Below are 115,343 nucleotides of genomic sequence, written 5' to 3'. Positions count from 1 at the left end.
AAAGATGCTATGAATGAAGACAGCGATATCGACCTTCTTGTTGATTTTTCTGATAATATTGACGTTTTGGACTATGCTGATAACTATTTCTCTTTATTGCATCAGCTTCAAGAAATTCTAGATAGAAAAGTCGACCTCGTGTCTACCAAATCACTGAAGAACCCAATTCTCAAAAAAGAGGTATACCAGTCAAAAGTAGATTTGTATGCAGCCTAAACTACTCAAATACATTTTAGACATTGAGAGTGTTATCCAGGAGATCGAATCTATTAAGCAGAAAACTCAAAATGACTTCAACAATTTTTCTAATGACATTATTTTGCAACGGGCTATAGAGAGGGATTTAGAAATCATTGGCGAAGCCATTCGGAAAATCATTGATACTAACCCAAACGTTCAAATTTCAGCCTCTAAAAACATCATTGGATTGAGAAATATTATTTCACACGCTTACGATTCGGTTGAACCAGAGATGTTATGGGGGATAATTCAAAGGAATGTTCCTGTTTTAGCTGACGAAATCAGAACATTAAAAGGTGCATAACATTTGCTGCTGCACTTGCTTACTGCTTTTAGTAAAGAGTGAAGGTATTTCTCCACAAAGCCAAACTTAATATTTCATTTAGATTCAGGATTTTTTCCTTCATTTCTCTTTCAATAATTGTGGTTATGATTTGGCTTCGCTACTTTAGTATTTCATCAGCCAAGTGTAGCAAACGCATTTTAGCTTCGCGTTAGCTGGCATATAGCAAGAATGAAAATAATTATAACCACTATATTGACATCTTTAACTTTGTTGTGTTTTGGACAGGAACCACATCCTGGAACTTACTTCACAACAAAAAAGGACATTGGATTTGAATCGGACATTTTTCAATTTCAAGAAGACGGTACCTTCAGTTACATATTCTTCACTTGTACTGGAACAGGGTTTGGGAAAGGAATATATGAAGTTGTTTCTGGCGATTCATTGCAACTCCAATTTACGGACTGCTTAAAGTGTGAAGAGAACATACAAATAGAATCCGAAGAGAAACTAGCAGAAGATAGTCTAGAAATAAACCTGACTATTAGAGAATGGACAGATGATAGCGAACTAGCAGGTGTTAATGTTTACTTTCCCTCCGAAAGAAAAGGTACAGTTTCAAATGAAAATGGTCAGGCAACTTTTAAAACAAATATTACTAGCGAAAACCGAACACTTCGCATTCAATTTATTGGATATGACCCAATTGATTTAGAAGTTCCAGCAAACACCTCACGACTGACGGGCAACGTTTATTTGACATGGCATTGGATATACGACAGTTCTGATATTAAAACTTACAAGATTTTGAAATGGACTCGTTCCAAGTTGAAACTGAAAAGATATCCAGACTGGTCAATTACATACGACAAAGTTAACGACCAAAAAACAGACGAACTTATAAAGAGCAGGATGGGTGAAACCCGTTATGAACTTTACATTAATAAAATAAAGACACCAGCTAACGACACCTATGAATGAATGGGGTTTTATCAGACAGGAAAGTTTGATAGTAGTTGCCCCATTGGGATCCCTTTGGGAGAAAGTCAGGCACAATGTTTAAATTTATTCCGATAGCTATCGGAATACTGAGCCTGTGTGCAGTTGGCAAGCTTAGTTGTTTATAAGCCCCGCCCATCATAACTATAGCGTTATGCTTCACCCAAAAAAATAGTATCTTTGCACTTCTCAATGAAGTTTTTTATAAAAATATCTTTAGTACTTCTGCTTATAGTATGGAATTATAAGCCCGTAGCATCATTCCCTATCGAGCTGGATAGCAGAACATGTCGTGTTGATTGTACTTACATAAGCGAATTCAGCAGAGAACCTGCAGATATTTTAAAGAAGAATTTCGATAATTTAAAAGAATATTCTTCAAATCCAGACATCATTGAATTGCGATTTGAAAAAGTTGAAGAAGAAGACAAGAGGAAAGTTAATAAGAAACAATTTTTTACCAACTATAAAAAAGAATATAAGGAATTAAAAAATGGTAAGTTAGCCATTGGGCAAACAATAAATAACCGCTTTTTCGTCAGCATTACACCTTTCTACAAACTTTTCCATTCCTGGAAGATACCCTCATTTTAAGAATTGATACTTAGCATACAATGAGTTGTTCGGACTTTTTTTAAAGTACTGAATTATCATTTGTTTAATTAATACAATTCTTAAAGTAATAAAATGATTAACACATCAAATTTCGATGAACATAAGACCTTAGAGCATTTAAAACATTATCTACCTGCTCAGGCAGCATTAAAAGATTTTGTTCACCACAATACGTTACACGCTTTCCAAAGTAAAGAATTTCATAAAGCACTTTGGGAAGCTTCTGTGATTTTTGGTTATCGTACCTACATAGGCATCGATGAATTTAGGGAAAGATATCACAAGGGAATGATTAGCCCTGCAATTTTAGATAGAGTTATCGATGCCCATTTTTCTACCGTAAGCGAAAAAGAAAACTGGAAAGAGAAGCTCCTACAAAAGCAATATAATAAGCATATTCATAGCCGTTTAAATCAATTTTATGACTTATGGAAATTGCAATACAAAGTCAATTTGCCAAAGGTTGTGCACCCTTTATTGTTTAGGCTACTTGCTGCCTATCTAGACCAAGGTATAGCCGATTGGAAATTCCCCAGTCTAAAAGATGATTTTCTCGATTCGCTGCGAGATTTAGAGCAGAATGGCTATATCAGCCTTTTTAAGGCGAAAAGGGCAAGGAGAATTTTGTTAGAGAACAAGAAAAAAGTAGCCGATTTGCTTGCCATTGTGGTAGGCGATGAGGCATATTTTGAACAATATCTCTTTGAGCAGCAGTTCAATCACCCGGGCTGGTCTGGTTTTGTAAGCGTTGTAGAGCATAAGCCCAAGACACTGTTCGATGAAAGAAAGATCAGTCTACAAGAGCTGATTTATTTTGAATTATTGCTGGAGATAGATGCGCTTGACCACAAATTCGGTGAAATGTGGAAGCCTTTGATGATTCAAAATGAAGGTGCAGTAATTCAAGACTTGTTTGGCGAGGTGCCTTACCACGAGATTAAGACCGTGCTACAACTTTGGCAAGAAGCACTTGAGTGGAGCTATTTTGATAGCGTGCTTTCTGGTATTCTGCTGTCTTCCAAAAAACTTGTTGAGACTAAACATCCGTCATTTCAAGGGTTGTTTTGTATTGACGATAGAGAGTATTCATTACGAAGACATATTGAAGCACTTTCGCCCACAGCACAAACCTTTGGTACACCCGGATATTTTGGGATAGAATTTTACTTTCAACCCGAAAACGGTAAGTTTTTAACGCTTGCCTGCCCTGCGAATATCGACCCTAAGTATATCATCAAAGAAGTAAACCGAAAGAAGAACATTCAAAAAGACCCTCACTTTCACCAAAGTACTCACAAAGCCCACTGGGGTGGTCTCATTTCAGGAACGCTTGGCTTTTGGTCTGCCATGAAGTTGTTATTCAATCTTTTCCGTCCTTCTATAAGTCCGCTTACGGTTCATTCTTTCCAGCATGCGGATAAACAGGCGGGTTTACAAATTGATTTTACGGGAGAACAAGAAGAGGGTCGCAACATAGGTTTTAAGCCGGTAGAAATGGCTAATAGGGTTGAGAAAGTCTTAAAAAGTATCGGGCTGACCCAAGACTTTGTGCCCATCGTTTATTTGGTTGGACATGGAGGAAGTTCAGTAAACAACACCTATTATGCAGGGTATGATTGCGGTGCTTGTGCAGGGCGTCCCGGGGCTGTAAATGCACGTGTATTTGCCTATATGGCCAATAAAAAAGAGGTGCGTGATATACTTCAACAGAATGGATTGAACATACCCCAAACTACCTGTTTTGTGGGTGCAATGCACGATACCACCCGGGACGAAATTGAATTCTACGATGAAGAAAAAATACCAAAAAAACTGCAAGCACTTCATCAAAAAAATGAAGCTATTTTCAAAGAGGCATTGATGCGCAATGCGCTGGAACGCTCCTACCGATTTGAAAATATAAACAGTGCAGCATCTTTGCACAAAGTACATCACAAGGTAAAAAAACGGTCAATTTCCTTATTTGAACCTCGTCCGGAATGGAACCATACGGATAATGCATTATGCATCATAGGGCGAAAATCCCTGTATGATAAGCTGTACTTAGATAAGCGCCCCTTTCTAAACTCCTACGATTATACTCAAGATGAAAATGGAGAATTACTGCACTCCATTTTAAGTGCCACCATACCTGTATGTGGTGGGATAAATTTGGAGTATTATTTCTCAACAGTAGATCAACAGAAATTAGGCGCAGGCACAAAACTCCCCCATAATGTGGTAGGGTTATTTGGCTTAAATACTGGTGTGGATGGAGATTTAAGAACCGGATTACCCAGCCAGATGATTGAAATTCACGAGCCTGTCCGCATCTTATTCGTCATTGAACAATTCCCTGAGGTAATAGACAACGTGATTTCAAAGGACAAATCACTCAAAGAATGGGTACATAATGAGTGGGTACTCTTGACCGCTATTCATCCGGAAACGAAAAAGATATATCGTTTTAGTGAACAACGTTTTTCAGAATACACCCCTGTAAACAAATCCCTTAAACGTATGACTGATGAGCAAGCCCAACTGGATGTAATCAACAAAAAAGAACCTGCTTTAATGGTAAACTAACTCATTATGGAAAAGTATATCATCGTTTTATTAATTATTCCGATTATTGGCTTTTTAATAAGCCTAATCTTGCCAAAAACCAACGAAAAATGGCTGGCGAGAACAGCTTTTTTGACCACAGGTATCAATTTATTGTGTGCATTCTTTTTTTCAGGATATTGGTTATTCAATAAGCGAATAGCCGTTAACTATAGAGAAGTTACTCTATACCAAGATGAAGGATTTAATTTTTTTATAGACCTATATTTTGACGGTACTACGGCAGTATTCTTGTTGGTGGGTGCCTTGCTTTCCTTCTTGGTAGTTCGGTTTAGCAGCATATATCTGCACAGAGAATCTGGCTATAAAAGATATTTTAATAATATCCTGTTTTTCTATTTAGGATACATTGTGGTGGTTTTAGCCGGGAATTTTGAGACCTTATTTATAGGTTGGGAAATACTAGGGTTATCCTCCTTTTTGTTAATCGCCTTTTATCGCTTGCGTTACCTACCCGTAAAGAATGCCATTAAGGTTTTCTCGATTTATCGCCTAGGTGATATTGGAATGCTTTTAGCTATGTGGATGAGCCATCATTTATGGCATGAAAACATCACTTTTAAAGCCTTACATAACTACGACTTGGTGCATGAGCAATTAAGTTCACACAGCGAAGTAGGCATTTTTATTTCTATTATGCTTTTGTTGGCAGCGGCAGCCAAATCAGCTCAATTCCCTTTTACTACTTGGCTACCGAGAGCGATGGAGGGTCCCACGCCCTCAAGTGCTATTTTTTACGGGGCATTGTCCGTCCACATGGGTGCATTTCTTTTATTACGTACGCATCCTTTTTGGGAACAGCAAACCTCTATCGTCATTCTGATTATTTTGGTTGGGTTCATCACTGCCTTGCTTGGTCATTATATGTCAAGCGTGCAAACTACTATAAAGGGTAAAATCGCATACAGTTCCTCAAGCCAAATAGGCCTTATATTTATCGAAATTGCCTTAGGTTTAGAATGGTTAGCTCTCATTCATTTTGCAGGAAATGCATTCTTGAGAAGTTACCAACTATTGATTTCACCCTCTGTGGTATCTTATTTAATAAAAGAGCAATTTTTTACTTTTCAAAAAGGAAAAGAGACCAGACAACTGAGTCGCTATGAGCACCTAAAAAAGGCATTTTATCTGCTATCTCTCAAGGAGTGGTATCTGGAAAACCTGGTTTTTAGGTTTGTTTTTAAACCTTTGAAAAGAATACGCTCTCTTATAGCTTTTATTACCATTAGAACTGTTTTTTGGATTCTCATTCCACTTTATGTTTTGGGTATGTACATGGCCTATTTTGATGAGAATAGTTACACGCTCTTTAAATATTATTTGGCTGTTGCCACCTTATTGATTGCGTTTTTGTTCGTGGCAAAATCGTACAATGAACGAAGTAGTGCAAGACTGGCTTGGACTTTATCTGTGTTCGCACATTTCTTCATCGATTTATCCATCACCTTCAATGACCATTTGAACTTAAAAGAAGCAGGAATTTATCTGAGTGGTATTTTGGTATCGGGCATCATTGGGTTTGCTTGTCTACAAATTATTCATCAAAGAGAAGGAAAATCAATCGGGTTGAATAGATTTCATGGGCTCATAACGAAATACCCAAATTTAGGTATTGTGTTTTTACTCAGTGTCCTTGGTGTAGCCGGTTTTCCTATCACTAGTTCATTTTTAGGCGAAGATTTAGTTTTAACACACATCCAAGAAGACCAGTGGATTTTAGCTATTCTATTTGCTTCTACATTCATTGTGAATGGTATAGCAGTCATTCGAATTTATGCAAGATTATTCCTTGGTCATACGAATAATACATTCCAATTAAAAAAAGATTTAACGATTTAGACAATATAGAGATGAGAAATAAAAATATAGTATCTCAATTAAAATTGAGTTGGAAATCAGATATGATTTCAGGTTTTATGGTTTTTCTCTTGGCTTTACCTCTAAGTTTAGGTATTGCCAAAGCCAGCGGATATCCTGCGGCAATGGGTGTACTTTCAGCGATGATAGGAGGTATAGCTACTTTGTTTTTCAATGTAGCGCCTTTAACCATTAAAGGACCGGCTGCCGGGCTTATAACCATTTCTGCAGCTGCAATGCTAGAATTTGGTGGAAACGAAAAAACGTGGCAAATAGTATCTGCCGTGGTTGTGGTCATGGCCATTTTACAAATCCTTACGGGAATACTAAAACTAGGTAGTTTGAGTGATTTTTTTCCACATTCGGCAGTGCACGGTATGTTAGCCGCCATCGGAATTATTATTATTTTAAAGCAGATACCAGTTTTATTGGGAGATGAACCTTCATTGTATCAAGGTGAAGGTCCTATTGAACTGTTAATGGATATACCAGAATTTATTATGCACGCTCATTGGCACATTGCTTTAGTAGGGATTACTGCGTTGGTAATTATGGTTGTTTTTCCAAAAATCAATAACAGAATGCTAAAAAGCATTCCTGCTCCGCTGGTGGTTCTATTAGTGGCTGTTCCTCTATCAATTGTTTGGCATTTTAACGAAACGGAGCCGCCATATTCGTTGGTTTCTATTGGTGATTTTTGGGGTTCCATAGGTTTACATATAGATTTTTCGGCCATTACAACATTCACATTTTGGAAGTATGTCCTCATGTTTTATTTTGTGAGTTCTTTAGAATCTTTGCTTACGGTAAAAGCAATTGATGGTTTAGACCCCGCAAAGAGAATCTCCAATCCTAATGGTGACATTATCGGACAGGGGAGTGCTAATACAATTGCAGGTTTATTAGGAGGTACTCCTGTGATATCAGAAGTGGTGAGAAGCTCTGCCAATGTGAGTTTCAATGCTCAGTCAAAGTGGGCGAACTTTTTTCATGGTTTATTCCTCCTGCTTGCCATGATTTTCATGATACCACTTATTGAACTTATTCCGAATGCAGCACTTGCAGCCATGCTGATTTATGCAGGTTATAATTTGACAGCTCCTAAACATTATATCCATGCATATAAAATTGGTAAAGAACAGTTACTTATTTTCTTGGTGACCGTTATAGTTACTTTGGTTGAAGATTTGTTATTAGGTATTGCTGCAGGTATTGTGGTGAAATTTATTATTGAATTACGAAATGGTGTGCCTTTTAAATCTTTATTCAAAGCTAACCTTGAGGTAGTTGAAAAAGAGCAAATTACCTTGATTAAAGTTAAGGACTGCGCCATTTTTTCTAATTTAATCGGAATAAAAAAAGCCATAGAAAAATACTTAGAACAAGGAAGTGTTGAATTAAACTTTAGTCAAGCAAAGTATATTGACCATTCCTTTATGGCATATGTCAAATACATAGAACGAGAAGCGGAATTAAATAGGTTTATCATTACAGGGCTGGAAAATCACCGTATGCTATCCAATCACTCAGAAGCTGCTCGGAAATTGAAAAATTAGATAAGATAAAAAAGGGTGAAAGTGTAATGAGTAGAAGGCCGTGAGCCATAAACCTACAGCCTGCCCCGAACTTTATTATTTTTGTCAGGCCTCCGTAGTTCTAGAACCGAACTGCAGGAGATCCTCTCTATTTTACAAAAAAAGCGGCTTCATTTTTAGATGAAGCCGCTTTTTAAATGTATCTAAAACTAATTTTAGTCAATAATTGTGAATCTTCCTGTCATGGAAGCATGAAATTCACAATTATAAAACAAAGTACTTGGTGCATTAGCAGGAACCGTAAAAGTTATAGTTCCTGATTGTGCTCCATTATTTTCTACGCCATCATTATAAGCATCAGCAGTACCAGTAGACTGTACTGATTTAATATAAAATGGGTGTCCACTTGCACTAATTGTAAAAGTATAGGTTTCACCTCTTGTTAAAGTAATATCCGGATTAGAATCCTCATTTAAGCCATTGCCACTAAACAAATACGCACTGGTACCACTGTGTGTCACATCATAATTGATGACGTTGGAAACTGAGACAGTAAGGGACGAGAAAGAGATAGGATTATCAAAACCATTGGCCCCGTCAAATTCATATGTACCTACAGTACCATTATCATTATGTAACATCACCCATAATATTTCACCATCGGCTACTTCTTCTGTAAAGGTAATTTCCACATCTGTTGTTGTACCTGCTTCAACTGCAACAGGTTCAGATATAATGCCCGGAGCCACAAATCCCTCACCGGTACCATCATCTCTGTGAACCACAACCCATGATGGCTGTCCTACAGTAACACTTTCTACTATTAACTTACCCGCGGATAAAGTTTGATCATTGGCAACAAAAGTTCCTGTTGGTGCCTCCACAGTAATAGCTTGAGTTGTGATAGGCCCGTCAAATCCATTGGCGCCATCAAATTCATATTCTCCAATTGTACCATTCTCAGTATGTAACATTATATAAATCACATCCCCTTCATTTAAAGGATTTGATTCATCTATTTCAATCTCAACATCCGTATTCGTTCCGGCTTCTAACTGAACTGGAGTAGAAATAATTTCCGGAACTTGCGGACCATCATTTGTCTCGTTACTTGCATGTACTACTACCCAGGCAGTGGCATTAACAGTAAGCTCTGCAACAGTAATTGTGTTGCCCTGAACAATTTGATTTTCTGCTACTATGCTTCCGGATGGCGCAAGCGTTTCAAAACCTACTACTATTACATCTTCACCGAAAACTTCCGGGCCATCTCCATTATCAGGAAAACCATATTCTCCATCGGCCGGGCTTTCAATGTGCAACATAGGAAACAACATCTCGCCACCTGAAAAAGTGTTCTCTCCTAAATCTACCTCAACATCGGTATTAACTCCTGCCGTTACCATTGTCTGGCCTATTACAGGACCTCCTGCATCACCGGAATGAATAACTATCCATCCATCAACTGCAGCATTCACTTCACTGATAACCACTTTATTCTCACTTACAGCTTGATTCTCTACAGAAACACTTGCTGCCGAAATGGTAATATCACTCATCACTATATCTCCTCCATCAGTGAGTATAGGGGCATCAAATCCATTGACTCCATCAAATTCATAAGTACCTTCAGTACCGTCATCAGTATGCAACATCACCCATAGCTTATCTCCATCTGAAAGATTATCAACATCAGTCAATGTAAGCTCCAAATTATCCGTTGACCCGGCTTCCACAAATAATGGCTCCGAAATAATTTCAGGCACTACCGGACCACCTTCTGCTGTACTGGCATGCACCACAACCCAACCATTTTGATCAAGGTTAACATTTTCTACTTTGATTTTATTTTGTGAAAGTGTTTGGTCTGATACTGTTAACATTCCGGTAGGTATGTCAGGAGTATTCGGTTCATCATCCTTGCAGGCAGACAATAAAATTGCTCCTGCTCCCAAAGCCATTAATGCTTTGCTTATAAACTTGTTTACTTTTTTTAGTCTCATCATAATAGTTTTTAGTGTACGAAAATTATTTGTTTGTCGACAATTTGAACTACGCATTAAATTTAAAACCGGATTTAGGACAATCTGTTCATTTTAATAATTAGTTTGAAATGACAATTTAATATACTATTAAAAAATGATTAACGATAAAAAGATGCTTTTTTCAAATCAGCTATTCAGAATCCAATATAAAAGAAGTTTCGTATCTTAGGTTTAAAATTCGTTTTTTATAAATTTATGAGAATAATGATTAAATCTTTTCCCTTCTTTACTTATTTACTATTCGTTATCCTTTTGTCAGGATGTGAATATGAACGCATTTCAACAGACTGTAGCACAAATGCAATTGTGCTAAACCTGCAATCTGTGGAAAACACATCCTGTGGTACAAATGAAGGAGAAATTGTGGTAACAGCCGAGGGGGGTGATGGTGAATATGAATTCAGTATCAATGAAAGTGCATTTACAAAAGAAGGGGTTTTTAGCAACTTAAGTTCAGGCACTTATGAAATAGTGGCAAGAGATGCAATTACTTTATGTATAAGCGATCCCATAACAGAAGATGTATTGAATATAGACGGATTACAAATCACCTTATCTCAAAAAAGCAATACTGATTGTGGCAGTAGTTCCGGCAGTATTAGCATCACCCAGGAAAATGGCCTTGCCCCTATTGAATATAGAATTAATAATGGAGAGTTTCAGCAGGAAGCTACTTTCACAGGCTTAAGCAGTGGGGTTTATAATGTAACTGCCAAAGATGCTCTTGATTGTGAATCAAGCATTTCCAACATCCGAATTAGTACAGGGGTGAGTCTCTCCGATCAGGTGCAACCCATAATTATAGCTAATTGTGCAGTAAATGGGTGCCATAATGGAGCTCAGTCACCCAACTTAAGTGTCAAAGAAAATATTATTAATAATGCTTCCAACATCAGAAGCAGAACAAGTAGTGGGACAATGCCTCCCGCTGGAAGGCAAGATTTGACTCAACAGGAAATTGATTTAATAGCCTGCTGGGTAAATGATGGTTCATTAAATAATTAATATGACAAGAATAATAAGTTTAATATCAGTTTTGGTGTTTGTAGTTACTAGCCTGACTGCACAGGAAGATCGCACAAAAGTTTTTAGAGATACAAGAATTATCAATGGTCATTCCACAGAGTTAATCCCCAAAGGGACTATGAAATTCATTATATCTCATCGCTTCGGGAAACTAAATTCAGGCTTTCAGCAGCTTTACGGACTGGATAATTCCACCATAAGAATGGGATTGGATTATGGTATAATTGATCAACTCAATATTGGCTTTGGCCGAAGTTCTTTCCAAAAGCATTATGATGTTTACCTGAAATACAGAATCCTGCAACAAAAAAACAATGGTAAATCCCCATTGTCCCTGGTGTATTATACAAATGCCTCTGTAAGAACATTAATTAATAGCCAAACAGAAAATCTTACTTTTACCAATAACCTGGCCTATGTTCATCAACTGTTGATTGCCCGTAAGTTCAATGATTTCTTTAGCTTACAGCTTTCACCAAGCTTTGTTCACAGAAATTATGTATTAGATGAAACAAGCAAAAATGATGTTTACAGCTTAGGTGCCGCAGGGCGTTTTCAACTTACAAAGGTAATTGCTGTTAACCTGGAATATTATTACTTATTACCTGATCAGCTGATGGATAATATTCAATCATCAGCAGGTTTAGGGGTAGAGTTTGAAACGAAAGGGCATATTTTCCAATTTAATTTCACTAATTCGCTGGGGCTCATAGCTCCACTTTATATTGCTGAAACTGAAGGCGTGATAGAAAAAGGAGATATCCATTTTGGTTTCAACATCACCAGGGATTTTAAAGTAGGCCCAAGAAAATAAATCAGACAATGAAGTCACAACGATTGAAGAATATTATAGGAGTATGTGCTATTTTAATAGCTACTATTTCGGCCTATACATTTAAAAACCAGCTGATTTCTCCTTCGGATAATTTAATGGAAATTTATCATGCCTTAGGTGAAGACTATCCTGATCATTATATTGATAACATTGACTCATCAGCCATTAAAAGAGGATATGAATTAGTTCATATTGGCAAAACAAAACCACCTTCAGGTATTATCTCCACCTCCATCAGTAAGTTCTATACCTGTACAAGTTGCCATAATATGGTAAAAGAGGATTCGGAATTAGACGTAGTAGACCAGGATGCCCGACTGCAATTTGCAATGGATAATAAAATTCCTTACCTACAAGGTTCCACTTTTTGGGGTGTGGTCAATAGGGAAAGCTGGTACAATGATGATTATGTTTTAAAGTATGGCGATTTAGTGAGAAAAGCAGAGAGTAGCCTAAAAGAAAGTATCCAATTATGTGCCCAGGTGTGTTCCCAGGGAAGATATCTGGAAGAGTGGGAAATGAATAGCATTCTCTCCTACTTATGGACCTTGCAAATGAAAGTAAGTGACCTGGATTTATCCGAAAATGAATTAGCCGCTATAAATGAATTAGTTGCACATCAGAAAAATGATAGTGCAATCAATCTTTTAAAATCTAAATACCTAACTAAATCACCTGCTACATTTACAGAGGTTCCTGAAAGCAAAAAAGAAGGGTATCCTTATACGGGAAGGCCTGAATTCGGAAAAGCCATTTACGAATTGGGTTGTCAGCATTGCCATCATCCTTATGGAGAAAGTGATTTAGTACTGGACAATTCTGTTTATACTTTTAAATGGCTTAAAAAGAATATCACTAAGAATTCCCCAAAATCTATATACGAGATCATCAGAAAGGGCACTTATTCTGAAGTGGGACATAAGGAATATATGCCACATTATACCTTGGAAAAAATGTCGCACCAGCAGGTGGAAGATTTACGGGCTTATATTGAAATGAGTGTAAAGTGACCTGCAAAATCCCTGGGTTTTGTTCAAAAAAAAGGCTGAATCAAATGAATGAATCAGCCTTTTGTGTTTTATGCTTTTAAAGATTTAATCAATCTTATTAGACATTCTTTTTCTCTCGTTTTCATCCAAATAGATTTTTCTCATTCGAATGCTCTTTGGAGTCACTTCCAAATACTCATCTTTCTGGATATATTCCAAGGCTTCCTCTAAAGAGAATCTTCTTGGCGGAGCTAATTTGTTACTATCATCTGTACCGGAAGCACGCATGTTAGTCAGTTTTTTACCTTTAGTAACGTTTACAACAAGATCATTATCTCTTGAATGCTCACCAATTACCTGGCCCACGTACAATTCATCTCCCGGAGAAATAAAGAACACACCTCTATCAGTCAATTTATCCATTGAGTAAGCAGTGGATGAACCGGCCTCCATAGAAATCATAGAACCATTTATTCTCCCCTGGATAGCTCCTTTGTAAGGCTCATATCCTTTGAAGCGGTGTGTCATAATACCTTCACCAGCAGTTGCTGTTAGGATGTTATTTCTCAAACCGATCAATCCCCTGGCAGGAATATCAAATTCCAAATGCTGTACATCACCTTTTGGCTCCATTACCAATAATTCACCTTTACGCATAGTCACCAATTCAATGGCTTTACCTGCTACATCTTCAGGCACATCAATAACCAAATGCTCTATTGGCTCATGTCTTGTACCATCAATTTCTTTGAAAAGCACCTGAGGCTGTCCTACCTGAATTTCATAACCTTCTCTACGCATGGTTTCAATTAAAACCGATAAGTGCAAGATACCGCGACCAAAAACCAGGAATTTATCTTCTGAACCTGCAGGCTCTACTCTTAATGCAAGGTTCTTTTCAGTTTCCTTCATCAACCTTTCTCTCAGGTGACGGGAAGTAACAAATTTACCCTCTTTACCAAAGAATGGTGAGTTGTTGATAGTGAAAAGCATACTCATAGTAGGCTCATCAATGGAAATTCTTGGAAGAGGCTCAGGATTTTCAAAATCAGTGATAGTATCACCAATATCAAAACCTTCAATACCAACAAGTGCGCAAATCTCTCCTGAATGAACTTCTTCTACCCTCTTTTTGGCTAAACCTTCAAATATTTGAAGCTCTTTAATTTTTGTTCTCTTAACAGAACCATCTTTCTTACAAAGACCTACTGTCATACCCTCTTTCAAGGTACCTTGGTATAATCTTCCAATAGCTATTCGCCCAACAAATGCAGAGTAATCCAAAGACACAACCTGTAATCTTGGCACACCTTCATTAGAAGGAGCCGGTGGAATGGTTTTGATTATCTCGTCCAAAAGAGGAAAAATATTGTCATTGGGTTTTGTCCAGTCATGGTTCATCCAACCATTCTTGCTGGAACCGTACATTGTTACGAAATCCAACTGCTCTTCGGTAGCATCCAGGTTGAACATTAAATCGAATACCTGTTCTTGCACTACATCAGGACGGCAATTTTCTTTATCTACTTTATTAACCACAACAATAGGCTTTAAACCTAAAGCTAAGGCTTTACCTAATACAAATCTGGTTTGTGGCATAGCGCCTTCAAATGCATCCACTAAAAGTAATACACCATCTGCCATTTTAAGCACACGCTCTACCTCTCCTCCAAAATCGGAGTGACCCGGAGTGTCAATAATATTAATTTTGACACCTTTGTAGGTAACAGAAACGTTCTTACTTAAAATAGTAATCCCACGCTCACGCTCCAAATCATTGTTATCAAGAATTAATTCATCTGTTTCTTGACCTACACGAAAAACCTGACATGCATGAATGATTTTGTCTACTAAGGTTGTTTTCCCGTGATCAACGTGGGCGATAATGGCCACATTTCTAATTTCTGTCATTGACTTGATATAAAATAAAATATTTGATAATCAATTAGTTGCGATTTCAAATGAATTCTCCAACCAATCAGGATGCAAAGGTAGCAAAATACTTTTTCGCTTTTTTACTTTAGCTCTAAATTAATTAGTGAAAAAGAAAAATTGTTTCTAATTAAGAATGGGAAACTAAATCTCAACTCTTAGTCCTTCTGTTAAATAAGAAGATAAGGCAAGAATTGTATTATTAATTATATTAAAATCAAAGCTCAAAAGAAAGTCACTCCATGCAAAAGTCCAACATATGATTAAGAAAAATAGTTGCAGACAATATAAATGAGTTATTTCACTACTTCCTCATCAGTAGCTTTTTCAGTCTTTTTATCCTTTTTCTTGGTTTCCTCCATCAGGTATTCTCTGATTTTGGCTCTTATTTCCTGATTGGAAAGGTTATGATAGATGGTGCCATTTCTTGCCACAGAAATCTGTCCGGTTTCCTCCGAAACAATCAAAATAATGGTATCTGTTGCTTCCGACATTCCAATAGCCGCCCTGTGCCTCAACCCGAATTGAGCAGGTACATCTTTCTCTGTTACGGGCAACACACATCGCGCTGCAATTATCCGTCCTTTATGTATAATTACAGCCCCATCGTGTAATGGACTTGTTTTATTGAAAATAGCAATGAGCAACCTTTTAGAAACAAGGGCATCAATCCTATCCCCTGATTCCGCATAAAACCTAAGCTCAGAACCCTTGGACAATACCACCAATGCACCAATATTTGTACCTCCCAATGATTTGGCAGCCTCTATTAAGGCTGTAATGTCTACATCACCTGCTAACTGTTTCTTTTTCCAAGGTAAATTGGCCAGGAAACCGTTATCCCGATTAAACGAAGTAGTTTTTCCCAGTAACAACAAAAATTTCCTGATCTCCTGTTGAAATAGTATAATAGCTGCAATTACTCCCACTCCCATGAATTGCCCCAATATGGCGGAGAGCAACTCCATTTCAGCAGCACGCACTACCAGGTAAATAAGATATAATGACAAAAATCCGATAAATATCCTGACAGCCACGCTACCCCTCATCAGGCTGTACACCTGAAACAATAAAAAGCTTACCAGGGCGATATCCAGAATATCGACCAGACTTACTTGTAAAAAACCTACGTTAAAAGCAACTATCAATTTTGTAAGGTATTAAATAATTTTACTGTTTCCACAGCTTCTTTTATATCATGAACTCTTAATATATTAGCTCCATTAAGCAAAGCAACCATATTTAAAGCAGTAGTACCGTTCAGCGCTTGCTCCACATTTATCCCTAATGTTTTATATATCATTGATTTACGAGACAATCCCATTAATATGGGACAGTCCAGGAAATCAAAATAGGTTAAATTTTTAAGTATTTCATAATTCTGCCCGATGCTTTTTGCAAATCCTAATCCAGGATCCACAATAATATCATTTACCGAAAGCTTTCTTAGTTCGTTAACCTTAACAGAAAGCTCCAAGAGTATATCCTTAAGCAAATGCTCATAAGTATTCATTTTCTGCATTGTGGCTGGTGTTCCACGCATATGCATTAAAATGTAGGGAACTTTCAATTCGGCAACTGTTTCAAACATTTCTTTATCCAGGTTTCCCCCTGAAACATCATTAACAATGGATGCCCCGGCTTCTACTGCAGCCCTGGCCACTTCGCTTCTAAAGGTATCAATGGAAATAACAGCATGAGGAAAATTTACCATCACTTGCTCTATCAGCGGAATCACCCGGTTCATTTCCTCCTCAACACTTACTTCTTCAGCATTGGGCCTGGTAGAATAACCTCCAACATCAATAAAATCCGCTCCTTCAGTAAGCATTTGCTCCACTTGCTTCAAAGCTTGTTTTAAATCTGTTGTCTTACCTCCATCATAAAAAGAGTCAGGGGTACGGTTTACTATTCCCATTACTTTGGGCTGACTCAAATCCATTAATGTTCCCTTGATATTGAGTGTTTTTTTATAAGAAAATGCTGTATCTTTCGCTTCCAAAAATAATTTATCTAACCGATTAAATTTTCATTCTGTTGATTACTCAAACTGAAAGCGAATATAAGCAAGTTATTGCGCTGTGTAAAGATGTTTTCGAAAAGAAAACAAAAGATTACGGAACTGCATGGAGAATTTTAAGATTGCCCTCCATTACAGATCAACTTTTTATCAAAGCACAAAGAATCAGGTCTGTTCAGGAGAAAGGTGTTCAAAAAATTGAAGAAGACATTCGAAATGAGTTTATTGGCATTATAAATTACTCCATTATTGCTATTATTCAGGAAGAATTAAGTGAAGATTCTCCTTTAGAGATTCCTTATAATGAGCTAGAACCACTTTATGATAAAGTAGTGCAAGAAACACTTTCTTTATTATTGGATAAAAATCACGATTATGGAGAGGCCTGGCGTGATATGAGAATAAGTTCTATTACTGATATCATCCTGATGAAACTGTACAGAGTGAAACAAATAGAGGATAATATGGGGGAAACCCTTATTTCAGAACCAGTAAAAGCGAATTATCAGGACATGATTAATTATGCGGTTTTTTGTTTAATTAAAATAGGAAATAATTTATAATGAAGATATTAACTGACATTGCCAGATACTTAGTAGGAGGTTTATTTATATTCAGTGGATTGATAAAAATCAATGATCCTGTAGGTACAGCCATTAAACTGGAAGAATATTTCGCGGTTTTTGCCGGTGATATTGCCCCCTTCTTCTCGATATTTGAGCCTTACGCTTTAGTTATTGGTATATTTCTTAATGTATTGGAAGTAGTATTAGGAATTGCCCTTATCATAAAATGGAGAGTGAAATTTACCATTACCTTATTGAGCATACTGATAGTATTTTTTACCTTTTTAACATTTTATTCGGCTTATTTCAACAAAGTAACAGACTGCGGTTGTTTTGGAGATGCCATCAAGTTAACACCCTGGGAATCTTTCACAAAAGATGTCATTCTACTGGTGCTTATAGGATTCCTTTTAATTTTTCGTAACAAGATCAAAGACAGCACCTTTGCAGCCAAAAACATAATCATTATATGTGTTACAGCCCTATCTGTATTATTGTGTATTTATGCCATCAGGCATTTACCATTTATTGATTTCAGGGCTTACAAGGTGGGGGTAAATATCCCTGAAGCCATGACAGCAAAGGAAAGTCCAAAATTCCAATATACTTTTGAAAAAGAAGGAGAGACAATAAAATCTTATCAATACCTGACTGAGAAAGAGGGGTATAAACTGGTAAGCCATGAAATCACTAATCCCGATATTTCCACACCAAAAATTACGGATTTTGCAGTATGGAATGAATCCGGAGACAAAACAAAAGAGATGCTCAGCGGAAAGAAATTATGGATTATCGCTTATAATATTGAGGAAGCATCTACTGAGGGTCTTATTGATATTAACAGTTTGATATCACGATTACCGGGAGACATCACTCCAATCATTCTTACTTCCTCTTCAGCAGAAGGTGTATTAAAGGTAAAGGCAGAAAGAGGCTTAACTCCTGACTTTTACTATGGTGATGCAACAGTATTAAAAACCATCATCCGCTCTAATCCCGGATTGGTTTTAGTAGAAGATGGAACTGTATTAGCAAAATGGCATTACAATGATGTGCCAGATCCCTCTGATTTATCTGAATTATTGAGGTGATGCGGTATTTCCTCACAGGCCTGCCAGGTAGTGGCAAAAGCTTTTGGGCAAAAAAACTGGCAGAAAAATACCAATTGCCATTTTTAGACTTAGATGCACATATTGAGGTAAAAGAAACAAAAAGTATTACAGATATTTTTAAAGAAAAAGGAGAGGTCTATTTTCGTGAATTGGAATCTGAGGCACTTCAGGAAATCATTATCGAAAATGAGCAACTCATTTTAGCTTGTGGTGGTGGAACCCCTTGTTTTCATCAAAATATGGAACGGATGAATACAGCCGGCACCACCATCTTCCTCAACACACCACCTGAATGGATTGCTAAAAACTTAATGACCCATGAAGAAATTGAGCAGAGGCCTCTTTTTGCCGGATTAAAGTCGCAGGATCAAGTTATAGCTCATTTGAACCACTTATTAACTGGAAGGATCGAGTACTATAAAAAAGCCCGATACGAAGTCGTACCGGGCGCATTTGAAGTCACTTTAAATGATTTTGATAAGATTATAGTTCCTTAAAAGGTTTTTCCTAACGTTAATCTGAATGAAGATATCTTAGAGTCTGAGGACACTAAAGCACTTCCTGGATAAGCATTGAAATCAGGGTTATTAAAGCTACTTAAGCTATAAGTTAAATCAGCAGAAAAACCATTTTTCAAAATTCCAACACCTCCACTTATCATATTTCTATCCTGTGAGAAGCGTTGCCCATCTAAATTAGCATAAGGATTATCAAAATAAGCATATCCGGCTCTTACACGGAAAATATCCAACCTACCTTCTGCCCCCAACCTAAGGTTTATTGCACTTTTCAATTCCCTGTTAACAGCATCAGGATCTTGTCCCTCAAAAGCCCCGTTGTTACTGTTAAATCTTGCACTGGAATAATCAATTAATTCCACATCAGCAGTCACAAAGCCATATTTGTTTAAAAATACAGTTGCTCCCCCACTTACCTTTTGCGGTATCATAAAGCTGTATTCCGGTACTTCATTTAAAATTTCACTTTCTGATGTTCCATCAGTAAAAAAAGCTGTCAGGTTAATTTCCTGAATTTCTGAAATCGCTATAAATGTTGGTGTGGAATAGGAAACGCCAATATTTACCATATTAATGGGTTTGTAAATAGCACCAATAGTAAGGCCGGCACCGGCACCGGAAATTTCCTTTTCCTCTGTCAGCTCATAATAATTCAAATAATCATTATCGGGATTTTCCCTAAAAGTACGTGTTTCATTAAAGTTAAGGAAATGGATATTAAGCCCTGCTCCTAAAAATATCTTATCATTATAATTGGCTCCATAAGAAAGGTCCATGGTAGTTACCCCTCCTGTTCTTACTATACTCTCAGTCTGCCTTACAGGATTGATCTGATCAAAATCGTATCGATCCACTTCATAACCCAGTATATTGCCATCCCCATCTTCTACCGTAAAAACCTCAAGCAATCCTACCAGGCTTGCCAAATCAGTATAAGGATTGGAAAGAAAATCAGGTTCCATAGCATCCTCAGATGGATATCTTTTTAAACTACCATCTGTATCTATAAAGGGTTGTAATGTAAACTCTACAAAATCGTTGACCAATCCATTTTCACCTACAGGCACTACGCCTTCATAATCTATAACATTATAAAAAGATGTTTTCTGATTCCAGGCAATTCCAAATGTTCCTGAAATCCAATTTGATCCTGCATATTCTTCAAAACGATTGTGGAATACCATTCCCGCATTGGGCACCTGAACACTCAATCCAAAATTATTGGAGTTAGTACCTCTATAACTGGAGCTAAAATCACCGAACCTCATAACAGGAGATATACTCCATGCCGATTTATTGTAAAAGCCCAAACCCGCAGGATTACCGGAAATACTTGATATATCACCTCCCAGGGAAGTGTTGGCTCCACCTAAACCTATGAACCTGGCTGTTCCGGATGTAGTTGATTGACTAAACCTTACTGCATCATTGGAAAATTGACTATATACCTGCTGACCGGAAACCGAAAAAGTCAATGCACAGAGAGTCATTGCAAAAATGAATTTGATCATTTTCATAGCTGTAATTTTAATTGTTGTAAATAGTGTGAAAAAAGGCGTCTCACTTTTTTTGTGAAACGCCTGTGGACTTAATTAGTTATTAGTTACCTCTTCCTCTTGAGCCACCACTGCTTCTGGATGAGGAGCCTGAAGAACGGCTACTACTACCTGAAGATGACCTTCCAACTGAACCACTGCTTCTTGAAGAACTTGAGCTCGATCTTCCAACACTGGAGCTACTTCTGCTACTTGAGCCTGAAGAAGATCTTCCGTAAGAAGAACTAGATCCTCTTGAAGAGTTTCCGAAACTTGAGTTTCTGGTATTTCCGGAAGTACCATAACTTGAACTCCTTGTACTTGTATTCCCTGATGATCTGGAATAAGTTCCTCTACTATTAGTAGTTCTGGAGCTATTATAATATTGGCCGGCATTTCTGGAAGTATTGTTAGAAGGAGTCCTTGTAACGCTGCTTCCATCCGTTCTGCTTGTTCTCGAGCTATTTAATGTAGCTGCCCTACTTGTATTACCAGCTGTTCTTGAATTACTGTACTCTGCAGTCCTTGAAGTTCTGTTACTACTGTAAACCGCTGTTCTTGCTGCATAATCAGTTCTGCTTTGTCTTGCATTCGATGAAAGAGTCGCTGACCTTGTTCTGCTGGTATTTGCATTATTGGCAACACTCGTTCTGCTACTTCTGGAAGTTATTACATCTCTGGATCTTTCAGCTCCTACATTTCTACTGGTATTATAAGCTACTCTGCTACTTCTTGTATTTACATTGGATGAAGTACCGGTTCTACTAATACGTGGGCTATTACTATACACCCTGTTACGTCTATTGTTAACGTTATTATCAGTTACATAATAATTGCTATGGTAGAATCCATCATAGAATCCGTTTCTGTAGCCGTGGTGATAGCCCATGGCATAACCACCACCATAACCCCAACCTCTTCTAAATCCATAAGGATTATAGCCCCAGTAAGGATCAAAAAATGGATCATAGAAACCTCTACCGTATCCCATTGACCAATAACTTCCACCAAATGAGCTAAATCCAAAACCAATATTAAAGCCAGGACGCATCATACCATAACCACCGAAGTAGGGATCGTACATGTAAGGATTCCCCATCATATAGGGATCATACATTCCCATCATCCCCGGAGCCATTCCATAGTAATTATATATTTGGGTCTGTCCTAAGTTTCTATTCCCGGAATTTTGTCCTCTTCTAGCCGCTTGCTCGTCATAATACCACCCCTCTTCCTGATTGGCTTCGGGAGTTTTGTTGAGTTCAGCATTTTGATCTTTTTGATCCTCTTTAAAAGACTCGAAAGATTCATCTGAAGATTCAAAATCATTATAAGCATAACCTGAATTCCTCAATTCTCTGGCTTTAGCCTCCTCTTCCGCTTTTAACTTTTTATTTAATACTTCACGGTCATTGGCTGTGAAATACAAATCGTCATTCTCAGTTTGAAGATCGGATTGAGCATTTCCAAGATAGGGATTAAGTCCTATGCTAAATATTAATAAGATAAAGCTTAAGGTTTTCATGGCTACTTAATTTTTAGTTTCTAATTTTACAACGATTATTCGAGAAAATAAATTTCAGTTTGATATTTATTTCTCACTTTATAATCTACACTGAAAGATACAAATATCATACCAAAAACACGATAATGAGCAAAGGTTTACCAAAAAGAAGCGAAGATTATGCACAGTGGTACAACGAATTAGTGAAAAAAGCTGATTTGGCTGAAAATTCTGCAGTACGAGGCTGCATGATCATAAAACCTTATGGGTACTCTATATGGGAGAAAATGCAACGCCAACTAGACGACATGTTTAAAGAAACTGGTCACAGCAATGCTTATTTCCCATTATTTATCCCTAAATCCTATCTCAGCAAAGAAGCTGACCATGTAGAAGGCTTTGCCAAAGAATGCGCAGTAGTAACTCACTACAGATTAAAGAATGATGAAAATGGCAAAGGAGTAGTGGTAGATCCTGATGCTAAATTGGAAGAAGAACTTATTGTACGCCCTACTTCTGAAACCATAATATGGAATACCTATAAAAACTGGGTTCAATCTTACAGGGACCTTCCTTTACTCATTAATCAATGGGCCAATGTAGTACGTTGGGAAATGAGAACCCGCCTGTTTTTACGTACTGCTGAATTTTTATGGCAAGAGGGCCACACAGCACATGCTACCAAACAAGAGGCCCTGGATGAAACAGTGCAGATGATTAACATCTATTCAGAATTTGCGGAGGAATACATGGCACTTCCTGTAATAAAAGGTATTAAATCGGAAAGCGAACGTTTTGCAGGAGCCCTGGAAACCTATTGCATTGAAGGCTTAATGCAGGATGGTAAAGCACTACAAGCCGGAACCTCTCATTTCCTTGGACAGAATTTCGCCAAAGCTTTTGATGTAAAGTTTACTGCCAAAGATGGAAAGCAGGATTTCGTATGGGGAACCTCATGGGGTGTTAGTACCCGCTTGATAGGTGCTTTAATCATGGCTCATTCCGATGATGAAGGTTTAGTATTGCCACCTAAACTGGCTCCCATTCAAGTAGTAATTGTTCCTATTTATAAAACAGAAGAAGATCGAAATAATATTGCCAAAGTAGCCAATGAGCTTAGGGCTTCCTTAAAGAAAAAGCATATTTCAGTCAACTTCGACAACCGGGATACCCATAAACCAGGGTTTAAATTTGCAGAGTGGGAGTTGAAAGGAGTTCCGCTAAGAATAGCGATTGGTCCTCGTGATTTGGAAAATGGAACTGTTGAGTTGGCAAGACGAGACACCAAAGAAAAGCAAACGGTTAATATTGAAGGGATAGATCAGGTTATTGAAGATACTTTAGACAAAATTCAGATCAATATTTATGATAAAGCAAAGGCCTTTAGAACTGAGAACACTCATCAGGTGGATACCTACGAAGAATTTAAGGATATTTTAGAAAATAAAGCAGGCTTTGTATCGGCTCATTGGGATGGTACTGCTGAAACTGAAGACAGAATAAAAGAAGAAACAAAAGCCACTATACGATGTATCCCTTTGGATGCAAAAGAAGAGGCCGGAACATGTATTTACTCAGGAAAACCTTCAAATAAAAGAGTGTTATTTGCTAAAGCCTATTGATTTTTACTATTTTTAGGAATTATTTAAATTTTCATATGATTGGAATCACTTTTCTAATACTTGCAGGCCTGGCACTTATTATAGCTGAGCTCATTTTTGTACCGGGAACCACCATAGTTGGCATTTTAGGACTTGTATTAGTCATCTCCGGTATATTCATGGTTTTTAACGACTATGGAAATATTGCCGGCTACTGGACGATCGCAGGCACCGGTGTTGTCACCATAATAGCCATTGTCTATAGTTTTAAATCTAATTCATGGGACAGGTTTTCATTGAAATCCATCAGTAACAGTAAGGTAAATGATGAAGATATTTATGCTTTTCAAGTAGGCGAAAGGGGTAAAACCATATCAGATTTAAAACCAATTGGAAAAGCCGAAATTTTTGGCAAGATTTACGAAGTCAGAAGTAAAGGCGATTGGATAGGTTCAGGTGAACCGATACAGGTCGTGAAAATTGATAATAAAAGAATATTTGTAGAACCAATTAAATAATATGGACGCATCATTAATTTTTATTGTAATAGCAGGAATAGTACTGTTTTTTGTATTCCTGTATTTTGTACCCGTTAATCTCTGGATCACAGCCATCTTTTCAGGAGTAAAAGTTGGATTGTTTGAGCTGGTTTTTATGCGAATCAGGAAAGTTCCACCAAGAATAATAGTGGAATCCATGATTACTGCAACCAAGGCCGGACTGGAGGTAACAACCAATGAATTAGAAACCCACTACCTCGCAGGAGGAAATGTTCCCACAGTAATTAAAGCCTTAATTTCTGCAGACAAAGCCAATATCACTTTAGGTTTTAAGCAAGCCACAGCCATTGATTTGGCAGGAAGAGATGTATTTGAAGCGGTTCAAATTTCTGTAAACCCAAAAGTAATTACTACTCCTAAAGTGGCTGCGGTAGCCGCTGATGGTATTCAGTTGATCGCCATTGCAAGGGTAACTGTACGTGCCAACATTCAGCAATTAGTAGGTGGTGCCGGTGAAGATACCATTTTAGCAAGGGTTGGTGAGGGTATTGTAACCTCCATTGGTTCAGCTGCATCACATAAAAATGTATTGGAGAATCCGGATAAAATTTCCAAACTGGTTTTACAAAGAGGATTGGATGCAGGAACAGCATTTGAAATCCTTTCCATTGATATTGCAGATGTAGATGTAGGAGCCAACATTGGAGCCAAATTACAAACTGATCAGGCATCAGCAGATTTAAAAGTTGCAGAAGCCAAAGCTGAAGAGCGTAGGGCCATGGCCGTTGCCGAAGAGCAGGAAATGAAAGCCAAAGCACAGGAAGCTCGTGCAAAAGTAATTGAAGCAGAGGCACAAGTACCACAAGCCATTGCAGAATCATTTAGAAATGGTAATCTGGGGATCATGGATTACTACAGAATGAAAAACATTCAGGCTGACACAGATATGAGAGAGTCTATTTCGGGAACTGATAAAGGAGGTAGTTCAAGAAAGAAACCTGACAGTGGAAAAAAGAAAGATGATTGATAACAATCTTTAGATAATGCAAAAGGCTTGGTTTGAAATTCAAACCAAGCCTTTTTTTTATAACAAGAAATTAGCGGTGAGTAAACCGAACTTCAAACGAGATAACAGGACTTTTACTACAGTAGAAAATTGTGATAAAGTTTATGGTTTTCTACTGATGTAAATCTGTAAAAACTATCCCCTGAGAGGGGATTAAAATGATATTAAGTTAAGACAATCTTCCTTCTCCCACCGGAGAAGGACAAAAGGATGAGGTTTGCAAAAAATCTTAACTTAATAGCATTAGAGGGGATTATAGGGGTATTAATACAAGGGTGCTATTTCAGGAAATAATAGTGGTATCAGCTGAAAAATAAAATCTTGTGATATAGTAGAATATAATTTAAAAGCTGAGCTTCTATTATTAATAAATAATGGCGTTCAGGTTCGTTGACAAAACATATTGCAACTCCATCATAATTAGCTATTTTTGATGAGAATAAGTGTCTTATGCAACAAAAAGCTACCTATTATTTACTGGATGTATTCACCAATCAACCCTTTGGTGGTAATCCGCTGGCGGTATTTCCTAATGCTGATGGATTTACCGGGGAGCAAATGCAAAAACTAACAAAAGAATTAAATCTTTCGGAATCAGTGTTTCTTCTAAAACCTACCCATCCGGATGCCGATTTAAGGATGCGGATTTATACCCCGGGAATGGAACTACCAACCGCAGGACATCCCACTATTGGAACTGCCTTTTTGTTGTTGGAGGAAAAGCTTATTGTGCCTAAAAAGACGAATCAAATCACATTAGAGCAAAGTATTGGCAACATCCAGGTCAACTTTCAGAAAGACCATGACTCCTTTGTCAATATAATGATGCAACAACCTTTGCCGAAATTTGAGCAAACATTTAAAGACAAAAAACTAGTAGCTTCCTTATTATCCATTGAAGAAAATGAAATTGAGAGAGAATTTCCTTGCAGAATAGTCAACTGTGGAAATCCTTTTTTAATAATTCCTGTCAGGCAACTGAGGACGATGGAAAGATTGAAATTAAACCATGATTTATTTTATCAAATCCTTGATGAGATTAAAATCACAGGAATTATGGCTTTCAGTCTGGAAACCACTTCCGCTGACACACTTACACATAGCCGGATGTTTGCCCCTCATTTAGGCATGATTGAAGATCCGGCAACAGGAAGTGCCCATGGACCATTAGCTGCATATCTCTTTAATTATCAAATGGCAGAAATGAAACAATTAGTCATTGGTGAACAAGGTATTGAAATGGGAAGACCAGCCCGTATTAACATGCAAATTGAGCAAGAAGGAGGTAAAATATCTAAAGTATTGATAGGTGGGGAATCAGTAATTATGGGCAAAGGAGAAATTCGTATATAAACTATTCATGAGTAAGAAAATCCTTTTTGTATGCCCCTACCCTTTTGATGAAGCCCCAAGTCAGCGTTTCAGATTTGAACAATACTTCCCGGTTTTGAAAGAAAAAGGGTTTCAATATAAAATAGCTCCTTTTCTTTCACCCAAAGCCTGGGCAGTACTTTATCAAAAAGGAAACAAACTAAAAAAAGTTACTTCAATTTTCTTTTCATTTATGAAAAGAAGCGCTTTACTATTCCAGCTCAAACCCTATGATTTTATTTTCATCCATAGAGAAGCCAGTCCGGTAGGCCCTCCATTTTTTGAATGGGCAGTAAGGTTTCTTTGGAGGAAAAAGATCATCTATGATTTTGATGATGCTATATGGCTGGACGATCCAAATGAAGCAGGAAGCCTAAAAAGTAGAATAAAATGGAAAAAGAAGGTTAAAAGCATCTGTAAATGGAGCTACAAAGTAAGTTGTGGCAATCAATATTTAGCTGATTTTGCAAGTAAATTTAATGCTATGGTAGTAGTAAACCCTACCACTATTGATTCGGAAAATTTACATATGGTGCAAAATAAGCTGCCACAAACTGATAAAAAGACACCCCCGATAATAGGTTGGACAGGAACTCATTCTACTTTACATTATCTGAATGATGTAATCCCAATTCTGGAAAAACTGGAAACACAATATGATTTCAAATTTCTGGTAATAGCCAATAAAAGGCCTGATTTTTCCCTCAAATCATTGATCTATATCCCCTGGAACAAAGCCACCGAAATAAAAGATCTCAATCAAATGGACATTGGTATTATGCCACTGACTGACGATATATGGAGCAAGGGTAAATGCGGATTTAAAGCATTACAGTACATGGCATTAGCTAAGCCAGTAGTCGCTTCACCGGTGGGGGTTAACCAACATATTATTGAAAATGGAAGGAGCGGATATCTTGCAGTTACAGAGGCAGAGTGGGAAACTGCTTTAACAACCTTGCTCACTCAAGAGAATAGAAGAATCGAAATGGGGTTAAATGGCCTGCAAAAAGTAAGGAAACATTACACTGTTAATAGCAATAGCAACAATTTCTTATCTTTGTTTAGCTAATTGATTGAAAATCATTTAATTTATTCAATATATTTTATAATTTTCACAAATGGTTTCACCTAAAAAAACAAATATGAAGACAAACTTTACTAAAATATTGGTTGGTGCATTGGTTACAATGGCATCAATCCAAATTTCACAAGCACAAGACCCGGATGAGGTTTTTAGGAACAGTCAAGAGGATGGAATTAATTATTTGGGCAAATATTTTGAGCCTGCAATAATCTCGGCTAGTAATGGTCTGGCCAATGGCTGGAACAATACTGCCAAGCCTCATAAATTATTTGGATTTGACATCACTGCCACTATAAGTGTAGCAGGCATACCTGATGCGGATTATTTATTTACATTCAGAAATGAGGACTATAATACTTTAAGGTTAAGTAGCGGAACGGAAGCAGAGATACCTACATTTGCTGGTGGAGATCCAGATCCTTCCATACAATTGGAAGCCTATGAAGCAAATACAGGAGTTACTACCTCAACTTTTGATCCTATTTCAGGTATAGGCCTGGAAGATATACCTGTAGTGAGGGCCGGGGTGCCAATAATATTAGGAAATATAGGTGTGGGCTTACCAAAAAACACTGAATTAAGAGTACGGTTTTCACCTGTTTCCAGTATTGGAGATGACATTTCTATAGATGGTTCATTTGGTGTAGGCGTATTGCATGACATCAAGCAGTGGATTCCGGGAATGAAATTATTTCCAATGGACATTTCAGCTTTTGTAGGACATAACCGTTACAGATTTGCCTATAACGATGGTGAAGGCAATGATGCAGAATTTAAATCAAGTGCTACAAATTTTCAGGTACTGGCTTCAAAGAAATTACTCTTTTTCACTCCTTTTGTAGGCCTGGGCTTTAATGCTATTAATTCTACTTTATCATTCTCGTCAGAAGATGCAAATGTTGATAACGCTGAATTTGTTTATGATAATTTGGGAGGCGGAAGGCTAACTGTAGGTGCCAGGCTCAAGATATTATGGGTACTTGCTCTTTCTGTAGATTATACGGTGCAAAAATATAATACTTTAAATATTGGCCTTGGAATAAATGTAAGGTAATCGGAATTGAGAAAATAAAACCTAACTTAATTCATCTCCGTTAAAATGCGCTTAACACACGAAATGTTAGGCGCTTTTTTTTTGGAAAAATCAGAAAGAAAAGACTTTCATGCATGAGTGTATATAATATCCTTAATTCATGTGTATATGTTTATTTCCATTGGTCACATGGAATTCAATAAATTTTATTCATCCTCGGTTGGTATGTTAAGGATTCTAAAATTTATGCTCATTTCATGATAGTTAATCAATTTTAAAATTAATTTCACATAAAAACAGGATTATGAAAATCAAACTTACAATTTTAGTCGCACTTTTTACCGTACAAGCTACTTATGCACAGATAGGTGCAGGCAATTTATTTGCCGGTGGTACGATGGAAATCGTTAATAATACCAACACTAACTCATTTACATTCTCTCCTACAGCTTATTATTTTATATCCGATCAATTGGCTATTGGAGGTTCCGTAGGTTTTCAAACCTGGAGAAACAATCCTGGGGAAGATGATTATACAAGAACAAACTTCTTGCACATTACTCCTGCCGTGAGATATTTCTGGACTCTTACAGATCAGGCTTACATTTATGGACAAGGATCTTTAGGTTTATCATTTGGTGGAGCCAAAAACTATGTAGGCAATACCAGTACTGATGCTTATGACGATACTAACTTAAGGCTTGGAGTTGGAACAGGGGTTATGTATTTGCTCTCTCCCAGCATAGGAGTGGATTTGGGTCTAAACCTATTCTCCTTTAACAGAAACTCCAGAACTACCCCACAGATTGGCGGAGGTGAGCAAACAACTACAGATAATAGCTTCAGGTTAGGAATAAACACTTTATCTCCTTCTTTTGGTCTGTACTACTTTTTTTAATAAATGATTCCATGGTCGGTGGGGCATCGACCATCTCACGCAATTAGCTAACTTTTCTGCTTCCGGTCGGTGAGCCAACCGACCGGGGGCTAAAATTTGGAACCGAAAGCCAGAAACCTGAAGAAGTAAGCCTGCGTTTCAAAACCCGCAATCTATAACCATAACATTGATACCTATGCTGATAGTCAGCATTATCCGATAGATGGGAATTGAGGTTAAACCTTAATAGGTAAGTATATTTTCACCTTAGTCCACTGGCTGTCTTGGCTTTCAATATTTATTGTCCCTCCCATTTTTTTAAGGATTTCCCTTGCACTATACAAACCCATTCCATTACCTGTAGAGAGTTCCGTGCCTCGATAAAACATGTCAAATACTTGAGGTTTCACTTGGTCTGAGATACCAATTCCATTGTCAAGAATCTCTATCAGGTGAAAACCATCCAAGTAGCTTGCTGATATCTGTAGCTCAAATTTCTCTTTTCTTTTGTCCCTATACTGAAATGAATTTTTTAATAGGTTTTTGAGTACCATTTCAAACCTCTCAGTATCGGTGATCAGCTCACGCCCATGATCAATATTAATAGTCTTATGGGCGATATCTCCATAAATATTTTCTACAAAAAGGATTTGCTCTTCTAATATTTCCTGTAAGTTCACCTTTTCAAATTGAGTATGCTTATGAATATTTGTTGAAACATTGGCTAAGTCGTTAACAAAAGAATTCAATAGGCGTAAATTTAGGCGCAAGTGATGTTTTAATTTATTTACTGTTAAAACATCGGATATTTCAATTACATTCAAGAGTCCTTCCAATGAGGCAACAGGTCCGCGTATGTTGTGCGAAACGCTATAGAGAAACTTGTCCAATTGATGATTAGTATGTGTTAATTCAAAATTTCGTTTATTGATTTCATCAGAGAAATGAAAGCTTTCTGTAATATCTTCTAAGATAAAGACATAACTTATTTCCCCCGTTTCCTTGTTTGTAGATTCAAAAGCATTACTGTTGATATAATGTTTGGAACCGTTTTTAAGGTTAATAATGGAGAATTTAAGCTTCACATTTTTGTTTGACGAAATCATTTTCATCAGTTTTTCATGAAAATCGGCATTCATTTTAACAGAGATTAGATCAGTCAGGGAATTTTGAAGAATTGATTTGGTGCCAAATAATTGCTCTGCCTTGCGATTAAACCACCTGATTTTTAAATTATAATCCGTAAATAAAATACCAATTGGTGCGATCTCGGCTATATTCTGAAATTGCACAATAGATCTAGCCAATTTTTTCCCTAATTCCCGGGCCATTACTTCTGAATGAAACTTTTCCTCTTCCAATTTCTGGATGGATTGACTACTCATTCCTTTCCTAATTGTATTGAAATAATTATGGCATTCAACTAAATAAAAATCCTCTTCAAGATGGATCAAATTCAGGTCGAAGTGGATTCTTTTAAAATCCTTAAGTATTTTCAGTAATTCTTTCTCTACGTTTTTCGACTTACTTAGCAGGTTTTTATTCCAACGATATGCACGATTACGTGCTGTTATTTTTTCTGAACCACTGCTGTATATACATAGAGGTACTGAAGATGCGTCAAAAATTCTCTTTAATTCCAGGTTTGGATTTCTGAACCAGGCTATGCTATGCGATTTCTTCAAAATATACAAGAATTAATTTCCTCTAATGAGCAAACCTTACTGACTGCATCTAACGCAATAGCCTCTTTGGGCATACCAAAAACTATACAACTCTTTTCATCTTGTGCAACTGTAAAAGCGCCATTGTTTTTCATTTCCAATAATCCCCTGGCTCCATCAGCTCCCATTCCTGTTAGCAAGATACCTTTGCAATTTGCCCCAACATAATTGGCTGCAGAGCGAAACAAGACATCAACTGATGGGCGATGTCTGTTCACCAAAGGGCCATCTTTAATTTCCACATAATAACGTGCCCCGGATCTTTTCACCAACATATGTTTGTTCCCGGGAGCAATCAATACGTTGCCCCGAACAATAGTATCACCATTTTTGGCTTCTTGCACCCTCACTTTACAAACCTTGTCAAGACTTTCGGCAAAGGAGCGGGTAAAATGTTCTGGCATATGCTGCACAATGGCAATACCGGGTGAATCAGCAGGTAATTTGCACAATATTGACCTAAGCGCTTCAGTACCTCCCGTAGAAGCACCTATCAAAACAATCTTTTCTGTGGTTTTAACCATGCTTTTAGGGGAAATTTTGGAAATCACAGCATCAGCAGAGTATTTAGGCTCTACCTTCAAGGGCTTGTGCCTGGTTCCATTAATACTTCTTCTCTTGACCTTAGCATGGGAAGCCGACTTTATAGCTTGCACTAATCGTAACCTGTTTTCTTCCACCTCCTCACCCAAACCGTACATTTTTGGTTTTGTTATAATCTCTACCGCACCATATTGCAATGCCTGAATAGCTGTTTCGGAGCCCATTTGCGTAAGGGATGAAACAATTACCACAGGAATAGGATATTGGGCCATTAAAGTTTTTAAAAAAGTAATGCCATCCATTCGGGGCATTTCAATATCCAAAGTGATTACATCAGGGATTTCCCGTTTTATTTTCTGGGCCGCAAAAAAAGGATCTGCTGCAGTTGCCATTACTTCCAAACCAGGTTCTTCCTCTATAAGCATAGTCAAAGCACTCCTTACTATTGCAGAGTCATCAATTATTAAAACTTTCTTATTTTTCATAATAGTTTACGATAAATAGTGGGTTGAATCTGGGTAATATCAACTTTCATTCCTAGCACCGACTCAGAATGTCCTAAAAAAAGGTAACCTCCCTGATGCAACTGTCTTGCAAGCCTGTTTACTACCTCTTCTTGTTTTTGCTTATCAAAATATATTAAAACGTTTCTACAGAAAATAACATGGAATTTCTGGTTACCATAATTAGGTTCCATCAAATTCCTTTGGTAGAAAACCACTTTATTTCGGATTTCCGGTTTAAACCTTGCCAAATGCTGTTTTGGATTTTTACTTTTCAACATATAGCGTTTCTTATATTCCTCGGGTATAGGTCCCAGCCTGTTTAAATGATATACGCCTGCCTTTGCCTGCTCCAACATTTGATAGGAAAGATCCGAGCCTGAAATATTGTACGTTAGCCGATATTTTCTAGAATAATCATCCAACACCATGGCCAGTGTATAGACCTCCTCCCCGGAAGAACATGCTGAAGACCAAATATTGATATTTTGTCCATAGTGTTTGACAAAATCAGGTAAAAGATACTCTGTAAGAAAATTAAAATGGCTTGGTTCCCGGAAAAAATCGGTTTTATTAGTAGTAATCAAATCTACCAATAGGTTGAGTTCACTTTTATTGTTTCTTTGGAAAACATATCCCAAATAAGAATGGTAACTATCAAAGTTTAGGCTTCTTACCCGACTACCGAGCCTGCTTTCTACCAGTGAACGCTTGGACTGATCCAATTTTATTCCATAGTTTTTAGTAATGAACTGACTAATTTTCTCAAAGCTAAAATCATCAATAACAGGCCTTAGGTTTTGCATAATGAATTCAAATAATGATTGTAATAGTGTAAAGAAACAAAAATGAAGAAAGGGAAGGTTAATCCGGAAAATCAACCTTCCTTGTGGATTATTGAAATTGTTCAAAGTCCTTATCATCAAAATTTTCTTTCCCATTTGATGACTTTGATTCATTCATTTCTAGCTCAAATCCTGCTTCTTTTTGGCTTGAAGTTTTATATTGACCCTGTTTCCTTTCCAAGTCAGTTTTACCCCGAAAAGGCGTTTTGTCAAAAGTACTTGCTCCATTATTATCAGCTGATAATTTAAAGAACCCTACAGCAGCCTTCATTTCCTCCGCCTGACTATTTAATTCCTCAGAACTGGATGCCAATTCTTCTGAAGCTGAAGCATTTTCCTGAATAACCTCAGACAGTTGTTGCAAGCTTGAATTCACTTGTTCTGAACCTGTAGATTGTTCTATAGAAGAGGCGGAAATTTCCTTAATCAACTCAGCTGTCTTTTCTATATCCGGCACTACATCGTTCAACATTTTTCCGGATTTCCTGGCTTTTTCCACCGTTGCAACAGATATCTCATCAATTTCAATAGCTGCTTTCTGGCTTCTTTCAGCCAGTTTTCTAACTTCAGCAGCCACTACGGCAAACCCTTTACCATGTTCTCCGGCCCGGGCAGCTTCTACAGCTGCGTTCAAGGCTAATAAATCTGTTTTAGAAGCTATTTCGCTAATGACAGAGATTTTCTCGGCAATTAAGTCAATTGCCTTAACAGATTCATTCACATGATCCCTGCTATTTCTTATATCTTCTGCAGCCTTTGTGGCCATGGCATTAGTTTGCTGCGCATTATCTTTGCTTTGTTGGATATTGGCGGACATTTGTTCCATGGCAGAAGATGCTTCCTGTGTAGAACTGGCTTGTTCCTGAGAACCCTCTGCCAGTTGTTGAGAACTACTACTTACTTGATGGCTGGCCGAAGCAATATTATCTGCACCTGTCCTAATGGTTATAGCTACCTCCTTCAGCTTTTCCAACATTTGTTCAAGTGCATCATCTAAATCCCCTTCCCGGTTCTTGTCATTCTTCAAGTCCATGGTAAGATTTCCATCAGCTATTTTTTGTGCCAATTCAACGCTTCCACGTATTTTTATTATCATATACTGGATACTTTTCATCATCTCTCCTATTTCATCTTTACTATTGATCTCAACATCCTTTGAAAAGTCTCCCTTCGCCACTCTGCCAACAACAAACTTTGCATTGTTTATTCCTGAAGTGATGGTGGTTATTATCCACCAGGCAATAAGAATACTGATTACAGTAGACAGAATTAATATTACAATCATCTGCAAATTGGCCGAAGCGTAGGCAGTATCACTATTTTCCTTGTCAATTGTAAGCTGGTTATCATTTAAATCTACTAGTTTTACCATTTCAGCCAGAGCATCATCATGTAGCTTTTTGCCGATAGTGTTGGCAAGATCAAATGCTTTAATGTTAGAGTTTTCCTTAGTAAGTCTTTTCACTTCTTTATCGTAATCAAGAAACTTGTCATATTGCCTGTTAAAATTATCCAACAAGGTTTTGTTGCTCCCACTGATATTGTTGCTCAATTTTGCACTTAACATTTCCAGTTTCTGAGCCAGGTTTTCGGTTTTCTGCTCAACAGCCAACATACGCTCCATGTCCCTTTGGGATATCATATTCTTTTGTTCAGAATATAACTCCGTTAAAAGAGATGAAATTTCAAAAGCAACAAATGCCATATTGTTATCACCACTTTTGCGAAGATCATCTGTAATTTTTTCCAAATAGCTTTGGGATTTATTTAAGGCGGTTAGAACCTCATTATTGGAAATGGCTCTTGCCTTAGTATTAGTATTGGCAAGAGCCAGTTGTTGCACACTGGCCAAATTGCCCAAATAAGCATTCCATTTTGCGGAGAAATTATTGATAATGTTTTTCCCTTCTTCTTCGGAATTATCGCTAATAAATTTAAGTCTACTTTCTACATCTAGCTGTTTTTGTTCTATTTGTCGGATTAGGCGCTCCATTTCTTCCGAACTTTCAGTCAATATCAGGTCTTTTTCCGCTTGCGCTATATTGATGATCTCTCTATTGACCCTTGCTCCATGCTTTATTTTCTGGGCAGTAGAATCAGCTATTCTATTGATACGCTTGTTTAGGCCGGACATGTTGATAGAAGCAAGTAAAAAAATCAATCCGGCAAAAAATATCAACAAGATGAATGATACGATAAGTTTGGTTTTAATAGTCATAATTAAATTAGGTTTAAAGGTTTTATGATAACTGGGTTTCTTCAAGCATTTCAACATCCTGACTGCCAAACAATTTTTGGGCATTAAGGATCATAATGAACTGTTCTTTATATTTAATGATGCCATCAATAAATTCGGCACGTTCATAATCTTCCAATGAAGGAGCAGGAAGTATTTCTTCCTGTTTAAAATCCATTACCTGGCTAGCTACATCCACAACTGCCCCCACTTGAATGCTACCATTTTTACCTTTCACATTCAACACTATAATCCTCGTTTTGAGCGTGTCTTCTGCTGTAGGTAAACCAAACTTTATACGTGTATCCACCACAGGCAAAACATTGCCACGCAGGTTAATAATACCTCGCATAAAATGGGGCGATTGGGGCACTTCCGTAATGGTAGAAAGCTCCAGGATTTCAATTACTGAGTCTACCGTGAGCGCAAAGCTCTCTTTTCCCAAGCTAAAAGTCAGATAGGCCTTTGTAGACATTGTTGCTGTTTGTTCCATAAAATTAGTTTTTAGTGATCAATTGATTTATATCCAATATTAATGCTAAACTCCCATCACCTAAGATGGTACCTCCGGAGATAAACTCCTGTGCTTCATAGTATTCTGACAAGGGTTTTAATACAGCTTTAATCTGCCCCTTTATTTGATCAACTGCTATTCCTTTTTTGGAGAGACCTACATCAACAGTGACAATATCTGAAGTGCTATTTCCAATATCCGCTATATCAAAGGCATGTTCCAAAGAAATCACCGACATTTGATGACCCTCTATGTCAAGTATGTGCGAACCTGGTGGCATTTCAGAAAAGACTTTTTTTTCTACTCTGTGAATTTCACGTACTGTATTCAGAGGCAGTACAAAATGAAGATTTCCCACTTTGGTAAGCAGTCCATCAATAATGGAAAGGGATAACGGTATCTTTATAGTAAGTGAGGTTCCTTGATCAACTTCTGATGTAACCAATACTTCCCCCCTAATTTCCTGGATTTTCTTGCGCACTACATCCATGCCCACACCCCTGCCAGAAACATCACTCACTTTTTCAGCTGTAGAAAAACCTGGATGAAAGATCATATTAAGCAAATCTTCTTTTTTCAAATTATCCTCACTTCCAATAATACCTCTCTCGATCGCCTTTTTCTTTATGATCTCAGGATCAATGCCTTTTCCATCATCACTAATTTCAATGATGACATGGTTGCCATTGTAATAAGCATTGAGGTGGATATTCCCAGCTTTCGCTTTGCCCTTGGACATTCTGATTTCTGGTGTTTCTATTCCATGGTCCATACAGTTTCTTATCACATGAAGTAGGGGGTCCATAAGGGTGTCAATTATTTTTTTATCAAGTTCTGTTTCCCTTCCCTCGCTACTAAAATTTACTTCCTTGCCCAAACTATTGGATAAATCATGGATCAATCTATTAAAGCGTGTTTCCAATCTACTTATAGGCATTAGGCTGACGGAAAATATTGTTTGACGAAGATTTTCGGTAATAAATTCCATGTTTTCGGAAACCCGATATAATGTTTGGGATTGAAATCTATCGGCTTCAGCCTTCAGGGTTGCCTGCATGGTAATGAGTTCGCTCACCCAACTCATCAGATCATCAATTTTTTTTCGGCTAACTTTGATGTAGGATGATTCCTGAATTTTATCTTTAAGTTTTTTTTTACCCGTGCTTGCATTATTTACTTCGGAATTCTCCTGAACTTCCGCACTCTTGATGATTGCAAGTCTAATATCCTCCACCAATTCAATTCCTGACTTACTTTCAAGTGATCCTTTCAATTGATTGATTTGAAACTTCACCCTACCTGGCTCAAGAATAAATTCCTCAATAAAAAGAGTTAAATCATCCTCAATGAAAATAAAAAGGCTCTCTATTTCTTCAAGTTTTTGAGTGGTCTCAACCAACAATTTCCATTTTTTAATTGCCTCTCCGGGTTGCTTTTTGAATATTAGAAATTCCAAATGGGGATTCTCCTTTAAATCATCAATTAGAAAATGAAGTGGGTGTCCATCATTTTTCGCCAATTCTACCTTTGGATCAATTTCTATTAGAAATAAGCGTAGGGACTTATCTTCAGATAATGAGTTAGAAAGTGCGGAATTTTCAATGATGGCCTCTATATCATTTATAATTTCCCGAGCACGCTTTCTGGTTGTTGCCTTGGTAAAGACAGGGTCCTGCAAAGCTTGTTTGCCAAAATCAATCGAATTAAGGCTGCATATAATGATTTCCTTATTTATAGAATATTTTCCATTGCGAATGTGGTCATACACATTTTCCAGCTGATGAATGAAATCGCCCAAAGAACGCATATCAAACATATAAGCCGCCCCTTTGATGGTGTGTAAATCCCGGAAAGCCTGTTCCAGTAGTTCTTGATTATCAGCGTCTGTCTCTAGTTTCAGAAAACATTCTTCCAAAGAATTGAGCAAATCGTTTATATCATCAAAAAAACCCTCTTCAATATTATCCATTAGTTTTTGGATTTATTGATTACATATTTGATCTGTGCCAGGAACGCATCCAGTTTATAAGGTTTCCCAATCCAGGCGGTAACTCCGGCATTTTTTGCATCTCTCATTTTCTGAGGGTCTTTCTCCGTAGTTAATAATATAAAAGGCTTATATTGGTAAATAGGATTGATTCTGATTTGTTTGAGGAGCTCATAACCATTCATTTCAGGCATATTGTAATCTGAAATAATTAAGTCATATGGATCATGTACCTCATTTAGAACATTAAGAGCCTCTTTGCCATTATTAGCAGTGGTAATTTCATACCCTTTTATGCTTAAGGTACTTTTTAACAATTCTCTAATAATTTGGAAATCGTCAACTACAAGAATTTTAGTCTTCATAATTAATAGTTTTGGTAATTTGTTTTTTTTGAAATGAGAATATTCCAAAACTATTCTGAATAAAAAGCTAATAAAATCAATAATAAATACAAATGTTACTCAGGTGCAAAATCGTAGAATAAGGAGAAATAACGCGCTTTTTTAGCTTGAAAAGCAGGTTGATTTGCAATTGAAAAAGATAGGCTATGCACTAACTACATCCTTTTAACCGACTTATAGTCAATTGATTGGTGGATTATACCTTGTTCTAATAATTTATAAAACAGCAATCCTCTATTATTCGATTTCCTTCTGTTATACCTAAATGTGTACTCATCCAGGTAATTGGAAAGATATTGTTGTCCAATAAAATTTTGGTGTGTTCCCAACAACCAGCGCCTAATCAAACTAGCCACTCTGTATACATTCGGTAAAATTTCCTTTTCATCAAGTACCGCTTTGTTGCTTTCCACACAATGATCATACCCAAGGTTTTTGAGTCCTTTAAAAACTGAGCGTGAGTCTGTAATTAAGGTACTCCCCTTGTTAATGTTTTGTAGAATAAAATTAATGTGTGCCTTTTCCGATTTGAGAGGGAGTATGGCCATTTTAACCCTTCGGGTACCCTTTTGGGATAATTCAATAGCGATAACAACTGCTACCTGCTTACCGGAGTTTTTTCCTCCAATAAAAACATCATCTACTTCCACGTTTCCATTAAGTTTCTCCTGCTCTGCATATAACATCAGGCTTCTGAATTTATGAAGCCATGACCATGCGGTTCGGTAACTCCCAATCCCCAGAATGCGTTGCAAACCTGTAGCACTTACACCATTTTTTTGAGCAACCATCCACCATAAAGCCCTAAAAACCAATATCATGGGCAGCTTACTATTATGAAAGATAGTGCCAGAAGTGACAGAAATTTCATCTCTACACTTTCGGCATTTTAAGACCCCTCTATTATTTACCCAATAGTCCCTGTTCTGGCATTTCCTACATACATAACCATTTGAATACCTGATTTTTTTAATGTATTCCAAACACTGTTCTTCAGTGGCGAACATCTTTTCAAATTTCATTTGATTTTTAGGAATTTCCATATCCCCAAAGCAAGCACAATTTTCCTTATCTTAAGGATGTGGTTTATGCATAGCCTCAAAAATATTTAAAGTTTAACTGTTTAATTTTCATTAAAAAAAATTAAACACTATATGTGAAAAATGTTACATAATAAACATTATCTTAAAAATTAGTACATATTGAAACCTATTGAAGGAATATTCGTATGTTGGAACATTTAAGCAAGATTAGAATAATAATTTTTATTTAAACCTTAATAGGTAAGTATATTTTCACCTTAGTCCAGTGTCTGTCCAGGCTTTCAATATTCATGGTGCCTCCTATCTTTTTTAGAATTTCCCTTGCATTATGCAAGCCCATTCCATTGCCTGTGGAAAGTTCTGTTCCGCGATAAAACATGTCAAAAACCTTTGGCTTTACTTCTTCAGCTATTCCTATACCGTTGTCTTGTATGGTTATTATATGGAAATATTCATTTTTGTTAACTGACACGTGTATGTTTAATTCATTTTTCCTTGTATCTCTGTATTGAAAACTGTTTTTTAAGATACTTTTCAATACAATCGATAATCTATCTTCATCACTTGTTAAAGTGTAACCAAAAGGAATAGTAATTTCCTTTACAGCATTTACTTCATAGATATTGTCCATGAAATGTAATAGTTCGTCAACAATGGAATAGAGGTTAAGCTCTTTATTTTTAACATGGGTATGTATATTGGTTGCCACATTACTAATATCTTGCACAAAAGCGTTCAATAAGCGCAGATTCAATCTTAAATGATGTTTCAACTGATTAACTGTCTGAACATCTGAGATTTCTATTACTTCTAACAGTCCTTGCAAAGAAGCTACCGGCCCACGAATGTTATGAGACACACTGTAAAGAAACTTATCCAATTCATGATTTCTATGGTTTAACTCAAGATTCCTTTCAGTAATTTCTTCGGAAAAATTCGTGTTTTCTGTATTATCCTCCAAAAGAAACACATACCCTTCTTTATACTCCAGGTCATCATCTACAGCAAAAGCCGAACATTTGACATAAATATCTTTAGCCGATTTAAGGTTTTTAATAGTAAAATTAAATTGAACAGGCTTACCCCTCTCTTTGGATTCTTTAATTTTTGCCCAAAAATCAGAAATGTTTTCCATGTAAATAGCATCCAAAAAATTGGTCTTATGAAGGCTATTCCTACCAAAGAGATGAAGGCATTTTTCATTACTCCATAAGATATCATAAGTAGGATTAGTAAAAACGACCCCAATGGGAGCTATTTCTGCCATTTTCCTGAATCTATTCCCTGTCCTTGAGATTTTTTTTACTGGTTTATCAATGGCCACAGTACTGGAGTCGCTTTTTAAAGTATGCTTTTCATTATTATCATCTTTCCCTGTTTTTTGATGGCTTTGAACTGGTAAACGAATCAATTGAACCAATGAAATATTATCATCTAAAGCTGTAGTGAGAAACTGCGCCTTTTCGTGACCGGACTCTACTAAAGTGGTATTCTTCTGATGATGTTCAAAATATCCCTGCTTCCACACTGAAACGAAATGCTTATAATCACATTCGTTCTCCATAAAAGCTTTATTATATGCCAGAACTTCAACTGAATCTGAATTTTTAAGAAACATCGGTGATGGATTGTTTGTGAAAAAAGTGTACACCTTATCACTCACATTACTCATTAAATTTCGAATGGTCTCCATATAATTTAAAAAAATTATTCAATCCAGACTATTTTAAAAATTGTCTAGTTAACATTATACACCTTAAAAGCAAAATTAGAGAGATTTGAAGTCAGACAAAAACAGGATTGCTATCTAACATTACAAAGGAGGTTCAGATAATTGCCATTCGATAAGTGTTTAGAAAATTTAAAAAAATCAAGGGTATCTTTTAGTATGAGGCTATTTGTAAAAAAACACTTAAACTGACTTGTTTTTATACGTAGGTGATCTACTTAATATGAATAACCTATCTTTCTTAAAAATAGAATAATAGTACATGAGACTCCTTTCCGAATAAACACCCTATGCTCCATTCATGATATAATTATCCCCAAATGTTTAGAGGATGAAACCATTAATGTTGAACGCAGTTAACTCTTTACGGTAGCAGTAACTCTTGATTGATAAAGATTCCCATCAATAGTATTTCTTTCCAACATTCGACCTTTATCTTTGTACTTAACAATACAACTGAAAAACTCTATTTCATATAAAAATTAAAATCATGTACGGTGCTTTAAAAGAAAGATTACAAGAAGACCTTAAAACTTTGGAGAAAGAAGGTTTATATAAAAAGGAACGGATCATCACTACCCCTCAGAGTGCGTCCATTAAAACCACTACTGGCAAAGAGGTGCTTAATTTTTGTTCAAATAACTACCTGGGTCTTTCCTCTCATCCAAAAGTATTGGAAGCCGCTAAAAAAACTCTTGATACTCATGGCTTTGGCATGTCCTCCGTTCGCTTTATTTGCGGCACTCAGGATATTCATAAAGAGCTGGAAGAGAAAATTGCCAGCTTCCTGGGTACTGAAGATACGATATTATATGCTGCTGCTTTTGATGCCAATGGCGGAGTATTTGAACCTATCCTGGGTCCTGAGGATGCAATCATTTCCGATTCATTAAACCATGCCTCTATTATTGATGGAGTAAGACTTTGTAAAGCAGCTCGTTACCGCTACCAGAATAATGATATGGCTGACCTGGAAGAGCAATTGAAGCAAGCCAAAGATGCGAAAAGCAAAATAATTGTTACGGATGGAGTGTTCTCAATGGATGGATATGTGGCACAATTGGACAAAATTTGTGATTTGGCAGAGCAATATAATGCTCTGGTAATGGTGGATGATTGTCACGCTACGGGGTTTATCGGAAAAACCGGAAGAGGTACTCACGAGCTAAACAATGTGATGGGCAGAGTAGATATTATTACAGGTACGCTCGGAAAAGCATTGGGCGGGGCTATGGGTGGTTTTACAAGTGGCAGAAAAGAAATTATTGAAATGTTGCGCCAAAAATCAAGACCATATCTTTTCTCCAATTCTCTGGCACCCTCTATTGTTGGTGCTTCCATAGCAGTATTCGATTTACTAAGCAACACCACAGAATTGAGAGATAAGTTAGAATCGAATGTCAACTACTTTAAAAAAGAAATTAAATCTGCCGGATTTGATATAAAAGATGGTGAATCAGCTATTGTACCTATTATGGTATATGATGCAGCTCTATCCCAGAAATTTGCAGATAGACTATTGGAAGAAGGGATTTATGTAATTGGCTTCTTCTTTCCTGTAGTGCCAAAAGGCCAGGCTCGTATAAGAGTACAGCTTTCAGCAGGCCATGAAAAAGCACATTTGGATACTGCTGTTGCGGCTTTTACCAAAGTGGGGAAAGAATTGGGGATAATTTAAGTTCTGGGAGTGGATCCAGTTGTAATAAAAAATTAACAGTAACCTCGATTTTAAAAGTTCATGTAAAACTACATTAGGACGTTCCCGCTCGTGCGGGATTACATTTTTCAAAAAAAGAAAATTATCCGTGATCTCATTAATATTTAGCATGAGATCACGGATAATTTAAGACTTTTTTGAAAAGGTAAGTCTTAATTTTCCGGCATAGCCTGCCCCGTTTTGCGGGGACGGCTATTCTATAGCAATCGAACTCAGGTCAATCTTTTTTATTTACATGGTTCAGAGGTTAATGCCTGAGGCCCTTTACCTTCCTTACATTTCCATGCATTATGGATTTGAGTTACCTGCCATATGCTTCCTCCTAATTTCAATTCAATTCTATAATATTGATCATGAATCAATCCCTCCTGTAATTCTTTCTTCTCAACCATTACTGCCACATGAGTAATTAAATGAGTAGGACTTAGACTTTTGGAAGCAACATTTACTTCCGAACTTACCATCTGCTGGCCCGCAATACGCAAAGCAATACTTATTGGGCTATACACCCATGGCATTCTTATAGATAATGCCTTTTCGATGGCTTCATTATATTCCTTTACAGGTATATCATTACCTTTTTCCATCAGCTCTTTTTCATAAGCCCATAATCCGCTATCATTCTCCCTACCTTCAATTTTAGGATCACAGGCAGATATCATCAGGGAAAAAAATGCAAGTAGAGAAAATACGTAGTTTAGTTTCATCAGTAAAATACTTTTAAAGATATTTCTTTTGTCTTACTATTTAGATTGAATTTGGCATCCGAATATTTTGGTGCGCTAAAAGTATTGACGGCATCATTACTTGCTCCATAGCCCTCCTTTGGTGCCCCAACAAAGTTAGTATCCATTTCCCCATTTTCGTTTTCATCGTGAAGAAAAACAAGAGCATACTCACCAAAAGGCACATTTTCAAAAACTACCTCGAGTTTATTTTGATCCACCTCAACTTTTTTATTTTTAAATGATTCCTCAGCATTGTCAGGAAAATGTTCCGCAGAATTAAATAAAGAGATTAGTAAATGTCCATCAGTATTTTTAAACTCACTAACCTCAACCGTGATAGTGCCAGTTGTTTCGGTTTCCTGAATACTATATTGAAATAATTGAAAGGCTAGAAATAATGAATAAAGCATTTTTTTTATTTTTTGGTTATTGTTAATAACTCCTTATCCAGATCTATGTTTACCTTGCCTATTTTTTCCAATAATTTTATGTTGATCAACATGGATTGAGATAAGTCTTTGGAAATAACGGCTTTCACATTATTTATTTCTTCACTTCCAACTTTAAGTGATTTTATCAGGAAAATGTGAGAAGAATTTAACGGTTTATTTTTATCAATAAACTCATAAAAGTTGCCTTCAACCCATTCTTTGTATCCTAATGTTCTTGTTTGAATCAACGTTTGGGCAATATCTTTTGAGACAACAACATCTGCATTTATTTTGTCCATACTGACATAAATTTGCAACACATCATTGACAAGGAGTGGGAATTCTACCAGGCCGGAATCAGTCTTTTGGATGGGAATCACAATATTGTTCCTCCTAAATATTTCATCATCAAAAGCTTTATTAATATTTGTTTTACTTTCAGCCTTTTCAGGAAAGGTCATTCTAAATTCATCAATGGACCAATCGGACCAATACAGAATAAATTTTTTATCACCGAATACTATTTTTATATCTTCCAATAAAGGTTCTTCAGGTCTTCCGGCATTCCATCTCCCTTCATATATTTTCTCTTCGGATGGTGCCACAATGGCTTTTAAATCACCATACAGCCAATTTTCCTGATCCCCACTCAGGTAAACCAACTTATAAACATCATTTTCCCTGGCTAAAGCAATACTGTAAGTCCTGCTACTGCTATTAAGAGAATATATCCCCTCTATATCATGCCTCCCTTCCACTTCCCACTTATTTTTCAAACTATCAAGTTCAAATTGGGCTACAACATCAATTGGTAAATAAATTAAACTGAATGAAAGCAAGAAATTTAGGAAATGGTTCTTCATTAGGATTGATATTTAAAATTTGCCAAATATAGTTAGAATGAAAGAGAAAAATCCCACAATCATTTCTGAAAAAAATTCAATTCCCCTTGAAATGGGCGTATTTATTGCAACAAAAAGGAGGAAAACGAAAGATTTACCTGTAAATAAACGATACTTACACAATTCTTGAAAGTTAATTCGCCAATCTTATAGAATATTTGTTAGTTTTGCCGAACTCGGAATATTTAAAATATTATATCAGCTTTTTTTTATGCAAGAAGTAAATAATTTCCTCATTTTCATTGATAGTTTTATAGGTAGTGCCACCTGGTTTCCATATGCTTTGTTAGGAACAGGTTTGTTTTTTACTATTTATTTAAAATTTCCACAAATAAGGTTTTTCAAGCATGCTTTACGAATAGTAAGCGGAAAGTTTGACAGAAGCGATCTACCCGGGGACACTTCCCACTTTCAGGCTCTGGCGACTGCACTTTCAGGTACTGTAGGTACCGGTAATATTGCCGGGGTGGCCTTTGCCATTCACCTTGGAGGTCCCGCTGCCTTATTCTGGATGTTGATTACGGCCGTATTGGGTATGTGTACTAAGTTTGTGGAAGTAGCTCTATCCCATAAGTACCGTACCAAGCTGGATGATGGCAGTATGGCTGGTGGACCAATGTATTATATGAGGAATGCTACATTTAAATTGAGGGGCAAGAAGGTGAACTTAAAATGGTTAGCTGCTATTTTTGCTTTTGCAACTGTACTTTCGTCCTTTGGAACAGGTAGTTTGCCTCAAATCAACAGTATCTCCAGTACCTTATTAGCTACTTTTGGCTTAGATCAGATGATAACGGGAGCTGTATTGGCTGTTCTACTCGGATTAGTAATTATTGGTGGCATTAAAAGAATTGCTGCCGTTACTTCTAAACTGGTACCGGGAATGGCAATCATTTATTTCATTGGAGCCTTTGCCGTAATCTTTTACAATGCTGAAAACATTATCCCTTCATTAATAGCTATTTTTGGAGATATCTTTACCGGATCAGCCGCAACAGGAGGTTTTATTGGTGCTAACTTAGCATTCGCTTTTAACAGAGGAGTAAACAGAGGTTTGTTTTCAAATGAAGCCGGACAGGGATCAGCCCCTATTGCACACGCATCGGCCAAGGCAAATGAGCCTTTATCAGAAGGTATGGTGGCTATATTAGAGCCATTTATTGACACCATCATTATTTGTACAGTAACAGGATTAGTACTACTGTCATCAGGAGTATGGAATCAAAAGCATATCAATCAATTTGAATATTCCGAAATTGAACTATTGTCCAAACAATTCACCGAAGACAATCCTGAACATGTTCAGAAGATTTACAATCACCTTAACGATGAAGAAAAATTAGCAAGATATTCAGGTGCAATAGAGGTGGAAAATGGCAAGATTACCAATACCAATGAATTTACATTTATTCATGCACGAAGTTTTGCAGATAGCGTGACCATCTATAAAAATGAAGGGTTATTAGTGGATGAACTTTTTACAGGCTCTATCAATATACAAAATGGGAACATAAGTGATGATACGCCATTGAAAATTATTGGCCAATCTTTAGTGCACAGTTCACCACTTACAGCGCTGGCTTTTAACCAAGGGTACTTTGGCGACTGGGGACAATATATTGTTGCCATTGGTCTTTTACTGTTTGCTTTCAGTACAGCTATTAGCTGGTCCTACTATGGGGATCGGGCAATGACTTATTTATTTGGAACCAAATCAGTGGTTTACTATAGAATAGTTTATGTAGTGGCATTTTTCTTTGCCTCTTTCCAGGATACTACCATTATTTGGACATTATCGGCCATAACTATTGCTTTGATGACTATTCCTAACTTAATTGGAATTATATGGCTGAGGAAGGATATGAAAAATACCATCAGAGATTATGGTGATTTCTTCGAGAAAAATTTCCCTGGGGAGAAACATCCTAAGTTTAAATAATTAACAAAAAGTTGAACCTATTGATAGCTCGTGCCCAAAGTGCGGGCTATTTTTTTTAGTTTTTCTGTACTTAACATCTGTCCAGTTACTCAAAAATATTTGTGCAGTCTCAAACGAACATGGGTCTGCTTTATTAAAATCAAATTGTCCGGGGAGGCGTCAGACAGTTGTAAGAACCGACAAACAACCGTCAGAAGCCTTTTGTGACTTCAGCTTTGGAAAGGAGCCTGAGCCTGGTTTCCTGAATATACCTCCTCGATTAGCAGAAAGTTTGTGAGGAAAGCTAATAGCAAATCGGAAAGAGGAAAAGCTAGCTACCCACCGTTTCTGACGGTTTGGAACCGTCTGACCGGAGCCGATAACCCGCACTTAGGTCAGACCAAGGTTCGGTACCGGGATTTGCTCCCATTGGTTATTGCGAGCATGCTATTCCGTGCCAACGGAATTCATGTAAAGCAATCTGTTGGCTAAACTTCGTTGCCAGGTTTTGCTTATCCGGCTACTTGTTTTTTGTAACTGTTTATACAAAGCAAAAAACCCTTACAACAAACAAGGCATGGAAAAATCCATGCCTTGTTTGTTAACCCTGTTGGATTAACACTGCTCTTCGATATGTTGCATTGAAACCTTTAGAATATTTTATAAAAAGAGGTGTTATCAACGTTCAATAAAAAGTCAGCTCTGCCCATCCATTTTTTAAGTTCAGGGTCTTGAGTATCAAAAGCATTCAGCTCACCTTGATAAATTATTTCATCCTTTTCATCAAGTATTTTTACAATAGTTATATTGTCACATAGAATCACACCAGCTTCTACCAATTCTCTTCCCATTTTATCCAACTCAGATTCAGCTTTCAATTCAGCTAAATATTTAGCTTCCTTTTTCTCTTTATCAGAAATTGATGTTTCGTTCGCCATTACTTGTACACTACTGATGATGCCCATTGCCAGAATCATCAAACTAACTTTTGCGGAGGTTCTTAAATTTTTCATGATTTTAATTTTTATGTTTTTTTCTTATTCTATAGCTAAGACGCTGCCAAATATTCCATAGTTGCAAATCAGCTTCTAAACGATTTAAAAGGCTATTTTCAAAAATAGATTTTAGAGAAGTGTTCACAACCGTACAGTCGAATATGCGATAATGGGACAGTTAAAATCAGGAGAATTTCCGGAGGGTAGATCTAATAGATGATAAATAAGAGCTGCCAAATAAATTCAGGTGGACTAAAAGGGGATATAAATTATAGATAGCAATTCTTTCGTGGAAATCCGGCACCAAAGGAAAGCTATTTTCATAGGCCTCGTAGAATCTTTTTCCGAACCCACCAAAGAGATGGGTAAATGCCAAGTCCGTTTCCCTGAAACTATATTGAATGGAAGGATCAATCAAATAAGGTGTCTGCCCCTCACCTGCCAGGAAATTGCCACTCCATAAATCTCCATGTACCAAGGAAGGAGATGCATCGGGAATAATTTGTTCCAGCATTTTAAACAACGATTCAAAAGCCTCATTATCAGACTTACTTAATAAACCACTTCGATTAGCCAAGTCTATTTGACTTTGTAATCTTTCTTCTTTAAAGAAAGTAAGAAAATTATTACACCTGGTGTTACTTTGTGGCAAACTGCCAATGTAGTTATCCCTTTCCCAACCGAAATATTTAGCAGGCTGACGGTGCATATTAGCTAATGAAATGGCGAAATTCTCCCATAATTGATCAGTAGGATGTTCTTCCCGAATGAATGGAAGTACCAGAACTTCATAGTTTTCTACCCTTTCAAAGAAAATTATTTTTGGAACCTGAATAGTGCCGGTTTTTGTAATGGCTTTTAAACCCTCTACTTCAGATTGAATGATGTCAGGATATTGATTGGCATTATTAAATTTCAGAAAATATGAAGATTCATTAATCGAAAAACGAAATGCCTGATTGATACTCCCACCTGAAACATATTCAAATGCTATATTCTTTGAGGAAAAGAAATGATTAATAACCTTTATTATTTCCTGTGGAATCATCTACTTGTATGCTTAATTATAGTCTCGTCCATTTTTCTTTTATATTTCCTGGCTGGTGGCAAGTTATATGATTTCATTACAAATTGCCTTTTCTAGTAAGAATTCATAAAACATCACATTGCTCTCCTCTATTTCCTCCCTAAAACATGAATTTATTTTTAACGTTCCTGCCTTATGACTGTTACTTCTTTAGCTCATTTCTGGCTAAGTCTCCGGTGAATTTCAAGCTATCTTGTATTTTTACGATTAAATACACATATACAAGATTTTGCTTGGGTAATGCGGTCATTTCTTCTATTTTTGCACAAACTTAAAAATGAGTATTAATGAGCGTTTTAGTAAATAAAGATTCCAAAGTTATAGTTCAGGGTTTTACCGGTTCAGAAGGCACTTTTCATGCTGAACAAATGATTGAATACGGTACAAACATTGTAGGTGGGGTTACTCCTGGAAAAGGTGGTCAAACTCATTTGGGCAAGCCAGTATTTAATACTGTTGCTGAAGCAGTTGAAAAAGCTGGAGCTAATGTTTCTATTATTTTTGTGCCCCCTGCATTTGCAGCTGATGCTATCATGGAAGCCGCTGACGCAGGCATAAAAGTGATCATCACTATTACTGAAGGAATTCCTGTAAAAGATATGATGCAGGCTAAAACCTATATTCAAGGTAAAGATTTGGTGTTAATAGGTCCTAACTGCCCTGGTGTTATTACTCCGGGAGAAGCGAAAGTGGGTATTATGCCAGGTTTTGTATTCAAAAAAGGAAGAATAGGTATTGTTTCCAAATCAGGAACCTTAACTTACGAAGCTGCCGATCAAATCGTAAAAGCAGGTTTCGGTATTTCTACAGCTATTGGTATCGGTGGTGACCCCATCATTGGTACACCTACAAAAGAAGCTGTGAAAATGTTGATGGAAGATGATGAAACTGACGCAATTGTAATGATTGGTGAGATTGGAGGAAATTATGAAGCGGAAGCTGCTCGTTGGATCAAGGAAAATGGCAACAAAAAACCTGTTGTAGGTTTCATTGCTGGGAAAACGGCCCCTGCCGGAAGAAGAATGGGTCATGCTGGTGCTATTATTGGAGGGAAAGATGATACCGCTGAAGCTAAAATGAAGATCATGGACGAGTGTGGTATTTTCGTGGTACAATCTCCTGCTGATATTGGGGAGACTATGAAAAAAGCATTGGCTTAATATTAATATTTGAGAAAGTTCAGATACTAATTTTATTATAGAACTAAAAGGACGGTAAAAATCGTCCTTTTCTTTTTTAATAGCAACCCAACTTTCCATACTTTCTAAAAAGGTCTTCGAAGGTTTGTGAGCCACAAACCTTGGACGGAAGAAGGGGAAAACCCCTCTTAAAACAATGAAAATAGGCTTTACAAAAAAAATAATATTTATTTAGGTAACAGGGGTTACTTTTTCCTTGCGAAAAGTATATACCTATACAAACACACAAATTTTATTCATACACCTGTTTAACATTAAAGTCTTCTTTGAAAAAAGAAGACTTTTTTGCTTTCTGATAACTGGTTCCGCAACCATATTTTATTGAAGCACATCATTGTCAATTGTTTATTTTATGTGATTGTCAACTTATTTCAGGAGATAACTTTTATGGCTTTATTAAACACAAATTTTCCACGAAGGCGTCAGACGGTTGTAAGAGCCGGCAAACAACCGTCAGAAGCCTTTTGTGACTTTAGCTTTGGAAAGGAGCCTGAGCATGGTTTCCTGAATACATCTCCTCGATTAGCAGGAAGTTTGTGAGGACACAAACTTTGGCGAATTGGGTGCTAATTGGCAGGCAAAAAAAATGATATTTTTCAGATAACAGGGGTTACTTTTTACTTGTGAGATGTATATACCTACACAAACACACAAATTTTATTCATACACCTGTTTAACATTAAAGTCTTCTTTGAAAAAAGAAGACTTTTTTGCTTTCTGGCAATTACTTCCACACCGACCATTTCGTATTGAAATACATCCTCGTTAATTGTTTATTGATGTAATTGTCAACTTATTTCAGGAGATACCCTTTCAAACCAAATTATAGGCGCCCTTTGGAAGGTCTGTGAGCCACAGACCCCGGAACGGGAGAAAGAGAAAGCACATCCTTGTTAATTGCTATTTTATAAATTGTCAACTTATTTCAGATGACAGGGGTTACTTTTTACTTGTGAGATGTATGTACCTATACAAACACACAAATTTTATTCATACACCTGTTTAACATTAAAAGCTTTCTTTGAAAAAAGAGAGCTTTTTTTGTGTCTACTTCTTTTTTATGCTTATCTGCTTTTTATCTTTACAGTATGGAATTTATAAAACTCAACATCAGCTATAAAAAACATATTGCACTCATTACTTTAAACAGGCCTAAAGAATTGAATGCCTTAAACTTACAGTTAATGGGAGAGTTAAGAGATACTCTTAAAGCACTGGATGACAATGATGAGGTGCGGGTTATTGTGTTAACAGGGAATGAAAAAGCTTTTGCCGCAGGAGCCGATATTAAACAAATGGCTGGTAAAACTGCTATCGACATGCTTAATGTCGATCAATTCAGCACCTGGGACCAGATCAAAAAAACAAAAAAACCAATCATTGCGGCTGTATCAGGCTTTGCTTTGGGTGGCGGTTGTGAATTAGCCATGACTTGCGACATGATTGTAGCTTCGGAATCTGCTAAATTCGGTCAGCCGGAAATAAAAATCGGGGTTATGCCCGGTGCAGGTGGTACACAAAGACTAACTAGAGCCATAGGCAAGGCAAAAGCAATGGAAATGGTATTGACCGGGAAGTTTATCGGTGCTGAAGAAGCGGAGAAATACGGACTGATCAATAAAGTTGTTCCCGTAGAAATGTATTTGGACGCTGCTATAGAACTAGCCGAGCAAATTGCTGAATTATCCCCGGTAGCAGTAAAACTAGCTAAGGAATCTGTCAACCGAACTTTTGAAACTCATTTGGATGAAGGATTGCATTTTGAGAGAAAAAATTTCTACCTCACTTTTGCTTCCGAAGATCAAACAGAAGGGATGAATGCCTTTATTGATAAAAGAAAACCTGAGTTTAAAGGGAAGTAAAGGAATAAATGAGTCTCAGACTCACTTCTATTTGTATATCCTTAGTCCGCTGCGCTGAAGACTAAGGATAGAGAGAGAATCACAACAATTAGTCTAAGTATCCAATTAATTAATTGGACAATCCGGTAGTTACTGCACCACAACTAAAGGAAGAGAGACTAGAATTTCACCGCTGTAAGCCATGGTACGTGTCTCACGTACCATCCATCAGAGGCTTTATTAACAACTCAACTGAACCTTATGGTTATTCCAATGCACGAAGGAATCTTTTACATGATTTGATATTTCATGTGTATAAGTTTATTGTAAATGGTCACCCCGATTTAGTCGGGGCAGGCTATGGAATTCAATAAATTTTATTCATCCTCGGTTGGTATGTTAAGGATTCTAAAATTTATGCTCATTTCATATGGAAAAGATTGCCGCACATTAATTCTGCCCTAAAGTCAGAATTGAATGTTCGCAATTACCAGTAAGTTTAGATTTGGGAGGCTTGGAAAAAAACTGGTGTATTAGAATTATCAATGAGCCGAAGACTCACTTCTATTTGCAAATCCTTAGTCCGCTGCGCTGAAGACTAAGGATAGGGAGAGGGCAGAAAGATTACTTCACATGCGTTCGCAAAGACATTCTAAGAATATGTTAGGACTGCTTTACGATTTTCTTTTAATGAAAATATTATTAGAATGTCTTCGCGAGGCACGAAGCGATCTCTATCAACTATAGCGAAGCAGCCTTATCTTAATACTATTCAAAAAGATTGAAGAAATTATTACCTTAGTGATCCTAATGTACAAAGGATGAGGGACCACAATTACTTTATTTATATCCTTACCAATAGGAATAACACTGTTCTTTATACTGGAGTAACCAATAATATAAGACGTAGAGTGACTGAGCATAAAGAGAAACTTAATAAAGGATTTACTTTCAGGTATAAAGTTGATAAATTGGTGTATTTTGAAAGATTCAGCTCTATCATAGAAGCTATAGCACGTGAAAAACAAATTAAAGCCGGATCCAGGCAGAAAAAGCTTGATTTAATAAATCAAGAAAATCCTGAATGGATTGATCTGTTTTATACAAACAGGATCGATTGAGAATCGGCCTAAAGGCTTCTAAAGAAAGTTTGCTTCACTGCGTTCGCAAGGACGTTCTAAGATTATGTAAGGATTACATTACGTTTCTCTTTGCAAGTAAGACCTCTTAGAATGTCTTCATGATTCCGAAAGTTTTCGGAAGAAACGATCCCTATCAACAATAGCATTCTTATCATTTGTTCGCAAAGACATTCTCAAAAAAATAGAAAAACATGCATAATTTCCTTAATTTTGCGAGCTTAAATTGGTTACCTTAAAAAGAAATACGCATGTCACTGGCTACAAAATACGATCCTACGGAAATAGAAGACAAATGGTACAAATACTGGATGGACCACAAGTTCTTCGCCTCCAAACCAGATAAAAATAAAGAGCCTTACACCATCGTAATCCCTCCTCCCAATGTAACAGGCCAGTTGCACATGGGTCATATGCTGAACAATACCATTCAGGATGTACTGATCAGACGCGCCAGAATGCAGGGCAAAGAAGCCTGCTGGGTACCTGGAACAGATCATGCTTCCATTGCCACAGAAGCCAAAGTAGTCAACTTACTGAAGGAAAAAGGCATTAAAAAAAGTGATATTTCCCGTGAAGAATTCATGAAACACGCATGGGAGTGGAAGGAAAAATATGGAGGTATCATCCTTCAGCAACTAAAAAAATTGGGGGCTTCCTGCGATTGGGACCGAGAGCGCTTTACAATGGAGGAAGACCTTTCTGCAGCTGTAATTGAAGTGTTTGTAGATTTATACAAAAAAGGATACATCTACCGTGGCATCCGAATGGTGAACTGGGATCCGGAAGGAAAAACAGCTTTAGCAGATGATGAAGTTATTTTTAAAGAAGTAAATTCTAAACTATACCACATAAAATACCAGATTGAAGGTACGCAGGACTATTTAGTAATTGCCACTACCCGACCTGAAACCATTATGGCCGATGCAGCTATATGTATTAATCCCAATGATGCACGTTTCAAACATTTGAAAGGAAAAAGAGCCATTATTCCACTAATCAACAAAAGCATACCTATTGTTGAAGATGAGTATGTAGATATGGAATTTGGTACAGGTTGCCTAAAAGTAACACCGGCACATGATATTAATGATTACGAAATCGGCTTACGCCATCAATTACCTGTAATTGATATCATCAATGACAATGGTACTTTAAATGAAAAAGCACAGATTTTAATAGGTGAAGACAGATTTATTGCCAGAAAGAAAATTGCCAAGCTGTTAAAAGCTGAGGATTTGCTGGAAAAAGAAGAAGATTACACCAGCAATGTGGGACATTCGGAACGTACCAATGCAGTAATTGAGCCTAAGCTTTCCATGCAATGGTTTGTGAAAATGGAAGAGTTGGTAAAGCCTGCTTACGAAAATGTGATGAATGACAATATTCAGCTCATTCCTTCCAAATTTAAAAATACCTATAAGCACTGGATGGAAAATGTGCGTGATTGGTGTATTTCCCGTCAGCTTTGGTGGGGACAACAGATTCCTGCTTACCACTTGCCGAATGGTGAATTTGTAGTGGCCAAAACAGATGAGGAAGCTTTAGCTTTGGCGAAAGAAAAAATGGGGGATAATTCCCTTACGTTGCAGGACCTGAAGCAGGATGAAGATGTATTGGATACCTGGTTCAGCTCATGGTTATGGCCAATGTCTGTTTTTGATGGATTTAAAAATCCTGAAAATGAAGATTTCAAATACTACTACCCTACCAATGATTTGGTAACTGGTCCGGATATTTTGTTTTTCTGGGTAGCCAGAATGGCCATTGCAGGTTATGAATATACAGGCAAAAAACCTTTTAACAATGTTTACCTCACAGGTATAGTGCGTGATACACAGGGCCGCAAAATGTCTAAGCAATTGGGCAATTCACCTGACCCACTGGATTTGATTAAAAATCATGGTGCAGATGGCGTAAGAGCAGGTTTATTGCTCTCTTCCGCTGCCGGAAATGATCTTTTATTCGATGTTAAATTATGTGAGCAGGGATGGAATTTCGGGAATAAAATCTGGAATGCCTTCCGTCTGGTAAAAGGATGGGAAATTGTGGATACCGATACTCCTGTTGCTTCACAAAAAGCACAGGAATGGTTCAAAGCACGTTTTGAGCAAACCATTATTGAGATAGAGGATCATTTCAGCAAATTTCGTATTTCTGATGCCCTTATGACTACTTACAAGCTGATCTGGGATGACTTTTGTGCATTGTATTTAGAATTGGTTAAACCGGCTTACGGAGCACCAATTGACCGCAAGAGCTATGAAGCAACCATCGGTTTCTTCGAAGATATCTTGAAAATTCTTCATCCGTTTATGCCATTCTTAACAGAAGAACTGTGGCACCAGATTAAAGAGCGGAAAACTGAAGACTCCTTAATTATTTCCAGCTGGCCGGAAAGCCAGCCTTTTGATGAGAACATAGTAAAAGAGGCGCAGGTAGCTTTTGAAGTAATTACTCAAATCAGAAACATCAGAGCTTCTAAAGGAATTTCTCCTAAAGAAGCTTTAAAATTGTATGTAAAAACGGATAATCAGGCAGTGTATGAAAAGTATATTTCTTTCATACATAAACTGGCAAACCTAGAATCACTTGAATTTACTGACAACAAAATCGACAATGCATTGAGCTTCCTTATTAAGTCAGACGAATGCTTTATTCCGATGGTAGGCAATATTGATATTGAGAAGGAAAAGGCAGAACTGCAAAAAGAGTTAGATTATACTAAAGGCTTTTTAAACAGCGTGACCAAAAAACTGAGCAATGAGCGCTTTGTAAGCAATGCCCCCGATCAGGTGGTTGCTATGGAAAAACAAAAGCAAGCGGATGCTGAAGCGAAGATCAAAACGTTAGAGGAAAGCTTAGCTAGTTTGGGTTAATGTGTTGAGGTGAGGAAGTGTTTAGGTAGGAGCTAGCTGGTTTCGAGGTTTACAGGTTTTGGAGTGCAGAAGTTTTGAAGTGTTTGAATCGTCCTAAAAAAGTTTACAGATTTAACTTTAATTTACAATCCTTTTTTGTGTAGACCTATCTTAGGACAAGTCCTCTTAAGTCCTGAAAGGGCTTCATCAACAGCAGAGTGTGCAGCACTCCGTAATGATAGTGATTGTTTAGGAGCTAAATTCAATAAAATATTATATACTTTAAATTATAATTGTAACTACCCCCTACTTTTAATAGCAAAACTAGGATTGTTGTCATTTTCCATAGTCAAATAAATAAGTTCCCAATCATATTTAATACAAAATTCAGACACTGCTTCCATAACACCAAACCTACTGAATCCATCCCTCGACCATCTCACAAAATCATGTCCAGCTAAAATACCATTTTCTTTAACCTTATTTCTGTAAGCTACTAATTCTTGATAGGTTACCTTATAGCTATGACCAGTATCTATATAGACCCAATCAAAGTATTTATCAGAAAACTCACTTACAACCTCAACTGATAAACCAAGGTTTATCTCAATTTTACCTGATTTAATTTCGCTATTGAAAGTTTCTTCTACTAATTTTCGTTTTTTTTGATTATATCTATTAGTACCCCAAAAATCAACTAAATGTAGTTTTTTTGGCTTACACTCCTTTAGGATAAGTTTTGAAAAGCGTCCCTGATCAACACCTAATTCAGCCACAATTCCATTTTCAGGCAGTAGTTTGAGTAATTCTAAGCGAGTTGGTAGTAATCTAGCATTTAATAAAAGTTGATCTGTGAAATTATATTTAGGTATTTTATCTTCTTCCTGTATCCTTAATTGCAAAAGTTCTCTTTTAAAAAAGTTGAAGGCTGATCTCTTTATAAACTTTGGAACTAAGCTTGTCATTCTAAATACCATAAAATTGAGTTTTATCTAATGTTAAAATTAGAATTAATAAATTAAAAATATGTATCAAATGATAATTTAAAACTTTTTTTGATATAAAATTTCCAATTCTTGCCATATAGTTTTACTACCAAATTGTTTAGAAAAAGTAATTCCATTTTCACCCATTTTTTTTTGTAACATTTTATCTTCAATTAATAAATTAATTTTTTCAACTAATCCATTAACATCATTTTTGGGAACTATAAAACCATTAAAATTATCCAAAACTGCATCCTTACAACCTGTTACATTATTCGTAATAGTTGGCACGCCCAAAGCAGCTGCCTGAATTAAAACATTTCCAAACCCTTCTCTATAGGAAGGCAACACTAATACATTAAAATTAGCTATAAAGTATTCTATGGCGTTTTGAAAACCTACATAAATTAGGTTTTTATCCTGTTTTCTATATTCCAGTTCTTTTTCAATTTCATCAGATTCTAAACTTCCAACTAATAAAAGTTGAATAAATGGGTGTTTTAATTTAAGTATATCATATGCTGAGAATAACTCTTTTAAACCTTTATCCGGGTGCAACCTTCCAGCAAAACCAATTGTAAAATAATCTTTATTAATGTTATAATCAGATATAATTTCATGTAGTTTTAAATCATTTAATTTGGCTCTACTAAATTTTTCTAAACTAATCCCATTACTACTGCCTTTCCCCAATACTAATGTCTTTTCTTGTTTAAATATGTTTTCATTAACAGCTAATTCTTTTAAACTTGGACTAATACAAACAATTTTATGTGCAAATACTCCACAAATCTTTTCCAAAGTCTTTAAAACAAATCTTTTCATACCCAATTCAGTTTCAAATCGAAATCCTCTGCAAGTATAAATACGAGTAGGTACTCTTAAGAACCATGATGCTGTCATTAATATTAAAGAAGCTTTTGGAGTACCTGCATTGACTATATCAGGTTTAATTTGATTTAATAAACGAATACTTAAAAAGAGAGACTTTATATCTTTTAAAATTGAAATTTCACGTTCGAAATTGATAGAATATGCAACACCACCTTCTCGCTCTATCAGAGCATTCGTTTTTTCCCCAACTTTGGTAATAATACTTACTTCATAGCCTTTATCCTGAAAATATTTTACTTGTCCAGTTATTAATATAGCACTGACATCCGCAGTGTAGGCTAAAACAATTTTCTTTTTATTCTTTAACATCAGCTATTATGGATTGAAAAAATGCTTTTCGCCTATCGTTCAATTTATAATATTGATAATCCTGAGCTTTTTTGAAATTACTTTTGCTTTCACTTCTTAATAATTCAGGAGTATTTAAAAAACATTTAAGTTGATGTGCTAAAGTATTATAATCACCTGTTTGATGCAATGCCTTTTCGGGCAACAACTCAGGAATACCTCCTGTAGTAGCGCCCAATACAGGACATGCTCGACTCATCGCCTCAATGACAGACCGAGGCAGCCCCTCTTGTCTGGAAGGATGGACATACAGATGGAGTTGATCCAGAAAATCCAAAATCTCTTCTCCTGATTTCAATTTTCCAATTATTTTCACCTGTTCTGATAAATTATATTCTCTTGCTAGTTCTATCACCCAATCAGAATTACCAGGACCTACCATCCTTATTTCAAATGGAGGCAAATCTTTTTTAACCTTTGATAACGCCTTTATTATTTCTACATGCCCTTTATAACGTACATTAAAAGAACCAATCAATCCAATGATAAAGGTTGATTGATTATCCAAATTAGATAATAATTTTTGCTTCATAACTAAAGCATTATCATCCATAACAGGAATAATCGCATTCGTAGCATGAATACTTTTACCTTTAGTAGGATATCTTTTTTGTAAGAATTTTTCTGTCACATAAATAACATAGTCTGCATTTCGAACTGCCAACTTTTGTCTCAAAAAAGCAAATGGAGCTATAATTTTCCCTATAATGCTTCCATGATTCCAATAAGCATCCCAAGGGCAACCCACCACCTCTACCCAATACGGTATTTTGTTTTTCTTAGCAATCTGTATGGAATTATAAGGCAACTCCCCTGGCACCCTAGCAGCAATAGCGGAGGATTTCACCAGCTCTTGTTCAAGTCTTTTATTGATAAAGAAAATGTTTTTCACGAACGACTTAAGGTTGGAGATATATTCAAACGATTTAAACTCAACAGCTGGTAAATCTGATCTACTAAGATTTTTTATTTGCTCAGTATCTGATTCTTCAATCAGAGTGCCTATTACTACCAAATTATCAGCCACTTCCAAGTACCGCTTCCATGCTTCTGCAGCCATGGGCCCAGAAGAATAAACCTCTGAATTATTATTGACATAATACCGATGATCGTAAATAAATGCTATAGAATTAACTTTCATGATGCCAGTATTTATGCCATTTTAGTAAAACGTAAATATTCCAAAGCTTATCAGCGTTTATTGCCTGCCCTTTACTCAATTTTTTATCCAATTTGAAAATCTCTTTTGGATTTGATATTCCTAACTCTGCCCATTTTGCGGATTGAAGCAATTCCTTCCACTCAAGATTGAGTTCTCCTCTCATCCACTTATATACAGGTATGTTGAAGCCTTTTTTTGGACGTTCAAAAACATCTGGGTTAATAAATTCTGCAAGATATTGTTTTAATAAAATTTTAGATTTTTGTTGATGATACTTTAAATGAAATGGTACTTGAGCTGCAAATTCAACAAAGTTTTTATCCAACATAGGGTCCCTTACTTCCAAACTAAAAAACATACTTGCTCTATCTACTTTAGTAAGTATACTTGGTAAATAATATTGATAAGTATATGGCATTAAGGAAGTTATGTCATTAGGTAAAGAATCTTCCTCACTTTGAATATCAGCTAATTTAATCCCTGTCAATTTACTTATTTCCTGTGGAGTAAAAACAGTTTCATAAGCCTTCAGTGCTCCAACATAGGTCTTAGCTCGAAATATATCTCTTAACTTTAATACTCTGGAATAAAAGTTATAAATAAGACCATCAAATATTTTCACAAACGGCAAGGACAGCCATAAGATTGCCATAATTGATTTTCTCACCCAACTATTAGAATAATTATCTCGTATTTTTTTTATAAAGATGAATTTATTGTACCCAAAGAAAGCTTCATCACCACCATCTGAAGATAGAGCTACTTTTACATTTTGAGAAGCAAACTCACAAAGGATCATAGTTGGAATACAAGAATTATCAGCTAATGGCTCATCATACACTTCAGGTAAATAATTCACGTAATTTAAGAAGTCGCGTTCTTCTAATATTTTAGTTTTATTAATTAATTGAAGTGAGGATGCTATCTTTTTAGCATAAGAAGATTCATCAAATTTCTCATCCTTAAAACCTATGGTATAAGTATTTAATGTAGGATTATATTTTTTCACCACTGCTGTCACCAAAGAACTATCTATCCCACCGCTTAAAAAAGAACTAACCTCAACATCCGCTACTAACCTATTGCTAAAAGCTTCGTCAGCTACTTTTTTAAAAGCCTCGAAAATATCCTGATCATCTTTCGTGTTTTGTGTTTGATAGGCATTATATATATGCCAGTATTTTTTTTCAGTAATTGCTTGATTCGCTAAGTTGATTTCAATATAACTACCTGGTGAGAGTTTTTTTACATTCTTATAAATGGATCTAGGCGCATTAATATAACCTAGTTTCAAATATTCATGAACAGCCTCATGATCAATTTTAAGTTGAAAATATGTGGCCAAATGAAATGGTTTCAATTCTGAGCCAAATTGAAAAACATCATTCTCGAAGCTATAATATAAAGGTTTTACTCCTAAAGGATCTCTAGCTAACAAAACTTTATTTTCGGATTCTTTGTAATAGGCAAAGGCAAACATACCTGATACAGACTGCAAACTTTCCGTACCAAATTCATCCAGTAACTTTAATAACACCTCTGTATCAGATGTTGAAATAAACTCCTCTTGTGGAAGTAACTCATACTTTAAACGCTCATGATTGTATATTTCCCCATTGAAAGTTATCCAGCTTTGATGCTTTTTATTAAACATAGGCTGCTTCGCATTATCAGATAAATCAATAATCGAAAGCCTTCTATGCCCAAAACCTATCCGTGCATACTGATTATCTATTAATTGATAACCAGCTCCATCAGGGCCTCTTTTTGCAAGAGTATCAGTAATTGCCCGCAAATAATCTTTATTGGCCGTTACTTTGGTAAAGTCAATAAAGCCAGCTATTCCACACATAGAAATTCATCAAATATTTTGTAATATCGTTCTGCGATTTTCTCAGGCTTATACATATTAGCCCTCTCCAAACCATTTACCATCAACTCTTTTCTTAATAATTCATTTTGAGTAAGCTCTTGGATATATTCTGATAACTGCATAGCATTACCTACTTCGAACAAGAGACCATTTTTTCTGTTCTCAATGATTTCCGAAGGACCATGCGGGCAATCTGAGGAAATTACTGGTAGACCATGAGCCATAGCTTCTACAATCACATTACCAAAACCCTCCCACTTAGAACTCAGTACAAATATATCACTATTGTAAAAGTAAGTTGAGACATCAGAAGTAAATCCTTTAAATTCTATATCATCATTTAGATCTAATTTCAGACTAAGCCTTTTTAATTCCGCCTCCTTTGCCCCTCTACCTAATATTGTCAGCTTGAATGATTGATTCTTTTGTTTCAATAGTGCTAAAGCATTAAAAAATGTTGCGTAATCTTTTTGTTCTTCCAAACGGCCAACTGCCAGAAGTTGTACTGGTTTTTCATATACCACGTCCTCCTTAGGTTTTACAGTCTCTGGCCAGCCTACATTTGGTACAACAGTTATTTTTCCCTGCAATTTTGGAATTAAGTGAAGATAATCAGAAGCAACGCCTGAAGACAGAGAAATCATATGTTTAGCTCTAGGGTAAAGCTTAGTAGCTATCCATTTGATAGCCCTTGTAATAGGCGTTCTATTTAAATCAATAATTGGATTATTTTGTACACCAATTAAAACAGGTATGTTAGAGAAAAATGTACGCATCAGCATGACCACATTAGGACCATCTTGAATACTAAAGATAAGATCTGGCTGTATTTCTTTTATTTTCTTTTTTAACAATAGAAAAGCCTTAACCATTGAAGCTGTATAGGAACCACTTTGATTTAGTAAAGGAATAAGACGAATATTTTGATTTAATAGAGATTCATAATTCCCTCCAGCGACTGTTACTATCAAGGTAAGCTCTAAATTGGATTTACTAGCTAATGCATTTATCAACCTGACCAGGTGTTTTTCTGCTCCACCGCTATCAATTTTAGAGGAGAAAAAGACTATTTTCTTCTTAGGTTTATTTTTCAACAAAATCTGCGATGGTTTTATTTACAATCAATTTATAAGTAGGCAAATTCCAGTGGTGATCTGATTCGGAAAGTTCAAATTTCTGTTGATACTTTTGATAATGATTTTGCAAGGTATCTTGTAAGTCCAGCAATACTACTCTTTCATTGTCATGATAATTTTTAAAGTAAGGATAATAATCAGAATTCTCCTTTTCTTCACCTTTATAAATAGCTTTTCTATCTGCGTCAAGTATAAAACATAAAACTAGGTCAGGTTTAATTTTTAACATTTCATCAATTATGTAATTCACTGCCTGTTGTTTTTTACCATCTGCTTTCTTAATTACTTTCTTACTTTTATGCACCTTTGCATTTCCTACATCTAATTGAAATTCAAAATTCATATAAAAGTATCTAAAAGTGGCGAAGTTCTTAATGAACTGACGCAAAGGATGTTCAAAATAGGTAGGAGGAACTTCCTGAATTTCATCACCTTTTATTTTCAATTGCATATTCCTAGGCATACTTGACAGATTGGTAATAGATTCAATGATATCTTTTTCGTCAATTACGATTATAGCTGAATCAACATCAAACTGTGTTACAGTATATTTCAAAATATTAAGATATTGGGATAAAGATGCACCTTGAATACCAAAAGCATAATAATCATGTACTGGATCGGCCTCTTGAAATAGATTATACAAATGGTTTTCAGGATTAAAAAAAAGTGTTTGGACATAGGAATCACCAATAATAGGAATTATATGAGCACCCTTAACATATTCTTTTTCTGAGTTCCAACCCTCATTATTAATAATCCATTCAGCTTTTGCTTCAATTAGTCTACCTCTTGTATATAAACCTTCTTGATTAGGCTCAAACTTATAAACATCATAAGTGGTATCAAGTGCGCGCTCAGGAAATTCAGGTGCAGGAACTATCCATCTGAAAAAGCATTCTAATACGAGAAAAAGCAAAATAAATAAACCTGCAACATAAATAGTATACTTAAATAAATCAGAACTGAAAATAGATGAAACTTTGGTCACTCTCATAATATCCAAATAGTATAAGCTGTATAATGGTAGCTATCAAGAAAAGTATTTGTATAAATTGATTTTCAAAAAACACAAAATCCTTTTTCCTGCTCAAGTAATCAATCAATAGTAAGACAATTATTTCTACCCATAAAAAAATGGGGATAAGTAAATCAGTGCCTACATTCTGAAACTGAAACATCAATGAAATATAATCAAATGCATCTGAAGCAGAGGCGGATCTAAAAAATACCCAAGCAAAAGTAGTTAAAATGAATGTAACTGCTAATCCGAAAATTGATTTAAAAGAGGGTAAAATTGTTTCAGATGCTATTACATCTAAATTATTCCTATTGGTCCCAAAAATGAAAAGTGGCACATAATACAGCGCATGTAAAGCACCCCAAATAATAAACGTCCAGTTAGCACCGTGCCAAAATCCACTAACAATAAATATGATGAAAATATTTCTCAACGCTAAATACTTACCATTTTTAGACCCTCCTAGCGGTATATATAAGTAATCTCTAAACCAAGTTGATAAGGAGATATGCCATCTTCTCCAAAATTCTGCTATATCTCTGGAAAAATATGGATATCTAAAATTGGTCATTAATTCGAATCCTAACAATCTGGACAAGCCTATTGCGATATCAGAGTAACCCGAAAAATCACAATATATTTGAAAGGCGAATAACACCGCTCCTAGTATTAAACTTAAACTATCTTGCTGAGCATAGTTTGAAAATATTTGATCAACATAAATAGCACAATTATCTGCTATTACTATTTTCTTAAAGAGTCCCCACACAATTTGAGAAGTACCAATTTGTGCATTTCTAAATGAAAACTTAGTCTTTTGTAAAAACTGAGGAAGTAATCGCTGTGCTCTTTCAATTGGGCCTGCTACTAATTGAGGAAAAAAACTAACATATGCTGCAAAGTCAATTATGCGACTGGTTGCAGGCATCTTCTGTCTGTATACATCAATAGTATAAGACATCGTTTGAAAAGTATAAAATGAAATACCTACCGGCAAAATAATGTTTAAAGTACTCATGTTGGCCTGAAACCCAATGGTCTGAAGCACTTCCACAAAATTATCTATGAAAAAATTAGCATATTTAAAGTAAGCCAAAAAGCCCAGGTTAGCTATAACAGATAGCGACAATAGCCACTTTTTTCTACGTCTATCTGTACTTTTGTCAATCTGTTGTGCTACAAAGTAATCTATCAAGGTACTAATGATGATAAGGCTTAGGAAACGCCAATCCCACCAACTATAGAAAACATAGCTCGCTAATAATATCCATATGTTTCTTAAATCTTTTTTTTGATGGATAAGCCAATACACCATAAAAAAAAGCGTAAAGAAAATCCAGAAGGTAAATGAATTAAATAACATATAATTTTATTTCCAATATGATGTATCAATACCGAATTGTCTATTGAGATTTTCAATACTATCGTTCAAAGCCCCTCTTAATTTATTCATGGCTTTTAAATCCTCCTCAGTTGCATGGTGTACTTTAGTCATATTTGACTTGTATAACTTTTTGATAGGTTGAAAAACTCGCCAATTATAAACTTTTTTATTGACAATAACTGCTAGTTGGTGCAACCATTCTTTCTTCGGTTGCAAAGTAGTATTTTTAGCTTTTGTCTCCCATATTTTTTCCTGAGTAATTGCTAACCAATTAAACAAGTCACGATAAATATCTTCCGGAGAATCTATCAAAGCTTCAAAGATAATTATTTTAACTCTTCCTTCTTTAATAAGTGACTGCCAGGACTGTAATACATAGTCATATTTCGAATAGTATAGCTCATGGGACAAAACAAACCTACTTACTTCATTTTTTATGTACTGGAAATCCGCATCAGCTAGTAAATCATTAACATAAGCATCAAATGAAATTATGGGGTTTATAGAGTTGAGGTTATACTTTGTGAAATTAAATGATGAATAAATTCTTTTTACAGGATCCCTCAATACAATGATACCTTTTACTTCAGGATTCCTTTTGAAGTATTCAGGAGCCATTTTCTGAAAAATGGTATGGGTGCTTCCTTCCAGTACATATGATACCTGATCTGATGAATGAGGCATTACATGTTTCCAACTATCATGTTTCTTTAATGTTATCAATTCACTATCCTCATCCAATAGTTGAAAAGTCTCTTTTGGATTGGTCCCTTCAATAGCACTGTGTTTGCATAATTGATCAAAAAAAGTGCTTGTACCACATTTTGGAAGGCCTAGTAAGAAGAGATTTGGCTGCAATTTCATATTATTCTACTCAAATTACTTTTAAAACACGCATTATAAAATAAGAGATCAATACGGTTTGAAAAATTGTGGTTAAGCCCAAAGAAGAAAAGCTAAAGCCTGTAGCAATTATCAGAATATAAATAGCTACTACTCCAGGAGACCGATAATATATCTCATATGTTCTAGAAATTAAACTTATTCCCATACCATAAATAAAACTTAGGATAACTATACCAGGAAAACCAAAATTCCAATAAGCTTCAGCGATAGGACCTGGAGGTACTCCATTTCCTGCTCCATATATTTCTCGCCCTGTATAGTAACCAACTCCATGAGGCTTGTCCTTCCATATAGCTCGAGGGAGCCAAAAAGCTATTGCCGCCATATAGGTTTTGCCATAAAGAAAATCAATTCTTTCTGGTACCGTAACATAAGTTGCCAAATCAGCTCCTAAACTTCTCCAAGCTTCAGATTCGTCTGCAGCCCTGTCCAAATTTGACTGAAAATCAAATTCAATATCTGACCAGCTCCATTTACCTTGATTAAAGGTAGAGGCTGTTCTTATTTGTCCCAGCAAACCAAATAAGAGAACTGCTAAGATACCAGCAAAAACTGATGAAATTTTAGGGATTTTTCTGGTTTTGATAATATAGGCCACTAAAAAAACGACTAACACTACAACAACTGAAGATCTAGAACCTGTAGTTAAAAAACCAATAATGATGGCCATAAGAAATATAGTAATAAAGATTGGGTTCTTCATTGCTTTTTTCCCCTCAAGTAAATACCAAACTAAAGGAACAATAAATGTCACTTGAAATATCCTTAAAATTGGGCCTAAGCCCTCCGTAGCTTCATGCCTACCCCCTGCTGCCCCCCATTCTGAAATCCAAGCGGTAATTCCGTTGGTATAAGAAAAAAAAGTAAAAATAAATAAAAAGTAAGCAAAGGCAACCCATTGTATGCGAGATGAAAATCCATTTAAGTTTATTTGATTCAAATTTAATTTGATATACCCTTTGTAAAAGAAAAAACCGGCATACATAAAAATCAACCACAGAAGAGAATAAAATTCCTTCTCTAGGTTTAAGGAAACCAAAACATCATAAGGAAATTCCCCAAGAGAGGTGGTTTGTACTGCTACCCCATCTTGAAAGTTATATGAAAATAAGCCCAAGGGATTTTGTGCAACTGACTTGAGCTGACCAAGTAGATAGGGGAAAACAAGAAGATGCAACATTCCAAATCGGGCAATAAAAAAAGGAATTAATACCAATAAACCATGTGTAATTCTTAGGAATACAATAGCCAACAGCGATGCACTTAAATTGTCTTCATAAAATAATTGAAGTATGTTATTTGTCAGATTATAAGAAATAAAATAGAATATCACCCATGCTTTCAATAGCCGGGGGATCTCAACATAAACGTTAAATTTATTGATCAATTTAGATAGATATTTTGATAGCTAGCTACTATAGCTTGTTTTGAAAATAACTGATTGGCTAAATTACGACCGTTTTTTGAAAATCTATCCATTTGTGATTTATTTTGACTGAGGTGATATGCCTGTTCAAAAAACAGCTCATAATTACCTTGAGGCACAACTAATCCGCAATCATTGGCAATTAATATTTCCTCAGCGCTGCTAACATCAAAAGAGACCACTGTTCCTTTACAAGCTAAACTCTCAATCATACAACGAGCCAATCCTTCTCTTTTTGTAGGCACAATAGTCAAATCAGTTGCACGATAAAAATCCTCTATACTACTGTAATAACCATGAAATACACATTTATCTTGAAGTCCTAACTCTTTGACTAATGTCTGACACTTATGAGCATAAGTATTAATATCACCCACAAAATGAACAATTACATTATGCGTCTTTAACTCTTCTTGCAATTCTTTTATAAAGCCCAATTGATTCTTTTTTGTATTAAATGTAGCCACATACGCCCAATGTAATTGAGTTGGATCCAATGAAAGTTGATGTTTAATGTCTTGCTGCTTTTCCTCACCAACAGGACAAAACCTTTCCAAATCAACTATACTGTAAATGGCATGCATATGATCTTGCCAATACTTTATATTCTTTAAAGGTAATCTTAGATACAATTGTTCTTTCATGGAATTTGACAAAACAATAATCTCATCACAAAAATTAACTAGTTTCCATTTTTTTGTATAGGCTAATTGGGGCTCAAATACATCACGTATATTAAAAATCAGTTTTAGCTTATGCCGAAAATGGAATACTTTAAGCACTTTTGCTACTAAAACCCCATAAGATAATGCAATGATATCATTAAAGTGGATGGCACTAACTCGATGTTGAATTACTGTTTTTAGTATGCTTGAAGACCAAAAAAATAAATTAAAAATCCTTGCAAATACACTGAAAGAATCTCTACTAGTGGTAATTAACACCTCAAAACCTAAACTTTCAGCCTCTTCGACCACTTTAGTACGAGCATTAGTTATTAAAATAGGGCTAATAGCATCGAATGATTTAATTAGCTGCCATAAACTATTAACCCCCCCATTCGCTTGACTCTTAGTTTGATAAAAAACAAATATAACTACCTTTTTAACCATTAATTTGCATTAAAATATTTTCTGAACGTTTTTTCCACGTGTAAGTACAAAGAAAATCTTGGTAAGCTTGCTCAGCAATGGATAGCCTCTTGGCTGGGTCTTCTATTAATTGATTAATGGCTTGCTCCCAATCTTCTAAATTTTCAGGATTGCAAAGAATGGCATTATATTCATTTAACACTTCTCTTAAAACTGGAATATCTGAAGCAATGATAGCTTTTGTATGAGCCATATACTCAAACATTTTTAAAGGGGAAGTGAAATCAGAAATATTAATGCTAGAATTATTCCAAATATGCACTACTCGTTGATTTGGCAAGAGACAAATATCAAAAGCATTTATGTATTTCGATATTTCTGACTGTTGTACAAACCCATGGTAAGTTAAGTTCGGATATCTATATTTCTCTTTCCAAAAATTAATATCATCTTGATTTCCTCCAACTACATGAAATTGTAATTTAGTCATTCTCTTAGCTAGCTCCACAACTATTTCCATACCTTTTCCAGTATAAAGATGCCCCACATAACCCACATGATTTCCTGATCCCAAAATAATTTTTTTGGTTGTTGCAGGAGGAACACTTGCATCATGTGCAACAATAATTTTATTGTTAGGTAAATTAAAAGTTTCAATCATTTGATGCTTCAAAGCATCAGATATGACCGTAATTTTTTTAACCCTTTTAAGATACCTTTTTGTAAGCCAACCTAGAAACCCTCTTTTCATTTTTAATGGATGATGAAATTCTTGCACCACCTGCTTCCCCATATTTACCATGAATAAGGCGGTATAAAAATCTCTGGCATAATAAATATCCCCCTTTCGGGTATAAGCATAAATTGCTTTTAAAAAAGAAAATAAATATTTCGACCCCTTAAAATCACTCCATTTAAACTTTAGGATTTTAAAATCAGGTTTTACATTATAAAAATCAAAAATTTCTTTATCTGCTACTGATTTACTACTTGAATGATAATCATAAGAAATTAATTCTACTTCATTGTCCACAGCTAAAGACTCACACATTTTCATTATATGAATTCCATGAGCTGCCCTTGTTGGAAAATCTGCGTCTGATAAATATATAATTTTCATTCGTCTAAGCTACCGTATTTTTAAAATTTTATTAAGCAAAGAATTAGAATGCAATTTGCTTTTTGGAGCTTGAGACAGCTTTTCAATGTATTCAGGTGTATAATTGTAGCCTAGCTTACCACTAATATCTTTAGTGTGTTCAAAAAATTCTTCTTTCTCTTGATCAGTCCACTTATAAAATTTATGGGAAGGACTAAGAGTATTTACTTTTTTATTAGTGACCTTTTTAAAAGTATTTTCACTTAACCTATTCTTAAAAGATAGAAAATCGGCAATATCCAGATATTTATTGAAATCAAGATCTTCTAGTTTAATCACCATAAATTGAGAGCTTGGGAGATTCTCTAACTGCGCTAATATCTTCTCATTCAATGATTTATAGTACCATGCCAATTTACCTATTCGACTTAGTTTCATCCAATTCTTCAATTCATCACCACTAGGAACTATTCTACTAAAACTATGGTGTTGCAAACTCATTTTTGGTTGTAAACCTGGCGATTTCGAATAATCTTCAATAAATAATGAGTCCTTATACCAACCCTTTTTATAGTAACTAGTTACAACAGCATGTGGTGCACGAACCAACATTATAAACTTGGCATTAAAGTACTCATATAAAGGTTGGACCGCTAAAGATAGGTATGCACTTGATTCGAAAGAGAATTGAGCAGTTCCTAAATCTTCTTCTATTGCATTCTTTTTAATTTGAAAGTAACCAGTATGATCAATAGGAAGTGAATTCCACTCAGCATAGCGATAAAAACTATCCTCCATAGGTAAGCGCTCATGATGAGAAACCACATTTGGTTGATGAGTTAAAAGTTCATATAAAAACTTAGTTCCACAACGACCAGTGCCAATACTAAATGCTACTTTATCCGAAAATTTCATATAATTAATAATTCAACCCTAAATCCAGTATTTTATATTTTATTTTATTGAATTTAGATCACTAATGTCAATGGCTGATTTTTGAAACAAAATATAGTTCTTTTGAATTCTTTTTATAGGCCAATCCCACCAACTAATGCTTTCTAATTTATCAATTATATCATCAGTGTATCTTTTTCCTATAAATTTGGCAGGCACCCCCCCATAAATTTGATATGAAGGCACATCTTCTTTTACTACTGCTCCTGCTGCAATTATGACGCCATTGCCTATAGTCACACCTTTTAAGATACTAGCTCCAGCTCCTATCCAAACATCATTACCAATCTTTACTTCTTTTACTATTTGCAATTTTTTTCTATCCCCATTTAAAAACATACCATTTACACAAATAGTAAATGATTTAAAAGGATGATCCCTAGATACAATTACTACATGAGGTCCTAATTGGGAAAATCTACCTATTGAAATTGGCCCTCTTAATACACAATGTGAACTAATAGTTGAAAAACTACCTAATTTAACTGTATCACCCTCAATTATAGAGAAGGAATCTATCCTATTATTTCCTTCACAAATAACTTTTGTCCTTAACTGCACACCTTCACCTAATTTACAATTTTCAAGGTGAACTTTATTCTTGATTTTTCTTTTAAAATATTGAAATATTCTCAAGTCCTTTTTATATTAATTATAAATTGCTTAACCAAAAATCCCTTCGTTCCTCGTATTTTCCAATTGCTGAGTAATTATTTTCTACAAATCTATGCATATCTTCCTGAACATTAGATTTTTTTTCTCCCCCTTGATTTAACAACTTTATCACATGATTTGCAAATTCTTCAATACTTTTATACTGAAAATCAGCAACAAATCCTTTATCAAGTAAATCACTATGACAATTTTTGGGAACAACTACTGGTGTTCCACTTGCTAAATATTGGTATATTTTTTGTGAGGAATTTCCGAAATTTTCCACTATTTCTTCTGGCACTAAAGCTACACCAACATCTGACAATTGAAAATAGGGAGGGACTTGTTCAAAAGGTAAAAATCCTTTAATAATAATGGAGTCACTAAATCCAGTTTCAGCAGCCATCTTTTCCATTTCCTGAATATGTGATTTACCTTTTTTATTATCTCCAATAATTAAAAATCCAGCATTAGGAAATTCTTTTTTTATTAGAGGTACTGATTTTATGATTTCTGCTGCACCACGTTCTAAGGGAACTCCTCCTATATAAGAAATAATATGACTGAATTGGCTTAATTCATATTGTTCCTTCAAAACCTGCTTATCACCTGGAAAAAAATTATCTACATTAGTCCCATTATCTATTAATGCCACATTTCTAATCCCCTTTTCATTTAGATGATCAAGTAATTTCTGCCAAGTTGTATCTATACATATTGCTCGTTTACAAATTTTACTAAGATTGTACTGATCTATCCAAGTATTAATCCCCGTTACTTTTTTATTAAGGAAAGTGTGAAAATGTTTGATTGCAAAAGGCCTTTTCTCGTTACTCAAAAATTTTATACATCTAAATAGTTTGTTTCCAGCTAAGCGTATAACAAATAGATCAATTGCTCCGCCTTTCTCTTCAATTTTGTTTATAATTTGTTTAAACTGTTTTAAATAAGAAGCTTGATCTTTAAATGCTTTGGTGAATGAAGGAGGATTATTTGGGTCTTCAAACTCATAATGGTTCTCCAGTTCATACTGTGGCTTAGCTTTTAATTTAATTGTTAAGCAATAAGATTCATCATCATGCTTCTTGCTTTGAACTTGCATAGCGTTTACAAATTCCAGCTCATTGGTACCAGGGCCTGTAGGTTGGGATATGTCAACCAAACTAACGTATAGTATTTTCAATTTATAAATTATTTAAATCTTCTAATTCTAATGATTTTTTGGTAAAAAGTGCTTTATGGTCAATTATTTTTTCTAGTGGCCAATCCCACCAGGCAAGCCGATTTAGTTTTGAAATAATATTCTGTTCAAATCTATACTTAATAATTTTTGCAGGTATCCCTCCTACTACTGCATAGGGTGGAATATCTTTTGAAACAATTGCGTTAGAGCCAATGATAGCACCATTTCCAATCTTCACACCAGATAATATGACTACATTTGCCCCAATCCATACATCATTTCCAACAACTATTTCCCCTTTAGACTCTCTGTCATTTTCAGGGCTACTTTCATTAAAAATATGTTTATTTATATAATATGTAGATAACTTACTAATTGGATGGTTAAATTCCAAAATAGTGCAATTGGAAGCAATTGAACAAAAACTACCAATAGTTATTGGATGAAACTGAGAAGAAATAGTAGTACCTTGACCAGCAATTGAAGTATACCTTCCTAAGACTACTTCACCTGTTAACTCAGCATTTAATAATTTACAATGCTTACCAATTGAAACTTTACCTAATAAGTTTGTATTAATGACTTTTGAATTTTCTCCAATAGATACCTCTCCAATACATTTAGAGGAGCGAATGATTACATTTTTATCAATTCGTATTTGACCTTCTAGTGTATTAAGATTACTCACTTTATTAATTATTCTTTGTAATAATCTAATCATTCTTCATAAGTTTTTTTATGAGTTCTTCAAACGAACCTTTTTTAAGATCATAAAAATAAAAATAGTCTTTTAGTGGATTATCTGCAAAATAAGTCCTTCCTAAAGTATGAATTAATATGCTAGACACCTTAAAATGTGCAGCCTCCAAAACAACGGTTGAAAATTGGGTTATATGGAGATGTGTATATTTCAAAATTAAGGGTAAAGGCAAGTCTGTAGCTCGGTTTAATTCAACCAAATCAAATATCCCTAAGGATTTCAAACTCCCCCCAATTTGATCTTTAAGTGCTATTTGACGAGGATGAAGTCTAAACCAAAAAGAAAATTCTCCTGACAACTTTTTTATGGCTTCTATTAAAAAATCTGGAAAAATGTCGTCTCTATTGGACAATGTGTATAATATAATAGGTTTTTCCTCATACTTTATTTGTTCATCCAGGTTACCGAAATTAATTTTGTTTTTTTGTATAGCCTGGATCCAGGCATTCCCTGTATTAGTTGCTTGATGTTGCGGATAAGCACTAGCCCACTGATTGATGCAATCAACTTCATAGTTCGTCCAGGTCCAAAACTCATTTGGCAAACTATTATAACCATTTTTGGGCATTTTTTTAAATGCATAAGCAATGTGTTTATCGCTAATAACTCCATGCTGAATATCAATGGTGGACATATTTAATTTTCTAGCTTCACTTATTATGACCATATTGAATAATCCATAATAGCAAACGAAATATAGTTTATCACCTTGGTATTGCCGAAGTAACCAACCACTAAATGATTGATAAACTGGAATTAATGGAAGCTGTCGACTCATTTTCCTAACTAGTTTTTTTCTCAGGCCTATAGGCAGTTCATTCATTTGCCCAATCCGAGACCCAACATCAAAAGCAGGTTTATTTATTCTATTCTTGATCCTCGACATTAAATGTAACAGATCTAGTATAGGGGATAGCTGAAAAAGTCGATACCCCTTATAATTTTCATATGTGTATTCATTTTGCTTAGCAGTTTCAAACAAAATCTGTATTTCTGTATCATCTTTTGATAGGTTATCCATCAATGGATCAACAAATCTATTGTAATTCACACCATTAATGGATTGTCTATGGGCTTGACTAGCAAAAAATAAGGACTTTGCATTTTTCAACTTTTTCCTAACCAAAAATAATTCTTTTAAACCATTAAAAAATATCGAAAACTTGTTAGAAGATATTGTTTTGCTTCTTGTCCCAGTTACCTTTTTCTCCGTCAGTTCATTAAAAATAAAAATTCTGATAATTGGCCAAACATGTATCCCATATTCTTGCCAATCTACCAGCTCATACTTCTGCTCTATGTCGTTAATTAGTGATAATATTTCTTCTCTACTTCTTTCCATTTAGCCTTCAATATTATTCACTACAGACCCAGTATTTAAACCTTGAAAATTGGACTCTATTTCATCTAATCTACTTTGCCAGCTGGCTTCGATCGGAAGTTCCTCATGCCGATATTCTAATGGCTTAATTTGATCAATTATTGCCAAACTTTTATCAGTTAATTCTACTTTCAATTGTTTTGCTAATTGTTTGCTGATTTCTAAAGGAGCTTGAGTAAAGTTTTCATATCTAATAAAAATGAACCTTCTTATTTTTCCCAAAGCCTCATACTGACTGATATAATATATCACGGCTTTATGCAATTCATCAGCTTCCACAAAAGAACTATGATACTTTTTTGGAATACAAGATGGTATTTTTAAATCTTTATAAATGAGATAAGGATATAATAATGTAGGGCCATTTACTGAAAGATGTTCAGGAGCAAACCAAGCTTTCTTTAAAATAGAATGCAAAACATCATTAAAATTTCTATAGGTAATAATTTTAATGAATTCCGGATAAATATTTTGTAATGCTGCCATTTCCAGTAAACTAGCAGGCATTTTTATGGCTAGCCTATACGCTTTTGCTTCTGCTTCAATCGTTCTCTTTCGGTGGCTTTTTCCTAAGCGTTTCTTTAATTCCTCTTCTGAAAGAAAATTCTTAATATAGCTGTCATCATGCGTATTGAAATTGAGCGTTCGACCGGCCAGATGAGGTACCAATAACTCTTCAAAACAATAGGTCTCAAATAGAAATTTAAACTCATTGGCTTGCAAACTACCAGTTTCTAAATAGCCTAGTAAGGCTTTTATCATTGGTGGTTCAAAATGGTAATCTATATTGCTAAAAGAGCCGATGAGATTTCCCAGAACAGTTGTCCCTGTACGGGGCATCCCGCTAACAAACACCATTTGATTTACACAATCTGCTGCAGCTGGGGATAACTTTAACTGATTACTATTCATACTTAAAATTATATGGCCGTCCAGCCTCCGTCTACTACTAAATTTTGGCCTGTTATATATTTAGCCTCATCTGATAACAAAAAGCTAACAGAAGGAGCAATATCATCAGGGTTTCCCATTCTTTTCATAGGCACTTTTTTCTCATATGCCTCCACAAATTTTTTATCCTGGTGATCAAAAATACCTCCCGGTGAAACTACATTTATCCTAATGCCATCCTTACCAAATTTACTGGCGAGATATCGGGAAAAATTAATTAAACCACCTTTTATAGCCGAATAGGCAGCTGGAGGATTAATATTCGTATTTTCATATATTGAAAAATCATTACCCACAACACCGTAAATGGAAGCCATATTGACAATACTACCACTTTTCTGCTTTAAAAAAATCTTGATTATTTGCTGGCAACAAAGAATATAGCTATTCATTTGCCATTCTACATTTTTATTTAAAGATTCTTCGGTGAGTTCCAAAAAATCAATTCCCCAGTCTGAGGTCCGGGGATAAGCATTATTAACCCAACCATCAATTCTACCGTACCTTTCTAAGGTCTTGGCAATCGTGCTTTTAATTCCATCTAATTGCGTAAGGTCATAATTAAGTTCGTTTTTTCCAATATTATCTTCCGCATTAATATCAACATTAATAGCAATTCCACCCTTGTTCTGAATATCAGTAACAATAGCTCTTCCTAATAACCCCTTACCACCAGTAACTACTATTATTTGATTTAATAAAGATTTACTCATTTAAACAAATTTTTAAAGTTTTAATACCCTCTTCAATATCATTCATAGTAACACTTTTATTCTCTAAACACTTTAAAAAATAAGCCATTTGCAAATCATAGGTTTCTACTATATTAAAAGGTTGCGAAAATATGATCTCATTACCAGAACTAACTATTTCATTTTTTAGTAAATCTACATACCAAACCGAATCTTCCCACACCAATTCAATCGCTCTTTTCGGTGTTTTTCTGTAATAATTTAAAGTAATAAATACAGATGACTGCTCATATTCTAAAACATAATGTGCAACATCCGCAGAATCAATCTCCAATGGGGATTTCTTTGATTGATAGGATTGTACTGTTAAAGGATTACCCAATAAATACATGGTATAATCTATTTCATGAATCAAATCGAAATGAACCCCTCCACCTAATTCTTTTTTTGCACTATAGTTTTCCCTATAATCAGAATTTGGTCTCCAGTCTGGTAAATAAGATCCGCAATAGACATTATATTCTAATGGCTTCCTCTTATTGAATTCTTCCTTTAAATAAGTAATTATTGGGTGGAACCTTAGATTACAAGCCACATAAGTCAATATGTTTTTTCTGGCAATCTCCTTTAACAATTCCTGATGTCCTTTTAAATTAATAAATAAAGGTTTTTCAATAAATAAAGGTACGTTCAAATCAATTAATAATTGGACAGTTTTAAAATGCTCACTACTTGGATTTGATACAATTATAAAATCTAAATGAGCCGGTATCTCATTTATAGAATAAATATCTGTCACCCCTTCTTTCGTTATATTATTGAAGTTATGCCTTAGTGCATAAATTTCCGCATGAGGATCAAGTTTGAGTATACTGACAATATGCTTATTTGCAATAGAACCTAAACCTACGATGAGTACTTTCATATTTTAAAATCAAGCACATTTTGTTGCAACAACAATTCCATAATAGTAAAATCAATTGAATGATCAAGGTCAAAACATAGATGAGGCATTTCGTAAACAATAGAGTGATCGGTAATCACAGTAGGTAAATCACTCGTCATAAATTCTCTTTTAAAAATGTAAAAAGAAGCATTCATATCGTAAACCTTTGGGGCAAGCTGTCTTGATTTAATAAGCCCTCCATCTTTTACTAATTTAACAAACCCATTCTCCAGTTCTTCCACCATATTGAAATAAGGATTTCTGGCCGCAGGATTAACTGAGAAAATATTTAATGCAGATGAATGGTTTACTAATTTTTCCAATGCTGAATTTAAATCAGCTATTGTACGTAACGGAGAAGTAACATCCATATCTAATACAAAATCGAAGGAACATTTATTTATCTCTTCGGCATATTTCCAGGCATCTCTTATGGCATCTAACTTTCCCGCTCTGTCAGTGGCCATCACCTTAGGTCGGACATATTGGGTATGATAGCCTAGTTCTTTTGCACAATTTAAAATTGAAGCATCATCAGTACTTAATTGAATCTTTCCATTATGTAAATTAATAAACTCCAAGGCATGCTCCAAAGTGTAATGAAGTAAAGGCTTTCCATTTAATGGTTTAATGTTTTTACCGGGTATTCCTTTAGAACCACCCCTTGCACATATGGTAATAAGTATGTTCATCAGAATTTAATTAATTTTATATCTTTTTTAGCCTTTTCAAAATCCTCAGGTTTTCCAATATCAAGCCAATAACCCCTTAAAGGATAAGAAAAAACTTTTTTCCCGGCTTTAATTAAATCTTCCATTAAATCTGTAGCATCATAAAATTTATCTTTGGGTATTAATTCAATAACCTCTTTTTTCATTAGGTAAACCCCTCCATTGGAAAAATAAGTATAGGTCGGCTTCTCTTTAAAAGAAACCACATGCCCATTGCTTGTTTCCAAAACAGCATAAGGAATATTCACTTCATAAGGAATAGTGACAACTGCTAAATCAGCTTTTGACTCAATAAAATTCAGGTAAAAATCCTCGTAATCCAAGTTGGTCAACAAGTCAGAATTAGTAACCAGGATAGAATTATGTTTTAGGTTCTTAATTTGACCAATGGCTCCTATTGTACCAAGAGGATGTTGTTCATGTACGTAATCAATAGTAACATTTTTGTTGGTACCATCACCAAAATATGCTTCAATTTGTTCTCCCAAATAGCGTACGGAAATCCAAAAATCATCAATCCCGTAGCTTATTAAGCGATTCATATTATGCTCCATAATTGGCTTATCGCCTACTTTGAGTAAGGGTTTAGGACAATTGTCAGTAAATGGTTTTAATCTTTGCCCTCTTCCACCAGCCATTATAATAGCATCTATAGGAAGGTATGATTTTAAAAATCTAAAATTCACCACATTTATCACCCTATCATGCTCATCCAAAACAGGAATGATCTTAAAATTTTTCTCTCTTAGCGAAATGATTTTTTGTAAGTCATATACTCCTTTTCTTATAAATTTTGGGTTGGGTTGGATAAACCTAGTTACTTTATCATTGATGCTAAAGTCTCTTAGAAGGCCACGTCTAACGTCTCCATCAGTCATTGAACCCATTAACTTATTCTGCTCATCCACCACGAATAAAATAGCATCTGCAGCTAATTGATTCAGTTTTGCCAATGCCTCTTTTACTGTGCTATTTTTATTTACTAAATGCTTCTTATAATTCATTTATCAATAATTTTAATAGCTTGAAATGCTTCAGCATATTCAACACCTACTGTAGCACCTCTGTAAGTAGCTAATGCTTTAATATTTCGTTCTGATCTTGGAAAAGGATGCTCCCCTAACTCAGAGTCATAAATTTTCATAATTTCAACTTTTTTTTGACAATAAGCTGAAATATCAACAAAATAATTTGGTACAAAAGCTTTTTCAGGTAATGCAGGAGCAAATTCAGTTTCTGAAAGGCACTCATATAGAAGTACCTTTTTGATATATGGATATCTGAATGATTTAGTACAAGACATCACTGCATCAAATAAAACTCTATGGTCAGAATGTGCATCTGATCTATTTAAGCAATAGATTGTTTCAGGCTTAATTTTATTAAATATTGTAGATATTTCAGGCACCATTTTGATGAGACTTGAACTACTGAGGGTCATGGTAGGGTAATCCAAAAAGAAAACATGCTCAAATCCATAAGCCTCAGAAACCTTTTCGATTTCTTTTTGCCTAGATTCTATTCTCTCCTTATCAAAACCCTGATCCTCAAAAACATTGGTTGCTATTAACCATGAAACCTTGTCTCCATTATTAACATGCTTTAAAATTGTACCGCCAGCGCCAAGAGTTTCGTCATCCGGATGGGCAGATATTACAATTACATTTTCCATATAATTAAATTAAATAATCCCCTTCTTTGGGTAGTTGGTCAAGGGTATGATCTACTAATATTATTGAACTATCAGAAGTTTTAACTTCAATTTCATTGTCACTTATTCTTAACACCTTTCCAGGTTCAATATTCAGAAAATTGCACTTTCCAATCCTCGATTCCCAAATTTGATATCTTTCATGCGCAAATTGGATTTCGGCTCCAGGATACGGCTTTGTTAATGCTCTAACCAGATTGTATATAGATTGACTATTCATTCTAAAATCAATTAACCCATCATTTCTTGACCGTTTTCTCCATTCATTACCTTTGGAAAGGGGTTGTTTTTTTAAAACGATACTATTAGAAACCATTTTAGGCAATAATTCATGTATTTGAGTAATAGCAGTTTCAATTATTTTATTGTATAAGGTCAGAGCAGTGTCACTTTTATCAATTTTCACAGCTTCTTGACTTATTATATCTCCTGTATCCGCAGATTGATCCATTATAAAAAATGTTGAACCTGTTTCTTTTAAACCTAATACTAATGCCCAGATGAGAGGATGACGCCCTCTGTTTTCTGGAATTTTGGCAGGATGGTATCCTATTACTCTATTTGGAGTTATTTGTAATACTTTCTCCTTCAATAATGAAGACCACCCAAAACAAAATATATAATCTGGTGCTAAAGATTTAATCCATTCAACAATATGAGGCGCATTTATATCCTTAACATATTTATAAGGTATATTTTCCTTTTCTATTAGTTTAGAAAGATCATAATGATCACTGTTGAAATCAGATTTCGATTTTGTTGCTACCCCAACTATTTCAATAAAATCAACCCTTAAAATAGATTTTAGCAATTCACTAGAGAATTTGACATTTCCGATAAAGAAAATTTTCATAAATTATAAAATTCTTTTTTTAGGATATTATTCAAGTCAACACTTTTTAACACCTCAATTATTTTATCAGAGGCTCCTCCATCTCCATATGGATTCTCAACATTTTCAATCTCTTTCATAAAGGAAGAGCTAAGAGCTTTTTTGATAGAAACACTTATAGAATCCTTTTCCGGCAAACAATCCAAGACTGATCTCGCCTTCATCCTTCCCTTCTGTCTATCTCCAATATTTACGGTAGGTATTTTAAATGAAGGGACTTCCGTCAATCCACTTGATGAATTCCCAATAACAATATCTACATGTTTTAGAGAAGACAAATATCTTAATTGCCCCAATGATGTAAATCCACAATACTTTTTAGGATTTTTTTGAACAAATTCATCTATCATTGAAATAATCACTCTTCCATTTGTATCAGCATTTGGTTTTGTGAAAATTACAGATAATTCCGGAAATAATTCAATCGCATTCAATAATTCATTGAATTGAAATTCTGTAGTATTATTTTCCAAAGTGACTGGATGAAAAGTAACTAACGCATTAATTTTGCCGAGTTTAAAGTTTATAGCATCCTGAAATTCATTTCTATTTAATAAATTCAGTTTAGCTATATTATCAATTCCCGGGCTTCCTACATTGAAGACCTTATTTGGCTGCTCTCCTAATTGAATAATTCTCTTTTTATATAATTCAGTAGCTGCAAAATGCAAATGAGCCATCTTAGTAACCGAATGCCTTATAGACTCATCTATTAAACCTTCTGTTGCTTCCCCACCGTGAATGTGCCCAATCGGAATTTTCGTGATCATTGCCGCAGCAGCAACTGAAAAAATCTCAAACCTATCTCCAAGTACAACAACAATATCTGGCTTCAATTCTTCAAAACATTCAGAGAAAGATATCATTGCTAATCCCATTGATTTAGAGATACCTATAGGGCTGTCAGAAGAAAGAAGTATTTCAACCTTTTTATTGATTATAAATCCACTTTCTTCAATATTTTGGTAGGTTAATCCAAACTCAGGAGATAAGTGCATACCTGTAACAACAAGTTGTAATTCCAAGTCCATATCCTCTTGTATACCTTTAATAAGCCAATACATTAAGCCAAATTCCGCACGAGTCCCAGTAACAATACAAATTTTTCTCATAATAGATCGCTTATTGAAATTTTATGGAATTCATTTAAATCTCTGGCCAACTTCCTACCGATTACTTGAGAATCATTCATCATTGATAAACCATCTCCTGGTCTTAATGCTATTAAGTCACTTTCTTTAATTACATGACCTTTAGCCAATGCCTTACTCGTATGTATACTCTTTCTTACTACCTTTTTATTTTCTTTTTCACTAGTGCTAGGCTCTTTTATGCCATTTCCACCAATAGCCATTTCAATATTTCGAATAGATTTTATCATTTCGAATAGCTCATCAGGCTCCAGTGAAGCTTTATGATCCGGGCCGGGTAAATTTCTATCTAAAGTGAAATGTTTCTCTATTACTTTGGCACCTAGCGCAACTGCAGCTATTGGTACTTCAATCCCTAAAGTATGATCGGAATAACCTATCTCAACACCTAGTTCTTTTTTAATATGTAACATGGCTTTCAGATTAACATCTGCCATAGGCGTAGGATACTCAGTATTGCAATGAAGAATTGTTAAACCTGATTTATCTAATCCTGCATTAATCAATACTGTTACAGCATCCTTAATTTCTTTTATATCTGCCATCCCAGTCGATAGTATTACTGGTTTTTTCTTGGTAGCAATATGTTCTAAATAGGGTTTATTAGTGATTTCACCTGAAGGAATTTTAAATAATTCTATGGGTAATTCATCTAAAAAATTAATACTATCATTATCAAATCCTGTAGATAGGAACTTAATACCTTCTAATTTGCATAGATCTAATAATTCTGGATACCATGCATCAGGAATTTCTAACTTTTTAAGCATATTATACTGAGAATCGTCACCATCATTAATATTTTTAGCTTGATAGGAGGCTTTTTTAGCTTGTTTACTCACAATTTTATCTGCCTTAAAAGTCTGAAACTTAACAAAGTCAGCACCTGCTTTGGCAGCGACTTTTATCAATTCCTTTGCTCGCTCTAAATCTCCGTTATGGTTAACACCGGCCTCGGCAATAATTATTGTCTTTTGAAGGTTGATCATACATTGTAAATATCAGCTTTGTACTTGGCAAGGTTTTCCTTGTTGGAAAACCATTCAATGGTTTCCTTAATACCTTCTACTAAAGTGTACTGCGGTTCCCAATTTGTATATTTTTTTAATTTTTCATTTGAGCCAAATAGTCTGAACACTTCACTTTTCTCCGGCCTCATTCGCTCATCATCTGTCAATATATAAGCCTCCGGATTAATTTGATTGATCATTTCCATGGCTAAATCCTTAATGGAAATTTCAGATTGAGTAGCAATGTTTACTTCATGCCCAATGAGCTTCTCACATTTTGCGATTTCAATAAAACCATTAACAGTATCTTTCACAAAAAGTAAATCTCTGGTTGGGGTAATATCTCCTAATTTAATCTCTTTTTTTCCATTTAATAATTGAGTGATAATAGTAGGTATAACTGCTCTGGCAGATTGTCGCGGCCCATAAGTATTGAATGGGCGTACAATGGTTAAAGGTAAATCAAAACTTCTATAAAATGAATCTGCAATAGCATCGGCCCCAATTTTACTGGCTGAATAAGGTGATTGAGGTTGTTTAGGATGTTCTTCGGTAATAGGAACAAACTGAGCTGTGCCGTAAACTTCGGAAGTAGAAGTCACTAATACTCTTTCGGTTCCCAAGTCTTTAGCTGCCTGAACTATATTGAGTGTTCCTTTTACATTAGTATCTACATAAGAATCGGGAGAATGATAACTAAAAGGTATAGCTATTAAAGCTGCTAAATGAAATACAATATCCACGTCTTTCATGGCAGTTCTTACCCCGTTAGGATCACGAATATCTCCGGAAAATATCTCTATTTTTGCTAATTTTTCTTTCGGCAAAGTATCTAACCACCCCCAGGAGCTAAAAGAATTATAATAAACAAAGGCTTTAACTTTATAGCCATCATCTACCAATTTTTCAGCCAGATGACTTCCTATAAAGCCATCAGCTCCAGTGACTAGTATTTTTCTATTTTTTAACATATTAAAACTCTTGTAAACTAACCATTCTTTTGAAACTACCTGATTGTTCAAGCAACTCTTCAAAAGTACCTATTTTATCAATTGTTCCCTTATTCAATAGAATAATCTTATCTGCATTTTTCACAGTTGATAACCGATGTGCGATAGTAATTATCGTATACTTTCCTTTTAGTACATCAATGTTTTCCTGAATGGCTTTTTCAGTTTCCGAATCTAAAGAAGAGGTAGCCTCGTCCATCATTAGAAAATCAACTTCCTTATAAAGCTCTCGTGAGATGGAAATTCTTTGTCGTTGCCCACCACTTAAATTAATACCATTATTACCCAGTTGCGTTTGGTCTTTTAACTCTAACTCATTAACAAAGTCAAAAATTGCTGCTTGTCTTAATGCTTCATTGAAACGTTTTATATTTTCAGGAGTTCTTTTATCCCAAAAAGTGACATTGTTGTATACATTGTCACTAAATATTACTGGTTCTTGAGTTATATAGCCTATCCGCTTTTGAAAAGTGCGAATATCTAACTCTTTCATTTTCATTTCATCAATTGTTATAACTCCCTCTATTGGCTTTATCAGTCCTGCCAAAATATTCAACAAAGTTGTTTTACCGGAGCCACTTTCTCCTACTATGGCAATTGACTCATTTTTATTGATATCAAAACTTATGTTATCAAGTATTTTTTCTTTTTCAAAAGCAAAGACCACTTCGCTGATTTTCAATTTTGTCTTAAAACCTTTAAAGGGGACTTTCCCAAAGGATTCTTTATTCGCTTTTAAATCTTTAGTGAATTCAGTCATGTTGTCCAACGATCCTGAAACTCCTAGGAAATTATTCCAGTAATTCTGTATTGTCATTAATGATGAAAGGGCTCTGTATAGAAACAATAAACTCAATATTATAAGTCCTAATGGTTTATTGAATATAAATACTTGTAAAATTATTGCAGTTACTACAATTAAAATTGTCAAAGGCTCACGTAAAGCCTGAAGAGTAGCTCCTAACATACCTATCTTCCTTTGTGATTGCTCTATTTCTTCAATTTTGCTTTTGAGCTTATTGGCATAAGAATAGATAAAACCAGTTGCTTTTAAATACTTAAAATTACTCACTTTTTGAATGAGTAAACCTTGGAATTCATGCATTTCCTTAGTAATCTGAGTTGATTTTTTTTTCGTTATTGCATAAAGGTTTTTAAAAATGAAATTAGTTAATACACCACCAATAATAACAATTAAGGCAAATTGTGGATTAGATAAAAAAGCCAAAGTTAAGTAAACAATTACCAAGACAATTGATTGAACAGCCAAGAAATAGTGTTTATAAGCCGCATTCACTCTTTGCACTTCACCAGAAAATGTATTTTGAATTTTACCAGAATCTGAAGTAACGAAGGCATTATAGCTATAATTGGAAAGTAAATCAGCATTGCTGATTCTGATATTTTTGATAAAATATTGTTGGTAAATAACCCTATAATATCCTTCTAAAAATTTCATTATACCCTTACATGAAAAAAAGAAAAAAATGATTAAAAGCACACTAAATAAATTAAATGGAATTCCTAATTCAGCAAAGCCTTCGACTAAAAAGGATAAACTACCTAATTGTTCTGTATCTACTTCCTGATTGGAACCATCTGTCATTTGCAACAAAGGCAAAAACATAGCCAATCCAAGACCATCCAATACCCCCACTAATAAACTAAGTATAAGAGAAATAAATACTCTGTATTTTAAATGAGAGTAAAAATAAGAAAAGTATTGAAAGTATTTTTTTATTAAAGATTTAATGACATTCATAATTTTTTATATCCTATTCAAAGAATTATTCAAAGATATATTAAATGATTGGAAAGAAATGATTCACTCTGTTTTTTTAGAAGTTGATCAAACTACAATAAACACACCCAGCTAAAAGAGCATTCAATCTGCAACTATTGTTAAAATATAAATCACTAAGGAAAAACTACTCTTTTAAATCAAGTTGTTTTTTAAATATATTCATTATAATATCTGTTTTTAAATGCCAACCATCATAGAAATCATCCACACTTAGATTCAAGGTGGTGGGGTCATATGAGCCAAAAGTAGAGATGTTATTAGTCTCACCTATATTTTTAACCATAGCTTCAACTTCTAATATTATTGGATATTTATCAATTAAATCCTGATAAATATGTGGGTTAAATGGAGACATATATAATTCAATCTCAATATTTTGGGATTTAGCATGATTAATCAATTGTTGAAAATCATTTATCCTTTCTAGTGAAATCTCTGTAAAACTATTCAACCCAAAACCTTCATTATTAAATGCCTCTAACGATTTCTTCACAATTGTCTGATTATCAACACTATCCATCCTAATGTCATATTTTAAAGAGCCATCGGTTAATATTGTATTGCTCAAATTATTTACCACCAAGGTAGGGATAGGTCTATCTTCTCCATTTATTACTTTAGGTAAATTCCGTATGGATTCTTGAAAATAAGTTATAGAAATCAATTGCTTTATTTTAGTCAGATCAAGGTGATTTCCCTGGTCATTTTTGCCAATAAATTTGTTGTATTCTTTCCTAAGAGAGAACCATCTATTGTCTTGATTATTGTCGTTGAAGCCCCCCGGGTCTATCCCCAAAATTATCTTTTCAGGTAATATCTTATTATCTACGTATAGTTGGTAAATACCAATTATGTCATAAATACTCGCTCTATTAACAGAATTATTATAAATACTCAAGTCATCAGAAAGGTTATTACCAATTAGCATGGTTCTACTTGAACCTACAACTAAAATATCTGGAGAAGTTGGTAAATTTGGAATGATTTTTTTTTGAAATGCCCTATCGTCATAGTTACTAATATTCGTCACATTATAATTATCCTTTAAAATGGATACCATTTCTGCTTCATAATTATCATCAAATATTCTAGCAGGATCTCCAATAACATTAACGCTTATTATAATCGTCAATAAGACAAAGGAAAGAATAGTAGTTTTTATCAGAAGTCTTTTCATGTGTATATGTTCATATTTAAGTGGTCACATGGAATGTCTGATCTACACCATGTAGTTCCAAATCTGGATTTTTTCTTAATATTCATCCTCGGTTGGTATAGCTGGCTTTATGGACATTTCATTAGAATTGAAAATATATAAATTGATTTTGCCCAAATTCTCCTTTAAGTAAAATAGTAATTATCAATACAAAATATAGCAGGTATCGAAAATAAGTAGTCTTGAATCCATTGAGAATAATAGCATAATGCCTTCCATACCATTCAAGAGTTACCCATAGAACTATAATTAAAGGTAAATAATAACCAATGTCTTTTCCGGAAACCTTATAACTTTCTGAATTAAAAATAGAAAAAATATAATTAAAAGCTTCTCCTACACTCTCCGCTCTAAAGAAAATCCAAGCCACACAAGTCAAAGTAAAAGTCAACCCCATTTGCCAAAGCTCTTTAAAATTCGGTAAAATCCTGTTTTCTGCTACTGTATCTTTATTGACTCTATTCTTATTTCGTAATAAAAGCGGGAGAAAATATATTGCGTTTAAAGCTCCCCAAACTATAAAAGTCCAGTTGGCACCATGCCAGAAGCCACTCACTATAAAAATCATAAAAGTATTAAATATAGCTCTTCCTTTGCTTACCCTACTTCCTCCTAAGGGAATATATACATAATCCCTGAACCATGTAGAAAGTGAAATATGCCATCTTCTCCAAAATTCAGCCATATCACGAGAAAAATAAGGTGTTCTGAAATTGGTCATCAGATCAAAACCAAAGAGTTTGGCTGTACCTATAGCAATATCTGAATAACCGGAGAAGTCCCCATAAATTTGGAAGGCAAAGAAAACAGCACCTAAAATCAATTCTGGCCCACTGGCAGTTTCATAGTTATTGAAAATCTGATTAACAAATATTGCACAGTTATCAGCAATTACTACTTTTTTAAATACCCCCCACAAAATCAAACGCATACCATCTGCCCCTTGCTCATAACTAAAGTTCCTTTTGAACTTGAATTGAGGCAATAAATTCACTGCTCTCTCAATAGGTCCTGCTACCAGTTGGGGGAAGAAACTTACATAAGCAAAAAAGGAAACCGGATCTTTACTGGCCATCATTTTCCCACGATAAACATCAATCGTATAACTCATGGTCTGAAAGGTATAAAAACTGATACCTACAGGCAATATCACATTAAGCGAATAAGGATTAGTTTGTAATCCCATCATGGCCATCATGTCAGTAAATGATTCAATAAAAAAATTGAAGTACTTAAAAAAGCCCAGGAAACCAAGATTGATCAATATAGAAATCCAAAGAAAAAGCTTTTTGTGGCTTTTTAAATCTGATTTCTCAATTTGCTGAGCACAAAGAAAATCAACTACAGAACTAAAGGCTATAAGGGAAAGAAATCGCCAGTCCCACCAACCGTAAAACACATAACTGACTACGAGAAGGAAGAAATTCTGGGTTTTCAAATGCTTTTGAAATACAAACCAGTACAGTATAAAAGTAATGGGCAGAAAGAGTGCAAACTCAAAGGAGTTAAAAAGCATGAATTAATATTTATTTTTCCCAGCATCAAAGATAATAGAATAGTTGAGGAAGTAGGTTGTGGAAGGATAGGAATTAGGTGCTCTGATTTTCCATAAACCAACTTTGGAATATATTACAAATCCGCTTTATCAATCATCTCATCTTAAGAAATGAAAGATGGCGGTTTCTCTTTTCTTTACTGAGTCAAAGACTCAATTTATTGCCAGTTCATAGTCTGCTGCTATACTAAGACTATTGATAGTGGAATTATTAAAGTTATTTACTCTATCCCATAATACTGCTTATACCAATTCACAAATTCCTGAATACCTTGTTCCAAAGCTGTGTTCGGGGCGTAGTCAAAATCCCTGATGAGTTCTGATACATCGGCATAGGTTTTTTGTACATCTCCCTGTTGCATAGGCAGCATTTCTTTTTCTGCTGTTTTGCCCATGGCTTTTTCCAAAGCTTCAATATAAGCCATCAGTTTTACAGGTTGGTTATTACCGATATTGTAAATTTTATAGGGTGCCGTAGAAGTTCCTGCTTCCGGCAAGGCGGCATTATAAGCAGGGTTGGCTTGAGCAGGTTTGTCCAATGCTGCCATCACTCCTTTTACGATATCACCCACATAGGTAAAATCCCTTTCCATATTGCCATGATTAAAAACCTTTAGTGGCTTTCCTTTGGTAATGGCATCTGCAAAAAGAAACAAGGCCATATCGGGCCTGCCCCAGGCTCCATAAACTGTGAAAAAGCGAATTCCTGTGGTCGGGATGTCGAATAAATGGCTATAGGTATGCGCCATCAATTCATTGCTTTTTTTGGTGGCTGCATACAAAGAGAGTGGGTGATCCACATTATCATTTACAGAAAAAGGCATTTTACCATTGCTGCCATACACTGAACTGGAAGAGGCATAAACCAAATGCTTTACCGGATAATGTCGGCAAGCTTCAAGTATATTTAAAAAACCTTGCACATTAGCATCTAAATACGCCTGCGGATTTTCTACTGAATAACGAACTCCAGCCTGGGCTGCAAGGTTAATGACATGATCAAACTTTTCAGTTTTGAATAAGTGGTTCATAAAGTCTTTATCGCACAAATCTGCTTTAACAAACCGGAAACTTTCGTACCTCTTACTTTGGATAAGCTGATGGTCAGTAAAAGAGTCAGGCTTTATGCCCAATTCATTCAGGCGACCATATTTGAGGTTTACATCGTAATAATCGGAAATACAATCATAACCCACTACCTGGTCACCTCTTTCCAACAAGGATTTACTTAAATGAAAACCGATGAATCCGGCTGCTCCTGTTACTAATATTTTTTTACTCATTAATCTATTTTTGAAACTTTTACATCCTGCCCTGTAAAATAAAACTTGAAGCGGTTTTTTAAAAATATTTTTCTCTTTTCAATGCATCCTACAGATGGTTATAGCCTTGACAATCCTTTTAATACGTAAACATAGCAAAACAAACATCCGGATTTGAAAAAAATTTATTAAAAGACCTTCTAAAATGATTTTTTTCAATCAAAAACATTTATCCCCACCTGATATAGAATTTAGAGTGTCCTTGAGAAGGCAGTGAAACAAATTTCCTAATTAAAGCCTTTAGACCGATCCGAAGGCGTGGGGAATTAGTCTCTTAAACATTAAAGAAGTTTAGGAATTATAATTTTATCATGACTACCCCCCCTTTGAAGGAAAGGGGGAGTGATCTCGTAATCTTTAACTGGCCAAATCCAAACCTTGAATTCCTGTACCTACTATTTGCTTAAGCTGGGAACCTGTCAATCTTATGTTTATTCCTCTCAAACAATATCTGCATAACACCATCTTTCAGTCCGCTATCCGGCACAATAATACTGCTGGCCTTTGCCCATTTCATGGCGCTAATGTATATGTCCAAAGCCGGGATAATTACATCTGCCCTATCTGGGTTCAACTGTAGTTTATTAACCCTTTCATCCATACTGAAGCTACGAATATAATTCTGTGTTTCTATAATTTTCTGCAAGGATATCGCCTTCCCTGGTTTTTTCCCTGCCAAATCCAACACTTTATTAATGTTACCCCCGGTACCAAGCGCCATTACTTTACCAAATTCTTTTTTCACCTCCAATGCAATCCATTCTTTCATTTCATCCCATCCTTTATAGGTGCCATCCTCCTTCATTTTTCTTACTGAGCCAAGAGGAAATGATTTGGCTTTAATTTTTTCATTGTTTACATACAAATTCAATTCCGTACTACCACCCCCAACATCTATATGCATATGGGTGGCTTGTGTCATATAAGGAAAAATGGCTTTATTAATGATTTCGGCTTCAGTATCACCGTCTATAATATCAATTTGCAAATCCAGCTTTTCCTTCACTTCATCAATGATCTCCCGACCGTTCTCTGATTCACGCATGGCAGAAGTGGCGCAGCCCATATAATCATCCACTTCGTACAAATCGATTAGAATTTTAAACGCCTGCATCAGCTTCATAAATTTCTCCCTGGAAGCATCACTGATTCTTCCCAGGCTAAATACGTCCTGGCCCAATCTCATAGGGAAACGGACGTATTCAATCTTTTTAAAGGTTATTTTGCCTTCATATTTCGTTACTCTGGTAAGTTGTATTCTGATGGCATTAGAGCCAATATCTATTGCGGCTAATTTAAGCATGGAATAAAGAAGCAAATTTTTATTTATAATTGTGAAAGAAAAAAATAAAAATAAAAAATTATTAAGCAGAGTATGAAATTGTATACTTTACAAATTGGGTAAAGTTGGATAAAACTAAAAATTTAGGATGCTGAAAAGAATAGCTAACACCATGTTCTTATCATCACATCTCCATTCCTGCTATACATTGGGATCATATCCAAGAGGAAAACCTCATTTTTTTCCAACTAAATTGGGGGAAAATGTTTCTTATAGAATAGTTAAAGCGTTATTATAAACAACCAATAGCTGGCACTTCCATTGAAGATGGTAGATACTGGCATAACTTTTACCATTGTAACTGAGTTATCTATATATTTAAAAAATGAGAAGTAATAAAACGGGTTTTATCAAAAAATAATTATCTTTGTTTAGAATAATTTCTATGAAAAAAGTTCTTATTATCATATTCCTATTCGTATTAGCGCAGGATGTATTCAGCCAAAGCTTCTACTCGCGTAGAATCAACAGGAATTGGGTGGCTACAGGTGGTGTAGGCTATGCCCGTGCACTAGGTGACTTAACAAATCCCGGTTCATATTTTGACAGCAAGCTTAATTTTGAGGGAGGGATTCAATACAGGGCTTCTGACAGAGTGAATATTAGAACGAATCTTTTGTTTTTTCAATTATCAGGAAGTGATGACGACATTGATCCTGAGCAAAATACCCGCTCCAGGGGCTTATCGTTTGTTTCTAACAATGTGGAACTAAGTGTCGGGACATCTATCAGTTTGTTTCCTCACATGGCCAGATACAGACAAAGGAAAATGATTAATCCATACGCATTTGCAGGAATTGGTGTATTGTTTTTTGACCCAAGAGCTGAAATTCCGGATTCAATCAACGTACCTGGCACAGGCAGTGTAGCATTGGAAAATGCCGGAAAAATGGTTTCACTGGCGAAATATAATACTGAAAGACCCAACGATTACAGCCAATTTGCTTTTGTAATACCGGTAGGGGTGGGAGTAAAAGTTAAAGTAGCTGATTTTCTGGACGTCTCAGCTGAGGTTTCCAATAGGATTACCTTCACTGATTATCTGGATGATGTAAGTGGAAGAAACTATGCTGATCCGGAATTATTTGATTTTACAAAACAAGAAGATAGGGAAGCTTACGGGTTATCCAATCCCACAGGAACTACAAGTAATATACGAGGCAATCCTGACAGCAATGATTACTATATGATTGTTACTCTAAAAGCAGAATTTTACTTGCAAGGTGACTTATTTGATAAATTATTTGGCATTGGTGGCAAAAGATTCAAAACCCAAAGTCGCAGACGCAGCGGCTTATTTAACTTCAACAATGGCCCAAGAAGGAGAATGCCTTAATTTTTCTCTTATTCATCACCTAATTACCTTTTTACTACACAGTACCGTATCAGAATCAGACTATATAAGAATGCATTATTAACTTCAGTTCGATTCTAAATTCGAACTAGGTAATGTCTACTTGAAGAGAAATGAAGTAGGCTCCTCATGAAAATTGATTTTGAAATAAAGTTTATCTCTGTGGACTTTGTAAAGCACTTTATGAAAGCATTTTAATAATGAAAAATCTCAAAAATTAGGGTTTTCTTCAAAAAGTGAAGTGTTATATTGAGTTTCTAACATTTCATTTCCAAATTTTTCTTTGTTATCTTGCTACTATATAACAAGATTTATTTCCCAGCCAACACCCCTATAAAGCCTCAAGGTGATAGTTCTCATAGATTTATATCAGTAGAAAACCACAAACTTTATCACTATTTTTCTACTGATGTAAAAGCCCTGTTATCTCTTTTGAGGTTCAGTTGCAAGACTGCGATGACTTGATACAAAAGATAGAATTCCGATAGCTATCGGAACAAGACAAAAAGATGTCAGCCAGAGGCTGGCTTCTACGCTTACCCCAACGCTGGCCCGCTGTTTTGTCTCCCCTCCCGCTCTCTCCGAGCAAAACTTGTCCCGGTAAGTCGGGGTTTTATTCGGTCTGGAAACTTTCAGGTATTTATTGAGAGTAGCTGAAGTGGTTTATTGATTTCTGAAAATAAGATGACTGCAAAACAAACATCTTATTTTCAGAAAAAAACAACCAACTTAATCCGGTACTAAACTTCCACTTTAATTTTTTTTTTAGAACCCAAATAAAAACGAGTGATTTCCATAAAACAAGATCAGGAAAATCAAGCTTTTACTACCTGGATATTTAGCTGAAGCTTCACTTCGTCACCAACTACCACCCCTCCTGCTTCTGTTACCATATTCCATACCAGACCGAATTCCTTTCTATTGATTTTACCATTGACTTCAAAACCGGCTTTATTCTGTCCGTAGCCATCTACCATTGAACCACCGTACTCTACATCCAATGTGATGGGCCTGGTGATATCTTTAATAGTCAAATCACCTTTTAGTTTATAATCATCTCCAGCTTTGTTTAACTTTCCATTGGAGAATTTGATATAAGGAAATTGTTCAGCAGAAAAAAAATCAGCCGACTTCAAATGAGTATCCCTGTCAACTACATTTGTGTTAACACTGTTGACATCCAATTGAAAAGAAGCTGAAGCTCCATCAAAGTCATCACCTTCCGTTTCAAGGCTACCTTCAAACTTGCTAAACTGTCCGGATACAGTAGATATTACTAAATGCTTTACTTTGAATTGTACCTCACTATGAGTGGGATCAATATTCCATTTTGTCTTTGTCATAATTGTTTTTCTTAATTATAAATATTTTACATGTATCTACATTTAACGTATATACATGTAATAATGTTTAAACTTCTTTTATTATTTATTTGAAGAGGATATTCCTAAATTGTAACCAGCTATAAGAGTAAACAACAATGATTACAAGATGACTGAAGAGGAAAAAAAGAGCCTTAAACTGGCTATTGAAAAAAAGATTGTAGAGCTCAAAAAATTGATTATTGAATTAAAAGAGGATACCAAACCGCAGGGGCTGGACAGTGCTATCGGTCGTGTACGCAGAATGGACTATATTAGGGTTCTCTTAAAAAACAGCTAATATTCAAATATCTAGCTTTGATTTTATCTCACTAACGATTATCACATTGTAGTTTTTTAGCAGATGCAAAGCTTTTTAAGATAAAGAGTCAATTCTTTGTATTTAAAAATCAAAATTTTGATTTTTAAAGCTTAGCCTCAAGCGCCTCATCCCGATAAACCGGGACAAGTTCTACTTCCCGGACTTCAGCTCGAGGTATAAGTATACATCTTTGCTTTGTCCGATTGTATATAAGACACCTGAGACTTTTTAAGCGGCCCTAATTAACAATAAATCAGTAAATGAGGCCAGTTTGCGAAAAGCAGAAGGTGACTTACATGGTTTAGACCGCTGGTTAAGCTTGTATGATACCCAGCAATTCGGCAAGTGTATCCGTTGCAAGAATAAAATTAACATTAATCGTTTGTTGTTGATGCCTGCCAGCACAAGGTGCATCCATTGTGCCAAATTATGATACAGCGATTTTCTAATAACCTCAGTTTTTAAATGGCTATTTGATTGGCACGATCTGGTAAATAGATTTGTGAGTGAATATTTAATATGTTTTTCCTGCAGGAAGGGAACGCGCTTTTGACTTCTAATCTGAGCTCTTTTAAAAATTGACGTAAACTACATTAGGACGTTCCCGCTCGTAACAGGCCGAGAATAGAAGGGAATCCCCCATCGATAAACACTTCTCTTCAAAGTTGGATATAAACCAAAAAAATTGAATGATCGTCTCCAATATTCCGAGTGGCGCACCGTCAGTACCGGGCTTTGCTCCTACTGGTTATTGCGAACATGCTATTCCGTGACAACGGAAATCATGTGAAGCAATCTGTTGGCTATTACTATACTCTTAGGCTTGTCAATTGGAATACCCAACATAAAATTCAACCGTCCCCGCTTTAAGTGCGGGGCAAGCTATCCCGGCCTCGGAGCCGAGATCTCGTACATTGAAAGACAATCACTAATATGTCAACTGAAATAAAGCACCTTCACAGACGAGCTGAAAAAGGCTTGAATACAAGATTTGAGAAAGTTTGCCACGCTGCGCTCGCAAGGACGTTCTAATCTTAATCTTCTGAAATATCATGACTGGTTTTTTGTATTGGTGTGGTGTTAATGCCTCACCTATCCGTAGAGTTCCCCAGGGCTCTACGGATTTTCAATAATGGAGAGTCTTTGACTCGGGATTTCTGTATAGTTTAATCAAAAAAATACACTTCAAATACTTAGCCCCCATAATTATTGCTTGATCCTTTTTTTTCAAAACCAATGAGGACTTTCGCAACCTACTTAGTTGCCATACACGACACACAATAAAAAAGCCGAAGAATGATCTCCGGCTTTAAAAATATATGTTCAATAAATTGTTGTAAAACTTATTTACGCTGTTTTCCCCTCAATATTTCCACCCAACCGTTCTGCACCTGCTTATCAACCGTTAACTGGTAGAAATAAATACCATCAGGTTGATCCCCACCATCCCAAAGATTGGAAGGTCTGTAGCTATTATTTCTGTAAACAATAGCACCATCTCTATTGGAAATAACCAATTCAGCACCATCATCAGGCAAGTTAAGAATCTCAAAGAAATCGTTCTTTCCATCACCATTTGGTGTAAACACATTTGGTACAAATGGTCTGCGATCGAAATCAACCAAGAGGTTGCTAGTTCCATCAACACCAAATACCAATCTGTTACCGGTCAATCCACAACCAAAGGAATCGTAATATTCAATTTCATAAACCCCAGGTAATAAATTATCGAAAGTTAATGTTTGACTACTATTAAACTCTCTAGCCTCTGTTGGAATGTCATAAGCTGAAGTATTATTTCCACCTAATGGTTCCAACAGAAATATACGTGCTGAATAACTTGTAGCACTGGTAGTGGAAACCAATCTAATACTTATTGCGCCATTGGCTATATCAGGCCTTGTAGTAGGCATTGGATTCATTTCTTCTCTTGATCGTTCAACTCCCGGAGGTAAGTTAGGCTCTGGTACGAGTTCAACCTGTAACTCATTGGTTGGCGCATCAATGAATACTGCCTGAGATTCAGAATTAATTCGTTGATTACCACAATTTGGTGGCTCTTGAACCAGACGAACGATATAGTCTCCTCTGCTCACTTTGCCAAAATTGTTAAGACCAATAATAAAACGTTTACTTTGTGGTATTGCATCCAGGGTAAAAACCTCTGCCGGATTAGCATCGTTGCCCAAATAAAGCTCAACCATCAGCGGAATAGTTTCATCAGCCAAAATATTATTCACAATAATGGATCCTGATTCTCCGAAACAATCTACATCAACTCCTTCTAATACAAAGTCAGGAATTATTGCCCCTCCATTGATTGTAATAAAGTTGTCTGCAGAACAAGCCTGTTCGTTAGTAACAGAACGTACTGTCCATCTGTATCTAGCGCCCTTCTCGAAATCAAAATCAAGGCTTTGTCCTGGCCCCACAATGAAAGTGTTACTACCATTTACATTTATATCCAAAGTAAACTCTGTAGTTTCAGTTTCATCTACTTTATTAAGAATAAGGTTATAAGGGCCGGTTACATTGTCTATTGTATTTTGATCAATTACTACTTGAATTCCCTCGGGCTCGCTAATACAATTATTATCAGGATTGATTTCACTTAACTCAACCCTTACCTCATTAGGGGAAACAATAGAACCAATTTCAAAAGACTGGATACAACCTACATTATCTATGATGATTAAATTGGTGACATTTCTGGATAAACCACTAATAATCCTGTCATCACTTAAAGCCACTTCCTGGTTATCCACAAAGTAAATATAAGGAGCAACTCCACCAGTAACTTCCGGAACTTGTATTTCTCCATTTAATTCTGAAGAAGTACAACTGGCTTCTGTAACTAACGTAATACTCCCATTTAGTTGAATTTGCTGGCTTAGGTTAGTGATATTTACTGCTACACTCAATTCGCAATCTGAAGTTCCAGGTTCATCACTTACCAATATATTATTCACCGCTTCCAAACCTGTGATTCTGTTACCAGATGTAAATTCTTCCCAGATATTGCCATTGTCAACAGAATAGAATCCACTTGGGATTCCTTCAAGCGTAATAACCACTGAGCCAGTATTATCTCCAAAACAAACAACATCTTCTTTATCGGAAGCCACAGCTGTAAAGGAACCAGTATCTTGAATGGTGGCTCCTTTATCAGAGATTTCGCATGCATTAGGATCAACAGTATTTACAAATTGAACCACATATACACCCACAGGAACTGCATTGAAAATACCTGTTGTATTTCTAGCCACTTCAGCACCATCACTATCAATCAGTATGAATTCATAGGTACTTGGCAAATCATTTAAGCTAACAGATATAACCCCCAGGTTATTTCCACAATTCGGCTGTTGAATGCTAATATCCACAGCATCAGAAGACACAACCGAAGTATTTTCCACACTCACTTGCTGATCGGGAAGCGTACATCCATTTGTATCATTGATAAACCTGATCACATACTCTCCTTCTACCAAATCATTGAAGTCACCGGTAGAATTGGAGGCTATGACTGTACTCATGTCGGCTTCATCATACAATTCAAAAGTGAAAGGATCAGATGTTCCATTCAATGAAACTGAAATATTACCTGTTGACACTGTACAAGTCGGTTGCTCAATATCCACATTGGCTGTAATATTGAATTTGGTGCCAATATTAACTGTAAGCGTATCTGTAGAGCAACTAATTGCATCATCAAATACAAATAATTTATACTGTCCGGCCTGGAATAGGTCGTCCACTTCCACTATAAGTCCTTTACCAATATTTTCAACTCTGTAGGCAACATACGCATCATTACCCAAAGCAGCTTCTTTTACATGGATGGTTAAAGAATCAGAAGCACTTACGTTTGATAATAATACAAATATTTGTCCATCTTCCACGCCAAAACAGGAAGCTGCTTCTGTAATTGGATTGACTTTAAAATCCTCACATACAAAATCACACTCTGCTGGTTGGGTGATTGTGAAATTCTGAACTACTGTACAACCCGCATCCTCTATTGTCACCTGGTAATCTCCAGCAAGTGTTAATCCAGTGATGTCTTTTGTAGTAGCACTAAAAGTCCCAGGGCCAGTCCAAGCATATGTTTCTGAACCACTTAAACCTGAAATATCCAATGTTACAGCTCCTTCAGGCTCACCACAGTTCACGATATCTGTTACATCAGAATCGACAATACTGAAAGCTGCATCTTCATTTACAAGTTGAGTAAAGCTTACTTCACAATTGGTGACATTATCTTTTACAATAATAGTATAAGAACCTTGTGCAAGACCACTAAATAAAATTGGATTAGTTGTTCCATCCTGAGCAGTAAATTCTTCAACAAGAACATCATCGCTATCATTTAAAATTACATCATAGCTATTAGAAGCTACCTGAGTAACATCAACCGAAATAACTCCGTCAGCATCTCCACAAGTAGCGAGCGTACTGTTTTCAACAATAGCATTTATTTGCTCAACAGGGTTCACAGTGAAGTTCCCAGTAACAGTACAACCGTTATCAGTAACTGCAACTGAATAATTGCCAGGAGCCAAATTAGCCTGATCTTCATTAGCTTCTATCGATGCATCTATACCCGGGCCTGTCCAAAGGAAAGTAGCTGTTGTTGAAGCAGGAGTAAGAGTAACATCTATACTTCCGTTTTCTACATCACATTCACTTTGGTCAGTAACTGTACCACCCACTGTGAAACCAGCTGGATCTACCAGAATAAATGTTTCCTCAAATTGGCAGTTGGTAGTATTATCGTTTACAAATACTTTGTAAGTACCGGCTGTTGCAGAAAATAACAATGGATCTGCCACTGTAATAGGATTATCGTTTATATCAGTCCATTCCACTAAGTCTGCTGAACCTCTTAAAATATCTAATTCTATTGTTCCTTCTTCACCACAGACCGCAGGTTGAGTTACAACTGCATCAATATTTAAACTATTAATCGTCAATGTAAAAGTAAATACAGAATCGGCACATACACCTATTCCCTCAGCAGTTATTGTCAAATCTACTGTTCCTGCTGTAGAGTCTGCTACGCTTGGAGTATAGAAAGTACTTGCTGCTGCATCATTATCAAAAGCACCTGTACCAGTGGTAGTCCATAAGATACTGGCTTCGTTGGATACTGTAGCAGATACATCAAATGTACTGTTCTCATCTACATAACACATAGCCGCATCCGCTATAGTTTCGATTGTCGGCTTACTTCCAATAGTGATTACAACATCGTCAGAAACCACTTCAGCCGAGCAAGCATCTTCTCCTGTTACCTCCATAGTTAAAGTCACCGTTCCATTTGTAAAATCATCAGTCCCAAATGTGTAAACCGGAGTTTCTAAAGTATTATCATCAAATGAACCGTCTGTAGAAGAAGTAGTCCATAAGATTGTACCATTTTCAGCTGAAGGCGGAGTGGTTAAAGTACTTAAGTCAATTGTAGTAATATCACAGAATTCTTCATCATCTCCTGCATTAGCAGTTGGTAAAGGAGTTACTGTAATAGTTACCGTGCTTGATGTCGGATTACAAATATTATTATCATCAGTAATAGTCCATTCAAATATATTATCTCCTGCTGATAATCCTGTTACTTCTGTAGCAGGATCATTTTCATCTGTGAAGCTTCCTGATCCGCTAATTACAGTCCATGTACCCGTTTCATCTGTAGCAACTGTATTAGCTGCCAAAGTAGCAGTTGTACCACAAACCTGCTGAGCAGTGCCGGCATCTGCAACAGTTATTGTTTTAACAGTGATTACTACTGTATCTGGAGTTGAACATAAAGTAACTGCATCTTCTAAAGTCCATACAAACTCATACTCTCCTACTTCAGTCAATCCTGTTATAGTAGTATTCGGATCAGTATCTGCTGTAATAGAAGCTGTAGCAGCTGCTGGCTGACTAATAACAGTCCATAACCCCGCCTCATCTCCTTGAGGAGCATTTGCTGCCAGAGTTGTATTATCTTCACAGATTGTATCGTCCGACCCGGCATTTGCCACAGGCGGAGTTGGTGCAGTAATAGTGAAATCCTCAACTACCGTACAGCCATTATCTACTATAGTTACTTCATAATTTCCGGCCTCTGTTAAACCAGTTAAATCTTGTGTAGCAGCACTAAAGGTACCAGGTCCTGTCCAAGCATAAGTTTCTCCTCCGGAAAGCCCTGAAATGTCCAAAAGAATTTCTCCTTCAGAACCTCCGCATGTAGCTATATTTGTAACAGTAAAATTGTCTATACTATAGGTTGCATTTTCATTTACGGTTTCGTTGATAACGACTTCACAGTTAGTCGCATCATCCGTTATAGTGATAGTATAATCGCCCTGTTCCAATCCACTTGCAGTGAAAGTAAGATCTGCATCGGTTAAATTAGTAGTACTGATTATTCCATCAACATCTTCTACAACAACTGTATAAGTATTTCCAACAGGTACTATATCAATTTCTATTGAGCCATTAGTTCCTCCATTACAATCTGCAGGTGTGATATTGGCTAATGTAGCACTAATCGCATCTACCGGATCCACAGTAAAGGCTTCTGATAAAACACAAGCTCCATCTTCCACAACCACATTGTAATTCCCTGGTGCAAGAGCTCCGAAAGAATAAGTAACAGAAGCATCGTTATCTGATCTTGTTCCTGCAATTTCATTGGCAGGTGTAGCATCATCAGTTATATAATAGTTGAAAGGGCCAGTACCACCAACTACCTCAATTGATATACTACCATTGTCTATTGCACATTCTGTTTGATTTCCAACTGAAACTACATTGATAGTGAAAGGTACTGGGTCTATTACATTGAAGGATTCTATTACTTCACATCCTGTATTTACTGAAGTTACAGTCACCGTATAAGTACCTCCTTCTAAAGCACTAATATCCTCAGTAGCTGCTGAAAAACCATTTGGTCCTGACCAGCTAAAATTAAAAGTATCTCCACCAGAGCTGCTTACAGGTGTTAAATCAATCTCTCCGTCAGGAACACCGCAACCCGTAGTATTAGTAACTGTGGCTGTTGCTGAAATTGAATTAACAAGCACTGTCACTATTTCGCTATCGTCTGCACAACTTCCTGGGCCGGTAACGGTATAGGTAAAGTCATACGTTCCGGCTGTTACTCCTGTGAAATCAACCGTGTTGCCCGTGATCAGGGCTCCGCTGCCATCTGTGTCTGCCCAGCTTCCGCCTGTATCCTGGCTGCCGTCCAGCAAGGTGGATAAATCAAAGGAGGTGTTGCTTGTGCATACTTCTCCGTTCACGCCTACAAATACTCCTGCATTCGCCTCTTCAGACACATTCACAGTCACTACTTCGCTGTCATCTCCACATGGGGCTGTACCAGTTACTGTGTAGGTGAAGTCATAAGTACCTGCCACTACACCTGTGAAATCAACGGTATTGCCTGTGATCAGTGCTCCGCTGCCATCTGTGTCTGCCCAGCTTCCGCCTGCATCCTGGCTGCCATCCAATAAGGTCGTTAAATCAAAAGCAATGTCTGAACTACAGGCTTCTCCGTTCACGCCTACAAACACGCCTGCATTGGCTGCTTCTATTACTTCTACTGTTACTATTTCGTTATCATCTGCACAACTTCCTGAACCGGTAACGGTATAGGTGAAGTCATACGTTCCGGCTGTTACTCCTGTGAAATCAACCGTGTTGCCCGTGATCAGGGCTCCGCTGCCATCTGTGTCTGCCCAACTTCCGCCTGCATCCTGGCTGCCGTCCAATAAAGTCGTTAAGTCAAAGGAGGTGTTGCTCGTACATACTTCTCCGTTCACGCCTACAAATACTCCTGCGTTCGCCTCTTCAGACACATTCACAGTCACTACTTCACTGTCATCTCCACAGGGAGCTGTGCCAGTTACTGTGTAGGTGAAGTCATAAGTACCTGCCACTATACCTGTGAAATCAACGGTATTGCCGGTGATCAGGGCTCCGCTGCCATCTGTATCTGCCCAGCTTCCGCCTGCATCCTGGCTGCCATCCAACAAGGTCGTTAAATCAAAAGCAATGTCTGAACTACAGGCTTCTCCGTTCACGCCTACAAACACGCCTGCATTGGCTGCTTCTATTACTTCTACTGTTACTATTTCGTTATCATCTGCACAACTTCCTGAACCGGTAACGGTATAGGTGAAGTCATATATTCCGGCTGTTACTCCTGTGAAATCAACCGTGTTGCCCGTGATCAGGGCTCCGCTTCCATCTGTGTCTGCCCAGCTTCCGCCTGCATCCTGGCTGCCATCCAATAAGGTGGTTAAATCAAAGGAGGTGTTGCTTGTGCATACTTCTCCGTTCACGCCTACAAATACACCTGCATTCGCCTCTTCCGATACATTCACTGTCACTACTTCGCTGTCATCTCCACAGGGAGCTGTGCCAGTTACTGTGTAGGTGAAGTCATAAGTACCTGCCACTACACCTGTGAAATCAACGGTATTGCCTGTGATCAGTGCTCCGCTGCCATCTGTGTCTGCCCAGCTTCCGCCTGCATCCTGGCTGCCATCCAATAAGGTCGTTAAATCAAAAGCAATGTCTGAACTACAGGCTTCTCCTTCCGTGCCAACATACACGCCTGCATTGGCTGCTTCTATTACTTCTACTGTTACTATTTCGTTATCATCTGCACAACTTCCTGAACCGGTAACGGTATAGGTGAAGTCATACGTTCCGGCTGTTACTCCTGTGAAATCAACCGTGTTGCCCGTGATCAGGGCTCCGCTGCCATCTGTGTCTGCCCAACTTCCGCCTGCATCCTGGCTGCCGTCCAATAAGGTGGTTAAATCAAAGGAGGTGTTGCTTGTGCATACTTCTCCGTTCACGCCTACAAATACACCTGCATTCGCCTCTTCCGATACATTCACTGTCACTATTTCGCTATCATCTCCACATGGGGCTGTACCGGTGACGGTATAGGTAAAGTCATAAGTGCCTGCCACTACGCCTGTGAAATCAACGGTATTGCCGGTGATCAAGGCTCCGCTGCCATCTGTATCTGCCCAGCTTCCGCCTGCATCCTGGCTGCCATCCAACAAGGTCGTTAAATCAAAAGCAATGTCTGAACTACAGGCTTCTCCTGCAGTGCCAACATACACGCCTGCATTGGCTGCTTCTATTACTTCTACTGTTACTATTTCGTTATCATCTGCACAACTTCCTGAACCGGTAACGGTATAGGTGAAGTCATACGTTCCGGCTGTTACTCCTGTGAAATCAACCGTGTTGCCCGTGATCAGGGCTCCGCTGCCATCTGTGTCTGCCCAGCTTCCGCCTGCATCCTGGCTGCCATCCAATAAAGTCGTTAAGTCAAAGGAGATGTTGCTCGTACATACTTCTCCGTTCACGCCTATAAATACTCCTGCGTTCGCCTCTTCAGACACATTCACTGTCACTACTTCGCTGTCATCTCCACATGGGGCTGTACCGGTGACGGTATAGGTGAAGTCATAAGTGCCTGCCACTACGCCCGTGAAATCTACGGTATTGCCGGTGATCAGGGCCCCGCTGCCATCTGTGTCTGCCCAGCTTCCGCCTGCATCCTGGCTGCCATCCAACAAGGTCGTTAAATCAAAAGCAATGTCTGAACTACAGGCTTCTCCTGCAGTGCCAACATACACGCCTGCATTGGCTGCTTCTATTACTTCTACTGTTACTATTTCGTTATCATCTGCACAACTTCCTGAACCGGTAACGGTATAGGTGAAGTCATACGTTCCGGCTGTTACTCCTGTGAAATCAACCGTGTTGCCCGTGATCAGGGCTCCGCTGCCATCTGTGTCTGCCCAGCTTCCGCCTGCATCCTGGCTGCCATCCAATAAAGTCGTTAAGTCAAAGGAGATGTTGCTCGTACATACTTCTCCGTTCACGCCTACAAATACTCCTGCATTCGCCTCTTCCGATACATTCACTGTCACTACTTCGCTGTCATCTCCACATGGGGCTGTACCGGTGACGGTATAGGTGAAGTCATAAGTGCCTGCCACTACGCCTGTGAAATCTACGGTATTGCCCGTAATCAGTGCTCCGCTGCCATCTGTGTCTGCCCAGCTTCCGCCTGCATCCTGGCTGCCATCCAACAAGGTCGTTAAATCAAAAGCAATATCTGAACTACAGGCTTCTCCTGCGGTGCCAATATACACGCCTGCATTGGCTGCTTCTATTACTTCTACTGTTACTATTTCGTTATCATCTGCACAACTTCCTGAACCGGTAACGGTATAGGTGAAGTCATACGTTCCGGCTGTTACTCCTGTGAAATCAACCGTGTTGCCCGTGATCAGGGCTCCGCTGCCATCTGTGTCTGCCCAGCTTCCGCCTGCATCCTGGCTGCCATCCAATAAAGTCGTTAAGTCAAAGGAGATGTTGCTCGTACATACTTCTCCGTTCACGCCTATAAATACTCCTGCGTTCGCCTCTTCAGACACATTCACTGTCACTACTTCGCTGTCATCTCCACAGGGAGCTGTGCCAGTTACTGTGTAGGTGAAGTCATAAGTACCTGCCACTACACCTGTGAAATCAACGGTATTGCCTGTGATCAGTGCTCCGCTGCCATCTGTGTCTGCCCAGCTTCCGCCTGCATCCTGGCTGCCATCCAATAAGGTCGTTAAATCAAAAGCAATGTCTGAACTACAGGCTTCTCCTTCCGTGCCAACATACACGCCTGCATTGGCTGCTTCTATTACTTCTACTGTTACTATTTCGGTATCGTCTGCACAACTTCCTGAACCGGTAACGGTATAGGTGAAGTCATATATTCCGGCTGTTACTCCTGTGAAATCAACCGTGTTGCCCGTGATCAGGGCTCCGCTTCCATCTGTGTCTGCCCAACTTCCGCCTGCATCCTGGCTGCCGTCCAATAAAGTCGTTAAGTCAAAGGAGATGTTGCTCGTACATACTTCTCCGTTCACGCCTACAAATACTCCTGCGTTCGCCTCTTCAGACACATTCACTGTCACTACTTCGCTGTCATCTCCACATGGGGCTGTACCGGTGACGGTATAGGTGAAGTCATAAGTGCCTGCCACTACGCCTGTGAAATCAACGGTATTGCCTGTGATCAGTGCTCCGCTGCCATCTGTGTCTGCCCAGCTTCCTCCTGCATCCTGGCTGCCATCCAACAAGGTCGTTAAATCAAAAGCAATGTCTGAACTACAGGCTTCTCCTGCAGTGCCAACATACACGCCTGCATTGGCTGCTTCTATTACTTCTACTGTTACTATTTCGTTATCATCTGCACAACTTCCTGAACCGGTAACGGTATAGGTGAAGTCATACGTTCCGGCTGTTACTCCTGTGAAATCAACCGTGTTGCCCGTGATCAGGGCTCCGCTTCCATCTGTGTCTGCCCAGCTTCCGCCTGCATCCTGGCTGCCATCCAATAAGGTGGTTAAATCAAAGGAGGTGTTGCTTGTGCATACTTCTCCGTTCACGCCTACAAATACTCCTGCATTCGCCTCTTCCGATACATTCACTGTCACTACTTCGCTGTCATCTCCACATGGGGCTGTACCGGTGACGGTATAGGTGAAGTCATAAGTGCCTGCCACTACGCCTGTGAAATCTACGGTATTGCCGGTGATCAGGGCCCCGCTGCCATCTGTGTCTGCCCAGCTTCCGCCTGCATCCTGGCTGCCATCCAATAAGGTCGTTAAATCAAAAGCAATATCTGAACTACAGGCTTCTCCTGCGGTGCCAACATACACGCCTGCATTGGCTGCTTCTATTACTTCTACTGTTACTATTTCGTTATCATCTGCACAACTTCCTGAACCGGTAACGGTATAGGTGAAGTCATACGTTCCGGCTGTTACTCCTGTGAAATCAACCGTGTTGCCCGTGATCAGGGCTCCGCTGCCATCTGTGTCTGCCCAGCTTCCGCCTGCATCCTGGCTGCCATCCAATAAGGTGGTTAAATCAAAGGAGGTGTTGCTTGTGCATACTTCTCCGTTCACGCCTACAAATACACCTGCGTTCGGCCCTACACCTACTACTATCCCGGTTAATTCAAAAGTACAGTTATTATCATCGGTTACAGTAACATCATAAGTACCAGATGAAAGACCTGTTACATTTTGGGTAATATCTCCATTACTCCACAAAAAGCTATAGGGAGTGGTACCTCCAACAACATCTATATCAATAGTCCCTGAGCCTAAATTATCACAATCATCCGTCACAGAATTAACACTGGCTATTAATTCATTGCTTTGGTCGATTACAATACCAAAACCTCCTAAAGTAGGGCAACCCGACCTTCCTGCTAAGTAAGTGCCATCTGGTATATTACCGTAAATCAGTGTTTGAGTACCAGCATCATATGTTTTGGACACCGAACCAAAAGGGTCGCTGACAGCTGTTGGCGTACCTCCGGAAACATCATAAAGAATATATCCTGATTGATTAGTTTGATCCCCATCTGTAAAAACAATGGTAATTGTCCCTCCCGCGCTATTATCGCAAGTGGTAATTGTAGTTCCTGCCACAGTAGGGCATTGTGCCCTTGCATGCTCAAATGAGAAACAGAAAAAAGATATGAATACAAATAGTTGTAAATGTTTTTTCATATTATTCAGTTATCTATTTTAATTCCTTCCATTCCACCTAAAGTGAATAGACATCCATCATCACCTGAAATCTGAACTAAGTAGATTTCATCCTGCTTTAATCCTGAGAACAGAATTTTATCATTCATAATATTATCTTCTAACTCCTCAATAAGCCTGGTTTCAGTACTTATTGCAAAAAGTTTGTATTTGTATTTTTTATTGGAAGTTTTCTCAACAAGGAGTGTTTCGCCAAGTTCATCCTGCCCAATTTGATAAGAAAATTCTTCATTGCACGGTTGAACCTGAGCATATGAACTGGTAACAGGCAAAAGAATTGCTATTAAAACCAGTAACAGTGTGCCTAAAATATACTTACCCATAATCAAAAGTATTATTTATTTTATTGATATAAAATGCAAATCTAAGGGCTTTTGGTACATATAACAGAATTCATCGAAATATTTAGTGTTTTTTTCGAAATTACCTACTAATGCATATAACAAATTATCCCCTTCATATTTTGCCATTCAAATATAAGTGATTCAATATTCTAAACAATAAAAAATAAGTAAAACTTTAAGCATACGACAATACTAAATTGATTATCAGTAATTTATGCGGAGTGCTTTTAGAAATAACTATTGCAATTTATAGTCGCTAAACACTTAGGATACAAATCGCTCTTTTAGTATATTTGCAGTGATTAACAGAGCGTTCATTTAAAAACAAATTAAAACATGGCATTCGATTTAGACATGATCAAGGCAGTTTATGCCGGCATGAATGAGAAGATAGAGGCTGCAAGGAAAGCAGTTAACAAACCACTTACACTGTCAGAAAAAATTCTTTACACCCATCTTTGGGATGGAAAAGCAACCAAAGCTTTCACCAGAGGAAAATCCTATGTGGATTTTGCTCCTGATCGGGTAGCTATGCAGGATGCCACTGCTCAAATGGCCTTACTTCAGTTTATGCAAGCCGGAAAAGACAAAGTTGCGGTGCCATCCACGGTACATTGTGACCACTTAATATTGGCTAAAGAAGGGGCTAAAGAAGATTTAAAAACTTCACTTAGTGCCAGCGGAGAAGTTTTTAATTTCCTTGAGTCTGTATCTACTAAATACGGAATTGGCTTCTGGAAACCGGGAGCTGGCATCATTCACCAGGTAGTACTTGAAAATTATGCATTTCCCGGTGGAATGATGATCGGTACTGATTCACATACTGTGAATGCAGGTGGACTTGGTATGGTAGCCATCGGTGTGGGTGGTGCTGATGCTGTTGATGTAATGGCCGGTATGGCCTGGGAACTAAAATTTCCTAAACTAATTGGTGTAAAGCTTACAGGTAAATTGAATGGCTGGACATCAGCCAAAGATGTGATTCTAAAAGTAGCTGGAATATTAACAGTAAAAGGAGGCACAGGTGCTATTATTGAATATTTTGGCCCCGGAGCTCAATCTCTTTCTGCAACTGGAAAAGGCACCATTTGTAATATGGGCGCAGAAGTAGGTGCAACTACCTCCACATTTGGTTATGATGATGCCATGGAAAGATATTTAAGATCTACAGACAGAAATGATATAGCTGATGAAGCCAATAAAGTCAGAGAACATTTAACAGGTGATGCTGCTGTTTATGCCGAGCCTGAAAAGTATTTCGATCAGGTAATAGAAATTGACTTAACCACTTTAGAACCACATGTAAATGGTCCTTTTACTCCTGACAGAGCCACTCCTATCTCTCAATTAAAAGCTGAGGCTGTCAAAAACGGTTGGCCTACAAAAGTAGAATGGGGATTGATCGGCTCATGTACCAACTCTTCCTATGAGGATTTGTCAAGAGCCTCCTCCATTGCTAAACAAGCAGTTGAAAAAGGATTAAAAACAAAATCGGAGTTTGGAATTAACCCGGGATCAGAGCAGGTAAGATATACTGCTGAAAGAGATGGATTGCTTCAGATATTTGAAGATTTGGATGCTACTATTTTTACCAATGCCTGTGGGCCTTGTATTGGACAGTGGGCGAGAACAGGCGCTGATAAAGCTGAGAAAAATACAATCGTTCACTCCTTTAACAGAAACTTCTCTAAAAGAGCAGATGGAAATCCTAACACACATGCCTTTGTAACCTCACCTGAAATGGTGGCTGCCATTGCTATTAGTGGTGATTTAGGATTTAATCCATTAACGGATACTTTAACAAACGAAAAAGGGGAGCAAGTGAAACTGGATCCTCCTTTTGGTGCTGAATTACCTGAACTGGGTTTTGCTGTAGAAGACAATGGTTACCAGGCACCAGCAACTGATGGTGAAGAAGTAACTGTAAAAGTAGCTCCTGACTCTAAAAGATTACAATTATTAGAGCCATTTGATGCATGGGACGGTAAAAATATTGTAAATGCACAATTACTGATTAAAGCATATGGCAAATGTACTACTGACCATATTTCAATGGCCGGACCATGGTTGAGGTACAGAGGTCATTTAGATAATATTTCGGAGAACTGCTTAATTGGTGCTGTAAATGCATTTAACCAGGAAACCAATAAAGTGAAGAATCAGTTGACAGGTGAATACGGACCGGTACCTGCAACAGCAAGAGCTTATAAAGCCAAAGGGATTCCTTCCATAGTAGTAGGTGATCATAATTATGGAGAGGGGTCTTCAAGGGAACATGCAGCAATGGAACCAAGGCATTTAGGAGTAAAAGCTGTTTTGGTGAAGTCATTTGCTCGGATACATGAAACCAACTTAAAAAAACAAGGTATGCTTGCTTTAACCTTTGCTAATGAAGCAGATTATGATAAAATCCGGGAAAATGATAAAATTAACTTTCTGGATTTAGATCAGTTTGCTCCGGAAAAACCTCTTCATTTAGAGTTTGTTCATGAGGATGGAAGCAAAGATGTGATCAAAGCCAATCATACTTATAATGATGCGCAAATCGGATGGTATAAATCAGGTTCTGCTCTTAATAAAATAAAAGAGCTGGAAGCACAGTCTTAAGAATTAATTAATAATTATCAAAAGCCTCTGAAATTCAGGGGCTTTTTTTTTTAGATTATTAACAAGTTCGGGCACAGCGAGTCATAGACTCAAGTATATGTAACAATCCGTAGTTCGCTGCGCTCAAAACTACGGATAGGGCTGTCTTTCTGCCGGCAGATTGCTTCACATTAATTCCGTGGTAACGGAATTAAATGTTCGCAATGACCAATAGTGGGGGCTGTAGAGGTATTAATAGGAGAATATACAGGGTTAAGGAAAATGCACGGATGATTAGCTTTGCGGCCTGGCTATTGCGGTATTTTATCTTAATATTAAAAAGAAGGCTTCTGACGGTACTTTGCCTCCTCTTAAAACCGTCTGACGCCTGCCGTTCTAAATTTATTTTGCGTTAAAATGCGATACATAGTTTAATTAAAATTACTTATTGAACTCCCTCTTCTTGAAATAGAGTTAGGTGATTAACGCTTCAACAGCAGTTAACTCTAACCAAAAAACATCAACATATCACAATCTGCTTCATATGTAAACTACCTACCAATGTGCTAATAAACATCAACACCTCCCCACCAATACACATAAAACTTGTCCACTTCAACACTTTCACACCAGCTAACTTAAACATGCACAACACGCTAACTTGCCGAACCTCTACACCTCAAACATCCTTTGTTTAGAGTAAATCCAATTTCATATTAGGAAATCCCACAACATGTATCTTAAAAAAACAGTATATTAGGTGAATTCTAAATTATAAATACGAATGAAAGATTTAATTACTCCCAAAAGATCTCTAACAGAAGAAACAGAGAAGATGTTAAACAAACAAATAGTGATGGAAGGAAAATCTTCCGCCTATTATTTGTCAATGGCTTCCTGGTGTGAAACTAAAGGCTATATCAATTCTTCAAAATTTCTTTACGAGCACTCCAATGAAGAAAGAGGTCATATGCTTAAGCTTTTCAGCTACATTAATGAGGCTGGGGGACATGCATTACAGCCTGCCATCAATGAAATAAGACACGATTTCAATAGTTTAAGAGAGGTTTTCGAGTTAATCCTGGAACATGAATTAAAAGTCACACAATCCATCCACTCGTTGGTTGACCATTGCTTCATCACCAAAGATTTTACCACCTTTAATTTCTTACAGTGGTTCGTTACAGAACAAAGGGAAGAAGAAACTATTTCCCGAAGAGCATTGGAAATATTTGATATTATAGGAGAAGAGGGAATGGGACTTTGGCACATTGACATTGAGTTGGGCAAGCTACACGGAGTGGATGCAAAAAACACAGATGCTAAAGCATTATAAAAACAGATTTCAGGAATACAGTTTTGATATTCACCACCATTAGATAACGGATCAACATGAATGGATAGCCACTCTTCTTTGAGAAATAGAAGAGTGGCTTATTTATGATATAGTTAGGGTACTCTTGATAAATACCTCAAAATCTCAAGACCAAATAAATTTGCTCAGAGAGGGCGGGGAGGAGGCCAAAAAGGCGGGGAGGTGCTGGATTGAAGCGTGGGAGCATCTTTTTGTCTTGACTTTTTGTTTCTTTTTTGTCAAGAAAAAAGAAAGTAAAATAAAATTTGGAAACGAAATACGAGAAACTAAATAACAAACTCAACTTTTCAACGAAAGACCTATTTTTTGAGGTTTTTTCTTGCTACAGAATTTGAATAAAATGCTTTCTAGAAGCCATAAAGAAGAATTTTAATGAAAATCATTTGTCATGAGAAGCCTAGTTATATTGATCTATAATTAAATTACACAAAAGATTATTTGGTGCTGAATATCAGGCAATTACTACGGGTTCTCGTGTAATTGCCTAATAGGCTCTATTTAATTTCCCTGCATATAAATAGTGGTAAAAAAACAATCCTGGACAACATCAAAATTCCAATGGATTATAGTGCCTGAAATGGCCATTCATTTTCACCAATTCTTTGTTTCTCTGGATCTCTCTCAGTTGTGGCAATATTGCTTTTAAATGGTCTAATAAGAACCTCTGTCTTTTTCTTTCTTCCCTTATTTGCAAAAGATCATACTCGGCCTCTTTGGACAACCCTGTCTGATGTGCAATATCAAAAACCTTAAATTTAGGAGTTAAAGGAATTTTCTGAATCTCAACAAGTTGATAAAGCTCTGTGAGAAATTTGAATAATTCTTCCTTAAGAAGGACATCACCATTATCTACATTAGTTAAAATTTCGACCTCCCCTGCCGCATATAGTTTGCCACGAAAAGGATTTTCCATATTTAAGACATGTAGCACACTAAGGGCTATCGTCTCAATATCATAGCGGCCATCCTCATATCTTTTAGCAATATTCGTAATCTTCATTTCAGTACCATACTCAACTTTGTTTTTAACATAGGATGGAATGGCAAAATTACTATCACTAGCGATACAATCAGCTACAAGCTCCTTATATCGCGGCTCAAAAACATGTAAATTAAGCTGCTGACCTGGAAAAGCTACCAGGTTTAGCGGAAAAAACGGGAGCTTTGTTTTCATTTATTATCTTCTTTAATAGTATCAAAATGAACCTGAAGTACTTTCTTATCTTACGATATTTAAATCCCCGGAGCAATTATTCTTACCAAACAAGGGCAATAAATAATTTCAGCCCAATGTCGTTTGGTTATGCTTTAAACAAAAACTAAACGACATTGAATTACAGATATTACCTTTTCTTATGACATGTAATAACAATAGATTGTTTAAGCTTTAGGTTTTTTTTTTACAAAAAAGGCCCACTAAGTGAGCCTTTTCTTATAATAATTAATGAAGTAGTTCTTACTTCACTTCCATTGCTATAATAGATGATAAGATTCCATTGAAAGTTTCACTTGGCCTCATATGCTTATTGAGCAAATCTTCGTTAGGCTTAAAATACCCTTCAATTTCAACTGCTTTGCCCTGAGCTTTCAACAGCTCCTCATTGATAATAGCCTCTTTTAATGAAAGGTTATCTGCTACTCGTTTAAAAATCAACTTCAAATCATTATCCTTCGATTGAGCCGCTAACGCTTCAGCCCAATACATGGCTAAGTAAAAATGACTCCCTCTTACATCCAGCTCATTTACTTTCCGTGAGGGCGATTTGTCATTCTCCAGGAATTTTCCTGTAGCAATATCCAGGGCTTCCCCTAAAATAATTGCTTTTTCATTATTGAAAGTCTTGCCTAAATGATCAAGAGAAACTGCCAAGGCCAGAAATTCTCCCAAAGAATCCCATCGCAGGTGTCCTTCTTCCACAAACTGCTCCACATGCTTAGGGGCTGATCCGCCTGCTCCAGTTTCAAACAAACCTCCTCCGTTCATTAATGGAACAATAGAAAGCATTTTAGCGCTAGTACCTACTTCCAGAATCGGGAAAAGGTCCGTTAAATAATCTCTTAAAACATTTCCTGTCACAGAAATAGTGTCTTTTCCTTCTCTTATCTGCTGGCATGAAAATACGGTAGCCTCATCGGGAGACATAATGCGGATATCCAGGCCTGAAGTATCGTGGTCTTTTAAATAATGATTTACTTTTTTAATCAATTCCGTATCGTGAGCTCTGTTTTTATCTAACCAGAAAATAGTTGGAACTCTGGTAGCTTTAGCTCTGTTGACCGCTAATTTTACCCAGTCCTGAATAGCTGCGTCTTTTACCTGACACATTCTCCAAATATCTCCTTCCTCCACTTTATGCGATAGCAATACTTTTCCAGAAGCATCCATTACCTTTACTTCACCTGCTGCAGAAATCTCAAAAGTTTTGTCATGGGAACCGTATTCTTCTGCCTTTTGCGCCATCAAACCTACATTGGCCACACTACCCATAGTAGAGGGATCAAACGCACCATGTTCCTTACAGAAATCTATTGTTGCCTGATATACTCCAGCATATGATCTGTCCGGAATAATTGTAATAGCATCCTGTAATTCATTATTTTTATTCCACATCTTTCCGGAAGTACGAATCATGGCAGGCATTGAAGCATCAATGATCACATCACTTGGCACATGTAGGTTGGTGATACCTTTATCGGAATTTACCATGGCCAAATCAGGGCCCTCAGCGTAGCAAGCTTCAATATCCTGCTCTATTTCTTTTCTTTTATCTTCAGGTAGCTCTTGTAGCTGACTGACTAAATCTGCAAAACCATTATTAGGATCTACTCCTATTTCCTCTAAAGTTTGCTGATGTTTTTCAAACACAGGAGAGAAAAACACAGTAACTGCATGGCCAAATATGATGGGGTCAGAGACTTTCATCATAGTTGCTTTCAGGTGAATAGAGAATAACACTCCCGCTTTTTTAGCCTCTTTCTTCTGCTCTTCCAGGAAAGAACGTAACGCCTTACGACTTAAAACAGATGCATCAACTATTTCACCTTCCTGTAATTTCAATCCTGATTTCAAAGTTTTAACACTTCCATCATTTCCTTTCCACTCAATTTTCACTTCAGTGGCCGCTTCAAGAGTCAACGATTTCTCACTTCCATAAAAATCACCTTCTTTCATACTGGCAACATGGGTTTTGGAGTCCTTAGACCACTTACCCATAGAATGCGGATGCTTTTTCGCATACTCCTTTACTGCTTTCGGAGCTCTTCTATCGGAATTACCTTCACGTAAAACTGGGTTTACAGCACTTCCTTTTACAGAATCGTATTTTGCCCTAATCTGCTTTTCTTTTTCAGTAGCAGGTTCATCCGGATAGTCGGGTAAATCATATCCCAATGCTTGCAATTCTTTTATGGCACCTTTTAGTTGCGGAATAGAAGCACTGATATTAGGAAGCTTAACAATATTGGCTTCCGGAGTCTTGGCAATTTCTCCTAGTTCCGCCAAATCATCTTTTATCCGTTGTTCAGGTTTTAATTGATCCGAAAAAACAGCAATAATTCTTCCTGCTAAAGAAATGTCACGTGTTTCAACCACTACTCCGGCAGAATCGGTATAGGCTTTTATGATGGGTAAAAAAGAATAGGTCGCCAATGCAGGAGCTTCATCTGTTTTGGTATAAAGTATTTTGTGGATATTAGTTGCCATAGTTTTTCATTTCGTTGTGTAAATTTTACTCTCGTGCGAATTTAATAAAAAACGGCTTGCGATGAAGCTTGTTTAAAAATTATCTGGATGAAGCTTCATTTTTTACTGTTGATTATGAGGATTATGATTATTACCGGAACTATTTCATTGACTGTTATGCTAAAACAGTATTGAAAGCTTGTTGAAAATATTATATATATTAGCGAATAGCATGCATATCTCTGACAAAATAAAGGGGCGGATTTTTGAGCCTGAAATGGAATTTTCAGCCAGCAGAAGCAGTGGGCCTGGTGGTCAGAATGTGAATAAAGTTAATAGCAGGGTTACTCTTCGCTTTGATATTCAGAATTCTCAATTGCTGGAAGAAGAAGAAAAAGTTACTCTGCTTAAGAAACTTCAATCGAAATTAACTACCGAAGGCGTGCTCATTATTGATGCGCAGGAAAAAAGATCACAATTTCAGAATAAAGCCATTGCTATAGATAAATTTTATGAAACTCTGGACAAAGCTTTCAGAAAAAGAAAAAGGAGAATTGCCACTAAGCCTTCGAAAACTGCCATTAAAAAACGATTGGAAAGTAAAAAACAACATTCAGAGAAGAAAGCCAACAGAAAGCGATTATTGTAGTGCGAAAGTTAAGTTTTTGCAAAGCTGCATCAGAATACAATATTAAATATGAAAAGACTAACTTATTATATCCTTCTAGTTATCCCATTTTTAGCAATATTATTTTCTTATGAAGTAATTCACTATAGGTTATATTTATTTTTGTTAGTTTTCTATGTTTTATTTTACGGACCATTGGTTGTATTTTTTTATCAACTGAAAAAAGGTAAGGTTAATATGATTTAATTGCCAAAAATAGTTGGTAAAATGCCTTAAAACTGATTGTAAACAACTGATATTAAGATAGATATACTTATTTTGACTAGAGCTCATTGAAATGTGTTTCAATGAGCTTTTTTTTGTATA

The 115,343-nt window shown here is 36.4% G+C and carries 88 protein-coding genes (1 of these 88 running past the window's edge); 32 read left to right on the top strand and 56 right to left on the bottom strand.

Annotated elements, in window-relative coordinates:
• From JKA74_RS05990 to JKA74_RS05960, 7 genes are all read left to right on the top strand, one after another.
• Positions 1 to 216, top strand: the 3' portion of a protein-coding gene (locus JKA74_RS05990) for a nucleotidyltransferase family protein (protein ID WP_201430273.1). It extends 93 nt beyond the left edge of the window; the window shows 216 of its 309 coding nt (coding positions 94–309); its start codon lies beyond the left edge, outside the window; its stop codon occupies positions 214 to 216.
• Entirely contained in the window at positions 206 to 544 is a 339-nt protein-coding gene (locus JKA74_RS05985) for a HepT-like ribonuclease domain-containing protein (protein ID WP_201430272.1), read from the top strand. Before JKA74_RS05990 ends, JKA74_RS05985 begins: the two co-directional genes overlap by 11 nt.
• A 210-nt stretch (positions 545 to 754) precedes the next feature.
• Positions 755 to 1,507, top strand: a complete 753-nt coding sequence (locus JKA74_RS05980; RefSeq protein WP_201430271.1) for a carboxypeptidase-like regulatory domain-containing protein — start codon at positions 755 to 757, stop codon at positions 1,505 to 1,507.
• A 210-nt stretch (positions 1,508 to 1,717) separates the two neighbouring features.
• Entirely contained in the window at positions 1,718 to 2,119 is a 402-nt protein-coding gene (locus JKA74_RS05975) for a hypothetical protein (RefSeq protein ID WP_236587553.1), read from the top strand.
• A 93-nt stretch (positions 2,120 to 2,212) separates the two neighbouring features.
• Positions 2,213 to 4,705, top strand: a complete 2,493-nt coding sequence (locus tag JKA74_RS05970) for a YbcC family protein (RefSeq protein WP_201430269.1) — start codon at positions 2,213 to 2,215, stop codon at positions 4,703 to 4,705.
• Positions 4,706 to 4,711: 6 nt separating this feature from the next.
• Positions 4,712 to 6,583 (top strand): proton-conducting transporter transmembrane domain-containing protein, encoded by a 1,872-nt coding sequence (locus JKA74_RS05965; RefSeq protein WP_201430268.1) that lies wholly within the window; start codon positions 4,712 to 4,714, stop codon positions 6,581 to 6,583.
• A gap of 11 nt (positions 6,584 to 6,594) precedes the next feature.
• Positions 6,595 to 8,157, top strand: coding sequence for a SulP family inorganic anion transporter (locus JKA74_RS05960; protein WP_201430267.1), 1,563 nt, complete (start codon positions 6,595 to 6,597; stop codon positions 8,155 to 8,157).
• Positions 8,158 to 8,351: 194 nt separating this feature from the next.
• On the opposite strand, the gene JKA74_RS05955 is transcribed toward JKA74_RS05960, so the two are convergent.
• Complete coding sequence (locus JKA74_RS05955; RefSeq protein WP_201430266.1) at positions 8,352 to 10,142, bottom strand: DUF7282 domain-containing protein; 1,791 nt, start codon at positions 10,140 to 10,142, stop codon at positions 8,352 to 8,354.
• A gap of 243 nt (positions 10,143 to 10,385) precedes the next feature.
• On the opposite strand from JKA74_RS05955, the gene JKA74_RS05950 reads away from it, so the two are divergent.
• From JKA74_RS05950 to JKA74_RS05940, 3 genes are read left to right on the top strand one after another with little or no spacing between them, the layout of a single operon-like run.
• Positions 10,386 to 11,186 (top strand): hypothetical protein, encoded by an 801-nt coding sequence (locus tag JKA74_RS05950; RefSeq protein WP_201430265.1) that lies wholly within the window; start codon positions 10,386 to 10,388, stop codon positions 11,184 to 11,186.
• A gap of 1 nt (position 11,187) precedes the next feature.
• Complete coding sequence (locus JKA74_RS05945) at positions 11,188 to 12,021, top strand: DUF5777 family beta-barrel protein (protein ID WP_201430264.1); 834 nt, start codon at positions 11,188 to 11,190, stop codon at positions 12,019 to 12,021.
• 8 nt (positions 12,022 to 12,029) lie between these two features.
• Entirely contained in the window at positions 12,030 to 13,052 is a 1,023-nt protein-coding gene (locus JKA74_RS05940; RefSeq protein WP_201430263.1) for a c-type cytochrome, read from the top strand.
• Between the two features lie 84 nt (positions 13,053 to 13,136).
• Here JKA74_RS05940 and typA read toward each other — a convergent pair whose 3' ends face one another.
• From typA to folP, 3 genes are all read right to left on the bottom strand, one after another.
• On the bottom strand, positions 13,137 to 14,942 hold the full coding sequence (gene typA, locus JKA74_RS05935; RefSeq protein WP_201430262.1) for a translational GTPase TypA: 1,806 nt from the start codon (positions 14,940 to 14,942) through the stop codon (positions 13,137 to 13,139).
• Positions 14,943 to 15,259: 317 nt separating this feature from the next.
• Positions 15,260 to 16,111, bottom strand: coding sequence for a diadenylate cyclase CdaA (gene cdaA / locus JKA74_RS05930; RefSeq protein WP_201430261.1), 852 nt, complete (start codon positions 16,109 to 16,111; stop codon positions 15,260 to 15,262).
• Positions 16,108 to 16,965, bottom strand: a complete 858-nt coding sequence (gene folP, locus JKA74_RS05925) for a dihydropteroate synthase (protein ID WP_236587551.1) — start codon at positions 16,963 to 16,965, stop codon at positions 16,108 to 16,110. The genes cdaA and folP overlap by 4 nt, the downstream gene beginning before the upstream one ends.
• A gap of 35 nt (positions 16,966 to 17,000) precedes the next feature.
• On the opposite strand from folP, the gene JKA74_RS05920 reads away from it, so the two are divergent.
• From JKA74_RS05920 to JKA74_RS05910, 3 genes are read left to right on the top strand one after another with little or no spacing between them, the layout of a single operon-like run.
• A complete protein-coding gene (locus JKA74_RS05920) occupies positions 17,001 to 17,546 on the top strand; it encodes a DUF1599 domain-containing protein (RefSeq protein WP_201430260.1) in 546 nt (181 codons plus the stop codon).
• Positions 17,546 to 18,640, top strand: coding sequence for a BT_3928 family protein (locus JKA74_RS05915; RefSeq protein WP_201430259.1), 1,095 nt, complete (start codon positions 17,546 to 17,548; stop codon positions 18,638 to 18,640). Before JKA74_RS05920 ends, JKA74_RS05915 begins: the two co-directional genes overlap by 1 nt.
• Positions 18,640 to 19,158 (top strand): shikimate kinase, encoded by a 519-nt coding sequence (locus JKA74_RS05910; RefSeq protein WP_201430258.1) that lies wholly within the window; start codon positions 18,640 to 18,642, stop codon positions 19,156 to 19,158. Before JKA74_RS05915 ends, JKA74_RS05910 begins: the two co-directional genes overlap by 1 nt.
• Here the strand turns inward: JKA74_RS05910 and JKA74_RS05905 are convergent.
• On the bottom strand, positions 19,155 to 20,690 hold the full coding sequence (locus JKA74_RS05905; protein WP_236587549.1) for an OmpP1/FadL family transporter: 1,536 nt from the start codon (positions 20,688 to 20,690) through the stop codon (positions 19,155 to 19,157). The two genes, JKA74_RS05910 and JKA74_RS05905, sit on opposite strands and share 4 nt — an antisense overlap.
• Before the next feature lie 88 nt (positions 20,691 to 20,778).
• On the bottom strand, positions 20,779 to 22,239 hold the full coding sequence (locus tag JKA74_RS05900) for a hypothetical protein (protein WP_201430256.1): 1,461 nt from the start codon (positions 22,237 to 22,239) through the stop codon (positions 20,779 to 20,781).
• Positions 22,240 to 22,364: 125 nt separating this feature from the next.
• On the opposite strand from JKA74_RS05900, the gene proS reads away from it, so the two are divergent.
• The 7 genes from proS (at position 22,365) to JKA74_RS05865 (ending at position 29,774) form a co-directional block, all read left to right on the top strand.
• Complete coding sequence (proS, locus tag JKA74_RS05895; RefSeq protein WP_201430255.1) at positions 22,365 to 23,840, top strand: proline--tRNA ligase; 1,476 nt, start codon at positions 22,365 to 22,367, stop codon at positions 23,838 to 23,840.
• Positions 23,841 to 23,875: 35 nt separating this feature from the next.
• Positions 23,876 to 24,337, top strand: a complete 462-nt coding sequence (locus tag JKA74_RS05890; RefSeq protein ID WP_201430254.1) for an NfeD family protein — start codon at positions 23,876 to 23,878, stop codon at positions 24,335 to 24,337.
• A gap of 1 nt (position 24,338) precedes the next feature.
• Positions 24,339 to 25,346, top strand: coding sequence for a flotillin-like protein FloA (gene floA, locus JKA74_RS05885; protein WP_201430253.1), 1,008 nt, complete (start codon positions 24,339 to 24,341; stop codon positions 25,344 to 25,346).
• A gap of 489 nt (positions 25,347 to 25,835) precedes the next feature.
• A complete protein-coding gene (locus JKA74_RS05880) occupies positions 25,836 to 26,738 on the top strand; it encodes a PhzF family phenazine biosynthesis protein (RefSeq protein WP_201430252.1) in 903 nt (300 codons plus the stop codon).
• A gap of 7 nt (positions 26,739 to 26,745) precedes the next feature.
• Positions 26,746 to 27,828: a glycosyltransferase gene (locus JKA74_RS05875; RefSeq protein WP_201430251.1), complete on the top strand. Its 1,083-nt coding sequence runs from the start codon at positions 26,746 to 26,748 to the stop codon at positions 27,826 to 27,828.
• A gap of 73 nt (positions 27,829 to 27,901) precedes the next feature.
• The gene (locus tag JKA74_RS05870) at positions 27,902 to 28,897 is read left to right on the top strand and encodes a DUF6588 family protein (RefSeq protein WP_201430250.1); all 996 of its coding nucleotides are present in this window, start codon (positions 27,902 to 27,904) and stop codon (positions 28,895 to 28,897) included.
• A 283-nt stretch (positions 28,898 to 29,180) separates the two neighbouring features.
• Positions 29,181 to 29,774: an outer membrane beta-barrel protein gene (locus JKA74_RS05865; protein WP_201430249.1), complete on the top strand. Its 594-nt coding sequence runs from the start codon at positions 29,181 to 29,183 to the stop codon at positions 29,772 to 29,774.
• A gap of 215 nt (positions 29,775 to 29,989) precedes the next feature.
• Here JKA74_RS05865 and JKA74_RS05860 read toward each other — a convergent pair whose 3' ends face one another.
• The 9 genes from JKA74_RS05860 to JKA74_RS05820 all read right to left on the bottom strand — a co-directional run bounded on the left by JKA74_RS05860 (position 29,990) and on the right by JKA74_RS05820 (position 41,245).
• On the bottom strand, positions 29,990 to 31,438 hold the full coding sequence (locus tag JKA74_RS05860) for a PAS domain-containing sensor histidine kinase (protein ID WP_201430248.1): 1,449 nt from the start codon (positions 31,436 to 31,438) through the stop codon (positions 29,990 to 29,992).
• Positions 31,435 to 32,505 carry a protein-glutamate methylesterase/protein-glutamine glutaminase gene (locus JKA74_RS05855; protein ID WP_201430247.1) on the bottom strand — a complete coding sequence of 357 codons (1,071 nt, stop codon included), beginning with the start codon at positions 32,503 to 32,505 and terminating at the stop codon, positions 31,435 to 31,437. Before JKA74_RS05855 ends, JKA74_RS05860 begins: the two co-directional genes overlap by 4 nt.
• A complete protein-coding gene (locus JKA74_RS05850; protein WP_201430246.1) occupies positions 32,502 to 33,464 on the bottom strand; it encodes a CheR family methyltransferase in 963 nt (320 codons plus the stop codon). Before JKA74_RS05850 ends, JKA74_RS05855 begins: the two co-directional genes overlap by 4 nt.
• Positions 33,418 to 35,586, bottom strand: coding sequence for a HAMP domain-containing methyl-accepting chemotaxis protein (locus JKA74_RS05845; RefSeq protein WP_201430245.1), 2,169 nt, complete (start codon positions 35,584 to 35,586; stop codon positions 33,418 to 33,420). The genes JKA74_RS05850 and JKA74_RS05845 overlap by 47 nt, the downstream gene beginning before the upstream one ends.
• Positions 35,587 to 35,608: 22 nt before the next feature.
• Positions 35,609 to 36,097 carry a chemotaxis protein CheW gene (locus JKA74_RS05840; protein ID WP_201430244.1) on the bottom strand — a complete coding sequence of 163 codons (489 nt, stop codon included), beginning with the start codon at positions 36,095 to 36,097 and terminating at the stop codon, positions 35,609 to 35,611.
• A 4-nt stretch (positions 36,098 to 36,101) separates the two neighbouring features.
• Complete coding sequence (locus JKA74_RS05835) at positions 36,102 to 38,087, bottom strand: chemotaxis protein CheA (protein WP_201430243.1); 1,986 nt, start codon at positions 38,085 to 38,087, stop codon at positions 36,102 to 36,104.
• The gene (locus tag JKA74_RS05830; protein WP_201430242.1) at positions 38,087 to 38,470 is read right to left on the bottom strand and encodes a response regulator; all 384 of its coding nucleotides are present in this window, start codon (positions 38,468 to 38,470) and stop codon (positions 38,087 to 38,089) included. The genes JKA74_RS05835 and JKA74_RS05830 overlap by 1 nt, the downstream gene beginning before the upstream one ends.
• 194 nt (positions 38,471 to 38,664) lie before the next feature.
• On the bottom strand, positions 38,665 to 39,531 hold the full coding sequence (locus tag JKA74_RS05825) for an IS1595 family transposase (RefSeq protein WP_201430241.1): 867 nt from the start codon (positions 39,529 to 39,531) through the stop codon (positions 38,665 to 38,667).
• A 247-nt stretch (positions 39,532 to 39,778) separates the two neighbouring features.
• Complete coding sequence (locus tag JKA74_RS05820) at positions 39,779 to 41,245, bottom strand: PAS domain-containing sensor histidine kinase (RefSeq protein WP_201430240.1); 1,467 nt, start codon at positions 41,243 to 41,245, stop codon at positions 39,779 to 39,781.
• 526 nt (positions 41,246 to 41,771) lie between these two features.
• On the opposite strand from JKA74_RS05820, the gene kbl reads away from it, so the two are divergent.
• Positions 41,772 to 42,959, top strand: coding sequence for a glycine C-acetyltransferase (gene kbl, locus JKA74_RS05815; RefSeq protein ID WP_201430239.1), 1,188 nt, complete (start codon positions 41,772 to 41,774; stop codon positions 42,957 to 42,959).
• Between the two features lie 266 nt (positions 42,960 to 43,225).
• On the opposite strand, the gene JKA74_RS05810 is transcribed toward kbl, so the two are convergent.
• Genes JKA74_RS05810 through JKA74_RS05800 form a run of 3 tightly spaced genes read right to left on the bottom strand, consistent with a single transcriptional unit; the run spans position 43,226 to position 45,020 of the window.
• The gene (locus JKA74_RS05810) at positions 43,226 to 43,705 is read right to left on the bottom strand and encodes a hypothetical protein (protein ID WP_201430238.1); all 480 of its coding nucleotides are present in this window, start codon (positions 43,703 to 43,705) and stop codon (positions 43,226 to 43,228) included.
• Entirely contained in the window at positions 43,705 to 44,136 is a 432-nt protein-coding gene (locus JKA74_RS05805) for a DUF2141 domain-containing protein (RefSeq protein ID WP_201430237.1), read from the bottom strand. The genes JKA74_RS05810 and JKA74_RS05805 overlap by 1 nt, the downstream gene beginning before the upstream one ends.
• A gap of 5 nt (positions 44,137 to 44,141) precedes the next feature.
• The gene (locus JKA74_RS05800; RefSeq protein WP_201430236.1) at positions 44,142 to 45,020 is read right to left on the bottom strand and encodes a hypothetical protein; all 879 of its coding nucleotides are present in this window, start codon (positions 45,018 to 45,020) and stop codon (positions 44,142 to 44,144) included.
• A gap of 250 nt (positions 45,021 to 45,270) precedes the next feature.
• On the opposite strand from JKA74_RS05800, the gene JKA74_RS05795 reads away from it, so the two are divergent.
• Positions 45,271 to 46,998 (top strand): alanine/glycine:cation symporter family protein, encoded by a 1,728-nt coding sequence (locus JKA74_RS05795; protein WP_201430235.1) that lies wholly within the window; start codon positions 45,271 to 45,273, stop codon positions 46,996 to 46,998.
• Positions 46,999 to 47,627: 629 nt separating this feature from the next.
• Here the strand turns inward: JKA74_RS05795 and JKA74_RS05790 are convergent.
• Together JKA74_RS05790 and JKA74_RS05785 are read right to left on the bottom strand one after the other, a co-directional pair.
• Positions 47,628 to 47,990 (bottom strand): hypothetical protein, encoded by a 363-nt coding sequence (locus tag JKA74_RS05790; protein ID WP_201430234.1) that lies wholly within the window; start codon positions 47,988 to 47,990, stop codon positions 47,628 to 47,630.
• 166 nt (positions 47,991 to 48,156) lie between these two features.
• Positions 48,157 to 49,020 (bottom strand): fructosamine kinase family protein, encoded by an 864-nt coding sequence (locus JKA74_RS05785; RefSeq protein ID WP_201430233.1) that lies wholly within the window; start codon positions 49,018 to 49,020, stop codon positions 48,157 to 48,159.
• A gap of 326 nt (positions 49,021 to 49,346) precedes the next feature.
• Between JKA74_RS05785 and sucD the strand changes: the two genes are divergently transcribed.
• The 4 genes from sucD (at position 49,347) to JKA74_RS05765 (ending at position 56,117) form a co-directional block, all read left to right on the top strand.
• A complete protein-coding gene (sucD, locus tag JKA74_RS05780; protein ID WP_201430232.1) occupies positions 49,347 to 50,219 on the top strand; it encodes a succinate--CoA ligase subunit alpha in 873 nt (290 codons plus the stop codon).
• Between the two features lie 1,127 nt (positions 50,220 to 51,346).
• Positions 51,347 to 52,120 (top strand): enoyl-CoA hydratase-related protein, encoded by a 774-nt coding sequence (locus JKA74_RS05775; RefSeq protein ID WP_201430231.1) that lies wholly within the window; start codon positions 51,347 to 51,349, stop codon positions 52,118 to 52,120.
• Between the two features lie 800 nt (positions 52,121 to 52,920).
• Complete coding sequence (locus JKA74_RS05770; RefSeq protein ID WP_201430230.1) at positions 52,921 to 53,220, top strand: GIY-YIG nuclease family protein; 300 nt, start codon at positions 52,921 to 52,923, stop codon at positions 53,218 to 53,220.
• A 269-nt stretch (positions 53,221 to 53,489) separates the two neighbouring features.
• Positions 53,490 to 56,117, top strand: coding sequence for a valine--tRNA ligase (locus tag JKA74_RS05765; RefSeq protein ID WP_201430229.1), 2,628 nt, complete (start codon positions 53,490 to 53,492; stop codon positions 56,115 to 56,117).
• Between the two features lie 278 nt (positions 56,118 to 56,395).
• On the opposite strand, the gene JKA74_RS05760 is transcribed toward JKA74_RS05765, so the two are convergent.
• From JKA74_RS05760 to JKA74_RS05610, 31 genes are all read right to left on the bottom strand, one after another.
• Positions 56,396 to 57,061, bottom strand: a complete 666-nt coding sequence (locus JKA74_RS05760) for a class I SAM-dependent methyltransferase (RefSeq protein WP_236587547.1) — start codon at positions 57,059 to 57,061, stop codon at positions 56,396 to 56,398.
• A 78-nt stretch (positions 57,062 to 57,139) separates the two neighbouring features.
• Positions 57,140 to 58,285, bottom strand: coding sequence for a glycosyltransferase family 4 protein (locus tag JKA74_RS05755; protein WP_201430227.1), 1,146 nt, complete (start codon positions 58,283 to 58,285; stop codon positions 57,140 to 57,142).
• Positions 58,272 to 59,465 (bottom strand): glycosyltransferase family 4 protein, encoded by a 1,194-nt coding sequence (locus JKA74_RS05750; protein WP_201430226.1) that lies wholly within the window; start codon positions 59,463 to 59,465, stop codon positions 58,272 to 58,274. Before JKA74_RS05750 ends, JKA74_RS05755 begins: the two co-directional genes overlap by 14 nt.
• Positions 59,455 to 61,338, bottom strand: coding sequence for an asparagine synthase (glutamine-hydrolyzing) (asnB, locus tag JKA74_RS05745; protein WP_201430225.1), 1,884 nt, complete (start codon positions 61,336 to 61,338; stop codon positions 59,455 to 59,457). The genes JKA74_RS05750 and asnB overlap by 11 nt, the downstream gene beginning before the upstream one ends.
• On the bottom strand, positions 61,326 to 62,453 hold the full coding sequence (locus tag JKA74_RS05740) for a glycosyltransferase (RefSeq protein WP_201430224.1): 1,128 nt from the start codon (positions 62,451 to 62,453) through the stop codon (positions 61,326 to 61,328). The genes asnB and JKA74_RS05740 overlap by 13 nt, the downstream gene beginning before the upstream one ends.
• On the bottom strand, positions 62,443 to 63,492 hold the full coding sequence (locus JKA74_RS05735) for a hypothetical protein (RefSeq protein WP_201430223.1): 1,050 nt from the start codon (positions 63,490 to 63,492) through the stop codon (positions 62,443 to 62,445). The genes JKA74_RS05740 and JKA74_RS05735 overlap by 11 nt, the downstream gene beginning before the upstream one ends.
• On the bottom strand, positions 63,455 to 64,879 hold the full coding sequence (locus JKA74_RS05730; RefSeq protein ID WP_201430222.1) for an MBOAT family O-acyltransferase: 1,425 nt from the start codon (positions 64,877 to 64,879) through the stop codon (positions 63,455 to 63,457). The genes JKA74_RS05735 and JKA74_RS05730 overlap by 38 nt, the downstream gene beginning before the upstream one ends.
• A 6-nt stretch (positions 64,880 to 64,885) precedes the next feature.
• Positions 64,886 to 65,764, bottom strand: a complete 879-nt coding sequence (locus JKA74_RS05725) for a sulfotransferase domain-containing protein (protein WP_201430221.1) — start codon at positions 65,762 to 65,764, stop codon at positions 64,886 to 64,888.
• 10 nt (positions 65,765 to 65,774) lie between these two features.
• Positions 65,775 to 67,193 (bottom strand): O-antigen polymerase, encoded by a 1,419-nt coding sequence (locus JKA74_RS05720; protein ID WP_201430220.1) that lies wholly within the window; start codon positions 67,191 to 67,193, stop codon positions 65,775 to 65,777.
• Positions 67,190 to 68,344, bottom strand: a complete 1,155-nt coding sequence (locus JKA74_RS05715) for a glycosyltransferase family 4 protein (RefSeq protein ID WP_201430219.1) — start codon at positions 68,342 to 68,344, stop codon at positions 67,190 to 67,192. Before JKA74_RS05715 ends, JKA74_RS05720 begins: the two co-directional genes overlap by 4 nt.
• Positions 68,337 to 69,443 (bottom strand): glycosyltransferase family 4 protein, encoded by a 1,107-nt coding sequence (locus JKA74_RS05710; RefSeq protein ID WP_201430218.1) that lies wholly within the window; start codon positions 69,441 to 69,443, stop codon positions 68,337 to 68,339. The genes JKA74_RS05715 and JKA74_RS05710 overlap by 8 nt, the downstream gene beginning before the upstream one ends.
• A gap of 9 nt (positions 69,444 to 69,452) precedes the next feature.
• Positions 69,453 to 70,337, bottom strand: coding sequence for a sulfotransferase domain-containing protein (locus JKA74_RS05705; RefSeq protein WP_201430217.1), 885 nt, complete (start codon positions 70,335 to 70,337; stop codon positions 69,453 to 69,455).
• Between the two features lie 39 nt (positions 70,338 to 70,376).
• Positions 70,377 to 71,012 carry a CatB-related O-acetyltransferase gene (locus JKA74_RS20715; protein ID WP_236587545.1) on the bottom strand — a complete coding sequence of 212 codons (636 nt, stop codon included), beginning with the start codon at positions 71,010 to 71,012 and terminating at the stop codon, positions 70,377 to 70,379.
• A 16-nt stretch (positions 71,013 to 71,028) separates the two neighbouring features.
• Entirely contained in the window at positions 71,029 to 72,213 is a 1,185-nt protein-coding gene (locus tag JKA74_RS05695) for a glycosyltransferase (RefSeq protein WP_201430216.1), read from the bottom strand.
• 1 nt (position 72,214) lies between these two features.
• Complete coding sequence (locus JKA74_RS05690; RefSeq protein WP_201430215.1) at positions 72,215 to 72,934, bottom strand: xenobiotic acyltransferase family protein; 720 nt, start codon at positions 72,932 to 72,934, stop codon at positions 72,215 to 72,217.
• Positions 72,927 to 74,315, bottom strand: coding sequence for a hypothetical protein (locus JKA74_RS05685; protein ID WP_201430214.1), 1,389 nt, complete (start codon positions 74,313 to 74,315; stop codon positions 72,927 to 72,929). The genes JKA74_RS05690 and JKA74_RS05685 overlap by 8 nt, the downstream gene beginning before the upstream one ends.
• Positions 74,316 to 75,266 (bottom strand): sulfotransferase, encoded by a 951-nt coding sequence (locus JKA74_RS05680; protein WP_201430213.1) that lies wholly within the window; start codon positions 75,264 to 75,266, stop codon positions 74,316 to 74,318. It lies immediately after the preceding gene.
• Between the two features lie 8 nt (positions 75,267 to 75,274).
• Complete coding sequence (locus JKA74_RS05675; RefSeq protein ID WP_201430212.1) at positions 75,275 to 76,018, bottom strand: SDR family oxidoreductase; 744 nt, start codon at positions 76,016 to 76,018, stop codon at positions 75,275 to 75,277.
• Entirely contained in the window at positions 76,011 to 76,922 is a 912-nt protein-coding gene (locus JKA74_RS05670; RefSeq protein ID WP_201430211.1) for a Gfo/Idh/MocA family protein, read from the bottom strand. The genes JKA74_RS05675 and JKA74_RS05670 overlap by 8 nt, the downstream gene beginning before the upstream one ends.
• Complete coding sequence (locus JKA74_RS05665; protein ID WP_201430210.1) at positions 76,919 to 77,635, bottom strand: acylneuraminate cytidylyltransferase family protein; 717 nt, start codon at positions 77,633 to 77,635, stop codon at positions 76,919 to 76,921. Before JKA74_RS05665 ends, JKA74_RS05670 begins: the two co-directional genes overlap by 4 nt.
• Positions 77,635 to 78,678, bottom strand: coding sequence for a nucleotidyltransferase family protein (locus tag JKA74_RS05660; protein ID WP_201430209.1), 1,044 nt, complete (start codon positions 78,676 to 78,678; stop codon positions 77,635 to 77,637). The genes JKA74_RS05665 and JKA74_RS05660 overlap by 1 nt, the downstream gene beginning before the upstream one ends.
• The gene (locus JKA74_RS05655; RefSeq protein WP_201430208.1) at positions 78,675 to 79,346 is read right to left on the bottom strand and encodes a PIG-L deacetylase family protein; all 672 of its coding nucleotides are present in this window, start codon (positions 79,344 to 79,346) and stop codon (positions 78,675 to 78,677) included. Before JKA74_RS05655 ends, JKA74_RS05660 begins: the two co-directional genes overlap by 4 nt.
• A 4-nt stretch (positions 79,347 to 79,350) precedes the next feature.
• The gene (locus JKA74_RS05650; protein ID WP_201430207.1) at positions 79,351 to 80,238 is read right to left on the bottom strand and encodes a formyltransferase family protein; all 888 of its coding nucleotides are present in this window, start codon (positions 80,236 to 80,238) and stop codon (positions 79,351 to 79,353) included.
• Entirely contained in the window at positions 80,235 to 81,389 is a 1,155-nt protein-coding gene (neuC, locus tag JKA74_RS05645) for a UDP-N-acetylglucosamine 2-epimerase (protein WP_201430206.1), read from the bottom strand. Before neuC ends, JKA74_RS05650 begins: the two co-directional genes overlap by 4 nt.
• On the bottom strand, positions 81,386 to 82,417 hold the full coding sequence (gene neuB, locus JKA74_RS05640) for an N-acetylneuraminate synthase (protein ID WP_201430205.1): 1,032 nt from the start codon (positions 82,415 to 82,417) through the stop codon (positions 81,386 to 81,388). Before neuB ends, neuC begins: the two co-directional genes overlap by 4 nt.
• On the bottom strand, positions 82,414 to 83,409 hold the full coding sequence (locus JKA74_RS05635; RefSeq protein ID WP_201430204.1) for an NAD-dependent 4,6-dehydratase LegB: 996 nt from the start codon (positions 83,407 to 83,409) through the stop codon (positions 82,414 to 82,416). Before JKA74_RS05635 ends, neuB begins: the two co-directional genes overlap by 4 nt.
• Position 83,410: 1 nt before the next feature.
• Positions 83,411 to 85,210 carry an ABC transporter ATP-binding protein gene (locus tag JKA74_RS05630; RefSeq protein ID WP_201430203.1) on the bottom strand — a complete coding sequence of 600 codons (1,800 nt, stop codon included), beginning with the start codon at positions 85,208 to 85,210 and terminating at the stop codon, positions 83,411 to 83,413.
• 166 nt (positions 85,211 to 85,376) lie between these two features.
• On the bottom strand, positions 85,377 to 86,429 hold the full coding sequence (locus JKA74_RS05625; RefSeq protein WP_201430202.1) for a hypothetical protein: 1,053 nt from the start codon (positions 86,427 to 86,429) through the stop codon (positions 85,377 to 85,379).
• A 121-nt stretch (positions 86,430 to 86,550) separates the two neighbouring features.
• The gene (locus tag JKA74_RS05620; protein WP_201430201.1) at positions 86,551 to 87,984 is read right to left on the bottom strand and encodes an MBOAT family O-acyltransferase; all 1,434 of its coding nucleotides are present in this window, start codon (positions 87,982 to 87,984) and stop codon (positions 86,551 to 86,553) included.
• A gap of 260 nt (positions 87,985 to 88,244) precedes the next feature.
• Positions 88,245 to 89,306 (bottom strand): NAD-dependent epimerase, encoded by a 1,062-nt coding sequence (locus JKA74_RS05615; protein ID WP_201430200.1) that lies wholly within the window; start codon positions 89,304 to 89,306, stop codon positions 88,245 to 88,247.
• A 442-nt stretch (positions 89,307 to 89,748) separates the two neighbouring features.
• Positions 89,749 to 90,648: a Ppx/GppA phosphatase family protein gene (locus JKA74_RS05610; RefSeq protein ID WP_201430199.1), complete on the bottom strand. Its 900-nt coding sequence runs from the start codon at positions 90,646 to 90,648 to the stop codon at positions 89,749 to 89,751.
• Between the two features lie 424 nt (positions 90,649 to 91,072).
• Here JKA74_RS05610 and JKA74_RS05605 point away from each other — a divergent pair, with 424 nt between their 5' ends.
• A complete protein-coding gene (locus tag JKA74_RS05605) occupies positions 91,073 to 92,023 on the top strand; it encodes a DUF6089 family protein (protein WP_201430198.1) in 951 nt (316 codons plus the stop codon).
• 833 nt (positions 92,024 to 92,856) lie between these two features.
• On the opposite strand, the gene JKA74_RS05600 is transcribed toward JKA74_RS05605, so the two are convergent.
• Positions 92,857 to 93,384 (bottom strand): YceI family protein, encoded by a 528-nt coding sequence (locus tag JKA74_RS05600; protein ID WP_201430197.1) that lies wholly within the window; start codon positions 93,382 to 93,384, stop codon positions 92,857 to 92,859.
• 148 nt (positions 93,385 to 93,532) lie between these two features.
• Here JKA74_RS05600 and JKA74_RS05595 point away from each other — a divergent pair, with 148 nt between their 5' ends.
• The gene (locus JKA74_RS05595) at positions 93,533 to 93,703 is read left to right on the top strand and encodes a hypothetical protein (RefSeq protein ID WP_201430196.1); all 171 of its coding nucleotides are present in this window, start codon (positions 93,533 to 93,535) and stop codon (positions 93,701 to 93,703) included.
• A gap of 292 nt (positions 93,704 to 93,995) precedes the next feature.
• Positions 93,996 to 94,157 (top strand): TraR/DksA C4-type zinc finger protein, encoded by a 162-nt coding sequence (locus JKA74_RS21000; RefSeq protein ID WP_201430195.1) that lies wholly within the window; start codon positions 93,996 to 93,998, stop codon positions 94,155 to 94,157.
• A 910-nt stretch (positions 94,158 to 95,067) separates the two neighbouring features.
• Here JKA74_RS21000 and JKA74_RS05585 read toward each other — a convergent pair.
• Both JKA74_RS05585 and JKA74_RS05580 read right to left on the bottom strand, forming a co-directional pair.
• Entirely contained in the window at positions 95,068 to 106,323 is an 11,256-nt protein-coding gene (locus JKA74_RS05585; protein ID WP_201430194.1) for a gliding motility-associated C-terminal domain-containing protein, read from the bottom strand.
• Between the two features lie 5 nt (positions 106,324 to 106,328).
• Complete coding sequence (locus tag JKA74_RS05580; RefSeq protein ID WP_201430193.1) at positions 106,329 to 106,685, bottom strand: hypothetical protein; 357 nt, start codon at positions 106,683 to 106,685, stop codon at positions 106,329 to 106,331.
• Between the two features lie 357 nt (positions 106,686 to 107,042).
• On the opposite strand from JKA74_RS05580, the gene JKA74_RS05575 reads away from it, so the two are divergent.
• Positions 107,043 to 109,313, top strand: coding sequence for an aconitate hydratase (locus tag JKA74_RS05575; protein ID WP_201430192.1), 2,271 nt, complete (start codon positions 107,043 to 107,045; stop codon positions 109,311 to 109,313).
• 763 nt (positions 109,314 to 110,076) lie between these two features.
• A complete protein-coding gene (locus tag JKA74_RS05570; protein ID WP_201430191.1) occupies positions 110,077 to 110,628 on the top strand; it encodes a ferritin in 552 nt (183 codons plus the stop codon).
• A gap of 586 nt (positions 110,629 to 111,214) precedes the next feature.
• Here the strand turns inward: JKA74_RS05570 and JKA74_RS05565 are convergent.
• Together JKA74_RS05565 and JKA74_RS05560 are read right to left on the bottom strand one after the other, a co-directional pair.
• The gene (locus JKA74_RS05565) at positions 111,215 to 111,841 is read right to left on the bottom strand and encodes an LON peptidase substrate-binding domain-containing protein (RefSeq protein ID WP_201430190.1); all 627 of its coding nucleotides are present in this window, start codon (positions 111,839 to 111,841) and stop codon (positions 111,215 to 111,217) included.
• Between the two features lie 282 nt (positions 111,842 to 112,123).
• Positions 112,124 to 114,370: an NADP-dependent isocitrate dehydrogenase gene (locus JKA74_RS05560; RefSeq protein ID WP_201430189.1), complete on the bottom strand. Its 2,247-nt coding sequence runs from the start codon at positions 114,368 to 114,370 to the stop codon at positions 112,124 to 112,126.
• Positions 114,371 to 114,581: 211 nt separating this feature from the next.
• Here JKA74_RS05560 and arfB point away from each other — a divergent pair, with 211 nt between their 5' ends.
• The gene (gene arfB / locus JKA74_RS05555; RefSeq protein WP_201430645.1) at positions 114,582 to 114,998 is read left to right on the top strand and encodes an alternative ribosome rescue aminoacyl-tRNA hydrolase ArfB; all 417 of its coding nucleotides are present in this window, start codon (positions 114,582 to 114,584) and stop codon (positions 114,996 to 114,998) included.
• Positions 114,999 to 115,343 lie beyond the last annotated feature (345 nt).

This window comes from Marivirga aurantiaca (genome assembly GCF_016679925.1).
Classification (GTDB): domain Bacteria; phylum Bacteroidota; class Bacteroidia; order Cytophagales; family Cyclobacteriaceae; genus Marivirga; species Marivirga aurantiaca.
This window is presented reverse-complemented; position numbering and strand designations above follow the sequence as displayed.

Coding starts and splice junctions, on each gene's coding strand:
- JKA74_RS05985 (WP_201430272.1), top strand. CDS start 206: ATGCAGCCTAAACTACTCAAATACATTTTAGACATTGAGAGTGTTATC.
- JKA74_RS05980 (WP_201430271.1), top strand. CDS start 755: ATGAAAATAATTATAACCACTATATTGACATCTTTAACTTTGTTGTGT.
- JKA74_RS05975 (WP_236587553.1), top strand. CDS start 1,718: ATGAAGTTTTTTATAAAAATATCTTTAGTACTTCTGCTTATAGTATGG.
- JKA74_RS05970 (WP_201430269.1), top strand. CDS start 2,213: ATGATTAACACATCAAATTTCGATGAACATAAGACCTTAGAGCATTTA.
- JKA74_RS05965 (WP_201430268.1), top strand. CDS start 4,712: ATGGAAAAGTATATCATCGTTTTATTAATTATTCCGATTATTGGCTTT.
- JKA74_RS05960 (WP_201430267.1), top strand. CDS start 6,595: ATGAGAAATAAAAATATAGTATCTCAATTAAAATTGAGTTGGAAATCA.
- JKA74_RS05955 (WP_201430266.1), bottom strand. CDS start 10,142: ATGATGAGACTAAAAAAAGTAAACAAGTTTATAAGCAAAGCATTAATG.
- JKA74_RS05950 (WP_201430265.1), top strand. CDS start 10,386: ATGATTAAATCTTTTCCCTTCTTTACTTATTTACTATTCGTTATCCTT.
- JKA74_RS05945 (WP_201430264.1), top strand. CDS start 11,188: ATGACAAGAATAATAAGTTTAATATCAGTTTTGGTGTTTGTAGTTACT.
- JKA74_RS05940 (WP_201430263.1), top strand. CDS start 12,030: ATGAAGTCACAACGATTGAAGAATATTATAGGAGTATGTGCTATTTTA.
- typA (WP_201430262.1), bottom strand. CDS start 14,942: ATGACAGAAATTAGAAATGTGGCCATTATCGCCCACGTTGATCACGGG.
- JKA74_RS05915 (WP_201430259.1), top strand. CDS start 17,546: ATGAAGATATTAACTGACATTGCCAGATACTTAGTAGGAGGTTTATTT.
- JKA74_RS05910 (WP_201430258.1), top strand. CDS start 18,640: ATGCGGTATTTCCTCACAGGCCTGCCAGGTAGTGGCAAAAGCTTTTGG.
- JKA74_RS05905 (WP_236587549.1), bottom strand. CDS start 20,690: ATGATCAAATTCATTTTTGCAATGACTCTCTGTGCATTGACTTTTTCG.
- JKA74_RS05900 (WP_201430256.1), bottom strand. CDS start 22,239: ATGAAAACCTTAAGCTTTATCTTATTAATATTTAGCATAGGACTTAAT.
- proS (WP_201430255.1), top strand. CDS start 22,365: ATGAGCAAAGGTTTACCAAAAAGAAGCGAAGATTATGCACAGTGGTAC.
- JKA74_RS05890 (WP_201430254.1), top strand. CDS start 23,876: ATGATTGGAATCACTTTTCTAATACTTGCAGGCCTGGCACTTATTATA.
- floA (WP_201430253.1), top strand. CDS start 24,339: ATGGACGCATCATTAATTTTTATTGTAATAGCAGGAATAGTACTGTTT.
- JKA74_RS05880 (WP_201430252.1), top strand. CDS start 25,836: ATGCAACAAAAAGCTACCTATTATTTACTGGATGTATTCACCAATCAA.
- JKA74_RS05875 (WP_201430251.1), top strand. CDS start 26,746: ATGAGTAAGAAAATCCTTTTTGTATGCCCCTACCCTTTTGATGAAGCC.
- JKA74_RS05870 (WP_201430250.1), top strand. CDS start 27,902: ATGAAGACAAACTTTACTAAAATATTGGTTGGTGCATTGGTTACAATG.
- JKA74_RS05865 (WP_201430249.1), top strand. CDS start 29,181: ATGAAAATCAAACTTACAATTTTAGTCGCACTTTTTACCGTACAAGCT.
- JKA74_RS05855 (WP_201430247.1), bottom strand. CDS start 32,505: ATGAAAAATAAGAAAGTTTTAATAATTGATGACTCTGCAATAGTAAGG.
- JKA74_RS05850 (WP_201430246.1), bottom strand. CDS start 33,464: ATGGGAAAGAAAATTTTGATGATAAGGACTTTGAACAATTTCAATAAT.
- JKA74_RS05845 (WP_201430245.1), bottom strand. CDS start 35,586: ATGACTATTAAAACCAAACTTATCGTATCATTCATCTTGTTGATATTT.
- JKA74_RS05840 (WP_201430244.1), bottom strand. CDS start 36,097: ATGGAACAAACAGCAACAATGTCTACAAAGGCCTATCTGACTTTTAGC.
- JKA74_RS05835 (WP_201430243.1), bottom strand. CDS start 38,087: ATGGATAATATTGAAGAGGGTTTTTTTGATGATATAAACGATTTGCTC.
- JKA74_RS05830 (WP_201430242.1), bottom strand. CDS start 38,470: ATGAAGACTAAAATTCTTGTAGTTGACGATTTCCAAATTATTAGAGAA.
- JKA74_RS05825 (WP_201430241.1), bottom strand. CDS start 39,531: ATGAAATTTGAAAAGATGTTCGCCACTGAAGAACAGTGTTTGGAATAC.
- JKA74_RS05820 (WP_201430240.1), bottom strand. CDS start 41,245: ATGGAGACCATTCGAAATTTAATGAGTAATGTGAGTGATAAGGTGTAC.
- kbl (WP_201430239.1), top strand. CDS start 41,772: ATGTACGGTGCTTTAAAAGAAAGATTACAAGAAGACCTTAAAACTTTG.
- JKA74_RS05810 (WP_201430238.1), bottom strand. CDS start 43,705: ATGAAACTAAACTACGTATTTTCTCTACTTGCATTTTTTTCCCTGATG.
- JKA74_RS05805 (WP_201430237.1), bottom strand. CDS start 44,136: ATGCTTTATTCATTATTTCTAGCCTTTCAATTATTTCAATATAGTATT.
- JKA74_RS05800 (WP_201430236.1), bottom strand. CDS start 45,020: ATGAAGAACCATTTCCTAAATTTCTTGCTTTCATTCAGTTTAATTTAT.
- JKA74_RS05795 (WP_201430235.1), top strand. CDS start 45,271: ATGCAAGAAGTAAATAATTTCCTCATTTTCATTGATAGTTTTATAGGT.
- JKA74_RS05790 (WP_201430234.1), bottom strand. CDS start 47,990: ATGAAAAATTTAAGAACCTCCGCAAAAGTTAGTTTGATGATTCTGGCA.
- JKA74_RS05785 (WP_201430233.1), bottom strand. CDS start 49,020: ATGATTCCACAGGAAATAATAAAGGTTATTAATCATTTCTTTTCCTCA.
- sucD (WP_201430232.1), top strand. CDS start 49,347: ATGAGCGTTTTAGTAAATAAAGATTCCAAAGTTATAGTTCAGGGTTTT.
- JKA74_RS05775 (WP_201430231.1), top strand. CDS start 51,347: ATGGAATTTATAAAACTCAACATCAGCTATAAAAAACATATTGCACTC.
- JKA74_RS05770 (WP_201430230.1), top strand. CDS start 52,921: ATGAGGGACCACAATTACTTTATTTATATCCTTACCAATAGGAATAAC.
- JKA74_RS05765 (WP_201430229.1), top strand. CDS start 53,490: ATGTCACTGGCTACAAAATACGATCCTACGGAAATAGAAGACAAATGG.
- JKA74_RS05760 (WP_236587547.1), bottom strand. CDS start 57,061: ATGACAAGCTTAGTTCCAAAGTTTATAAAGAGATCAGCCTTCAACTTT.
- JKA74_RS05755 (WP_201430227.1), bottom strand. CDS start 58,285: ATGTTAAAGAATAAAAAGAAAATTGTTTTAGCCTACACTGCGGATGTC.
- JKA74_RS05750 (WP_201430226.1), bottom strand. CDS start 59,465: ATGAAAGTTAATTCTATAGCATTTATTTACGATCATCGGTATTATGTC.
- asnB (WP_201430225.1), bottom strand. CDS start 61,338: ATGTGTGGAATAGCTGGCTTTATTGACTTTACCAAAGTAACGGCCAAT.
- JKA74_RS05735 (WP_201430223.1), bottom strand. CDS start 63,492: ATGAGAGTGACCAAAGTTTCATCTATTTTCAGTTCTGATTTATTTAAG.
- JKA74_RS05730 (WP_201430222.1), bottom strand. CDS start 64,879: ATGTTATTTAATTCATTTACCTTCTGGATTTTCTTTACGCTTTTTTTT.
- JKA74_RS05725 (WP_201430221.1), bottom strand. CDS start 65,764: ATGAAATTGCAGCCAAATCTCTTCTTACTAGGCCTTCCAAAATGTGGT.
- JKA74_RS05715 (WP_201430219.1), bottom strand. CDS start 68,344: ATGGTTAAAAAGGTAGTTATATTTGTTTTTTATCAAACTAAGAGTCAA.
- JKA74_RS05710 (WP_201430218.1), bottom strand. CDS start 69,443: ATGAAAATTATATATTTATCAGACGCAGATTTTCCAACAAGGGCAGCT.
- JKA74_RS05705 (WP_201430217.1), bottom strand. CDS start 70,337: ATGAAATTTTCGGATAAAGTAGCATTTAGTATTGGCACTGGTCGTTGT.
- JKA74_RS05690 (WP_201430215.1), bottom strand. CDS start 72,934: ATGATTAGATTATTACAAAGAATAATTAATAAAGTGAGTAATCTTAAT.
- JKA74_RS05685 (WP_201430214.1), bottom strand. CDS start 74,315: ATGGAAAGAAGTAGAGAAGAAATATTATCACTAATTAACGACATAGAG.
- JKA74_RS05680 (WP_201430213.1), bottom strand. CDS start 75,266: ATGAATAGTAATCAGTTAAAGTTATCCCCAGCTGCAGCAGATTGTGTA.
- JKA74_RS05675 (WP_201430212.1), bottom strand. CDS start 76,018: ATGAGTAAATCTTTATTAAATCAAATAATAGTAGTTACTGGTGGTAAG.
- JKA74_RS05670 (WP_201430211.1), bottom strand. CDS start 76,922: ATGAAAGTACTCATCGTAGGTTTAGGTTCTATTGCAAATAAGCATATT.
- JKA74_RS05665 (WP_201430210.1), bottom strand. CDS start 77,635: ATGAACATACTTATTACCATATGTGCAAGGGGTGGTTCTAAAGGAATA.
- JKA74_RS05660 (WP_201430209.1), bottom strand. CDS start 78,678: ATGAATTATAAGAAGCATTTAGTAAATAAAAATAGCACAGTAAAAGAG.
- JKA74_RS05655 (WP_201430208.1), bottom strand. CDS start 79,346: ATGGAAAATGTAATTGTAATATCTGCCCATCCGGATGACGAAACTCTT.
- JKA74_RS05650 (WP_201430207.1), bottom strand. CDS start 80,238: ATGAAAATTTTCTTTATCGGAAATGTCAAATTCTCTAGTGAATTGCTA.
- neuC (WP_201430206.1), bottom strand. CDS start 81,389: ATGAGAAAAATTTGTATTGTTACTGGGACTCGTGCGGAATTTGGCTTA.
- neuB (WP_201430205.1), bottom strand. CDS start 82,417: ATGATCAACCTTCAAAAGACAATAATTATTGCCGAGGCCGGTGTTAAC.
- JKA74_RS05635 (WP_201430204.1), bottom strand. CDS start 83,409: ATGTTAAAAAATAGAAAAATACTAGTCACTGGAGCTGATGGCTTTATA.
- JKA74_RS05630 (WP_201430203.1), bottom strand. CDS start 85,210: ATGAATGTCATTAAATCTTTAATAAAAAAATACTTTCAATACTTTTCT.
- JKA74_RS05625 (WP_201430202.1), bottom strand. CDS start 86,429: ATGAAAAGACTTCTGATAAAAACTACTATTCTTTCCTTTGTCTTATTG.
- JKA74_RS05620 (WP_201430201.1), bottom strand. CDS start 87,984: ATGCTTTTTAACTCCTTTGAGTTTGCACTCTTTCTGCCCATTACTTTT.
- JKA74_RS05615 (WP_201430200.1), bottom strand. CDS start 89,306: ATGAGTAAAAAAATATTAGTAACAGGAGCAGCCGGATTCATCGGTTTT.
- JKA74_RS05610 (WP_201430199.1), bottom strand. CDS start 90,648: ATGCTTAAATTAGCCGCAATAGATATTGGCTCTAATGCCATCAGAATA.
- JKA74_RS05605 (WP_201430198.1), top strand. CDS start 91,073: ATGAAAAAAGTTCTTATTATCATATTCCTATTCGTATTAGCGCAGGAT.
- JKA74_RS05600 (WP_201430197.1), bottom strand. CDS start 93,384: ATGACAAAGACAAAATGGAATATTGATCCCACTCATAGTGAGGTACAA.
- JKA74_RS05595 (WP_201430196.1), top strand. CDS start 93,533: ATGACTGAAGAGGAAAAAAAGAGCCTTAAACTGGCTATTGAAAAAAAG.
- JKA74_RS05585 (WP_201430194.1), bottom strand. CDS start 106,323: ATGAAAAAACATTTACAACTATTTGTATTCATATCTTTTTTCTGTTTC.
- JKA74_RS05580 (WP_201430193.1), bottom strand. CDS start 106,685: ATGGGTAAGTATATTTTAGGCACACTGTTACTGGTTTTAATAGCAATT.
- JKA74_RS05575 (WP_201430192.1), top strand. CDS start 107,043: ATGGCATTCGATTTAGACATGATCAAGGCAGTTTATGCCGGCATGAAT.
- JKA74_RS05570 (WP_201430191.1), top strand. CDS start 110,077: ATGAAAGATTTAATTACTCCCAAAAGATCTCTAACAGAAGAAACAGAG.
- JKA74_RS05565 (WP_201430190.1), bottom strand. CDS start 111,841: ATGAAAACAAAGCTCCCGTTTTTTCCGCTAAACCTGGTAGCTTTTCCA.
- JKA74_RS05560 (WP_201430189.1), bottom strand. CDS start 114,370: ATGGCAACTAATATCCACAAAATACTTTATACCAAAACAGATGAAGCT.
- arfB (WP_201430645.1), top strand. CDS start 114,582: ATGCATATCTCTGACAAAATAAAGGGGCGGATTTTTGAGCCTGAAATG.